This is a genomic window from Paraburkholderia fungorum, from assembly GCF_003610895.1.
GTDB lineage: Bacteria > Pseudomonadota > Gammaproteobacteria > Burkholderiales > Burkholderiaceae > Paraburkholderia > Paraburkholderia fungorum_B.
In genome coordinates, this window is record NZ_MCAS01000023.1 from 1 (window position 1) to 114,344 (window position 114,344).

101 protein-coding genes, 1 tRNA gene and 1 riboswitch (1 of these 103 running past the window's edge) are annotated in these 114,344 nt (G+C 62.8%); of the genes, 48 read left to right on the plus strand and 54 right to left on the minus strand.

The features are described 5' to 3' along the window. Nucleotides 1–53: 53 nt before the first annotated feature. Complete coding sequence (locus BCY88_RS20835; protein WP_120342987.1) at nt 54–1,304, plus strand: IS256 family transposase; 1,251 nt, start codon at nt 54–56, stop codon at nt 1,302–1,304. Between the two features lie 126 nt (nt 1,305–1,430). On the opposite strand, the gene BCY88_RS20840 is transcribed toward BCY88_RS20835, so the two are convergent. From BCY88_RS20840 to BCY88_RS20855, 4 genes are read right to left on the minus strand one after another with little or no spacing between them, the layout of a single operon-like run. Next, complete coding sequence (locus BCY88_RS20840; RefSeq protein ID WP_120346085.1) at nt 1,431–2,156, minus strand: PqiC family protein; 726 nt, start codon at nt 2,154–2,156, stop codon at nt 1,431–1,433. Further along, on the minus strand, nt 2,153–3,811 hold the full coding sequence (locus BCY88_RS20845) for a PqiB family protein (RefSeq protein WP_120346086.1): 1,659 nt from the start codon (nt 3,809–3,811) through the stop codon (nt 2,153–2,155). Before BCY88_RS20845 ends, BCY88_RS20840 begins: the two co-directional genes overlap by 4 nt. Then, a complete protein-coding gene (locus tag BCY88_RS20850; RefSeq protein ID WP_120346087.1) occupies nt 3,804–4,454 on the minus strand; it encodes a paraquat-inducible protein A in 651 nt (216 codons plus the stop codon). Before BCY88_RS20850 ends, BCY88_RS20845 begins: the two co-directional genes overlap by 8 nt. Before the next feature lie 7 nt (nt 4,455–4,461). After that, the gene (locus BCY88_RS20855) at nt 4,462–5,217 is read right to left on the minus strand and encodes a paraquat-inducible protein A (RefSeq protein ID WP_120346088.1); all 756 of its coding nucleotides are present in this window, start codon (nt 5,215–5,217) and stop codon (nt 4,462–4,464) included. A gap of 529 nt (nt 5,218–5,746) precedes the next feature. On the opposite strand from BCY88_RS20855, the gene BCY88_RS20860 reads away from it, so the two are divergent. From BCY88_RS20860 to BCY88_RS20875, 4 genes are all read left to right on the plus strand, one after another. Then, nucleotides 5,747–6,307 (plus strand): cytochrome b, encoded by a 561-nt coding sequence (locus BCY88_RS20860; protein ID WP_120346089.1) that lies wholly within the window; start codon nt 5,747–5,749, stop codon nt 6,305–6,307. A gap of 8 nt (nt 6,308–6,315) precedes the next feature. Continuing rightward, the gene (locus BCY88_RS20865) at nt 6,316–6,879 is read left to right on the plus strand and encodes a YceI family protein (RefSeq protein WP_120346090.1); all 564 of its coding nucleotides are present in this window, start codon (nt 6,316–6,318) and stop codon (nt 6,877–6,879) included. A 78-nt stretch (nt 6,880–6,957) separates the two neighbouring features. Continuing rightward, the gene (locus BCY88_RS20870) at nt 6,958–7,527 is read left to right on the plus strand and encodes a YceI family protein (protein ID WP_120346375.1); all 570 of its coding nucleotides are present in this window, start codon (nt 6,958–6,960) and stop codon (nt 7,525–7,527) included. Between the two features lie 291 nt (nt 7,528–7,818). Continuing rightward, nucleotides 7,819–9,096 carry an MFS transporter gene (locus BCY88_RS20875; RefSeq protein WP_120346091.1) on the plus strand — a complete coding sequence of 426 codons (1,278 nt, stop codon included), beginning with the start codon at nt 7,819–7,821 and terminating at the stop codon, nt 9,094–9,096. A gap of 88 nt (nt 9,097–9,184) precedes the next feature. Here BCY88_RS20875 and secF read toward each other — a convergent pair whose 3' ends face one another. From secF to queA, 5 genes are all read right to left on the minus strand, one after another. Further along, nucleotides 9,185–10,135: a protein translocase subunit SecF gene (gene secF, locus BCY88_RS20880; RefSeq protein ID WP_120346092.1), complete on the minus strand. Its 951-nt coding sequence runs from the start codon at nt 10,133–10,135 to the stop codon at nt 9,185–9,187. A gap of 18 nt (nt 10,136–10,153) precedes the next feature. Further along, nucleotides 10,154–12,202, minus strand: a complete 2,049-nt coding sequence (gene secD / locus BCY88_RS20885) for a protein translocase subunit SecD (RefSeq protein ID WP_120346093.1) — start codon at nt 12,200–12,202, stop codon at nt 10,154–10,156. Nucleotides 12,203–12,320: 118 nt separating this feature from the next. Beyond that, nucleotides 12,321–12,650 carry a preprotein translocase subunit YajC gene (gene yajC / locus BCY88_RS20890; protein ID WP_007179286.1) on the minus strand — a complete coding sequence of 110 codons (330 nt, stop codon included), beginning with the start codon at nt 12,648–12,650 and terminating at the stop codon, nt 12,321–12,323. A gap of 217 nt (nt 12,651–12,867) precedes the next feature. Next, the gene (tgt, locus tag BCY88_RS20895; protein WP_183081415.1) at nt 12,868–14,085 is read right to left on the minus strand and encodes a tRNA guanosine(34) transglycosylase Tgt; all 1,218 of its coding nucleotides are present in this window, start codon (nt 14,083–14,085) and stop codon (nt 12,868–12,870) included. Between the two features lie 245 nt (nt 14,086–14,330). Beyond that, nucleotides 14,331–15,380, minus strand: a complete 1,050-nt coding sequence (gene queA, locus BCY88_RS20900) for a tRNA preQ1(34) S-adenosylmethionine ribosyltransferase-isomerase QueA (RefSeq protein ID WP_120346377.1) — start codon at nt 15,378–15,380, stop codon at nt 14,331–14,333. A gap of 148 nt (nt 15,381–15,528) precedes the next feature. Between queA and recG the strand changes: the two genes are divergently transcribed. The 7 genes from recG (at nt 15,529) to ubiA (ending at nt 22,789) form a co-directional block, all read left to right on the plus strand. Then, nucleotides 15,529–17,823, plus strand: a complete 2,295-nt coding sequence (recG, locus tag BCY88_RS20905; RefSeq protein WP_120346094.1) for an ATP-dependent DNA helicase RecG — start codon at nt 15,529–15,531, stop codon at nt 17,821–17,823. 147 nt (nt 17,824–17,970) lie between these two features. Next, nucleotides 17,971–18,930, plus strand: a complete 960-nt coding sequence (locus tag BCY88_RS20910; protein ID WP_120346095.1) for a LysR substrate-binding domain-containing protein — start codon at nt 17,971–17,973, stop codon at nt 18,928–18,930. A gap of 174 nt (nt 18,931–19,104) precedes the next feature. Further along, nucleotides 19,105–19,254, plus strand: coding sequence for a hypothetical protein (locus BCY88_RS39890; RefSeq protein ID WP_183081416.1), 150 nt, complete (start codon nt 19,105–19,107; stop codon nt 19,252–19,254). A 71-nt stretch (nt 19,255–19,325) separates the two neighbouring features. Next, nucleotides 19,326–20,780, plus strand: coding sequence for a catalase (locus BCY88_RS20915; protein WP_120346096.1), 1,455 nt, complete (start codon nt 19,326–19,328; stop codon nt 20,778–20,780). Nucleotides 20,781–20,860: 80 nt separating this feature from the next. Next, on the plus strand, nt 20,861–21,022 hold the full coding sequence (locus BCY88_RS39895; protein WP_183081417.1) for a hypothetical protein: 162 nt from the start codon (nt 20,861–20,863) through the stop codon (nt 21,020–21,022). 153 nt (nt 21,023–21,175) lie between these two features. After that, nucleotides 21,176–21,664 carry a Dps family protein gene (locus tag BCY88_RS20920; RefSeq protein WP_093644617.1) on the plus strand — a complete coding sequence of 163 codons (489 nt, stop codon included), beginning with the start codon at nt 21,176–21,178 and terminating at the stop codon, nt 21,662–21,664. A 261-nt stretch (nt 21,665–21,925) separates the two neighbouring features. After that, complete coding sequence (gene ubiA, locus BCY88_RS20925) at nt 21,926–22,789, plus strand: 4-hydroxybenzoate octaprenyltransferase (RefSeq protein WP_120346097.1); 864 nt, start codon at nt 21,926–21,928, stop codon at nt 22,787–22,789. A 31-nt stretch (nt 22,790–22,820) separates the two neighbouring features. On the opposite strand, the gene proC is transcribed toward ubiA, so the two are convergent. The 6 genes from proC to BCY88_RS20955 all read right to left on the minus strand — a co-directional run bounded on the left by proC (nt 22,821) and on the right by BCY88_RS20955 (nt 30,162). Next, nucleotides 22,821–23,636 carry a pyrroline-5-carboxylate reductase gene (gene proC, locus BCY88_RS20930; protein WP_120346098.1) on the minus strand — a complete coding sequence of 272 codons (816 nt, stop codon included), beginning with the start codon at nt 23,634–23,636 and terminating at the stop codon, nt 22,821–22,823. 49 nt (nt 23,637–23,685) lie between these two features. After that, entirely contained in the window at nt 23,686–24,384 is a 699-nt protein-coding gene (locus BCY88_RS20935; protein WP_120346099.1) for a YggS family pyridoxal phosphate-dependent enzyme, read from the minus strand. A gap of 172 nt (nt 24,385–24,556) precedes the next feature. Further along, nucleotides 24,557–25,783 (minus strand): glycolate oxidase subunit GlcF, encoded by a 1,227-nt coding sequence (gene glcF, locus BCY88_RS20940; protein ID WP_120346100.1) that lies wholly within the window; start codon nt 25,781–25,783, stop codon nt 24,557–24,559. A gap of 8 nt (nt 25,784–25,791) precedes the next feature. Beyond that, a complete protein-coding gene (glcE, locus tag BCY88_RS20945; protein ID WP_120346101.1) occupies nt 25,792–26,880 on the minus strand; it encodes a glycolate oxidase subunit GlcE in 1,089 nt (362 codons plus the stop codon). A 272-nt stretch (nt 26,881–27,152) separates the two neighbouring features. After that, entirely contained in the window at nt 27,153–28,646 is a 1,494-nt protein-coding gene (locus BCY88_RS20950; protein ID WP_120346102.1) for an FAD-linked oxidase C-terminal domain-containing protein, read from the minus strand. Between the two features lie 100 nt (nt 28,647–28,746). Continuing rightward, complete coding sequence (locus tag BCY88_RS20955; protein ID WP_120346103.1) at nt 28,747–30,162, minus strand: FAD-linked oxidase C-terminal domain-containing protein; 1,416 nt, start codon at nt 30,160–30,162, stop codon at nt 28,747–28,749. A 236-nt stretch (nt 30,163–30,398) separates the two neighbouring features. On the opposite strand from BCY88_RS20955, the gene BCY88_RS20960 reads away from it, so the two are divergent. Next, on the plus strand, nt 30,399–30,953 hold the full coding sequence (locus tag BCY88_RS20960; RefSeq protein WP_120346104.1) for a cob(I)yrinic acid a,c-diamide adenosyltransferase: 555 nt from the start codon (nt 30,399–30,401) through the stop codon (nt 30,951–30,953). A gap of 117 nt (nt 30,954–31,070) precedes the next feature. Next, nucleotides 31,071–32,276 carry an NO-inducible flavohemoprotein gene (hmpA, locus tag BCY88_RS20965; protein WP_120346105.1) on the plus strand — a complete coding sequence of 402 codons (1,206 nt, stop codon included), beginning with the start codon at nt 31,071–31,073 and terminating at the stop codon, nt 32,274–32,276. 56 nt (nt 32,277–32,332) lie between these two features. Here the strand turns inward: hmpA and BCY88_RS20970 are convergent, their stop codons facing one another. The 6 genes from BCY88_RS20970 to BCY88_RS21000 all read right to left on the minus strand — a co-directional run bounded on the left by BCY88_RS20970 (nt 32,333) and on the right by BCY88_RS21000 (nt 41,476). Then, the gene (locus BCY88_RS20970; RefSeq protein ID WP_120346106.1) at nt 32,333–32,665 is read right to left on the minus strand and encodes a helix-turn-helix domain-containing protein; all 333 of its coding nucleotides are present in this window, start codon (nt 32,663–32,665) and stop codon (nt 32,333–32,335) included. Nucleotides 32,666–32,668: 3 nt separating this feature from the next. Beyond that, entirely contained in the window at nt 32,669–33,007 is a 339-nt protein-coding gene (locus BCY88_RS20975; RefSeq protein ID WP_120346378.1) for a type II toxin-antitoxin system RelE/ParE family toxin, read from the minus strand. A 198-nt stretch (nt 33,008–33,205) separates the two neighbouring features. Further along, nucleotides 33,206–34,279, minus strand: a complete 1,074-nt coding sequence (gene aroG / locus BCY88_RS20980; protein ID WP_074285379.1) for a 3-deoxy-7-phosphoheptulonate synthase AroG — start codon at nt 34,277–34,279, stop codon at nt 33,206–33,208. A gap of 402 nt (nt 34,280–34,681) precedes the next feature. Continuing rightward, nucleotides 34,682–36,148 carry a metalloprotease TldD gene (gene tldD, locus BCY88_RS20990; RefSeq protein WP_120346107.1) on the minus strand — a complete coding sequence of 489 codons (1,467 nt, stop codon included), beginning with the start codon at nt 36,146–36,148 and terminating at the stop codon, nt 34,682–34,684. Nucleotides 36,149–36,244: 96 nt separating this feature from the next. Further along, nucleotides 36,245–37,135, minus strand: coding sequence for a carbon-nitrogen hydrolase family protein (locus tag BCY88_RS20995; protein WP_120346108.1), 891 nt, complete (start codon nt 37,133–37,135; stop codon nt 36,245–36,247). Nucleotides 37,136–37,264: 129 nt separating this feature from the next. After that, nucleotides 37,265–41,476, minus strand: coding sequence for a YhdP family protein (locus tag BCY88_RS21000; RefSeq protein ID WP_120346109.1), 4,212 nt, complete (start codon nt 41,474–41,476; stop codon nt 37,265–37,267). A gap of 197 nt (nt 41,477–41,673) precedes the next feature. Between BCY88_RS21000 and glnE the strand changes: the two genes are divergently transcribed. After that, nucleotides 41,674–44,466 (plus strand): bifunctional [glutamate--ammonia ligase]-adenylyl-L-tyrosine phosphorylase/[glutamate--ammonia-ligase] adenylyltransferase, encoded by a 2,793-nt coding sequence (glnE, locus tag BCY88_RS21005; RefSeq protein ID WP_120346110.1) that lies wholly within the window; start codon nt 41,674–41,676, stop codon nt 44,464–44,466. A gap of 181 nt (nt 44,467–44,647) precedes the next feature. Here glnE and recN read toward each other — a convergent pair whose 3' ends face one another. Together recN and BCY88_RS21015 are read right to left on the minus strand one after the other, a co-directional pair. Then, complete coding sequence (gene recN, locus BCY88_RS21010; protein WP_120346111.1) at nt 44,648–46,315, minus strand: DNA repair protein RecN; 1,668 nt, start codon at nt 46,313–46,315, stop codon at nt 44,648–44,650. Between the two features lie 157 nt (nt 46,316–46,472). Beyond that, nucleotides 46,473–47,375 carry an NAD kinase gene (locus BCY88_RS21015; RefSeq protein WP_120346112.1) on the minus strand — a complete coding sequence of 301 codons (903 nt, stop codon included), beginning with the start codon at nt 47,373–47,375 and terminating at the stop codon, nt 46,473–46,475. A 354-nt stretch (nt 47,376–47,729) separates the two neighbouring features. Here BCY88_RS21015 and hrcA point away from each other — a divergent pair, with 354 nt between their 5' ends. The 4 genes from hrcA (at nt 47,730) to grpE (ending at nt 51,530) form a co-directional block, all read left to right on the plus strand. After that, on the plus strand, nt 47,730–48,749 hold the full coding sequence (gene hrcA, locus BCY88_RS21020) for a heat-inducible transcriptional repressor HrcA (protein WP_120346113.1): 1,020 nt from the start codon (nt 47,730–47,732) through the stop codon (nt 48,747–48,749). A 185-nt stretch (nt 48,750–48,934) separates the two neighbouring features. Further along, nucleotides 48,935–50,005 (plus strand): ferrochelatase, encoded by a 1,071-nt coding sequence (gene hemH / locus BCY88_RS21025; protein ID WP_120346114.1) that lies wholly within the window; start codon nt 48,935–48,937, stop codon nt 50,003–50,005. A gap of 8 nt (nt 50,006–50,013) precedes the next feature. After that, a complete protein-coding gene (locus tag BCY88_RS21030) occupies nt 50,014–50,421 on the plus strand; it encodes an RNA-binding S4 domain-containing protein (protein ID WP_120346115.1) in 408 nt (135 codons plus the stop codon). 524 nt (nt 50,422–50,945) lie between these two features. Then, the gene (gene grpE, locus BCY88_RS21035) at nt 50,946–51,530 is read left to right on the plus strand and encodes a nucleotide exchange factor GrpE (RefSeq protein ID WP_120346116.1); all 585 of its coding nucleotides are present in this window, start codon (nt 50,946–50,948) and stop codon (nt 51,528–51,530) included. A 3-nt stretch (nt 51,531–51,533) separates the two neighbouring features. On the opposite strand, the gene BCY88_RS39565 is transcribed toward grpE, so the two are convergent. Then, on the minus strand, nt 51,534–51,842 hold the full coding sequence (locus BCY88_RS39565) for a hypothetical protein (protein ID WP_147408537.1): 309 nt from the start codon (nt 51,840–51,842) through the stop codon (nt 51,534–51,536). A gap of 100 nt (nt 51,843–51,942) precedes the next feature. On the opposite strand from BCY88_RS39565, the gene dnaK reads away from it, so the two are divergent. The 3 genes from dnaK (at nt 51,943) to pabB (ending at nt 57,218) form a co-directional block, all read left to right on the plus strand. Then, nucleotides 51,943–53,895, plus strand: a complete 1,953-nt coding sequence (dnaK, locus tag BCY88_RS21040; RefSeq protein ID WP_120346117.1) for a molecular chaperone DnaK — start codon at nt 51,943–51,945, stop codon at nt 53,893–53,895. Between the two features lie 266 nt (nt 53,896–54,161). Then, a complete protein-coding gene (gene dnaJ / locus BCY88_RS21045) occupies nt 54,162–55,304 on the plus strand; it encodes a molecular chaperone DnaJ (protein WP_120346118.1) in 1,143 nt (380 codons plus the stop codon). Between the two features lie 24 nt (nt 55,305–55,328). Then, on the plus strand, nt 55,329–57,218 hold the full coding sequence (gene pabB / locus BCY88_RS21050) for an aminodeoxychorismate synthase component I (RefSeq protein WP_120346119.1): 1,890 nt from the start codon (nt 55,329–55,331) through the stop codon (nt 57,216–57,218). A 360-nt stretch (nt 57,219–57,578) separates the two neighbouring features. On the opposite strand, the gene panB is transcribed toward pabB, so the two are convergent. The 7 genes from panB to BCY88_RS21085 all read right to left on the minus strand — a co-directional run bounded on the left by panB (nt 57,579) and on the right by BCY88_RS21085 (nt 63,917). Continuing rightward, nucleotides 57,579–58,394 (minus strand): 3-methyl-2-oxobutanoate hydroxymethyltransferase, encoded by an 816-nt coding sequence (gene panB / locus BCY88_RS21055; RefSeq protein ID WP_120346120.1) that lies wholly within the window; start codon nt 58,392–58,394, stop codon nt 57,579–57,581. 36 nt (nt 58,395–58,430) lie between these two features. Then, nucleotides 58,431–59,111, minus strand: coding sequence for a deoxynucleoside kinase (locus tag BCY88_RS21060; protein ID WP_120346121.1), 681 nt, complete (start codon nt 59,109–59,111; stop codon nt 58,431–58,433). Beyond that, a complete protein-coding gene (folK, locus tag BCY88_RS21065) occupies nt 59,108–59,656 on the minus strand; it encodes a 2-amino-4-hydroxy-6-hydroxymethyldihydropteridine diphosphokinase (RefSeq protein ID WP_120346122.1) in 549 nt (182 codons plus the stop codon). Before folK ends, BCY88_RS21060 begins: the two co-directional genes overlap by 4 nt. 48 nt (nt 59,657–59,704) lie before the next feature. Then, nucleotides 59,705–61,288 (minus strand): polynucleotide adenylyltransferase PcnB, encoded by a 1,584-nt coding sequence (gene pcnB / locus BCY88_RS21070; RefSeq protein ID WP_120346123.1) that lies wholly within the window; start codon nt 61,286–61,288, stop codon nt 59,705–59,707. Then, nucleotides 61,285–61,971 (minus strand): histidinol-phosphatase, encoded by a 687-nt coding sequence (locus BCY88_RS21075; protein WP_120346124.1) that lies wholly within the window; start codon nt 61,969–61,971, stop codon nt 61,285–61,287. Before BCY88_RS21075 ends, pcnB begins: the two co-directional genes overlap by 4 nt. Further along, the gene (gene hda, locus BCY88_RS21080) at nt 61,964–62,758 is read right to left on the minus strand and encodes a DnaA regulatory inactivator Hda (RefSeq protein WP_120346125.1); all 795 of its coding nucleotides are present in this window, start codon (nt 62,756–62,758) and stop codon (nt 61,964–61,966) included. The genes BCY88_RS21075 and hda overlap by 8 nt, the downstream gene beginning before the upstream one ends. 82 nt (nt 62,759–62,840) lie before the next feature. Continuing rightward, nucleotides 62,841–63,917, minus strand: a complete 1,077-nt coding sequence (locus tag BCY88_RS21085; protein WP_120346379.1) for an AI-2E family transporter — start codon at nt 63,915–63,917, stop codon at nt 62,841–62,843. Nucleotides 63,918–64,066: 149 nt separating this feature from the next. On the opposite strand from BCY88_RS21085, the gene purM reads away from it, so the two are divergent. Then, nucleotides 64,067–65,122, plus strand: a complete 1,056-nt coding sequence (purM, locus tag BCY88_RS21090) for a phosphoribosylformylglycinamidine cyclo-ligase (RefSeq protein ID WP_120346126.1) — start codon at nt 64,067–64,069, stop codon at nt 65,120–65,122. Nucleotides 65,123–65,200: 78 nt separating this feature from the next. Here the strand turns inward: purM and miaA are convergent, their stop codons facing one another. After that, nucleotides 65,201–66,157 (minus strand): tRNA (adenosine(37)-N6)-dimethylallyltransferase MiaA, encoded by a 957-nt coding sequence (miaA, locus tag BCY88_RS21095; protein WP_120346380.1) that lies wholly within the window; start codon nt 66,155–66,157, stop codon nt 65,201–65,203. Between the two features lie 43 nt (nt 66,158–66,200). Continuing rightward, entirely contained in the window at nt 66,201–68,261 is a 2,061-nt protein-coding gene (gene mutL, locus BCY88_RS21100; RefSeq protein WP_120346127.1) for a DNA mismatch repair endonuclease MutL, read from the minus strand. 199 nt (nt 68,262–68,460) lie between these two features. Between mutL and BCY88_RS21105 the strand changes: the two genes are divergently transcribed. Beyond that, on the plus strand, nt 68,461–69,132 hold the full coding sequence (locus BCY88_RS21105; protein ID WP_120346128.1) for a DedA family protein: 672 nt from the start codon (nt 68,461–68,463) through the stop codon (nt 69,130–69,132). 177 nt (nt 69,133–69,309) lie between these two features. Here the strand turns inward: BCY88_RS21105 and BCY88_RS21110 are convergent, their stop codons facing one another. After that, nucleotides 69,310–70,122 carry a mechanosensitive ion channel family protein gene (locus BCY88_RS21110; protein ID WP_120346129.1) on the minus strand — a complete coding sequence of 271 codons (813 nt, stop codon included), beginning with the start codon at nt 70,120–70,122 and terminating at the stop codon, nt 69,310–69,312. 193 nt (nt 70,123–70,315) lie between these two features. Beyond that, nucleotides 70,316–70,780 (minus strand): hypothetical protein, encoded by a 465-nt coding sequence (locus BCY88_RS21115; RefSeq protein ID WP_310796127.1) that lies wholly within the window; start codon nt 70,778–70,780, stop codon nt 70,316–70,318. A 293-nt stretch (nt 70,781–71,073) separates the two neighbouring features. Here BCY88_RS21115 and BCY88_RS21120 point away from each other — a divergent pair, with 293 nt between their 5' ends. From BCY88_RS21120 to ugpC, 5 genes are all read left to right on the plus strand, one after another. Continuing rightward, nucleotides 71,074–72,312, plus strand: coding sequence for an ABC transporter substrate-binding protein (locus BCY88_RS21120; RefSeq protein ID WP_120346130.1), 1,239 nt, complete (start codon nt 71,074–71,076; stop codon nt 72,310–72,312). Nucleotides 72,313–72,334: 22 nt separating this feature from the next. After that, nucleotides 72,335–73,204, plus strand: coding sequence for a carbohydrate ABC transporter permease (locus tag BCY88_RS21125; RefSeq protein ID WP_120346131.1), 870 nt, complete (start codon nt 72,335–72,337; stop codon nt 73,202–73,204). After that, nucleotides 73,201–74,055, plus strand: coding sequence for a carbohydrate ABC transporter permease (locus tag BCY88_RS21130; protein WP_120346382.1), 855 nt, complete (start codon nt 73,201–73,203; stop codon nt 74,053–74,055). Before BCY88_RS21125 ends, BCY88_RS21130 begins: the two co-directional genes overlap by 4 nt. Before the next feature lie 112 nt (nt 74,056–74,167). Next, nucleotides 74,168–75,373, plus strand: a complete 1,206-nt coding sequence (locus BCY88_RS21135; RefSeq protein WP_120346132.1) for a porin — start codon at nt 74,168–74,170, stop codon at nt 75,371–75,373. Nucleotides 75,374–75,513: 140 nt separating this feature from the next. Continuing rightward, a complete protein-coding gene (gene ugpC / locus BCY88_RS21140; RefSeq protein ID WP_120346133.1) occupies nt 75,514–76,608 on the plus strand; it encodes a sn-glycerol-3-phosphate ABC transporter ATP-binding protein UgpC in 1,095 nt (364 codons plus the stop codon). Between the two features lie 7 nt (nt 76,609–76,615). Here ugpC and BCY88_RS21145 read toward each other — a convergent pair whose 3' ends face one another. After that, the gene (locus tag BCY88_RS21145; RefSeq protein WP_120346134.1) at nt 76,616–77,644 is read right to left on the minus strand and encodes a LacI family DNA-binding transcriptional regulator; all 1,029 of its coding nucleotides are present in this window, start codon (nt 77,642–77,644) and stop codon (nt 76,616–76,618) included. Nucleotides 77,645–77,835: 191 nt separating this feature from the next. Between BCY88_RS21145 and BCY88_RS21150 the strand changes: the two genes are divergently transcribed. Continuing rightward, nucleotides 77,836–78,666, plus strand: a complete 831-nt coding sequence (locus BCY88_RS21150) for a phosphatidylinositol-specific phospholipase C (protein WP_310796130.1) — start codon at nt 77,836–77,838, stop codon at nt 78,664–78,666. Between the two features lie 165 nt (nt 78,667–78,831). Continuing rightward, entirely contained in the window at nt 78,832–79,626 is a 795-nt protein-coding gene (locus BCY88_RS21155) for an inositol monophosphatase family protein (RefSeq protein ID WP_120346136.1), read from the plus strand. A 171-nt stretch (nt 79,627–79,797) separates the two neighbouring features. Here the strand turns inward: BCY88_RS21155 and BCY88_RS21160 are convergent. From BCY88_RS21160 to ydfG, 9 genes are all read right to left on the minus strand, one after another. After that, nucleotides 79,798–79,873, minus strand: a tRNA-Lys gene (locus BCY88_RS21160). 208 nt (nt 79,874–80,081) lie between these two features. Continuing rightward, nucleotides 80,082–80,831 carry a tol-pal system protein YbgF gene (ybgF, locus tag BCY88_RS21165; protein WP_120346137.1) on the minus strand — a complete coding sequence of 250 codons (750 nt, stop codon included), beginning with the start codon at nt 80,829–80,831 and terminating at the stop codon, nt 80,082–80,084. Between the two features lie 19 nt (nt 80,832–80,850). After that, nucleotides 80,851–81,360: a peptidoglycan-associated lipoprotein Pal gene (gene pal / locus BCY88_RS21170; protein ID WP_120346138.1), complete on the minus strand. Its 510-nt coding sequence runs from the start codon at nt 81,358–81,360 to the stop codon at nt 80,851–80,853. 32 nt (nt 81,361–81,392) lie between these two features. Beyond that, nucleotides 81,393–82,685 carry a Tol-Pal system beta propeller repeat protein TolB gene (tolB, locus tag BCY88_RS21175; protein ID WP_120346139.1) on the minus strand — a complete coding sequence of 431 codons (1,293 nt, stop codon included), beginning with the start codon at nt 82,683–82,685 and terminating at the stop codon, nt 81,393–81,395. A gap of 139 nt (nt 82,686–82,824) precedes the next feature. Continuing rightward, nucleotides 82,825–83,835, minus strand: coding sequence for a cell envelope integrity protein TolA (gene tolA / locus BCY88_RS21180; protein WP_120346140.1), 1,011 nt, complete (start codon nt 83,833–83,835; stop codon nt 82,825–82,827). Then, entirely contained in the window at nt 83,832–84,275 is a 444-nt protein-coding gene (gene tolR / locus BCY88_RS21185; RefSeq protein ID WP_028198809.1) for a protein TolR, read from the minus strand. Before tolR ends, tolA begins: the two co-directional genes overlap by 4 nt. 10 nt (nt 84,276–84,285) lie before the next feature. Further along, nucleotides 84,286–84,963 (minus strand): protein TolQ, encoded by a 678-nt coding sequence (gene tolQ, locus BCY88_RS21190; RefSeq protein ID WP_012431821.1) that lies wholly within the window; start codon nt 84,961–84,963, stop codon nt 84,286–84,288. A 155-nt stretch (nt 84,964–85,118) separates the two neighbouring features. Then, on the minus strand, nt 85,119–85,598 hold the full coding sequence (gene ybgC / locus BCY88_RS21195; RefSeq protein ID WP_120346141.1) for a tol-pal system-associated acyl-CoA thioesterase: 480 nt from the start codon (nt 85,596–85,598) through the stop codon (nt 85,119–85,121). Between the two features lie 70 nt (nt 85,599–85,668). Then, nucleotides 85,669–86,415: a bifunctional NADP-dependent 3-hydroxy acid dehydrogenase/3-hydroxypropionate dehydrogenase YdfG gene (gene ydfG / locus BCY88_RS21200; protein ID WP_120346142.1), complete on the minus strand. Its 747-nt coding sequence runs from the start codon at nt 86,413–86,415 to the stop codon at nt 85,669–85,671. Nucleotides 86,416–86,653: 238 nt separating this feature from the next. Beyond that, a riboswitch (ZMP/ZTP riboswitch) is annotated at nt 86,654–86,762 on the plus strand. Between the two features lie 166 nt (nt 86,763–86,928). Between ydfG and glyA the strand changes: the two genes are divergently transcribed. From glyA to BCY88_RS21240, 7 genes are all read left to right on the plus strand, one after another. Further along, a complete protein-coding gene (gene glyA, locus BCY88_RS21210) occupies nt 86,929–88,176 on the plus strand; it encodes a serine hydroxymethyltransferase (protein ID WP_120346143.1) in 1,248 nt (415 codons plus the stop codon). A gap of 6 nt (nt 88,177–88,182) precedes the next feature. Next, nucleotides 88,183–88,665, plus strand: coding sequence for a transcriptional regulator NrdR (gene nrdR, locus BCY88_RS21215; protein WP_027799387.1), 483 nt, complete (start codon nt 88,183–88,185; stop codon nt 88,663–88,665). A 205-nt stretch (nt 88,666–88,870) separates the two neighbouring features. Beyond that, a complete protein-coding gene (locus BCY88_RS21220) occupies nt 88,871–89,431 on the plus strand; it encodes a GspH/FimT family pseudopilin (RefSeq protein WP_404935712.1) in 561 nt (186 codons plus the stop codon). After that, nucleotides 89,428–89,886 (plus strand): type IV pilus modification PilV family protein, encoded by a 459-nt coding sequence (locus BCY88_RS21225; RefSeq protein ID WP_120346145.1) that lies wholly within the window; start codon nt 89,428–89,430, stop codon nt 89,884–89,886. Before BCY88_RS21220 ends, BCY88_RS21225 begins: the two co-directional genes overlap by 4 nt. Next, nucleotides 89,883–90,692, plus strand: a complete 810-nt coding sequence (locus BCY88_RS21230) for a PilW family protein (RefSeq protein ID WP_120346146.1) — start codon at nt 89,883–89,885, stop codon at nt 90,690–90,692. Before BCY88_RS21225 ends, BCY88_RS21230 begins: the two co-directional genes overlap by 4 nt. 128 nt (nt 90,693–90,820) lie before the next feature. After that, nucleotides 90,821–91,267, plus strand: coding sequence for a pilus assembly PilX family protein (locus BCY88_RS21235; protein ID WP_120346383.1), 447 nt, complete (start codon nt 90,821–90,823; stop codon nt 91,265–91,267). 10 nt (nt 91,268–91,277) lie between these two features. Then, nucleotides 91,278–91,709 carry a type IV pilin protein gene (locus BCY88_RS21240; RefSeq protein WP_120346147.1) on the plus strand — a complete coding sequence of 144 codons (432 nt, stop codon included), beginning with the start codon at nt 91,278–91,280 and terminating at the stop codon, nt 91,707–91,709. A gap of 88 nt (nt 91,710–91,797) precedes the next feature. Here BCY88_RS21240 and BCY88_RS21245 read toward each other — a convergent pair whose 3' ends face one another. From BCY88_RS21245 to BCY88_RS21255, 3 genes are all read right to left on the minus strand, one after another. After that, nucleotides 91,798–92,277 (minus strand): DUF3318 domain-containing protein, encoded by a 480-nt coding sequence (locus tag BCY88_RS21245; RefSeq protein ID WP_120346148.1) that lies wholly within the window; start codon nt 92,275–92,277, stop codon nt 91,798–91,800. 128 nt (nt 92,278–92,405) lie between these two features. Further along, nucleotides 92,406–92,792, minus strand: coding sequence for a phage holin family protein (locus BCY88_RS21250; RefSeq protein ID WP_120346149.1), 387 nt, complete (start codon nt 92,790–92,792; stop codon nt 92,406–92,408). Between the two features lie 146 nt (nt 92,793–92,938). After that, nucleotides 92,939–93,241 (minus strand): ElaB/YgaM/YqjD family protein, encoded by a 303-nt coding sequence (locus BCY88_RS21255; RefSeq protein ID WP_028198798.1) that lies wholly within the window; start codon nt 93,239–93,241, stop codon nt 92,939–92,941. Between the two features lie 369 nt (nt 93,242–93,610). On the opposite strand from BCY88_RS21255, the gene BCY88_RS21260 reads away from it, so the two are divergent. After that, entirely contained in the window at nt 93,611–94,249 is a 639-nt protein-coding gene (locus BCY88_RS21260) for a peroxiredoxin (protein WP_120346150.1), read from the plus strand. A 171-nt stretch (nt 94,250–94,420) separates the two neighbouring features. Here the strand turns inward: BCY88_RS21260 and BCY88_RS21265 are convergent, their stop codons facing one another. Beyond that, nucleotides 94,421–95,611, minus strand: a complete 1,191-nt coding sequence (locus tag BCY88_RS21265) for an acyl-CoA dehydrogenase (protein ID WP_120346151.1) — start codon at nt 95,609–95,611, stop codon at nt 94,421–94,423. A gap of 104 nt (nt 95,612–95,715) precedes the next feature. On the opposite strand from BCY88_RS21265, the gene BCY88_RS21270 reads away from it, so the two are divergent. After that, nucleotides 95,716–96,501, plus strand: a complete 786-nt coding sequence (locus BCY88_RS21270; protein WP_120346152.1) for an IclR family transcriptional regulator — start codon at nt 95,716–95,718, stop codon at nt 96,499–96,501. Between the two features lie 82 nt (nt 96,502–96,583). Here the strand turns inward: BCY88_RS21270 and BCY88_RS21275 are convergent, their stop codons facing one another. Beyond that, on the minus strand, nt 96,584–97,417 hold the full coding sequence (locus BCY88_RS21275; protein ID WP_120346153.1) for an EAL domain-containing protein: 834 nt from the start codon (nt 97,415–97,417) through the stop codon (nt 96,584–96,586). Between the two features lie 318 nt (nt 97,418–97,735). Between BCY88_RS21275 and BCY88_RS21280 the strand changes: the two genes are divergently transcribed. From BCY88_RS21280 to fahA, 3 genes are read left to right on the plus strand one after another with little or no spacing between them, the layout of a single operon-like run. Continuing rightward, a complete protein-coding gene (locus BCY88_RS21280) occupies nt 97,736–99,100 on the plus strand; it encodes an MFS transporter (protein WP_120346154.1) in 1,365 nt (454 codons plus the stop codon). A gap of 34 nt (nt 99,101–99,134) precedes the next feature. Further along, a complete protein-coding gene (gene hmgA, locus BCY88_RS21285) occupies nt 99,135–100,481 on the plus strand; it encodes a homogentisate 1,2-dioxygenase (RefSeq protein WP_120346155.1) in 1,347 nt (448 codons plus the stop codon). Next, nucleotides 100,478–101,776 carry a fumarylacetoacetase gene (gene fahA / locus BCY88_RS21290; RefSeq protein ID WP_120346156.1) on the plus strand — a complete coding sequence of 433 codons (1,299 nt, stop codon included), beginning with the start codon at nt 100,478–100,480 and terminating at the stop codon, nt 101,774–101,776. The genes hmgA and fahA overlap by 4 nt, the downstream gene beginning before the upstream one ends. 456 nt (nt 101,777–102,232) lie before the next feature. Here fahA and BCY88_RS21295 read toward each other — a convergent pair whose 3' ends face one another. The 3 genes from BCY88_RS21295 to BCY88_RS21305 form a co-directional block, all read right to left on the minus strand. Then, nucleotides 102,233–103,396 carry an MFS transporter gene (locus BCY88_RS21295; RefSeq protein ID WP_120346157.1) on the minus strand — a complete coding sequence of 388 codons (1,164 nt, stop codon included), beginning with the start codon at nt 103,394–103,396 and terminating at the stop codon, nt 102,233–102,235. A 134-nt stretch (nt 103,397–103,530) separates the two neighbouring features. Then, the gene (locus BCY88_RS21300) at nt 103,531–104,697 is read right to left on the minus strand and encodes an MFS transporter (protein WP_120346158.1); all 1,167 of its coding nucleotides are present in this window, start codon (nt 104,695–104,697) and stop codon (nt 103,531–103,533) included. Between the two features lie 224 nt (nt 104,698–104,921). Next, nucleotides 104,922–105,746 carry a crotonase/enoyl-CoA hydratase family protein gene (locus BCY88_RS21305; RefSeq protein ID WP_120346159.1) on the minus strand — a complete coding sequence of 275 codons (825 nt, stop codon included), beginning with the start codon at nt 105,744–105,746 and terminating at the stop codon, nt 104,922–104,924. A 76-nt stretch (nt 105,747–105,822) separates the two neighbouring features. Between BCY88_RS21305 and BCY88_RS21310 the strand changes: the two genes are divergently transcribed. Continuing rightward, nucleotides 105,823–106,437, plus strand: coding sequence for a plasmid fertility inhibition factor family protein (locus tag BCY88_RS21310; protein ID WP_120346160.1), 615 nt, complete (start codon nt 105,823–105,825; stop codon nt 106,435–106,437). Here BCY88_RS21310 and BCY88_RS21315 read toward each other — a convergent pair. Continuing rightward, nucleotides 106,434–107,432 (minus strand): 2-hydroxyacid dehydrogenase, encoded by a 999-nt coding sequence (locus tag BCY88_RS21315; protein WP_120346161.1) that lies wholly within the window; start codon nt 107,430–107,432, stop codon nt 106,434–106,436. The genes BCY88_RS21310 and BCY88_RS21315 overlap by 4 nt on opposite strands. A gap of 553 nt (nt 107,433–107,985) precedes the next feature. Between BCY88_RS21315 and aspT (BCY88_RS21320) the strand changes: the two genes are divergently transcribed. The 4 genes from aspT (BCY88_RS21320) to BCY88_RS21335 form a co-directional block, all read left to right on the plus strand. Further along, nucleotides 107,986–109,668: an aspartate-alanine antiporter gene (gene aspT, locus BCY88_RS21320; protein ID WP_120346162.1), complete on the plus strand. Its 1,683-nt coding sequence runs from the start codon at nt 107,986–107,988 to the stop codon at nt 109,666–109,668. A 118-nt stretch (nt 109,669–109,786) separates the two neighbouring features. Beyond that, a complete protein-coding gene (gene aspT / locus BCY88_RS21325; RefSeq protein WP_120346163.1) occupies nt 109,787–111,469 on the plus strand; it encodes an aspartate-alanine antiporter in 1,683 nt (560 codons plus the stop codon). A gap of 105 nt (nt 111,470–111,574) precedes the next feature. Beyond that, entirely contained in the window at nt 111,575–113,239 is a 1,665-nt protein-coding gene (locus BCY88_RS21330) for a bifunctional aspartate transaminase/aspartate 4-decarboxylase (RefSeq protein ID WP_120346164.1), read from the plus strand. Between the two features lie 182 nt (nt 113,240–113,421). Beyond that, nucleotides 113,422–114,344, plus strand: the 5' portion of a protein-coding gene (locus tag BCY88_RS21335) for a pyridoxal-phosphate-dependent aminotransferase family protein (protein ID WP_120346384.1). Its footprint extends 307 nt past the window's final position; the window shows 923 of its 1,230 coding nt (coding positions 1–923); the start codon lies at nt 113,422–113,424; its stop codon lies off the right edge, out of view.

Here is a 114,344-nt window from a genome sequence, read left to right on the forward strand (position 1 = left end):
GGGCCTGTCATTAATTTCGTGTTCAAGGCATATCATTCTCCCCAGGAGAACCTATGCCTCGCAAACCGAAAGCTACGCCGGCAGAACTGCCGGTGATCCCCGCTGAGCTGCTTGAGAAGTTCGGCAACGGGCCGATGACGGCCGAAGCGATCAACGCCGCGACGTTGTCCTTGAAGAAGGCGCTGATCGAGCGGGCGCTGGGTGGCGAGATGAGCCATCATCTCGGCTACACGTCCGGTGCTGCAAAGCCCGCGGCCGTCACCAATCAGCGCAATGGCACGGGCGCCAAGACAGTCCTGACCGAGGACGGTCCGATCCGTATCGAGATCCCACGCGATCGCGACGGTAGTTTCGAACCGCTGCTGATTCCCAAGCACGAACGGCGCTTCACGGGTTTCGATGACAAGATCGTCGCCATGTATGCCCGGGGTATGACCGTGCGTGAGATACAAGGCTTTCTGCTCGAACAGTATGGCACCGACGTCTCGCCTGATTTCATCAGCTCGGTTACCGACGAGGTCATGGCCGAAGTGACGGCCTGGCAGGGCCGCCCGCTTGAGCCGATGTATCCGGTGGTGTTCTTCGACGCATTGCGGGTCAAGATCCGCGAAGACGCCGTGGTGCGCAACAAGGCGATCTACCTTGCGCTGGGCATTCTTCCCGACGGCACACGCGATATCCTCGGCCTGTGGATCGAGAACACCGAGGGCGCCAAGTTCTGGATGAAGGTGTTCAACGACCTCAGGACGCGCGGCGTCAACGACATCCTGATCGCCGTCACCGATGGTCTGAAGGGTATGCCCGAGGCGCTGGCGGCAGTGTTTCCGGCCACCACGCTGCAGACCTGCATTGTTCACCTGATCCGCAACAGCCTCGATTACGCGAGCTGGAAGGACCGCAGGGGCCTGGCCGCAGCGATCCGCCCGATCTACACCGCGCCCAGCGCGGAAGCGGCGCAGGCGGAACTCGATGCATTTGCTGATGGGCCATGGGGGCAGAAATTCCCGCCGGTCAGCGCGGCGTGGCGCAACGCCTGGGATCGCGTAATTCCGTTCTTTGCGTTTCCACCGTCGGTTCGCAAGGTGATATACACGACGAACGCCATTGAGAACATCAACTCGCAGTTGCGCAAGATCATCAAAACGCGGGGCCACTTCCCGACCGACGAGGCTGCGACGAAGCTCATCTGGCTTGCATTGCGTAACATCACTGCCGATTGGGGGCGTGCGGCTCATGACTGGAAGGCCGCCATGAACCAGTTCGCCATACTTTATGAGGACCGATTCGTTCGACCATCCGTGTAATTCTCAACCCGCCTTGAACACGGAAATTCTGACACCCCCACCAAGTGCCGCGCAGGCAAACAGATCAAGAAAAGGCCAACACCGCAGGCATACAACCAAGCGCCGCGCAGGCAAACCTTCCCTTCATCAACCCCCCGCAGCAGCAGAAGCTAAAGAAGAAGGACAAGCAGGAGCAACAAACCCACCCCCCTTCCCGGCAGAGCCACCTTTAGGCGCAGCAGCCATAGCCTGCACAGCCGCCGCCACCTGCAAAGAAATCCGCTGCAACGCAGCCCGATGCCCACTAACAAGCGCGTCATAGCCGTCGCCAACCGGCTCACTCACCACACTCCGGCAAGTCATCACAGCCGTCCCACGCACGGCCCGCACACTCCAGACCGCATCGATCAACGCATGCGACCCCGGCCATGACTCGAATCGCTGCACATTCACGCTCACCCGGTACACCGGCGTCGTATCCGCATACGCAGTGCCATACACATCGATCGTGTTCAACTGCTGCGTCAGACTGGTCGACAAAGCCCGGCGAATTTCGTCGCCCGGCAACGAAGCCCAGCGCTCCTGCTCCAGCACCTTGACCTGCGTCGGGCCGGTCTGCACGACAAGCTGGTTTTTCGCCACCTGCGGCGGTACGTCGATCGGCGCGACTTCGATCAGCCACGGCGGCGCAGCTGAAGTCCGGGCGCTAACCGGCGCCGCGGACCCGGCAGGCATGCCATCCGCGCCGAGCGTATAAAAGCGGCTGCTCGGCGACGAACACGCCGCCATCGCCACCAGTCCGGCCAGAGCGCCGACATAAACAGCGCCGCGCACAAGCCCGCGCGGCGGGCGGGGGAGCCGGGCAAACATCATGGTTTATCTCCTGTTTTACCGCGCAACAGCGATTCCGGATGACGCTCCAGATAATCGGACAGCGCGTTCAGCGACTGCAGTGTGCGTGTCAGTTCCTGCAACGCCTGATGGACATCCGACTGCAACGGCGAGTCCTGCTGCAACGTTGCCTCGGCCGAACCGAAGGTCTGCTTGGCCGCCGCCAGGGTGTCGCGGGCCTGCGGCACGACTTCCTTGTCGAGTCGCGTGAACAGCTGATCGGCATTCTTCAGCGCGCTGTTCAGGTTCGAACCGATCTGGTCGAACGGCACCTTGTCGAGCTTCTTCGCAATGTCGGCGACTTGCAGTTGCAGTTCGTCGAGCGTGTTCGGAATGGTCGGCAATTCGAGTGGATCACCCGTCACGTCAACCGTGGCCGGCGGCGCTTTCGGGAAGATGTCGAGCGCCACATACAACTGGCTCGTAATCAGATTGCCGGTGCGCAACTGGCCGCGCAGGCCATGCTTGACGAGCTGTTGCAGCAAGGTTTGACCAGCGAGCGTGCCCGGTGTCGGCGCGGTTTCGCGGAAGCGCTTGCCGAGGCGGTCCGGGTATAGGTTCATCGTCACCGGCATCGTGAAGCTGCGCGTCTTCGGATCGTAGTCGATGCCAATGTTGGTCACCTGGCCCAGCACGATGCCGCGGAAATCCACCGTGGCGCCGACCGACAACCCACGCAGCGACTGGTTGAAGTTCATGACCACGCGCAACGGCACGCCGTCCGGCTCGCGCATCGCGTCCTGTTCATCCGAGGCGAGGCGGAACGTCATGTTGTTCGGCGCCTGCGCGCCTACGCCCTGGCCCGGCGGCGACTGGAACGACAAACCGCCGACGATCACCGTGGCGAGCGATTGCGTATTCAGCTTGAAGCCGCTCGAATCGAGCCGCAGATCGACCCCGCTCGCATGCCACCAGCGCGAATTGGTGCCGACGTACTGATCGAACGGCGCCGACACGAAGACCTGCATCGTCACGCCGGTGCCGTCTTTGTCGAGCGAGAAACCGACCACCTGGCCCACCTGCACGCGCCGGTAGAAAATCGGCGAGCCGATGTCGATCGAACCGAGCGAGTCGCCATGCAGAATGAACTGATGGCCCTTCTGGTCGCCCGTGATAGGCGGCGGTGTTTCGAGGCCGACGAAGTTCTTCTCGGTGTCTGGCGAATGGCCGGCGTCCGCGCCGATGTACGCACCCGAGAGCAAGGTGGTCAGCCCGGACACGCCGCTCGCGCCGACGCGAGGCCGCACCACCCAGAAGCGCGAATCCTTGACCGCGAAGTTTTCGCCTTCCTTGGTGAGCTGCACCTGAACCAGCACATGCGACAGATCTTTGGACAGCGTGATGGTCTTCACCGAGCCGACGTCGACGTCCTTGTACTTGACCTTGGTCTTGCCAGGTTCGAGGCCCTCGGCGCTAATGAAACTGATGGTGATGGTCGGGCCTTTTTCGGTCACCGATTTGATCACGAGCGCAATGCCGATCAGCGCGGCGATCAGCGGAATCACCCAGACGAGCGAGGGCAGCCAGCGGCTGCGCGGTTCGATGTCGGGGTCCGGCAATTGAGGCGGCAGCTTCGGTCCGTTCGAATCGTTGCGCGGCGCATCGGAGGCGGGCGTCGGTCCTTGCGGGCTAGTCATGGTCGAGGTCCTGAGGTTTTTGGGTACTGCCTTCCACGTTGTCCCAGATGAGCCGTGGATCGAATTGCATGGATGCCATCATCGTCAGAATCACCACCGAGCCGAAGGCGATCGCACCCGGTCCGGCCGTGATAACGGCAAGCGACTTGAAACGGACCAGCGCGACGGTCAGCGTGACGACGAACACGTCGAGCATCGACCAGCGCCCGATCTTTTCGACCATCCGGTACAGCGTGGTGCGCTGATCTGGCCGCCAGCGCGAGCGGCGCTGTGCTGTGGCGGTGAGCAGCACCAGCACACTGAGCTTGAGCATCGGCACCATGATGCTGGCGATGAACACGATCACGGCCAACGGCCAGTCGCCCGAAGTCCAGAAGTACACGACGCCGCTCATGATGGTGTCGTCTTCCGAGCCGAGCAGCGAGGACGTGTGCATCACCGGCAGCAAATTGGCCGGAATATACAGCAAGGCTGCGGCGATCAGCAGTGCCCAGGTGCGCATCAGGCTGTCAGGGTTGCGCCGGTGCAGCACCGCGCCGCAACGGCTGCAGTGTTGCGGCGTGACGGAGCGGATGCGCGGCTCCACGCGTCCACACGCGTGGCAGGCAACCAGGCCGGCGCTCTTCGCGGTCACGTATTTCATCGTGCGTTCATCCTTGATGCGGCGCCGGCGGCGCGCCCGGCGGCAATGCAGGTTGAATCGCGCCTTGTACCTCAGGCGGCGCGGGCGGCCCATCGAGCGAACTGACGGCAACCGCTGCGCTATCGGCGGCGGTGCGCGGCCGCGGTCTGCCGCTGCGGTCGTTCATTTCGTCGGCGAGATCCCACAGCACGCGCGGATCGAAAGTCAGGACGACCGCGATCATCAGCGTCAGCACGCCGAACGCGAACAGCGCCGCTTCGGGAATCACGCGTGCGAGACTCACCATCTTCACGATGGTGATCAGCACGCCGAGCATGAACACTTCGATCATGCCCCACGGCCGCACGAACTGGATGGCGCGCAACACGCGATTGAAGGCGACCGGCACGTAGCCGGCGCGCAGCGGGATCAGCACGTAGAGCAGCGCGACCAGTTCGGTCAGCGGGAACAGGATGGTCGAGCAGAACACCATGACCGCGACGATCTGCATGTCCTCGCCCCATAACGCGACGAGCGCGCCGAAGAGGGTGGTTTGCGAGGTGATGCCGTTGGTTTCGAGTTCGACGATCGGGAAGGCCTGCGCGATGATGAAAGTGATCAGCGCGGCCAATGTCATCGCACAGATACTGTCGAGCTTGCGGGAGACGCCGCGATAGAGCGTCGCGCCGCAGCGCGGACAGCGCGCGACCGTCCGCCCGACAAGCCGGGGCTTGCTGAACAGCGCATCGCATTCATGGCACGCAATCAGGTTGTCATGTTCCATACGGCAGAAGGGCTAACGACGTGAGGACAGGCGTGCAATGCCGGTTTCGGGGCAGGGCCGGAGAACAAGTGCAGCAATGAGCGTGGAGCAATAGTATCAAACGTGCTTTGCCGCTGGGCCGGCCGTTGAACCCGGTGCAACCGGTGAGCCGGGCAGCATGGGAAACCGAACTAGTCTTACACAAAAATGTTTATGTCTGACAGTCTCCGTCCCCAATTGTTCAATGCCGGTTGGTAGGTGGGGAGGTTTTCAGGTGGGCGGTGTGCCGCGCCGGCGGTTTTACTTGGGGCTGGAGTAAGCGCTTTGCATGGGACCAGAGTAAGCGCTAAAGCGCTAACTCTGGCCGACAGCTGAAGCGCTAACTCCAGTCGACACAGCCAGCTTTTTCCGCTTGCGGTAGCATGGCGGCCTTGGCGTGTGCCGCAGCCGCCATGCTTTCTATCAAATTGCACGATGCCGCCTGCATGGGCCGTGTGGAATAACAAAGTCGGCTGCGCCGTTAACCTCTCTTAGCTTGCGTTGACCTGTCATGGCACTCAATCCTTCTTTCGGCGGTCGGGAGTCGTACACGCGGACTGCCATCGCCTTTCACTGGCTGATCGCGCTGCTGATCGTATGCGGCTTCTCGCTCGGCTGGGTGATGACCGACATTCCCGGCTTCACGCCCACCAAGCTGCGCTACTTCTCCTGGCATAAATGGATCGGCGTGACGGTGTTCGCGCTCGCCGTGTTGCGCGTTCTGTGGCGCGCCACCCATGCAGCCCCGCCGATGCCGCGCCGTATGCCCGCCTGGCAGCGCGGCGCCGCGCATCTCACGCATCTGCTGCTCTATGTGCTGATGATCGTGATTCCCGCTTCAGGCTATCTGTATAGCTCGGCAGCCAACGTGCCGGTGGTGTACCTCGGCCTGATTCCGCTGCCGCGTCTGATCGCACCGGATCCGCATCTCAAGGAACTGCTGAAGAACGTGCATATCGCGCTGAATTACACATTGCTCGTGCTGGTCGCATTGCATGTCGCGGCGGCGCTCAAGCATCAATGGCTGGACCGCGATGGCTTGCTGTCGCGCATGCTCCCTTTCATCAAATAAGGATAACCATGAAAGTTTCGTTCTATCGTTATATGCTCGCCGCGTTCGCAGCGGCCTCGCTGACGGCGGCCGGCAGTGCGCTCGCGCAGGTCGACGTCACCAAAAGTTCGGTGACGGCAACCTCGAAGCAGATGAACGTGCCTGTGGAAGGCAAATTCGGTAAATTCACCGCGCAAGTGAAGTTCGATCCGGCAAAACCGGCCGACGGCAGCGCGCAGTTCAGTATCGACGTCGGCAGTTACGACCTCGGTGACGAAAGCTATAACGACCAGGTGCGCGGCAAGGACTGGTTCGACGCGAAGACCTATCCGACTGCAACCTTCGTCTCGAGCGCAATCGCTCCGGCCGGCGGCAATCAGTTCAAGGTCACCGGCAAGCTGACCATCAAGGGTAAATCGCAGACCGTCGTGGTGCCGGTCACGGTCACCCAGCAGGGTGCGACGCAGACGTTCGACGGCTCGTTGCCGATCAAGCGCTCGCAATTCGACATCGGCACCGGCGAATGGAAAGACACCTCGGTGGTCGCCGATGAGGTCGTGATCAAATTTCATATCGTTGCCGCACGCAAGTGATAGTCACTGCGCTCGTTGGGCGCAGCCGCTATCCTTCAAGAGTTTCAGAAACGTAAGGAGCCTGAATTGAAAACTTCCCTGTTGATTGCAGTCGGAGCATTGGCGTCATCTTTCTCGCTCGGCGCGTTTGCTGCCGCCGACACCTATCAACTCGACCCGACCCACACGTATCCGAGCTTCGAGGCGGATCACTTCGGCGGTCTTTCCGTGTGGCGCGGCAAGTTCGCCAGGAGCTCCGGTACGGTCACGCTGGACCGCGCGGCCAAAACCGGCACGGTGGACGTCACGGTCGATCCGGCTTCCGTCGAGACCGGCAACAGCAAGCTCGACGAGCATCTGAAGACAGACGCGTTCTTCGACGTCGCCAAGTACCCGTCGGTGACCTACAAGGGCACGGATATCAAGTTTGACGGCGACAAGCCGGTCGAAGTGATCGGCAATCTGACGATCCGTGGCGTGACCAAGCCGCTGAATCTGAAGATCGAATCGTTCAAGTGCATGCAGCACCCGGTACTCAAGCGCGAAGTGTGTGGCGTGGAAGCGAGCGCTCATTTCGACCGTAGCGAATACGGCATGGATTTCGGCGCCAAGTACGGCTTCAACATGGACACCAAGCTGCATATCCAGTCCGAAGGCATCAAGCAATAGGCGCTTTAATAAGCCTTTCGCCGATTTGTATTTGCGGCGAGTCATGGCGCGGCGCGTTGCGCCGCAACAAAAAAACCGTTTCGTTCGCTTTTGCGACGAAGCGGTTTTTTTATTGCCCGCTCGAAACGCCGGAAGCCTTGTGCGGCGGCCACCGCTTATTTGCTACTCGCATCGGTTTAATTTTTCAGGTACATAGAGCGCTGGTTCCGTACTGGTTGTGCGCGCACCCAGTTCGGCAATATCCAACGTAAAACCTACGTTAAAAATATTTCGCGCGCATTGGAGATCTGCATGAATACAACGACAACGGCAAGCCTCGCGGGGAGCCGGCAAAATTCGTGGCGCGCGGTGGTTGCCGCCTCGATCGGTAACGCGCTGGAATGGTTCGATCTGGTGGTGTACGGCTTTTTCGCGGTCACCATCGCGAAGCTGTTTTTCCCGGCGGGCAACGACACGGTTTCGCTGCTGCTGACGCTCGGCACCTTCGGCGTGTCGTTCTTCATGCGGCCGCTCGGCGCGATCGTGATCGGCGCTTACGCCGACCGCGCCGGACGCAAGGCCGCGCTCACGCTGTCGATCCTGCTGATGATGTGCGGCACGCTGATCATCGCGGTTCTGCCGACGTATCAGAGCATCGGCATCGCCGCGCCCGTGATTCTCGTGGTGGCGCGTTTGATGCAAGGTTTTTCGGCCGGCGGCGAATTCGGCAGCGCCACGGCCTTTCTTGCGGAGCACGTGCCGGGGCGGCGTGGTTTCTTCGCAAGCTGGCAGGTCGCGAGCCAGGGGCTCACCACGCTGCTCGCCGCAGGCTTCGGTGTGGTGCTGACCGGCAAACTGTCGCCGGAGCAGATGGCCTCCTGGGGTTGGCGCGTGCCTTTCTTCTTCGGTCTTCTGATCGGACCGGTTGCGTGGTACATCCGTACCAAACTCGACGAAACGCCTGAGTTCCTCGCGGCGGAAACCACCACGACGCCGTTGCGCGATACCTTTACCAGCCAGAAGCTGCGCCTCGTGATTGCGATCGGTGTAGTGGTGCTCGGCACGGTGTCGACCTATCTGGTGCTGTTCATGCCGACTTACGGCGTGAAGCAGCTGGGCCTGGCGCCGTCGGTTGCGTTCGCGGCGATTGCACTGACCGGCCTGATCCAGATGGTGTTCTCGCCGCTGGTTGGCCATCTGTCGGACCGTCATGGCCGCACCACGATCATGCTGATCTCGGCGTTGCTGCTGCTTATCCTGATCAATCCGGCCTTTGTCTATCTGGTCGCGCATCCGACCTTTGGCACGCTGATCGCCTTGCAGATCGTGTTCGGCTTTCTGATGACCGGCTACTTCGCGGCGCTGCCCGGCTTGCTCTCCGAGATGTTCCCGGTGCAGACGCGTACGACCGGCATGTCGCTGGCCTATAACATCGCCGTGACGATCTTCGGCGGTTTCGGGCCGTTCATCATCGCGTGGCTGATCGGCTTCACGGGTTCGAAGGCCGCGCCGAGTTACTACATGATTTTCGCCGCGGCCATCAGCCTGATGGCGCTGATGACCGCGCGGCGCAAGCTTGGGTTTCGCTGAAGCACAAAGGCGGTAGACGTAAAAAAGGCCGGTTCGAGAGAACCGGCCTTTTTTTTGCGATCGGGTCAGATGTCCGCCTGCGGCGGAATCAGACTTGCGCGCCTGCGTTTGGATCGTCCGGATCGACGCGTTCCTTCTTGTCCTTGATCAGGTCTTCGCGCTTCACGCCGAGCCACATGGCGATTGCCGCGGCGACGAACACCGACGAGTAGATACCGAACAGAATACCGACCGTCAGCGCCAGAGCGAAGTAGTGCAGCGTGGGGCCGCCGAACAGGAACATCGACAGCACCATCATCTGCGTACAGCCGTGGGTGATGATCGTGCGCGACATCGTGCTGGTGATCGCGTGGTTGATCACTTCGATCACGGTCATCTTGCGTTCGCGGCGGAAGGTTTCACGAATCCGGTCGAAGATAACGACGGATTCGTTCACCGAGTAGCCGAGCACCGCGAGCACCGCGGCCAGCACCGACAGCGAGAACTCCCACTGGAAGAACGCGAAGAAGCCGAGAATGATGACCACGTCGTGCAAGTTCGCGATCACGCCGGCCACCGCGTACTTCCATTCGAAGCGGAACGACAGGTAGATCACGATGCCGATCACCACGCAGGCCAGCGCCATCAGGCCGTCGGTTGCGAGCTCCTTGCCGACCTGCGGGCCGACGAACTCGACGCGTTGCAACTGCACCTGCGCGTCCTGGCCCTTCAGCGCGCCCATCACCTGGTCGCTCTGTTGTGCCGACGTGTAGCCCTGCTTGAGCGGCAGACGGATCAGCACGTCGCGTGAGGTGCCGAAGTTCTGCACCTGCGCGTCAGGATAGCCCAGCTTGTTGAGCGTGCCACGCACCGGTTCGAGCGGCGCGGCGCCCGGATACTGCACTTCGATGACTGTGCCACCGGTGAATTCCACCGACAGATGCAGCCCACGATGCAGCAGGAAAAATACAGCAGCGACGAACGTCAAGAGCGAGATTGCGTTGAAGATCAACGCACGCTGCATGAACGGAATGTCTTTGCGGAAGCGGAAAAATTCCATGGTCTTGTTCTCCGGGACTCAGCGGGATGAACCCGGTTTCTGCGGCGTGTTCGACGAACCCGACGCGTCGCGGCGGCGCACGGTCGGCTTGCCACGTGCCTGGGCCGCAGCTTTGGCTTTGGGCTTGGCGCTTGCCGCGGCGACGGCTCGTGCCGTATCGGTTGCGGCGTCGTCGTTGCCGAGGTAAGCCGCCGCGCCGTCGATACCTTCCGGTTGCGGACGCCATACCTGGCCGATGGCCAGCGACTTGAGCTTCTTCTTGCCGCCGTACCAGAGGTTGACGATACCGCGCGAGAAGAACACGGCCGAGAACATCGACGTCAGGATGCCGATACAGTGAACCATCGCGAAGCCGCGCACCGGGCCGGAGCCGAAGGCGAGCAGCGCGAGGCCGGCGATCAGCGTGGTGACGTTCGAGTCGAGAATCGTCGCCCATGCATGCGCGTAGCCGTTCTGGATCGCCAGTTGCGGCGGCGCGCCGTGGCGCAGTTCTTCGCGCACGCGCTCATTGATCAGCACGTTCGCGTCGATCGCCATACCGAGCGCGAGCGCGATAGCGGCGATACCCGGCAAGGTGAGCGTGGCCTGCAACATGGACAGCACGGCGATCAGCAGCAGCAGGTTGACCGACAGGCCGATCATCGAGATCACGCCGAACAGCATGTAGTACGCGATCATGAAGACGGCGATCGCGACGAAGCCCCACACCACCGAGTGGAAGCCCTTGTTGATGTTGTCCGCGCCGAGGCTCGGGCCGATCGTGCGTTCTTCGATGATGTCCATCGGCGCGGCCAGCGAGCCGGCGCGCAACAGCAGCGCGAGGTCGGCGGCGGCCTGCGGGTTCGGCTGGCCGGTGATCTGGAAGCGGTCGCCCAGTTCGGACTGGATGGTCGCCACCGTCAGCACTTCGCCCTTGCCCTTTTCGAACAGCACCATCGCCATCGGCTTGCCGATGTTGTCGCGCGAGACACTGCGGACCGCGCGGCCACCGGCCGAATCCAGACGGATATTGACCGACGGGCGTTGATGTTCGTCGAAGCCCGCCGACGCGTCGATGATGCGGTCACCCGTGAAGATGATCTGCTTGCGCAGCAGCACCGGCGTCTGGTTGCCCTGGGTGAACAGCTCGTCGCCCGGGGGCACCGGGTCGCCCGGATTCGGATGCGTGTTGACCGGGTCGGCGAGGCGCGCTTCAAGCGTTGCGGTGCGGCCGATGATGTCCTTGGCCTTCGCGGTGTCCTGCACACCCGGCAGTTCGACCACGATACGGTCCGAGCCTTGCTGCTGGATCACCGGCTCGGCCACGCCGAGTTCGTTCACGCGGTTATGCAGCGTGGTGATGTTCTGCTTGAGCGCGGCGTCCTGCACGGCTTTCTGCACCGCCGGCGTGAACGTGCCGACCAGTTGCACGCCGCCGTCCGGGTTCGTCTGCGAGGCCCACTGGAGTTCGCTGATGCTGCGGCCCAGTTGCTTGGATGCCGCGTCCGCCGTGGCCTGGTCGGCGAAATTGATCACCACCGTCTGGTTGACGCGGTTCACGCCGCCGTCGCGGATGTTGTTGTCGCGCAGCATGGTGCGCGCATCCGATGCGTCGGAGTCGAGCTTCTTGTTGAGCGCGCCGGCCATGTCGACCTGCAGCAGGAAGTGCACGCCGCCGCGCAGATCGAGACCGAGGTACATCGGCAGGGCATGCAAGGCGGTCAGCCAATGCGGCGACGCGCTTTGCAGGTTCAGCGCCACGACGAACTGCGGATCGGTCGGGTCGCTGTTCAGCGACTTCTGCAGCAGGTCCTTCACGCGCAATTGCGTGTCGGTGTCGAGCAGACGCACGCGAATGTTCGCGTTGGTCGACGAATTGTCGAACGTGACGTCTTCTGGTTTGATCTGATTGGCAGCAAGCGCCGCTTCGACTGCCGACAGCGTAGTCGAGTCGAGTTTGACCGTTGCCTTGCCGCTCGACACCTGCACCGCCGGCGCTTCGCCGAACAGGTTGGGCAGGGTGTACACGAGGCCGATGACCAGAGCCACCAGCATCACGGCGTATTTCCAGAGGGGGTAGCGATTCATGAGTGGTCCAACGGGAAGGTTGGCTTGGAAGCGATGCGTCCGACGATGAGCGCGGGCGGTTCAGCGTGGTTCCGCGAAAACCGCCGGCGAGGCCGCGCCGGACGCGAGAGAGCAGGCCTTACAGCGACTTGATCGTGCCCTTCGGGAGAATCGTCGTGACCGACGCTTTTTGCACGGTGATTTCCGTGCCTTCCGAAATTTCGACGCCGACGTAAGCCTCACCCACCTTGGTCACCTTGCCGACGATGCCGCCATTCGTCACCACTTCATCGCCCTTGGCCATGGCGGCGAGCATGTTGCGGTGTTCCTTCTGGCGCTTCATTTGCGGGCGAATCATGATGAAGTACAGCACGCCGAACATCAGGATCAGCGGCAGGAAGCTCATCAGGTTCGATTCAATGCCACCTGTTGCTGTGCCTTGGGCGAAGGCATTGGAAATGAACGACACGTTGGTCTCTCCGTTATAAATCAAAACGATCAAAAAAATCAGCCGGTTATTCTACCACTGGCCTGACGGGGGTCGGCGCGGCGAATCGGCTTTCCGATCAACCGTTTAAAGCCTTTTTTGCCGTGCGCGAAAGTTAATTGTAAGGTTTTCTGCGCAGTGCCAACGGATTCTTCCGTCAAATTCGTCAGTCGATTCCCGCCTGATTCCCGTTTGCGGGCTAGTCGATGCCGCGCGCGCGGTTCTCGTGGAAGCGCTTGCGGAAGGGCTCGAACAGTTTTGCGTCGATCGCGTCGCGCATTTCCTGCATCAATTCGAGGTAGTAGTGCAGGTTGTGAATCGTGTTCAACTGCGCACCGAGGATTTCCCCTACACGATGCAGATGGTGCAGGTAGCCCCGGGTGAAATTTCGGCAGGTGTAGCAACCGCATTGCTCGTCGAGCGGGCGCAGCGAGTTCTTGTGCGCGGCGTTGCGGATCTTGATGTCGCCGAACCGGGTGAAGAGCCAGCCGTTGCGCGCGTTGCGGGTCGGCATCACGCAGTCGAACATGTCGACGCCGGCGGCCACGCCCGCCACCAGGTCTTCCGGCGTGCCGACGCCCATCAGGTAGTGCGGCTTGTCGGCGGGCAGCTTCGGGCCGATATGGTTCAGCACGCGCATCATGTCTTCCTTCGGTTCGCCGACCGACAGGCCGCCGATTGCGAGACCGTGGAAATCCATTTCCGCGAGACCCGCCAGCGATTCGTCGCGCAGGTCTTCGAACATGCCGCCCTGGACGATGCCGAACAACGCATTCGGATTGCCGAGGCGGTTGAATTCGTCGATCGAGCGTTTGGCCCAACGCATCGACATACGCATCGAATCGGCGGCTTCCTGATGCGAAGTCGGCACGTTGTTGGTCGCGTACGGCGTGCATTCGTCGAACTGCATGACGATGTCCGAGTTCAGCACCTTCTGGATCTGCATCGACACTTCCGGCGACAGGAAGAGCTTGTCGCCGTTGATGGGGGACGCGAACGTGACGCCATCTTCGGTGATCTTGCGCAGATCGCCAAGCGAAAACACCTGAAAACCGCCCGAATCTGTCAGGATTGGTTTCTTCCAGCCCATGAAGCCGTGCAGGCCGCCGTGCGCGTCGATCGTTTCCAGGCCCGGGCGCAGCCACAGGTGGAAGGTGTTGCCGAGAATGATCTGCGCGTGCATTTCTTCGAGCTCGCGCGGCTGGACCGCCTTCACCGTGCCGTAGGTGCCGACCGGCATGAAGATCGGCGTTTCGACCACGCCGTGATTCAGCGTGACGCGGCCGCGCCGCGCCTGGCCGTCGGTGCCGAGCAGTTCGAATTTGAGGCCGTTTTCAGGGCGCGAGGGGGTGCCTTCGTTATGGCTCGCGCAGGTATTGCAGGTACCGCTTGTATCGTGGGTATGACCGTCGGTCATGGGGACTCCTGTGCCACCGGAGGACAGTCCGGCGCAAATGATGAACGCCGCCGGGCAGGCCTCGGCGGCTGGGTAAAGAAAATAAAGAAACCTCAAGATGCAGCGCGGATCTGCCTCTGCATGCGGGTGCAGGAGGCCGGCAACGACTGCCGCTACATCGACGTAGCAAGGAGCGGCAGACTACCGCGCGCGTCGCCGGCGCGCAACGCTATCGCACGGCATATCGCCATGCGGCACGGAACATGTCAAACGTCGCGGCGCGTGAGCAGCATCGCGTCGCCATAGCTGAAGAAGCGGTAACGCTGTTCGATCGCGTGCCGGTAAGCTTCACGGATGGTCTCGACACCCGCGAACGCCGATACCAGCATCAGCAGCGTCGATTTCGGCAAATGGAAATTCGTCACCAGCCGGTCGACCACGCGGAACTCATAGCCGGGGGTGATGAAAATATCGGTTTCCGTGCTGGCCGCGCCGAGCGGGCGTCCGGCCTCGTGCGCATCGCGCGCGGCGGCTTCGAGCGCGCGCATCGACGTCGTGCCCACCGCGATCACGCGGTTGCCGCGCGCACGTGTCGCCGCGATCTTGTCGGCGAGCGCCTGCGGCAGGTGATACCACTCGCTGTGCATTTTGTGCTCGGCCAGATTTTCCACGCGCACCGGCTGGAAGGTGCCCGCGCCGACATGCAGCGTGAGGGTCGCGCGCTCCACGCCGCGGGCGTCGAGCCGCGCGAGCAGCGCGTCGTCGAAGTGCAGGCCGGCGGTGGGCGCGGCGACTGCGCCCGGGTTCTGCGCGAACACCGTCTGATAGCGGGTTTCGTCGGTCGAGTCGGGATCGTGCTCAATGTACGGCGGCAGCGGCAGGCGGCCGAACTGTTCGATCAGCGTCAGGCAGTCGTCCGGGAAATGCAGCGTGTAGAACGGCTCGACGCGTTCGCCGACCGTCACGTCGAAGGCGTCGGCCAGACGAATCGTGGTGCCCGGCTGCGGGCTCTTGCTCGCACGGATCTGCGCGAGCGCGGTGCGCTCGCCGGTCAGACGCTCTACCAGCACTTCGATCTTGCCGCCACTGGCCTTCTGGCCGAGGAAGCGCGCCTTCAGGACTTTGGTATCGTTGAAGACCAGCAGATCGCCGGGCGCGATGCACCCGGGCAGCTCGGCGAAGCCGCGGTCCGTGAGACGCGCGGGGTCCACTGTGTTGTCCACTTCGAGCAGACGGCTGGCGCTGCGCTCAGGCAGCGCCACTTGCGCGATCAGCTCGGGTGGCAGATCGAAATCGAAATCGGAAAGCGTAAACATGCGGACGACTGGAAGCGAATTGAGACTGAATTGAGCCGAAGCCGGAGCCGGGCGGCTATGATTGCGGGACGCCGGAGCGGCCCGCGAGCCCGCGCGCTGATTGGCGGCGACACCCTTGACAGCCGATATTGTACTTGCGAAGCAACCCATGCCTTTGTCCGACCGCCGATTGCCCTCCGCCACCGACGAAGTGAGTGCCGAGCCCAAGCGCCGCGCCTCGCGGGGCGAAGCAGCAGCGGCGGACTCAAACGACCTCGGCGCAGGTGTCGCGGCGGAGAGCGGCAAGGCCGCGCGGCAAGATGACATTGTTGACCCGTTCGGTGACAAACCCGCCGGCAAATCCTCGAGCAAAGCCACCGGTAAGCCCGCTGCCAAGGCCGCGCCCAAACCCGCCGACAAGCTGGCCAAACTCGGCCTCACGCGCGACATCGATCTCGTGCTGCATCTACCGATGCGCTACGAAGACGAAACCTCGCTGACGCCGATCGGGCACCTCCTGCCTGGCGGGATCTCGCAGACCGAAGGCGTGGTGTTCGACAACGAGATCGCCTATCGCCCGCGCCGCCAGTTGCTGGTGAAACTGCGCGACGACGCCGGCGACGAGCTCGTGCTGCGTTTTCTGAATTTCTACGGTTCGCAAGTCAAGCAGATGGCGATCGGCGCGCGGCTGCGGGTGCGCGGCGACGTGCGTGGCGGTTTCTTCGGCATGGAGATGGTGCACCCGGCGGTACGCGTGGTGGACGAAGACACGCCGCTGCCCCAGGCGCTGACGCCCGTGTATCCGAGCACCGCGGGCGTGACGCAGGCGTATCTGCGCAAATCGATCGACAACGCGTTGTCGCGCACGTCGCTGCCGGAGTTGCTGCCGGCGCCGATCGCGCAAGCGTATATGCAGCCGCTCGGCGTGCCGCCGCTGATGGACGCCGTGCGCACGCTGCATCATCCGGGCGTGCAATCAGATGAGACTGCGTTGATCGACGGCACGCATCCCGCGTGGGTGCGCATCAAGTTCGAGGAATTGCTGGCGCAGCAGATGTCGTTGAAGCGCGCGCATGACGAGCGCCGCACGCGGGCGGCGCCGGCCATGCCGCGCCGCAAGCTCGGTGACGAAGCGGCGCTCGTGGCGCGTTTGCTGAAGGCATTACCGTTCTCGCTGACCAAAGCGCAGGAGCGTGTCGGCGGCGAGATCGCGCTCGATCTGACCCAGCCTCATCCCATGCAGCGGCTGCTGCAGGGAGATGTCGGCAGCGGCAAGACGATCGTGGCCGCGCTGGCCGCGGCGCAGGCGATCGATGCCGGTTACCAGGCCGCGCTGATGGCCCCGACCGAAATCCTCGCGGAACAGCATGCGCGCAAATTGCGCGGCTGGCTGGAGCCCTTGGGCGTCAGCGTCGCGTGGCTGGCCGGCAGTTTGAAGACCAAAGAGAAGCGCGCCGCGATCGAAGCGGCGGCGCTCGGCACGGCGCAGCTCGTGATCGGCACGCACGCGATCATCCAGGATGCCGTCGAGTTCGCGCGGCTGGGGCTGGTGATCGTCGATGAACAGCATCGTTTCGGCGTGGCGCAGCGGCTCGCGTTGCGCGCGAAGGCGCAGAACGCGGCCGACGGCGCGCACGATTTTCAGCCGCATCAGCTGATGATGTCCGCCACACCGATTCCGCGCACGCTGGCGATGACCTATTACGCCGACCTCGACGTCTCCACCATCGACGAACTGCCGCCGGGACGCACGCCGATCCTGACCAAGCTGGTTTCCGACGCGCGGCGCGAGGAGGTGATCGGCCGCGTGCGCGAAGCCGCGCTGACGGGGCGACAGGTGTACTGGGTGTGTCCGCTGATCGAAGAGAGCGAGACCTTGCAGTTGCAGACCGCGGTGGAGACGTACGAAACGCTCGCGGCCGCGTTGCCCGAATTGAATGTCGGTCTGGTGCATGGCCGCCTCGCGCCGGCGGAGAAGGCCGCTGTGATGGATGCGTTCACGCGCAACGAGGTGCAGTTGCTGGTGGCGACGACGGTGATCGAAGTGGGCGTGGACGTGCCGAATGCCTCGCTGATGGTGATCGAGCATGCGGAGCGGTTCGGGCTGGCGCAATTGCATCAGTTGCGAGGGCGGGTGGGGCGCGGCAGCGCGGCTTCGATTTGCGTGCTGCTCTACACCGGGCCGCTGTCGATAACGGCGCGCTCGCGCCTGCAGACCATGCGGGAGACGACGGACGGGTTCGAAATTGCCCGGCGCGACCTCGAGATTCGCGGCCCGGGGGAGTTTCTCGGCGCCCGGCAGTCGGGTGCGGCCATGTTGAGATTTGCCGATCTGCAGAATGATCAGTGGCTGATCGAGCCGGCCAGAGAGGCCGCCGCGGCTCTGCTCGAAAAGTATCCTGATGTCGTGATCCAGCACCTGGCCCGGTGGCTCGGCGCTCGGGAGCAATATCTGAAGGCTTGAGGAATCGCTCTTTGACAGCGTGCCCCTGATAGCGGGCACGCCTGTCGGCCAGCCTGCGCAGCGCGCAAAAGACCAAAAAGTTGGCGAACCGACCCTATAGGTGTATAACTAGAACCTATCGAACTATCTGCACTGATTGATCCCCCAATGACGCTCACCGAATTGAAATATATCGTTGCGGTTGCTCGCGAGCGGCACTTCGGCCGGGCCGCCGAGGCGTGTTTTGTCAGCCAGCCGACTTTGTCGGTGGCCATCAAAAAGCTCGAAGACGAACTCAACGTGCAAATTTTCGAGCGCGGCACGAGCGAAGTCAGTGTCACGCCGATCGGTGAGCAGATCGTCACGCAAGCTCAGCGCGTTCTCGAACAAACGCTTGCTATCAAAGAGATCGCGAAACAGGGCAAAGACCCGCTGGTCGGGCCGCTGCGCCTCGGCGTGATCTATACGATTGGGCCGTATCTGTTGCCCACGCTCGTCAAGCAGATGATCTCGCGCGTCCCGCAGATGCCGCTGATGCTGCAGGAAAATTACACGGTCAAGCTGATCGAACTGCTCAAGCAGGGCGAAATCGACGTTGCCATCATGGCGCTGCCGTTCGCGGAAACCGGCCTGATGCTGCGCCCGCTCTATGACGAGCCGTTTGTCGTCGCGCTGCCGTCCGGTCACGCGTGGGAAAACCGCCCGAAGATCGACGCGGAGGATCTCAAGCAGGAAACCATGCTGCTGCTCGGCAGCGGCCATTGCTTCCGCGACCACGTGCTCGGCGTGTGCCCGGAACTGATGCGTTTCTCGCAGAACGCGGACGGCATCCAGAAGACCTTCGAGGGTTCCTCGCTGGAAACTATCCGTCATATGGTGGCGAGCGGTGTCGGTATTACCGTGCTGCCGCGCATGTCGGTGAATGAAGTCAAGCCGCACGCCGGCGGTATCGACGCAGGCCTGCTCAGCTACGTCGCCTTCGACGATCCGGTGCCGGATCGTCGCGTCGTGCTCGCCTGGCGCAAGAGTTTCACACGGACGCCCGCGATCGAAGCCATTTGTGACGCCATCAACGCCTGCGATCTGACAGGCGTCAAAAAGCTCGATCTGCCTGTCGCCGTCAACTAGACGGCGCGTTGCACCCAGACCGGCCGCCTCGCAACCCGGCGGTCGGACGGCTGTTTTAAGCGCCGATGGTTGCAATCCCTATCGAATAGATAAAATTAATCAAACACGATAATTCGATAGCATTGTTATAGTGTCCTCCATGGATCGCCCGATCCCCAAGACCCGGAGGAAATCATGACGCAATCGCCGCAATCGAACCTGCAGCAAGTCCAAACCGTCGCCGCTCAACCCGCTCGCGTGACACCCGGCAGCTTCGCCGCCTCGGTGCGCGGCTTGCGCACGGTTGCGCTGTCCTTGCTGGTCGATCGGGCTTTGTCCGCGTAAGCCGTACGCATCAGCGCGCCGTACCGCTCCCTCGCATTCCGTTGCCAATAAAAATCCCTCAGGAGTCCCGCATGTCCGAACGTAAGCTTACCAATGCCGCCGGCGCACCCGTCGCCGACAACCAGAATTCGATGACCGCCGGCGCGCGCGGTCCGGTCGTCCTGCAAGATGTCTGGCTGCTCGAAAAACTCGCTCACTTCGATCGCGAAGTGATTCCGGAACGCCGCGTTCACGCCAAGGGTTCGGGCGCATTTGGCACGCTGAAGGTCACGCACGACATCTCGCGTTATACGAAGGCGAAGGTGTTTGCCGAGCTCGGCAAGGAAACGCCTCTGTTCATGCGCTTTTCGACGGTGGCGGGCGAACGCGGCGCCGCCGACGCGGAACGCGACGTGCGCGGTTTCTCGATCAAGTTCTACACGGAAGAAGGCAACTGGGACGTGGTCGGCAACAACACGCCGGTGTTCTTTATCCGCGATCCGCTGAAGTTCCCGGACTTCATCCACACGCAAAAACGCGACCCGTACACCAACATGCGCAGCAACGTTGCGGCATGGGATTTCTGGTCGCGTCATCCGGAGTCGTTGCATCAGGTCACCATCCTGATGAGCGATCGCGGCATTCCGAAGAACTACCGGCAGATGCATGGCTTCGGCTCGCACACCTACTCGTTCATCAACGCGAACAACGAGCGTTTCTGGGTCAAGTTCCACTTCAAGTCGATGCAAGGCGTGGAGAACTTTACCGATGCTGAGGCGGCACAGGTGGTGGCGCAGAATCGTGAAAGCGCGCAACAGGACCTGCTCACGAGTATCGAAGCCGGCAACTTCCCGAAATGGCGCTTTGCCATCCAGGTGATGCCGGAGGCGCAAGCGGCGAACTATCGCTTCAATCCGTTCGACATCACGAAGGTGTGGTCGCAGAAGGACTACCCGTTGATCGACGTCGGCACGATCGAGTTGAACCGCAACGCGGCGAACTATTTCGCGGACGTGGAGCAGGCAGCATTCACGCCGGCCAATGTGGTGCCGGGTATCGGCTTTTCGCCGGACCGTCTCTTGCAAGGCCGTTTGTTCTCGTATGGCGACACGCAGCGCTACCGGCTCGGTATCAATCACCATCAGATTCCGGTGAATGCGCCGCGTTGCCCGGTCCACCATTCGTTCCATCGCGATGGCGCGATGCGCACGGACGGCAACCTCGGCAACAACGTGAACTACGAGCCGAATCGTTTCGGCGACTTCGCGCAGGATAGCAACGCGTCGGAGCCGCCGCTCGCGGCGGGCACGGTTGATCGTTACGACCATCGTCTGGACGAGGACTACTACACGCAGCCGGGTATGTTGTTCGCGCTCTTCGATGCGGCGCAACGCCAGCGTCTGTTCGGCAACATCGCACGCCATATCAATGGGGTGCCGCAAGAGATCGTCGCGCGCCAGATCGAGCATTTCCGCCGCGCCGATCCGGCCTATGCGGAAGGCGTGATCGCCGCGCTGGCCGGGCTTGCTGAAGGCGGCAAGAAGTAAGCAGGTGAAGTGAATTGATGCAGGAAGGTGGGGCGCATCGGCGCCCTGCCGGTAATGATACGAATCGAAGGAGCACGATCATGATCCAGATGATGATGGCAACCATTGGCGGTGCGCCGGCTGGGCGCGGCGCGCACCAGCGGCAGGCTCTGATGCTGCGCAAGTTGGCGGGATTCGCAATCGTCCTGAGCGGATGGACGGTGATCGTCGCGCAGGCACTGCAGCACGCGCTGAGCGCGTGATCGGGCATGGGATCGTGGGTGCGGCAAGCGACCACGCGTCACACGAACGCAGCTGCTTTCTAAGATAAACTGGCGGGCGTTCGAAGTGCCAAGTCTGCTAGCGCATGCCGTCACTTTGCCGATCGGTTCGTATCACTCTTCGAAGGAGTCATCATGGCCAAGAAAGAAGCCGTACAGCACGTCAATATCGGAATCAACGACAAGGATCGCAAGAAGATTGCAGAAGGTTTGTCGCGACTGCTCGCCGACACCTATACGTTGTACCTGAAGACCCATAACTTCCATTGGAACGTGACGGGCCCGATGTTCAACACGCTGCATCTGATGTTCGAAACGCAGTACAACGAGCTCGCGCTGGCGGTCGATTCGATCGCTGAACGTATTCGCGCGCTGGGCGTGCATGCGCCGGGCAGCTACAAGGAATTCGCGAAGCTCTCATCGATTCCGGAAGCGGACGGTGTGCCGGCCGCGGAAGAAATGATCCGCCAACTGGTGGAAGGTCAGGAAGCCGTGGTGCGTACCGCGCGCGCGATTTTCCCGTCGACGGAAGCCGCTAATGACGAGCCGACCGCCGACCTGCTGACGCAACGCATGCAAACGCACGAAAAGACCGCGTGGATGCTGCGCTCGATGCTGGCTTAACTTAAGCATCCTGGCGTTCCAGGCGTTGCGCCCGGAAGGTCAGCGCGGTGCCTGAGCGTTGTGTTGAATGGCAAGCCAAACAGGCCTCCCTTTGCGGAGGCTTTATTTTTGCTGCGTCCAATCCGGACTGCGCCCGTGTTTGGGCACCGGCCGCGGACCTGGTTGCGGCGCCCAGCATGTCGGCCTTCGCCCGCCTGAAGTCTGTCTGCCACGCGCATCCCGTAAAATAGCGGCACCGTCTGCACTTCACCGAATCCGCCCATGTTCGCCCGACTTCCCCTGTATCTGCGGCTCGTCCGCATGGACAAGCCGATCGGCAGCCTGCTGCTGCTGTGGCCGACACTCAACGCACTGTGGATTGCGTCCGAGGGCCACCCTTCGTGGCCGCTGCTGGTGATCTTCACGGTGGGAACGGTGCTGATGCGCTCGGCGGGCTGTGCAATCAACGACTATGCGGATCGCGACTTCGATCGCTACGTGAAGCGTACGGAAAACCGTCCGATTACATCGGGCAAGATCAAGGCGTGGGAAGCGGTGGCGCTGGCGGCCGGTTTGTCGCTGCTGGCGTTTCTGCTGATCCTGCCGCTCAATACGCTGACCAAGGAGCTGTCGGTGGCGGCGCTGTTCGTCGCCGGTTCGTATCCGTTCACCAAGCGCTTCTTTGCGATTCCGCAGGCGTATCTGGGCATTGCATTCGGTTTCGGTATTCCAATGGCGTTCGCCGCCGTGCAGGATCACGTGCCGATGCTTGCGTGGGTCATGCTGCTGGCTAACGTGTTCTGGTCGGTTGCGTACGACACGGAATACGCAATGGTCGATCGCGACGACGACATCAAGATCGGCATCCGCACGTCGGCACTGACCTTCGGCCGCTTCGACGTGGCGGCGATCATGCTTTGCTATGCGCTCACGCTGGGGATTTACGTCGGCATCGGCATGATGCTCGGCTTCGGTATGCTGTACTGGCTGGGATGGGCGGCGGCGGTGGGCTGCGCGATCTATCACTACACGCTGATCCGCAACCGCGAACGGATGGCATGCTTCGCCGCGTTCCGTCACAACAACTGGTTGGGCGGTGCGTTGTTTGTCGGCATTGCCGCGCATTACGCGGCTGCTTCGTTCTAATTCTTTCGCACCGGCCAACCGTAAATCGCGCTTACAGCTTGCCGAATTCGTCGCCCATTTCTCTGGCGCGCGCATCGGCGGCAAGCGCGCCGCGCACGATTGCGTCCTTGATCCCGCTGGCCTCGAACGACGCCAGCGCGGCCGCCGTGGTGCCCCCCTTCGACGTCACACGCTCGCGCAACAGGCTCAGCGCTTCGTCCGAGTTAGCGGCCAATTGCGCGGCGCCGGTGAAGGTCGCGACCGCCAGCGCGCGGCCTTGCGCTTCGTCCATGCCGAGTTGGCGCGCGGCTTCCTGCAACGCTTCGATGAAGTAGAACACGTAAGCGGGACCACTTCCCGAGATCGCCGTGACGGCGTCGATCTTCGCTTCGTCATCGAACCAGACCGTTTCGCCGACGGCGCCCAGCACCTGCGACGCGAGCGCGCGGCCGCTTTCGCCGACGCTGCCGGTCGCGACGAGGCCCGTTACGCCCATGCCGATCAGCGCCGGCGTATTCGGCATCACGCGCACGATGCGAGCATGACCGTTCAGCCAGCGCGACATGTCGTCCATGCGAATGCCCGCGACGATGCTGATGGCCAGTTGCGAGGCTTGCAGATGCGGCGCCAGCGCCTCGGCAACGCTCTTCAGGATCTGTGGCTTCACCGCCAGCACGACAGCGTCGTACGACGCGAGCGCGGCGTCAGCGGCGGCACCGGTCTTGATGCCGAATTGCTGCTCATTGCGCTTGCGCGCGTCTTCGTTGGGATCGATCGCGTATAGATCGGCGGGTGCGACGCCGCGCTTGATGAGGCCGCCGATCAACGCCGCCGCCATGTTGCCGCCACCTATAAAAGCAATTTTCATGATGTTCCGAAAGAAGTTGCGTGAGGGAGTCCGAAGAATCCCGCCAGGGTCAGTTTGAGTAATCTCGCGCGCCGAAGATTGCGGTGCCCACGCGCACGATCGTCGCGCCTTCCAGCACGGCGGCTTCGAGATCGCTCGACATGCCCATGGAGAGCGTATCGAGTTCGAGGCCGTCGTTGCGCAGGCGTTCGAACAGTTCGTGCAGTTGCCGATGTGGTTCGCGTTGCTCGTCGACATCGCCGGCAGGTTCAGGAATCGCCATCAGGCCACGCAGATTCAGCTTCGGCAGCGCGGCGATGGCGTGCGCGACTTCCACGGCCTCGGGAATGCTCACGCCGCTTTTCGACGCTTCGCCACTAACGTTGACCTGCAGACAGACGTTCAACGGCGGCAGGTTGTCCGGCCGCTGCTCTGACAGCCGCTGCGCGATCTTCAGGCGGTCGACCGAATGGACCCAGTCGAAATTCTCGGCAACCGGCCGCGTTTTGTTCGATTGCAATGGTCCGATGAAATGCCATTCGAGTGCGGCTCGCAGATCGGCCAGTGCTTCGACTTTGGTGAGGGCTTCCTGCACATAGTTTTCACCGAACGCACGCTGACCGGCTGCGTGGGCGGCGCGCACGTCTTCGGCGGGAAACGTCTTTGAGACCGCGAGCAGGGTGATCGAATGCACGTCGCGTCCGGCGGCTTGTGCGGCGAGGGCGATGCGCTGCCGCACCGCTTCGAGGTTGTGAGTCAGATCGGGCATGGAACGGAACCGGAAGTCGAGCGAACGACAATGGACGAATTATACGGACGTCGCCGCCTCGTGCCGCTGCCGATGTCCCTGCCGTTGCCCGACACGGACACGGGCCGGCGGGGGCGCTTGCGGTGAAGCACTGCAAGCCACATACCGCGCTTCGCGATCAGAATCGCTCGCTTCAGGTGGACAGCATATGCTCCACCAGTTCGATCCAATGCGCGACCGGTGTGGATGTGCCGCTTTGCAGATGCGCAATGCAGCCGACGTTCGCCGACACGATCACCTGCGGCTCCTGCGACTGCAAGCGCTCGAGCTTCTGATCGCGCAGTGCATACGAGAGCCTCGGCTGCGTCAGCGAGTAAGTGCCGGCCGAGCCGCAGCAGAGATGGCTGTCGGCGGGCAGACGCACTTCCACGCCGAGCGCCGCCAGCAGATGTTCGACCTTGCCGCGCACCTGCTGACCATGCTGCAACGTGCACGGCGGATGGAACGCCACCGTATGGATCGCGCGGCGGCGCGTCACGGCGACGAGCGCCTCTTCGAACTCCGGCAGGATCTCCGCGACGTCGCGTGTCAGGTCGGTCACGCGGCGCGCCTTTTCCGCATAGACAGGATCGTCGCGCAGCAGATGCGCGTATTCCTTGACGGTCGCGCCGCAGCCGGACGCGTTCATCACGATTGCTTCGACACCTTGTTCGACATATGGCCACCACGCGTCGATGTTGGCGCGCACGTCGTCGAGCGCTTCGTCGTGGTAGCCCAGGTGCAGACGGATCGCACCGCAGCAGCCGGCTTCCGGCGCGATCAGTGTTTCCACGCCGAGGGCGTCGAGTACCCGCGCGGTGGCGATGTTGACGTTCGGCATCATCGACGGTTGCACGCAGCCCGCGAGCATAAGCATCTTGCGCGGATGGTGCGCGGTCGGCCATTCAAGCGCGCGTTGCCGCGCGGGCACCTTGTCGCGCAGTTTTTTGGGCAGGAGCGCGCGGACATGCTGGCCGAGGCGCATGGTCGGCGTGAACAGCGCGCTATTCGGCACGAAGCTGGCGAGCAGCCGGCGCACCATCCGCTGACTGAACGGACGCGTCACTTTTTCCTCAGTGATCTTGCGGCCGATCTCGACCAGCCTGCCGTATTGCACGCCGGATGGGCAGGTGGTCTCGCAACTGCGGCAGGTGAGGCAGCGGTCCAGATGGACCTGGGTGCTGCGTGTGACCGCCGCGCCTTCCACCATCTGCTTGATCAGGTAGATGCGCCCGCGCGGGCCGTCGAGTTCGTCGCCGAGTATCTGATAGGTGGGGCAGGTCGCCGTGCAGAAGCCGCAATGCACGCAATTGCGCAGGATGGCGTCGGCTTCGTTGCCATCGGGCGTGTTGCGAATGAAGTCCGCGAGGTTGGTTTGCATCGCGTGGCTCACAAGTCGGGGTAGAGACGACCGCGATTGAAAATGCGGGCTGGGTCGAAAGCGGTTTTCAGGCCGCGATGGATTTTCATCAGCGGTGCGGGTAGCGGCGTGAACACGCCGGCGCTGCGGTCGTAGCCGTGGCCGGTACGGAAGATGGTGGCGTGGCCGCCGGCCTGTTTGGCGCTGATGCGCACGGTTTGCGCATCCGTGTCGGTGATCCACCAGCGCTGGCTGCCGCCCCATTCCATCAGTTGCGCGCCGGGTAACTGGAGCGGCTCGGTGATCGACGGCAGCGCGAGGCGCCACAGCGCGGCCTGCGGCGGGATGGCCGCAAAGAACGAGTCGGTCTGTTCGCGCAGGCCGGCCCAGAAGCGCTCTGCCTCGACGGCGTCGACGACTTCGCCGCCGAGCGCTGTGCGCGCCGCCTTGACCGCGGCTTCCGCGCCGGCCATCCGCACGGCCAGCGTGCCGTGACGCCATGCGCTCGCGGTAATCGGCAGCGGCCGGCCGCCCCATTCGTTGAGCTTGCGCACCGCATCCGTGCCGTTCATGTCGAATTTGAGCGTGGTTTCGGCTTGCGGCAGCGGCAGCACCTTGACCGACAACTCGAGGATCAGCCCAAGGGTGCCGAGCGAGCCCGCCATCAAGCGGGAAACGTCGTAACCGGCGACGTTCTTCACCACCTGGCCGCCGAAATGCAGTTTTTGGCCCTGCCCGTTCATGATGACGGCACCGAGCACGAAGTCGCGTGCCGCACCCGCGGCAGGGCGGCGAGGGCCGGCTATGCCCGCGGCGATGCAGCCGCCGAAGGTGGCCTGCAGCCCGAAGTGCGGCGGCTCGAAGGCGAGCATCTGGTCGTGCTCGGCGAGGGCGGCCTCGATCTCCAGCAGGGGTGTGCCGGCGCGCGCCGTAACAACCAGTTCGGCGGGGTCGTAAGCGATGATGCCGCGATAAGCGCGCGTGTCGAGGATCTCACCTTCCAGCGTCTGACCGTACCAGTCTTTGGTGCCACCGCCACGGATACGCAATGTGCGCCCTTGCGCGCTGGCCGAACGCACGCGTTCAGACCAAATGGCGACGATGTCGTCCTCTTCCATGGTGCCCTGCTTCGTTGTGTTTCGATCGATTGTACCGGGCGGCGGCTCGCTGGCAACACGGGGCGGACCCGCATCGGGTATTCAGTGTGGGAGCCGGGAAGCATTGTGGGCGGGGCACATGCGCAATGCGTGGGCGGGGGATTGCGCGGAGCGCGGACGGAGAGGCGGGCTGGTGGCGAGTGGGGCCCGCCACGTGGACAAGCGGATCCGCACGGCGGCGGCGCCCTGTAACGCTGTGTGCCCGTGCTGGACCGGCAGCGTCACAGGCCGTCTTAAAACCGCGGCAGGTCCGGATGCGGCAGCAAGCCGCCGCGCACGTGCATCTTGCCGTACTCGGCACAACGGGCGCGGGTGGGAATGCCTTTGTCGGGATTGAGCAGGCCCGGGGCGTCAAAGGCGCGTTTGACCGCATGGAAGGCGTCGCGCTCTTCAGGCGAGAACTGCACGCACATCGAGTTGATCTTCTCGATACCCACGCCATGTTCGCCCGTCACCGTGCCGCCCAGCTCGACACAGGTTTCGAGGATGTCGCAACCGAACGCCTCGGCACGGTGCCACTCGTCCTGATCGTTGCCGTTGAACAGGATCAGCGGATGCATGTTGCCGTCGCCGGCATGGAATACGTTGATGCAGCGCAGGCCATACTTCTTTTCCATCACCTCGATGCGCGCCAGCAACGGCCCGATACTGCGGCGCGGCACGGTGCCGTCCATGCAGTAGTAGTCAGGCGAAATGCGGCCCGCCGCCGGGAACGCGTTCTTGCGCCCGGACCAGAAGCGCAGCCGCTCACTTTCCGAGCGTGAAATCTGGATGCGGGTGGCGCCCTGTTCGCGCAGCACCGCGGTCATGCGCACGATTTCGTCGGCCACTTCTTCCGGCGTGCCGTCCGATTCGCACAGCAGGATCGCCGCGGCATCGAGGTCATAGCCCGCGTTGACGAATTCTTCCACGGCGCGCGTGGCCGGTTTATCCATCATCTCCAGACCGGCCGGAATGATGCCGGCGGCAATGATGCCGGCGACCGCGTCGCCGCCTTTCACGACGTCGTCGAAACTGGCCATGATGACCTGCGCTGTCTGTGGCTTCGGGATCAGCTTGACGGTCACTTCGGTGACGATCGCGAACATGCCTTCGCTGCCGATCAGCACCGCGAGCAGATCGAGCCCTGACGCGTCCGGCGCGAGCGAACCGAATTCGACGATTTCGCCTTCCATTGTCACGGCGCGCACGCGCAGCACGTTGTGCACGGTGAGGCCGTATTTGAGACAGTGCACGCCACCCGAATTCTCGGAGACGTTGCCGCCGATCGTGCAGGCGATCTGCGACGACGGATCAGGCGCGTAGTACAAGCCGTAAGGCGCGGCGGCTTCGGAAATCGACAGATTGCGCACACCCGGTTGCACCGTGGCGGTTCGGGCGTACGGATCGACTTCGACGATCTTGCGAAAGCGCGCGAGCGACACCACGATGCCGTGCCGGATCGGCATCGCGCCACCGGACAAACCGGTGCCCGCGCCGCGCGGCACGATCGGCACGTCGAGCCGGTTGCAGATTTGCACAATGCGTTGGACCTGCGACTCCGTCTCCGGCAATGCGACCGCAAGCGGCAGACGCCGGTAGGCCGCGAGGCCGTCGCACTCGTAGGCGACGGTGTCTTCTTCGCGATACAGCAGACAGTGGGTCGGCAGTACGGCCATCAGCGCCTGCACGACTTCGCGCTGGCGCTGGGCAAGCACTTCGGCCGTCAGTTCGACGGGTGCGTTCATATAACTTGTCTCCTGGTGTCGTTCACGCTGCGTGCCCGCTCTGGCCTGGCGGTGGGACAGCAGACGTTGCCGCTGCTGCCCCGCCTGGGCTATTGGCGCCTCAAGCTGCCCAGGAAAAGATCTTGCCCGGGTTCATCAGATTGCGCGGATCGAGCGCATGCTTGATGGAGCGCATCGTGTCGACGGCGACTTCGCCGTGTTCTTCGAGCAGGAAATTCATCTTGTGCAGACCGACGCCGTGTTCGCCCGTGCAGGTGCCGTCCATGCGCAGCGCGCGTTGCACGATGCGATGGTTCAGTCGTTCAGCTTCGGCGAGTTCTTCCGGCTTGTCCGGATCGATCAGGATCGCGACGTGGAAGTTGCCGTCGCCGACATGGCCGACGATCGGGCAGGGCAACGGCGACGCGTTCAGATCCTGCTCGGTTTCCACCACGCATTCCGCGAGGCGCGAGATCGGTACGCAGACGTCGGTCGTGACGGCGCGGCAACCGGGCTTCAGTTGCAGCATCGCGAAGTAGGCGTTGTGGCGCGCGTTCCACAGGCGGCTGCGGTCTTCCGGCCGGGTCGCCCATTCGAAGCCTTCGCCGGCATTTTGCGCCGCGAGTTCCTGCACCAGTTCGGCTTGCTCTTTCACACCGGCTTCGGTGCCGTGGAATTCGAAGAAGAGTGTGGGCGCTTCGCGCAAGGTCAGGTTCGAATGGCGGTTGATCGAGCGGATCGCGAGCGAGTCGACGAACTCGACGCGCGCAATCGGCACGCCCATCTGAATCGTTTCGATGACCGCGCGCACCGCATCGCCCATCGACGGGAACGTGCAGACCGCGGCCGAGACCGCTTCCGGCTGCGGATACAGACGCACGGTGATTTCGGTGATCACGCCGAGCGTGCCTTCCGAGCCGACGAACAGACGCGTGAGGTCGTAGCCCGCCGACGACTTGCGTGCGCGCGTGCCGGTTTTGATCACGCGGCCGTCGGCGAGCACCACCGTCAGCCCAAGTACGTTTTCGCGCATCGTGCCGTAGCGCACGGCATTGGTGCCCGAGGCGCGCGTAGCCGACATGCCGCCGATACTCGCGTCAGCACCCGGGTCGATCGGGAAAAACAGGCCGGTGTCGCGCAGCGCTTCGTTCAACTGCTTGCGCGAGATGCCGGGTTCGACCGTGACGGTGAGGTCTTCGGCGTTGATTGACAACACGCGGTTCATTTCCGACAGGTCGATCGATACCCCGCCCTGGACCGCAAGCAGATGCCCTTCGAGCGACGAACCGTTGCCGTAGGGAATGATCGGCACGTTGTATTGGCCGCACAGCCTGACGATGGTTTGCACGTCTTCCGTATTGCGTGCGAATACAACGGCGTCGGGCAGTTGGGGATCGAAGGGCGATTCGTCGCGGCCATGGTGGGCGCGTACGGCTTCGGCGGTGGAGACGCGCTCGCCGAAGGCGGCTTTGAGGGCGGTCAGCAATTCGGCGGGAAACGGCCGGCGCAACGGGGCCGGCGGCACGGGATGATTCACGCATGTCTCCTGATAGTAAGGCGGAGCTGTTCTACAGCTTGTGCTTCATTTTACGCCGAACACCCGCAGGCCGGCGTCGGGCGCGGCTGGGGCTCCTATAATGGCGGCGACCTCGCGAAGCGCGCAATATGGATAAACGCGGTGGCTAACTCGGTGGCTTATTGGCCGGATACGCCGGCTGGCTTCGCCGGCGAAGCGCTTGCGCCGCGTCACTGATTGAATGCATGGGAGACATCATGGGCAACCGCTTGAGCAAGATCGCCACCCGTACCGGCGACGACGGCACCACCGGTCTCGGCGACGGCCGGCGTGTGCGCAAAGACAGCGCGCGTATCGCAGCAATCGGCGACGTCGACGAACTCAATTCGAATCTCGGCGTGTTGCTCTGCGAATCGTTGCCGGACAACGTGCGGGCGGCGCTGGTCGCGATTCAGCACGACCTGTTCGATCTGGGCGGCGAGCTTTGCATTCCCGGCCATACGATGATTACCGACAGGCAGCTTGGCCAGCTCGACGGCTGGCTGGCCGACTACAACGCCACGCTGCCGCCGTTAAAGGAATTCATTCTGCCCGGCGGCTCGCGCGCGGCGGCGCTTGCGCACGTGTGCCGCACGGTGTGCCGGCGCGCTGAACGCTCGATCGTCGCCCTGGGTGAAGACGAGGCGATCAATGAAGCGCCTCGCCAGTATGTGAACCGGCTGTCCGACCTGCTGTTCGTGTTCGCGCGCGTGCTCAACCGCGCGGACGGCGGCAGCGACGTCTTATGGCAGCACGATCGCAGCGCCGGCTAACACCACGCTTCAGTCCCTTTAAGCGCCATAAACGACCACAAGCGCTGTGACAATTTGTCAGGGACAAAACTTCTTCTTAAAAATGTATTGTGTATGCATCTTTAAGGAGAAGTAGTTATGACCGCTCTCACCGCCGACCAGATCGCCCGCGTCAAAGCCACCGTTCCCGTGCTCGCCGTACACGGCACCACCATCACCAAACACTTCTACAAGCGCATGTTCGCGCATCATCCTGAGTTGAAGAACGTGTTCAACCAGACTCACCAGAAGAGCGGCAATCAGCCGGAAACGCTCGCGAAAGCCGTGTATGCCTACGCCGCCAATATTGACAACCTCGGCGCGCTGGGTCCAACCGTCTCGCGAATCGCCCATAAGCACGCGAGCTTGAACATTCGGCCGGAGCAATATCCAATCGTCGGGCGGCATCTGTTGGGGGCGATTGTCGATGTCCTCGGCGACGCGGTCGATCAGGAGACGCTTGGCGCATGGGAAGTCGCTTACGGGCAACTCGCGGATATCTTCATCGGCGCGGAGGCCAGGCTCTATGAAGGTGCGGCGTGGAGCGGCTTTCGGCCGTTCAAGGTTGCACGCAAGGAAGTGGAGAGCGAGGAAATTACGTCGTTCTATCTGACACCCGCCGACGGCTCGCCGGCTTGCGGTTTCGAGCCTGGCCAGTATCTGAGCGTGACGCGTTTCGTGGATGAACTCGGCGTCGATCAGCCGCGGCAATACAGCTTGTCGGATGCGCCGAACGGAAACTGGTTGCGTATCTCGGTGAAGCGCGAGGCCGGCCATGAAGATCTGGCGCCCGGCCATGTATCGACCCTTCTGCACGACGGTGTGGAAGTGGGCGAAGTGGTGCATGTCAGCGCGCCGATGGGCGAATTCACGCTGAACCGCAAAACGACGACACCCGTGGTGCTGATCAGTGGGGGCGTGGGCGTGACTCCGATGACCTCGATGCTGTCCACGTTGCTCGCCAACCAGAGTGAGCGCCGCGTGACGTTCGTGCATGCCTGCCGCAATGGGCGCGTGCATGCGTTCCGCCAGTGGTTCAACGATACCGTCGCAGCACATCGCAACGTCACACGCGCGGTGTTCTACGAGGCCATTGAAGCCTGCGATCACGCCGGCATCGACTACGACTTCGAAGGCCGCCTCGACCTCGCGAAAATCGCCGACAAGGTGATTGTTCCCGATGCGGATTACTACGTTTGCGGGCCGGTGCCGTTCATGCGCGTGCAATGCGAGGCGTTGGCCTCGCTTGGTGTGGATGCCGCGCGGATTCACACCGAAGTGTTCGGTTCAGGCGCGGTGCAGTGAAGCGGGGACGCATGGCGAGCTACGTGCGAAAGCATGTGTAAGGCGCGCCATGCGCCTTACCCAATCGCCAGTGTGACGGGTTTGCCGATCCGGCTCATCATTTCGACCAGCGTATCGATAGTGAACTTGGTGGTTTTCATGTTGACCACGTCCGACACGCGCGGACGTGACACCATAAGAATCTCCGCCGCCTCAGCCTGCTTCAGATGATGCTGTTCGATCCAGCCGGACAGCTCGGTCATCAACTGCTCCTTGAGCAGCCGCGTGTCGTTGATCTGTTTCTGCGAAGCAGCGTGCAAGCGCTTCGCTTCTTCAGCGGAGAAGCCGAGTTCGAGAAACAGGTTCGCGCCGGGTTTGGTTACGTGACGGATTTTTGTGTCGATCGTCATTTGCTAAGCTTTCCTATCATTGATGATGGCCCGATATCGCATCTCGGCAATCTTTCTGTCCTGCGGCCCCAGCTTCTGCGTTTTCTTCTGAAAGCAGTGCAGCACATACAGGGCTTCTACGAACTTGGTGACATACATCACACGGTAGATGCCGTCGGCCTCCTTGATGCGAATCTCGCGTGTTCCTGCGCCGATTGAATCAAACGGCTTCCAATCGTCTGGGTCCAGGCCCGCCTGAATCTTGCCAAGCTGAAAACCGGCCCGACGACGTGGTTCTTCGGGAAAGGCGAGTAAATCGTGATAGCTGGAACCCATCCAGCGAATTTCTTTTTCCTGCTCCATACCGCCTTCTATGTATAAAATTTTATACGTGACATCCAGCCCGGTCAAGTCGTGTTCGACCCGGCAACGAGTTGTCACGGTACATAGGCGGCTCCTGAAGCACCATTCGTCCGTTCGGCCAATAGAAAAGCCCGGCTCGATGAGCCGGGCTTTTCGATGAAACCACTGCAGCAATCGCGCAGATGCGCAACCAGCCGCTTAATTGCCGCTGCCGCGCGCGACGCGTCGTTGTTTGACCGCTTCAGCGAGACCTTCCAGCACGGCGACACTTTCGTCCCAGCCGATGCAGGCATCGGTGATGCTCTGTCCGTACGTCAGCGTGCAGCCTTCCTGCAAATCCTGGCGGCCCGCGATCAGGTGCGATTCCACCATCACGCCAACAATCCGTTCGTCACCCGAAGCAATCTGGCGGCCGATGTCCGCGCATACCGGAATCTGGTTCTCATGCTTCTTCGAGCTGTTCGCGTGGCTTGCGTCAATCATCAAACGCGCCGCGAGACCCGCTTTGCCGATGTCGGCGCATGCCGCGTTGACGCTGTCCGCATCGTAGTTCGGCGTCTTGCCGCCGCGCAGGATGATGTGGCAGTCCTCATTGCCGGCGGTCGAGACGATGGCCGAGTGGCCGCCCTTGGTGACCGACAGGAAATGGTGCGGCTGCGACGCGGCCTTGATCGCGTCGACGGCGATCTTGACGTTGCCGTCCGTGCCGTTCTTGAAGCCGACCGGGCACGACAGGCCCGACGCCAGTTCGCGGTGCACTTGCGATTCGGTCGTACGCGCGCCGATTGCGCCCCACGAGATCAGATCGGCGATGTACTGCGGGCTGATCATGTCGAGGTACTCGGTGCCGGCCGGCAGGCCGAGTTCGTTGATACGCAGCAGCAACTCGCGCGCGGTGCGCAGGCCGTCGTTGATCTTGAAGCTGTTGTCCATGTGCGGGTCGTTGATGAGACCCTTCCAGCCCACCGTCGTACGCGGCTTTTCGAAGTACACCCGCATCACGATTTCGAGCTCGCCGGCGAAGCGCTTGCGCTGCTCGACGAGACGCCCGGCGTATTCCATCGCCGCCTTCGTGTCGTGAATCGAGCACGGTCCGATGATGACGATCAGACGGTCTTCCATGCCGTGCAGGATGCGATGCATCGCGTTGCGCGAGTTGTAGATCACGTCGGACACCGTTTCGTCGCAGGCGAATTCACGGATCAGGTGAGCGGGCGGCGTGAGTTCTTTCAATTCGCGGATGCGGACATCGTCGGTGTTGTGCGGGGGCATGTTTGTTCTCCTGAATCGGGTCGTAGCGTGTTCGCGCGGCAACGAAGGCTGCGATCAGACGGCGATCAGGCAGCGATGCCAGGGCGAACAACAATCAAAAAGATTTCAACGGCAAAAGTTTCAAAGGCGTGGGGCGAAAAAAAACCGCCAGGCTAGCTGGCGGTTTTCGTGAATTCTGGGTGTCTTGCGTGCACTAACACCCCTCTCGATCCGCCAGCGGTCTGAGATGCCAAAAAAAGTAAAAGTAAAACTTGGCGGACATGGCGAAATAGGTCGCTGGTCAAAAAGGGTGAATGACTTTATAACCCGTGCAAGCGCGGCTGGCAACCCGCGGGGTACAAAAATGCGGCAAATCCGCATACTTCGTACATTCTATGCACGAAGTATGCGTTGATATCAAAATCAGGCCGTACCGCCAACCGTCATCCGGTCGATACGCAGCGTCGGCTGGCCGACGCCCACCGGCACGCTCTGACCTTCCTTACCGCACACGCCAACGCCCGAATCGAGCTTCATGTCGTTGCCGATCATGCTGACGTACTTGAGCGATTCCGGACCGCTGCCGATCAGCGTCGCGCCCTTCACCGGGTAGGTGATCTTGCCGTTTTCGATCATGTATGCCTCGGAGGCCGAAAACACGAACTTGCCGTTCGTGATGTCGACCTGGCCGCCGCCGAAGTTCACCGCGTACAAACCGTTCTTCACGGACGCGATGATTTCCTGCGGGTCTTTGTCGCCGTTGAGCATGTAGGTGTTGGTCATGCGCGGCATCGGCAGCGCGGCATACGATTCGCGGCGCGCATTACCGGTGACGGGCATTTTCATCAGGCGCGCATTCAGGGTGTCCTGGATGTAGCCCTTGAGGATGCCATCTTCGATCAGCGTGGTGCACTGGGTCGGATTGCCTTCGTCGTCGATGTTCAGCGAGCCGCGGCGGTTCGGCAGCGTGCCGTCGTCGACCACGGTTACGCCCTTCGCCGCAACCTGCTCGCCGATTCGACCCGCGAACGCCGACGATCCCTTGCGGTTGAAGTCGCCTTCAAGGCCATGGCCGATCGCCTCGTGCAGCAGCACGCCGGGCCAGCCCGGGCCGAGCACGACCGTCATCGCGCCGGCCGGAGCCGGGCGGGCTTCGAGGTTCACGAGCGCCGCATGCACGGCGTCGTCGACATAGCGCGACAGCACTTCGTCCGTGAAGTAGGCGTAGTCGAAGCGGCCACCACCGCCGCCGCTGCCGATTTCGCGGCGGCCGTTCTGCTCGGCGATCACGGTGACCGATACGCGCACGAGCGGGCGGATGTCGGCGGCGAACCCGCCGTCGCTGCGCGCGACCAGCACCACGTCGTATTCACCGGCGAGGCCTGCCATCACTTGCTGGATGCGCGGATCGCGGCCACGCGCCATCTGTTCGATGCGCTCGAGCAGCTTGACCTTGGCGGTCGCGTCGAGCGAGTGCAGCGGATCGGACGGCAGGTACAGATCGCGCCCGGCAATGCCGGTCAGCGACGAGGCCGCCTTGATCTTCTGTTTGCCGCCGCCTGCCTTGGCAATCGAACGGGTGGCGAGCGCCGCCTGACGGATCGCTTCGGGCGACAGATCGTCCGAATACGCGAAGGCCGTGCGATCGCCCGACACGGCGCGCACGCCGACGCCCTGGTCGATGCTGAAGCTGCCCGACTTCACGATGCCTTCTTCGAGACTCCACGCTTCGCTGCGCGTGTACTGGAAGTACAGGTCGGCGTAATCGATCTTGTGCGTGAAGATTTCGGCGAGCGTGCGGGTGAGCAGGGATTCGTCGAGACCGTAGGGCGTCAGGAGGATGTCCTTGGCGGTGGCGAGATTACGGATACCGGGTTCGATGATGTTCATGCGAAGTATGTTCTGCTCGATACGAAGGATTCGGTTAGCGCTGCTGTCACCGGGATATGGGTGACAGGCGCCGCACTTTCAATGTCAGCTAATACATCAGCAGCTCAGCACGCGGTGACGCCAGGCGGGCAGACTCTGTCGCACTTCGTCGATGCGCGCGCGTTCGAGATTGCCGGCCACGACGCCGGCGCCTTCATCGCGCACCGCGACGAGTTCGCCCCACGGGTCGATCAGCATGCTGTGGCCCCATGTCCGGCGGCCGTTCTCATGTTTGCCGCCTTGCGCGGCGGCCAGCACGTAGCACTGGTTTTCGACCGCCCGGGCGCGCAGCAGCATCTCCCAATGCGCGCGGCCGGTGGTGTAAGTGAACGCCGACGGCACCACGATCAGCGCGCAGTCGCCCATGCGCCGGTACAGCTCCGGAAAGCGCAAATCGTAGCAGACCGACAGGCCGACCCGGCCAAACGGCGCTTCGAAGGTGCGGACGTCTCCGCCGGGGCAGATGGTGCGCGCCTCGTCGAACGATTCTTCGCCTTTCTCGAAGTTGAACAGGTGGATCTTGTCGTAGCGCGCGGCTTCATTACCGTGCGGGTCGAACACCAGCGTGGTGTTCAGCACGCGGGCCGGTTCGTGCGACATCAACGGCAACGTACCGCCGATGACCCACACCTTGTGGCGGCGCGCGGCATCGGCGAGAAAACGCTGGATCGGGCCGTCCTGATAGGGTTCGCGCACGGCGAGCTTGTCCGTGTCCTTGAAGCCCATGAAGCAGAAGTACTCGGGCAGCAGGACGAGTTGCGCGCCGTCGGCGGCGGCTTCGCCGATCAGGCGTTCCGCTTCGGCCAGATTGCGCTCGCGATCCGGCGTGCTGACCATTTGCAATGCGGCAACGCGGAAGGCGCTTTCTGGAGACCCGCCGGACGCCGCAACTGGCGAGGCGGTGGACGAAGCAGCGGACGAAGATGGAGAGACGTGTGTTTCGCTCATGAGCGTTTCGAAAAACTCCCGGCAAAGGCGGCGGCGCGAACCGCTGGCGCCGCATACGTCGTTCAAGGCTGGCTGCGGCCTGGGGTGCGGCACGGCGCTCTTCTGATCAAACTAAGGATCGGATCGGGCTTAGTGCGCGCCCACGGTCGAAGCCGGAGCGTCCATCTTACCGCGATCGCTCTTCACCCGCTCGACGTGCGGTTTCGACCACGAACCGGTGATCGCGTACTCACGCGCAAACGCCGTGGAGACCGATTTGCTGAACGCCAGATCGGCCACCAGCGCGCCCAGCCCGAGGAGCGGATTGATCACGGTCGCGGCGATCACGGCGGCGCCGGCGCTGACGGTCGGTACGATCTGCACGTGCAGATCCTGGGTTTCCTGCGCCAGATCGACCGAACCTTTCATTTCAGCGCGGGCCGGCGCCGTCACCATCTCGAAGTTCTCGGTGCGGCCAATGCCATTGTGGATCTCACCCGTGCCGGTGACGTGATCGAACGGCAGCCCTTCACCGATCACGTCGCGGAAATTGAGCGTGGCGAAGCGCTCGAGGCTTTGCAGGCTGAGCACGCCCAGCAATTTCGCGACACCCGGGTCGACCTTGAGAATCTGCCCGTGGCGCAGATCGACGGCCAGATTGCCGTTGAGCGTGGGGTAGTCAATCGTGGTCGGGCCGCCGCGCCACACCACCTTGCCCGACAGCGTGCCGTTGCCGGCCTTGAGCGTGTGCGGCTGGCCAAAGCGCTCCAGCAACGCGCCGGCGTCCTTGATGTCGAGCTTGAAATCAAACACGGTGCGGCGTGGCGTGGCTTCGTCGGCGGTGTTGCCAAGGCCCGTCGACGTGCGCCAGTTGGCGGTGGCGCTTAGCGTGGCGGCGGGGTTGGTGATGTCGAGCTTGTCGAGTTGCCAGACCGGCACGCCGTCTTCCTCGAAGTTGTGCGCGTCGACCTCCAGCCGGCCCACGTCGCGATCGCGCACGATCAACTCGTTGACCACCAGATCGATCGACGGCATGTTCTGGGCCGGCGCCGAAATGGCCTGACCGAGCAGATCCTTGTCGGTGGCGGACGGAATCACCAAACGGGCAAAGCGCGCCTGCAGCGTGCCAGGCGAGCCCTTATTGACGCCCGGCAGCCAGGAAACGTGACCGGACACCTGGTTCGACGCGATGTTGGCCTGCCATTTGCCGTCCGCATGCGACGCACCGACGATCACGCTGTCCCAGTGCCGCTTGAGCAGCGTCAGCGTGCCGATATGCAGCGCGAAGCGGTTCGGCAGGAATTGCGTGAGGGCCGGGTTCGGCGCTGCCGCGGCGGCAGGCGCGGCAGGCACGGGACTCGGCGCGTCCTTGTTGCGCATCTGCGTGAGAAGCGCGCGCCAGGCGTCGGCATCGAACGCTTCGAGGTCGACGGTGGCGATCACGCCATCGGACGGCAGGTCGGCGGGCTTGTTGACGCCGATCGCGCCGCTTACGACCGTCGGCGCTGTCTTCGACCCGGTTTGAGGCGCGTAGCGCAACAAATAGGTGGCGGCGATCGGGCCGAAGGTGAGGTCGGCGCGCTCCAGACCGGCTTCGCTCGCTTCGGTGGACGGCTTGACCGCGAAGCGCAGCGGCATTGGCGTGCCGACCGGTTTGTCGAACGGTGCGGGGAAGTCGAGCGCAAGGCCGGTCAGATCGGAGTTCGCCGTGACCTCCGGCAAACGCCCCTTGGCGCCGCGCACATTGAGCGCGTAGGGCGCACTGCCGCTCATGCGCGTCAGCACCTCGGCGGCCGGGCCATGCAGATTCAGGCCGCGCGCGGCGTCGACGGCGATGTGGCCGCCGAGGGCGAGCGCATAGGTGCCGTCCTGCTTCAGGCCGCCATCGGCGTGTACGTCGCCGCCGAGGAAGCGGCCTGAGAGCCGGTCGAGCTGCGCCGTATGTTCGGTGAAGCGCACCTTGCCGTTCAGTTGCGAAAGCGGCGGCACGTTATCGACAGTCAGGCGATTGTTCTGAAAGCCCACCGCGCCTTCCACGCCGATGTGCGGCTTCGGCGTGCGCGGCACGGTCAGTTTGAGCGCAAGCGCGGCGGGGCCCTCGGCACGCACTTTATCGGTCGCATGTTTGGACATGATGCCGAGCGAGCTCTCGTTCACATAGTCGAGCATGTCGGCGAGCGGCCCGCGGCCGTTGCCGGTGATGACGAGATCCGACGCCTTGGTCCCGAGATCGTCGATCTTGCCGTTCACCTTGTTCAGAGCGACCTGCTTGTAATGGGCGCGGTCGATGTCGAAGCGCAGCAGGTTCTGCTTGAGTTCAAACACGCCGTCGATACCGTCCAGCGGCGGCCATACGTTCGGCGTGCCGTTTTTCATCTTGCGCGGCGGGTACGGCGAAGGGTCGAACTTGCCGCCCTTGAACGGCGCAACGATATGGAAGATCCCGGCTTCCGGCGCGCGGGAGTAGGGGAATTTGGTCAGGTCGCCGTGGATTTCGATCGTCGCGCCGCGCGATGTGCCGGCTTGCAGCCCGTGGCCCAGGTAGATACGCAGCTTTTCGCTGATGCTGGTCGGCAGATAGCGGACGATGCGCGTGACCTGCGCGCGCTGGAAGTCGGCCTTCAGGTCGAGCGAGCCGCGCCCGTGGCCGGGGTTGCTGTAGTTGGCCGTGGCGGTGGCGTCCGCGTCCGCGTTCGAGATGCCGAAGTCGGCCAGCTTGACGGTGAAGGCAGGGTGATTTTCGCCCGGTGCCTTCGGCGTGATGGTCCAGTCTGCCCGGCCATGCAGACGGTCGAGTTTCAGGCGCGGGTCGTCGAACACGCCCGGCAGCGTAATCGCGACGTTGGAGGTGTCGAGCGTCGCGGTGCCGTGTTTTTCGTCGGCGTCGACGCTGCCCCACAGGTTTTCGATGCCGGGAATGCCCGCGCGCGGGTGATTCAGCGCGGTGAGCCCCGGCGGCGGTTCCTGCGCCGCGAAGCTGATGCCTTGCAGGTCGCCCTTGAAACGATAGCGCTCGATCGGTTCGGCGCCGCTTGGCAGGCGGTCGCCGCCTGCTTCGCCCGATTCCGGTTTGCCGCGTTCCACTTCGATCACATAGTTCGCCACCATGCCGCGCGGATTGAAGCGCACCAGACTGTTCAGCAGAGGGCGCGGCAACGGCAGCGCACGGCTGAACTCGGCGAGGATGCCCAGGTCGACGCGGTCGCCGCTGAAGCTGACGAGTTGCCCATGCTGCAGCGAGGCGGTCCGGAAGCGGCCGTTCAGCGTGGTTAGCGCGAGGGTGCGGGTGAGCGGTGTGCCGTCGTCGAGCGGCGGCTGGCCGAGCTCGGCGTGCAAGTTATTCAGTTGCAGCGTGTAATCGCCCTGGTTGACCGCGACGCGCCACGAGAAGTTGGCGATCGGCACATCCAGCCTGGGCTGGGTCGGGCGCACCCGCATCGAAACATTCGTGCCGGCCAGCTGCCCGCTGGCCGACGTCATGCGGCCATCGGCAAAGTCGCCCCAGATCGCATTGTCGATGCGGCCGGCGAACGTCTCGATCGGGAAATTGATGTAGCGCGCGAGGGTCGGCAGATCGACCGGGCCGGTCGACATGTAAACCTGGCCGGCCCAATTGACCGGCTTGCCGATCGCGGAGAGGCGGGCGTGTCTGAAATGCGTACGGAAGTCGATCGGCCCGTGCAGGACCTGGCCGTCGGCGGGCGCCTGCAATGCGAGCCGGTGGTCGTAGCCGTCGTTGAGAATCGCGATCCGGATGTCGCGCAGGGCGAGTTCCGGCGCGTCGTGCTCGGCATCGCGCCAGCGCAGCACGCCGCCGCGCACCACGATCGCCTGTTGGCGCAGGAGCCACGTGGACAAGGTGTCGTTGCCGCTGTGCCGGGTCGGCACCGGCACACCCGCCACCGAGATCACGCCGTCGCCGTTGCGCGACACCAACACGTCGGGCTGATCGACGATCAGGCTGGACAGCGCCGGGTGGAACTGCCAGAGCGATTTCCACGAGAGCGTGGCGGTGGCGTGCGGAATGGTCAGCGCCGCTTTGCCGTCGGCGTCGCGGATGACGATGTCGGTGACGTCGAGGCCCGGCTGAAAACCGCTCCAATGCGGCGCCAGCTTGCCGATCGTGAACTGCGTGTGGAGTTTCCCGGAGACCGTGGCTTCGATGCGCGGGCGGAACGAGTCGACGCGCGGCAGCAGCACGTAACGCAGGCCGAGAAAGAGACTCGCCGCGATGAAGTACAGCACGAGTGCCAGCGCGAGGACCACGTGAAGGGTCCGACGCAGCACGATGTGGTCGCTTCCGCTCACAGGCCGGACCTGCCCGGTTTCGTGCGGGTCGGCGGATTCGTTTCGCTCGGACATGCTGCAGCGGGTGGGCGTATGGTAGTTTTGCGAATTAACGACGAAATGTAACACACGGGAAAGCGTCGGCGGACCTCCGGCAAACCCTTTCTACATGCCGTCTCGCGAGCTGCGCGAGGCTGCCTGGCTCCACGTGGACCCGTGTGCTACAGCGAACTGAACCACGCTGATAAAGCAACGAGCGAGCCAGACCCTTGATGACCGACGCTACTCTCCTGAGTTCCAGCTATTCACATTACGCGGCGCGCGCCGCGGCGGCTCGTCCGCAAATCGTGGCGCAGGTGGCGGCGCTCGCGTCCGCGCCCCTCACGCGCGAACGGATCGACGCGCGCTTTGACGCGCTGTGCGCCGAGGCGGCCGGCACGGGCGGCGGCCCGTTGAGCGAGGATGCACTCAAACGGGCTTTGCGCCAGTTGCGTACCGAAGTATTTTGCGCCGTGATGGAGCGGGATCTCGCGGGCGAGGCGGATGTCGCCGAAGTCACCGGCGCGATGACCGATCTGGCGGAAACGACGATCCAGCGCGCCCTGGCGGTCGTGTCCGCCGAGCTCGAAGCGCTTTACGGCGAACCGCGTGGACCGCAGGGCGAGCGGCTCGCGCTCGGCGTGGTCGGGATGGGCAAACTGGGCGGGCGTGAGCTGAACGTGTCGTCGGATATCGATCTGATCTTCATCTATGAAGAGGACGGTGAGACGGCGGGCGCTCAGCGCTCGCCGATCGCGACACAGGACTTTTTTACACGGCTGGGTAAGCGTCTGATCGGTGCATTGGCCGAGGTGACTGCCGACGGTTATGTGTTCCGGGTCGATATGCGCTTGCGGCCGAACGGCGATTCGGGGCCGCTCGTGTGCAGCCTGGGCATGCTCGAAGAATATTTTTACGTCCAGGGCCGGGAGTGGGAGCGTTATGCGTGGATCAAGGGCCGGCTCGTGTCCGAAGGCACGAGCGAAGCGGCCGTGCGGCTGCAGAAGCAGCTCGACGCGATCGTCACGCCGTTTGTCTATCGACGTTATCTCGACTTTGGCGTGATCAGCGCGATTCGCGCGTTGCATTTGCAGATTCGCCAGGAAGCGCAGCGGCGTGCCTCGATGCGGCCCGATAAGGCCGACGACATCAAGCTGGGGCGTGGCGGCATCCGCGAAATCGAATTCAGCGCGCAGGTGTTTCAGCTGATCCGGGGCGGCCAGGACGCCGGCTTCCGGGTGCGTCCAACGCTCGCTGTTTTGCGGCACGCGGCGACGCACGGGCTGATCGATACCTCGGTCTGCGTGAAGCTTTCACAGGCATATCGCTTCCTGCGCGAGCTCGAACACCGTCTGCAATACCGCAACGACGCGCAGACCCATGCGATGCCGGTCGATCCCGAGGAGCGTGCGGCACTCGCGCGCGCCATGGGCTGCGACGACTACGCCGCGCTGATGCTCAAGCTCGACGCGCATCGCGAATTCGTCGAACAGCAGTTCGACCAGATTTTCGCCGACAAGGTGAGTGGCCGCGACGGTTGCGGTGCACCGGAAGACGGCGCGGCGGCCTGGGTCTGGAGCAGCGCGCTCGCCGACGACAGCGCCGACGAAGCGCTGCGCGCGCGCCTGATCGAACTCGGTGTGCCCGAGCCAGGCGAGCTGTTGGCGCGCTTGCGCGCGGTGTGGCAGTCGTCGCGTTACGCGGGGCTCGCCGAGCGCAGCCGGCAACGCTTCGATATCGTCGCGCAGCGCGCGCTGGAAGCCGCGCGTACGCTGGAGCCGCCCGAACGGCGCGGCGATACGGTGGCGCGTCTGTTCGATCTGCTCGAAGCGGTGAGCCGGCGCGGCGCCTACCTCGCGCTGCTGACGGAGTATCCGCAGGCGTTGCACCGGGTGCTGTCGGTGCTGGGCGGTTCGCGCTGGGCCGCCGGTTATCTGATTCGTCACCCGCAATTGCTCGACGAACTGCTCGACGACGAGGCCATGGACAGTCCGTTCGACTGGCCTGAATTCAAGCGCACGCTGCGCTTGCGTCTGGCTGCGGCGGATGGCGTGGAGCAGCAGATGGACCTGCTGCGCCACGCGCACCAGGCCGAGGTGTTTCGCATTCTGTTGATCGATCTGGCAGGCAGGCTGAGTGTCGAGCATGTGAGCGACCGCCTGTCCGAACTCGCCGACGCCGTGCTCGACGTCACGCTCGAAGCGGTGTGGAAGCAATTGGCCAAACGCCACCGCGAGGCGCCGAAGTTCGCGGTGATTGCCTACGGCAAGCTGGGCGGCAAGGAATTGGGCTATGCGTCGGACCTCGACGTCATCTTTCTCTACGACGATCCGGACGATGCCGCCGCCGACGTCTACGCCACCTACACCCGCCGCCTCATCACCTGGCTGACGACGGCGACCGGCGCGGGTACCTTGTTCGATGTCGACTTGCGGTTGCGGCCGAACGGCGAGTCGGGTCTGCTCGTGACCGATCTGGACGCATTTCGCCGTTACCAACTGCGCGAAGGCGATGCCGCGAACACCGCATGGGTATGGGAGCATCAGGCTTTGACCCGCGCGCGCTACTGCGCGGGCGACGCCGAAATCGGCGCGAAATTCGAGCAGATCCGTGAACAGGTGCTGACCACGCCACGCGAAGCCGCGCCGCTCGCGAAGGAAATCGTCGAGATGCGCGAGCGCGTCGAGGCGGGGCATCCGAACCATACGGCGCTATTCGACCTGAAGCACGATCGTGGCGGCATGGTCGATATCGAATTCACCGTGCAGTACTGGGTCCTGTTGCACGCCGCGCGCGATCCCGAACTGATCCGCAATACCGGCAACATCGCGTTGCTGCGCGAAGTGTCGCGTTTTGGCTTGATGAGCGAAGCGGAAGCGGAGACGGTCGGCGCGGCTTATCGGACGTACCGGAAGCTGCAGCACAAGCTGCGACTGGATGGAATGGAGAAGGCACGAGTCGATCCCGCGCTGGTGGTGACGGAGCGAGAAGTGGTGCTGGGGCTTTGGAAGCGGGTGTTTGGCTGAAGCGGGAAGCAGGAGGCGTCGGGCCGGTGGCGCTGCCCGGATCGCTTTCGGCCGCGCCGGGGCGGATTCTTACCTCGAGTCGACGCGCGGGTAGGCGGGGCCGCAACGCCTCGTGCGCCACGCGCCGGCCTCGCCTCGGCCTGCATTTGCGCCAGGCCGTGCTTGTTTTTGGCCCGAACTTCTAGGCCGCCAGCATTTCCTTTGCGTGCTTGCGGGTTGTCGCGGTGATCTCCAGTCCGCCGAGCATTCGCGCAACTTCTTCGACGCGGCTCGCGCGGTCAAGTGAGGTCACGCTGCTGACCGTGCCGCCCTTGCCGTTGCCCGCCTTCGTCACCTGGAAGTGGTGGTCGCCCCGCGCGGCGACTTGCGGCAAGTGCGTGACGCACAGCACCTGACGCGCCTGTCCCAGTTGATGCAGCAGCCGTCCCACCACCTCGGCGACGCCGCCGCCGATTCCGGTATCCACTTCGTCGAAGATCAGGGTCGGTGTCGGACTCGCGGCGCTCGCGATGACCGCCAATGCGAGGCTGATCCGGGCCAGTTCGCCACCTGAGGCAACCTTTGCGAGCGGCCGCAGCGGCACGCCGGCATGACCGGCGACGCGGAATTCTATCTGCTCGAGCCCATGCGCGCCGCCTTCGGGCAGTGGCACCAGCGCCACTTCGAAGCTGCCGCCCTTCATTGACAGTTCCTGCATGCCGGTGGTCACGGCGGCGCCCAGGGCCTTGCCGGCCTTGGTGCGCGCCTTCGACAGCTTCTTTGCTTCGGCGAGGAAGGCTTCTTTGGCCTTGGCTTCAGCAGCATGCAGACTGTCGAGATCGGCTGCCGCGTCGAGCGCGGCGAGTTGCGCCCGGCGGGCCTCATGCTCTTGCGGCAGCGTCTCGGGCTGCAGGCGGAATTTGCGCGCGGCTGAGTGCAGCGCGTCCAGACGCTTTTCGACCTGGGCGAGCCGGTCGGGATCCAGATCGAGCTTCTGCGCGTAGTGACTGAGCGAATAGGCCGCTTCCTGCAACTGGATCTCGGCGGGCTCCAGCGCCGCCAGCACGTCGTTCAGCGCGGGGTCGATCTCGGCCAGGTCGCGCACCTTCGACACGATCGAGGCGAGGTGCGTGATCATCGCCTCGTCCGATTCGGACAGCGCGGCGAGTGCTCCCTGAACGCCGTCGATCAGATTGGCGGAATGCGACAGGCGCCGGTGCTCGGTGTTGACCTCTTCCCATTCGCCCGGTTGCGGCGAAAGTTTGTCCAGTTCGGTGAGTTGCCAGGCGAGCCGCTCGCGTTCCAGTTGCAGTTCGCGGTCGCGCGTTTGCGCATGCTCGACAGCCTGAACCTTCTCGCGCCACGACCGCCATGCGCGCGTGACGGTTGCCGCGGCTTCCGTGAGGCCGGCATGCGTGTCGAACAGTTCGCGTTGCGCGTCCGGGCGCATCAGCAATTGGTGTGCATGCTGGCCGTGAATATCCACCAGCATCTCGCCGACTTCGCGCAACTGCGTGAGCGTTGCCGCCGTGCCGTTGATGAACGCCCGCGTGCGGCCGTTCGCATCCACCACGCGGCGCAGCATCACCGTGCTGTGGTGAGCGTCCTCGGCGGTCGCGCCGAGCGCCTGCTTGTCGAGCCATTGCTCGACTTGCGCATGTGTGTCGAACTCCGCAGTGATGTCGGCGCGGCTCTCGCCGGTGCGCACCACGCTCGCGTCGGCGCGAGCGCCGAGCGCCAGGGCCAGCGCGTCGATCAGGATCGACTTGCCGGCGCCTGTTTCGCCCGAGAAAACGGTAAAGCCGCTGTCGAATTCGAGATCGAGCGCGGCGACGATGACGAAGTCGCGTATCGAGAGGTGGCGAAGCATGGAGGTCGTCTGGTGAGCTTGATATTCAGGGTTCGGCAGCGTGGTGTTCGCGTTCTGGCGGCCGGCGCTCCGGTGGCCGGCATTCCGGTGGCCAGTGCTCCGGAAGGCTGCAGCCTTCTGGCGGCCTGCCTTCCGGTGTTCCGGCGGTCCGGACCGCTCAGGGCTTGGTATCTTCTTCGTGCGACGGGTATTCGTTCCAGTGCAGCTTCTTGCGCAGCGTGGCGTAGTGGCTGTAGCCGACCGGGTGCAGAATCGGCACCGTATGACGCGAGCGGCGCACTTCGATCGTGTCGCCCAGTTCCAGCGAGGTGAACGACTGCATGTCGAAATTGACGTTCACTTCGCGGCCCGAGACGATCTGAATGCTCACCTTCGAGTCGTCCGGCAGCACGATGGGTCGGTTCGACAGCGCATGCGGCGCGATCGGCACCAGCACGATGCCTTGTAGTTGCGGGTGCAGGATCGGCCCCTGCGAGGACAGTGCGTAGGCGGTCGAGCCCGTAGGTGTGGCGACGATCAGGCCGTCCGAGCGCTGGTTGTACATGAAGCGGCCGTCCACCGACACGTGCAGCTCTGCCATCCCCGAGAAACCGCTGCGGTTGACCACCACGTCGTTGAAGGCAAGCGCGTGATAGATCGGCGTGCCGTCGCGCATGATGCGCGCTTCGAGCAGCGTACGCTCTTCGCGTTCGAAGTTGCCCGACAGCATCTGCGGCACGATCTCGCGCATGTCGGAGATCGGAATGTCGGTAATGAAGCCGAGGCGCCCGTGGTTGATGCCGATCAGCGGTGTGCGGTAGGGCGCAAGCTGGCGGCCAATGCCCAGCATCGTACCGTCGCCGCCCAGAATCACGGCAACGTCGGCACGCGCGCCGATCTCGGCGGGACGCAGCGCCGGATAGTCGGTGACGCCGATCTCGGCGGCGGTGTCGGCTTCGAAAACGACCTCGAAGCCGCGTTTCGCGATGCACGAGGCGAGCGCGGTCAGCGGCTCGCCAATGCCCGGCGTATTGTTGCGCCCGACGAGCGCGACGGTCTTGAACTGGCTAGTCACTTGCATGCCGGCATTACACCATAGGTAGGGCCTGAAAAGAACCGCAGACAGACCCGGTAGCAGGCCTGCGCAAGCGGGCTGCCAGCGCATTGAGGGATTATCGTTAGAATGGTGAAGCCTTGATGACATGCGCGCCAGTTATAGTGCGGCAGCCTGCCGCCGGCGGACTTGCAGGAATGATGGCCGGCCAGGCGCCGCGCTGGCACTTCGGCGACGCGTTGGCCAGGATGCTGGACACGCCGCCAGTCAAGGCGCAGCACGGAATACCAGGCGCTGTCCCGCCAACCGGCGGCGCGATAGTCAGGGGTTGGCGCCGTTAGCGCTCGCTGTAGTCGCGTCATTGAGCTAAAATTTTCCGTCATGCTAGATCCCCGCGCACAAACCCTCCTCAAAACGCTGATCGAGCGCTACATCGCCGAAGGTCAGCCGGTCGGCTCGCGCACGCTGTCACGCTATTCCGGTCTCGAACTGAGCCCGGCCACGATCCGCAACGTGATGTCCGATCTCGAGGACCTAGGGCTCGTGATCAGTCCGCATACGTCGGCAGGCCGGATTCCCACGCCGCGCGGCTACCGGTTGTTCGTCGATACCATGCTGACGGTGGAATCCGCCGCGGACGAAGAAGCGGTGATGCGCACCGTCAAAACCACGCTGCAGGCGGGCGAGCCGCAGAAAATCGTCGCCGCGGCGGCCAGCGTGCTGTCCAATCTGTCGCAGTTCGCCGGCGTGGTGCTCACGCCGCGCCGCAGCCATGTGTTCAAGCAGATCGAGTTCATGCGCCTGTCGGACAAGCGCATCCTGCTGATCATCGTGACACCCGAGGGCGACGTGCAGAACCGCATCATGGCCACCCAGCGCGACTTCTCGCCGTCGCAGCTGGTGGAAGCCTCCAATTACATCAACGCGCACTTCGCGGGCCTCTCGTTCGACGACGTGCGCCGACGTCTGCGTGAGGAAATCGACGAGTTGCGCGGCGACATGACCACGCTGATGCACGCCGCAGTCACGGCCAGCACGGACGAATCTGACACCGGCGAGACGGTGCTGATTTCCGGCGAGCGAAACCTGCTTGAGGTGGCCGACCTTTCGTCGGACATGGCGCGCTTGCGCAAGCTGTTCGATGTATTCGACCAAAAAACGAGTCTCCTTCAGTTGCTCGACGTGTCGAGTCATGCCGCGGGCGTGCAGATTTTCATCGGCGGCGAATCGAATCTGGTGCCGATCGAGGAAATGAGCGTGGTGACCGCGCCTTACGAGGTGAACGGCAAGATCGTCGGCACGCTCGGCGTGATCGGGCCGACCCGCATGGCCTATAACCGTGTGATTCCGATTGTCGACATCACCGCGCGGCTGCTCTCCCTCACGCTCAGTCAGCAGTAGCGGGCGCTAACTACCCGGTTTGAGCCGGCTGCGGCATCTCGTGCTGCAAATGATGCGCGGCGGCGCGTGGTTTGCCAATTGGCCGAATGGCCAGGGGTCCCTGGCGGACCCCGCGATAGACCGCGCCGCTATAATGAATTCCACCTGAACCGACTCTCCGCCCACAGCGGTTACCCCTGTTGCCTATGCGCTTTGACCTCGAGCGGCCTTCACAGAACGCCACGTCACACCGTGTTGCCGTGCTGCTGATCAATCTCGGCACGCCTGACGCGCCGACGCCGCGTGCGGTCCATCGCTATCTCGCGCAATTCCTGTCCGATCCTCGCGTGGTCGAAATTCCAGCGCTGCTCTGGCAAGTGATCTTGCGTTTGTTGATTTTGCCGTTCCGCAGCCGTGCGTCGGCGAAGAAGTACGCCGCCGTGTGGATGCCGGAAGGCTCGCCGCTGCGTGTCTACACGGAGAAACAGGTGGAGGGTCTGCGCCATCTGTTGCAACTGAACGACTACACGGTGCTGGTGGACTACGCCATGCGCTACGGCACGCCCGGCATTCCGGCCATGCTGAACCAGTTGAAGCTGGCTGGCGCCGAGCGCGTGCTGCTGGTGCCCATGTACCCGCAATACTCATCGTCCACCACAGCCACGGCTTTCGACGACGCCTTTTCCGCTCTCAAGCGCATGCGCAATCAGCCGGAAATCCGCACGGTGCGTCAATACGCGGATCATCCGGCGTATATCGCCGCGCTCGTTGCTCAGGTGCATCACTACTGGCATCAGCATGGCCGGCCGGATTTCGCGGCGGGAGACAAGCTGGTGCTGAGTTTTCATGGCGTGCCCAAGCGTACGATGGATCTCGGCGATCCGTACCACGAGCAATGCCAGCAGACCGGTGCCTTGTTGACGCAGGCGCTGGGGTTGACGCAGGTGGAGTGCCGCATTACGTTTCAGTCGCGCTTCGGCAAGGCCGAATGGCTGCAGCCGTACACCGCGCCCACCCTGAAGGAGTTGGGCGCGGCGGGCGTGCGGCGCGCCGACGTGTTCTGTCCGGGCTTCACCGCCGATTGCCTTGAAACGATTGAAGAAATTGGCATGGAAGTGCGCGATGAATTCCTGCATGCGGGCGGCAAGGAGTTTCATCGGATTCCCTGCGTCAACGCCTCGCAATCGTGGATCGCCGCGCTAGGCGAAATTGTTGCTCAGAATCTGCAGGGCTGGCCCGTGCAGGCAGTGCCCGTACCGCATACGACTGGAGCTTGAACAGGCTCATGAATTACAGGATTTCAACTGAACCGGGCGCGAAACTGCGCATCGACAAATGGTTGTGGGCGGCGCGCTTTTTCAAGACCCGCTCGCTCGCGGCGGATGCCGTCGAAAAAGGTCATGTGCGCATTGGCGGCGCCGGCGTTAAGCCGGCCAAAGAAGTGCGCGTCGGCGACCAGGTAGAGATCGAGATCGAGCGGATTGTCTGGCAGGTGGAAGTGCTGGGCGTGTGCGACGTGCGTGGCCCGGCCAGCGTCGCGCAGACGCTTTATGCGGAAACCGAAGAGAGCAGGATGAAGCGGCAGGTCGAGCAGGAGCGGCGCAGAACGTACCGCGAACCGGCCGCCGCGCTACACGGCAGGCCGACCAAGCGCGACCGGCGCACTATCGACAAACTTTCAGGTGGGGATTGAACAATTGTTCCATCGTCGCGTGCACACCACCGTACTCGGTAGTGTGATCGTTGACGGCCCCGGACATGCAGATGGTCGTGGTGCCCGCGATCAGTACCAATGCGACCACCGATATTGCAAAGGTCAGTTTCACGGTACTCCCCTTGGGAAGATTCAGGACGGAAACAGGCGAATCAGGTGGAATTGAAAAATGCCGGTAAGGATTACGTTAGATTAGGGTTAACGTGTCTTTTCCGACGCTTTATTGGAGCATAGGCCACTTGTCGGGCGCACTCAATCTCAATCTGATTGCGACGCAATAATGGTTGTAACGGAGCATTTCGGCCGCCCGCTCGTGGTGCGAAAAGTTCCGGGAGAGGCGCTTGAAATGGGTCTTTCCGGCCCCATCTGCCGTTTCGAAATGCGCTCATGCACTAGGTTATGCGCCAAGTTGTCTGTCGTAATTTTGCAACGCACAATTTGGACCAGCTTTGACGCGCTGCCGCCACTTTTAGCTTTAACTTTTTTTGACGACTTTCAGCGACATGGAAAACACGCAAGAGAACCCGACGAGCCAGAATCCCACGCCCGCCGACGAAACCGCGCGCCAGGCCGCCGAGGCCGAGGTGTCAACGCAGGACGCGGCTGCAAGCACCGCGTCTGAAGCACCGGTAACCGGCGCGGAAGCTGCATTGGCCGAAGCAGAGGCAAAGATCACCGAGTTGCAGGAAAGCTTCCTGCGGGCGAAGGCCGAGACTGAGAACGTGCGCCGCCGCGCCCAGGAAGATGTCGCCAAGGCCCACAAGTTTGCGATCGAAAGCTTCGCTGAGCATTTGCTGCCGGTGGTGGACAGCCTCGAAGCAGCTGTTGCCCACTCATCTGACGACCTGCAAAAGGTCCGTGAAGGCGTTGAACTCACGCTGCGCCAGCTTTCCGGTGCGCTGGAGAAGGGTCGTGTTGTCGCCCTCAACCCGGTTGGCGAGAAGTTCGACCCGCACCGTCACCAGGCCATTTCGATGGTGCCGGCCGATCAGGAGCCGAACACCGTCGTTGCTGTGCTGCAAAAAGGCTTCGTGATTGCCGACCGCGTGTTGCGTCCGGCCCTCGTGACTGTCGCGGCGCCGAAGTAAGCATCACACGCTGTTTATTGGCCGTCCCGCCTGACAGGCGTCATGGCGAACGTTCGCGTTGACGCCCCTGCGGCCAAGCTCGATGGCACGCTTACCTGGCTCTTCTTTTACCGAGGCAAGCGCCGCAACCAGGCAACTGGCTGGCGTCGCCTTGGGCCACTCGGCGCGACGGTTGCTGCCGAGCGGGAAAGATTTGGCGGTCAATGCGGTCGGGAGCACGGCAAATGGTGAAAAAAGCGGCAAAAGTTCGGCTGATTGAAAAAATTTAAAGACCGCATCGTAAAAGAGGTCTTGAAAACGATGCGGACGCACTTATGTTGAGTGCAGGCAGGAATTGAGCGCGGATCGCCGTACCGCCAGATGGGCAAAAACGGCGATTCCCGCAGCGATCAAAGTTAGGAGATTAGTAAAAATGGGCAAAATCATCGGCATCGACCTCGGCACGACCAACTCGTGCGTGGCGATCATGGAAGGCAATTCGGTCAAGGTGATCGAGAACTCGGAAGGTGCGCGCACCACGCCGTCGATCATCGCTTATATGGAAGACGGCGAAATTCTGGTCGGCGCGCCGGCTAAGCGCCAGTCGGTCACGAACCCGAAGAACACGCTGTACGCGGTCAAGCGCCTGATCGGCCGCCGCTTCGAAGAAAAAGAAGTGCAGAAAGACATCGGTCTGATGCCGTACAAGATCATGAAAGCCGAAAACGGCGACGCATGGATCGAAGTGCGCGATCAGAAGCTCGCGCCGCCGCAAATCTCGGCGGAAACGCTGCGCAAGATGAAGAAAACCGCTGAAGACTACCTCGGCGAGCCGGTCACGGAAGCTGTGATTACGGTTCCCGCGTACTTCAACGACAGCCAGCGCCAGGCGACCAAAGATGCAGGCCGCATCGCCGGTCTGGAAGTGAAGCGCATCATCAACGAACCGACCGCAGCCGCATTGGCATTCGGTCTGGACAAGGCCGAAAAGGGCGACCGCAAGATTGCCGTGTATGACCTGGGCGGCGGTACGTTCGACGTGTCGATCATCGAAATCGCCGACGTCGACGGTGAAATGCAGTTCGAAGTGCTGTCCACGAACGGCGATACGTTCCTCGGCGGTGAAGACTTCGACCAGCGCATCATCGATTACATCATCGGCGAGTTCAAGAAGGAACAAGGCGTCGATCTGTCGAAAGACGTGCTGGCGCTGCAACGCCTGAAGGAGTCGGCTGAAAAGGCGAAGATCGAACTGTCGTCGAGCCAGCAAACCGAAATCAACCTGCCGTACATCACGGCCGACGCGTCGGGTCCGAAGCACTTGAACCTGAAAATCACGCGCGCCAAGCTGGAAGCGCTGGTTGAAGAACTGATCGAACGCACGATCGAACCGTGCCGCATGGCGATCAAGGACGCAGGCGTGAAGGTCGGCGAAATCGACGACGTGATTCTGGTCGGCGGTATGACCCGCATGCCGAAGGTGCAGGAAAAGGTTAAGGAATTCTTCGGCAAGGATCCGCGCCGTGACGTGAACCCGGACGAAGCCGTGGCCGTTGGCGCCGCGATTCAAGGCCAGGTTCTGTCGGGCGACCGTACGGACGTTCTGCTGCTCGACGTGACCCCGCTGTCGCTCGGTATCGAGACGCTCGGTGGCGTGATGACGAAGATGATCAACAAGAACACCACGATCCCGACCAAGCACGCACAGGTCTACTCGACGGCTGACGACAATCAGGGCGCCGTGACGATCAAGGTGTTCCAGGGCGAACGCGAAATGGCAGCGGGCAACAAGCTGCTGGGCGAGTTCAACCTCGAAGGCATTCCGCCGGCACCGCGCGGCACGCCGCAGATCGAAGTGAGCTTCGACATCGACGCGAACGGCATTCTGCACGTCGGCGCGAAAGACAAGGCGACCGGTAAGGAAAACCGCATCACGATCAAGGCGAACTCGGGTCTGTCCGAAGCCGAAATCGAAAAGATGGTGAAGGACGCCGAAGCGAACGCGGAAGAAGATCACAAGCTGCGTGAGCTGGCCGATGCCCGCAACCAGGGCGACGCGCTGGTCCACAGCACGAAGAAGGCGCTCACCGAATACGGCGACAAGCTGGACGCCGGCGAGAAGGAAGCGATCGAAACCGCGCTGAAGGACCTCGAAGAAACGCTGAAGAGCGGTTCGAGCGACAAGGCCGCGATCGAAGCCAAGATCGAAGTGGTGGCGACCGCCTCGCAGAAGATGGGCGAGAAGATGTATGCCGATATGCAGGCTGCGCAAGGGGCCGAAGCTGCGGCAGCGGGCGCGGCAGGTGCGGGCGCGTCGGCGGGTGGCGCGAGCCAGCAGCAGGACGACGTGGTCGACGCCGACTTCAAGGAAGTCAAGAAAGACTAAAGCCGGGTCGCAATTTGACCGTAAAGCCGCACACAGCAATGTGTGCGGCCTGGCTGCAAAACGGTTTGCTCCCGTCCGGGTGCATGAACCTGCAAAGCGGTTATCGCGCCTGGTGAGCCTGTTTGGGCTCTCCGGGCACATTTGTTTTATGGAGGACGTTGTTTGAACCGCCTGAAAGCGGCGTGAACAACGGCCGGACGAGTCGCAAGACTCCAGCATTCAAGAGGAGCCACCGCGCCTCATTGTGCGAGTGGCGTTGAACCGATATGGCGAAACGGGATTACTACGAGGTTCTGGGCGTCGCAAAGAACGCGAGCGACGACGAAATCAAGAAGGCTTATCGCAAGCTTGCGATGAAGCACCACCCCGACCGCAATCCGGGCAACAAGGATGCGGAAGAGCATTTCAAGGAGGTGAAGGAAGCCTATGAAATGCTGTCGGACTCGCAAAAGCGTGCTGCATACGATCAGTACGGCCACGCCGGCGTCGATCCCAACATGGGTGGAGCAGGTGCGCAAGGCTTCGGCGGTTTTGCCGATGCGTTCGGCGATATCTTCGGCGACATCTTCGGCCAGGCAGCCGGCGGCGGCGCTCGCGGCGGTGGCGGCCGTGCAGGCCCGCAGGTGTATCGCGGTGCCGATTTGCGCTACAGCATGGAAATCACGCTGGAACAGGCCGCGCACGGCTACGACACGCAGATTCGCGTGCCGAGCTGGGTGTCGTGCGAGATTTGTCACGGTTCGGGCGCGAAGCCCGGCACCAAGCCGGAAACCTGCCCGACCTGTAGCGGTTCGGGTCAGGTGCGGATGTCGCAGGGTTTCTTCAGCATCCAGCAGACCTGTCCGAAATGCCACGGCACTGGCACCTATATCCCTGACCCGTGCGGCCACTGCCACGGCGCGGGCAAGGTGAAGGAAACCAAGACACTGGAAGTGAAGATTCCGGCGGGTATCGACGACGGCATGCGCATCCGCTCGGCCGGTAACGGTGAACCGGGTATCAACGGTGGTCCGTCGGGCGATCTGTACGTCGAGATTCACATCAAGCAGCACTCGGTGTTCGAACGTGACGGCGACGACCTGCATTGCCAGATGCCGATTCCGTTCACCACGGCAGCACTCGGTGGCGAGATCGAGGTGCCGACTCTCGCGGGTCGTGCGAGCTTCACGGTGCCGGAAGGCACACAGTCGGGCAAGACCTTCCGTCTGCGCGGCAAGGGCATCAAAGGGCTGCGTTCGAGCATTGCCGGCGATCTGTACGTGCACGTACAGGTCGAAACGCCGGTCAAGCTCACCGAGTCGCAACGCGATCTGCTTCAGCAATTCGAAAAGGCACTCGTGGAAGGCGGAGCGCGGCATAGCCCGCAGAGCAAGAGCTGGTTCGATCGGGTGAAGAGCTTCTTCGATTAATTGCGGTTTGATTTGGCGGCAAGCATGACGGCAGATGAGCGCGACGCGGTTTTCGCGTTGCTCGACGATTGCGACGCGACGGCGGCGCGCCGTTCGAGTCGTCTGTACACGGGTTTTGTGCATGAACGGCGTTGTGCGGACGCCGCGCAACTCGAGGCCGTGTGCGAGACCGTGGCCGCGGATGCACGGCGTGGTTTGCATGCTGTCGTGCTCGCCGACTACGAGTTTGGCCGGGGTCTTCTCGATAGCGGCCAAATTCGCAGGGCATTCAAAGAAACGCAGCGTGGCGATGCCACGCTGCGTTTTTTATTGTTTGAACGTTGCGAGAAATTGTCGCGTGACGACGTCGATGCGTGGCTCGTGGAACGCGACGGCGGCCTGGTCCAGGCGTCTGTGGCGGGCACGGCGAATGTGCGCGCGAGCGTCGATCCCACGCAATTCAACCAGGCGATCGATGCGGTCCATACGGCCCTGCGCGCGGGCGATTCTTACCAGGTCAACTATACGTACCGGCTGGGTTTCGACGTATTTGGCTCGCCGGCCGCGCTTTATCGGCGCCTGCGGGCGCGTCAGCCGGTGCCGTACGGTGCGCTGATTGCGTTGCCGGGCGACGAGTGGGTCCTGTCCTGTTCGCCGGAATTGTTCATCGAAAAAGAAGGCGCCATGTTGCGCGCCCGGCCGATGAAAGGCACGGGGCCGCGCTCCGCCGACCCCGTGGCCGATCGGCATGCCGCCGAATTCCTTGCGAATGACCCGAAGAATCGCGCCGAAAACGTGATGATCGTCGATCTGTTGCGCAACGATCTGTCGCGCGTGGCGCAGACGGGCTCGGTGAATGTGCCGGCGCTGTTTTCGGTTGAGCCGCATGGAGCGGTCTGGCAAATGACGTCGACGGTGCATTCCGCGTTGCGCGCCGGCACGTCTTTCGCGGGGATCCTGCGCGCGCTGTTTCCATGCGGATCGATCACCGGCGCGCCGAAGCATCGCACGATGCAATTGATCGACGAGCTGGAAAGTACGCCGCGTGGTCTTTACACGGGCGCGATCGGCTGGCTCGATGCGCCTTCAATCACCGCAGAAGACGCCGCCTGCGGCGATTTCTGCCTGTCCGTCGCGATTCGCACATTGACTTTAGGCCCGGGCGCGCGACCGGGTGAGCTGCAAGGCAAGATGGGCGTCGGTGCGGGCATCGTGCTCGATAGCGTCGCCGCCGACGAATATGCGGAGTGCCAATTGAAGGCCAGCTTTCTGACCGGTGCGGAGCCGGGTTTCGAGCTTTTCGAGACGATGTACGCAACGCGCGAAGAGGGCGTGCGTCATGTGTCGCGCCATCTCGCCCGACTCTCGGCGAGTGCCGCGGCGCTGGGTTTCAAACTCGACGACGAAAACGAAATTCGCGCGCAAATCGCGGAGCAATGTACGGCGTTGTCCGCGCAAACTCCACACCGTATGCGGCTCGCGTTGAGCAAAAACGGCGCGCTGCAAATAAGCTCGGCGGTGCTGACGCCGCTGGCCGGTTCGAGCGTCGGCGTGCTGCTCGGGCCGGATCACGCATTCCCAGCGACACATGCCCATGATCCGCTGCTGCGGCACAAAACCACGCGCCGCGCCGAATATGATCGCGGCTGGCGCGAAGCGGAAGCGCAGGGCGCTTTCGACACGTTGTTCTTTAACGAGCGCGGCGAGTTGACCGAAGGCGGTCGCTCGAACGTGTTTGTGAAGCTGGCGGGACGGTGGTGGACGCCGCCATTAGCGTCAGGCGTGCTGCCCGGGATCATGCGAAGCGTGCTGCTGGAGGATATCGATCTTCACGCGGCTGAACGCGTGTTGACGCGAGCCGATGTGCAGACCGCTGAAGCGCTACTCGTGTGCAACGCACTGCGAGGCGCGATACAGGCGCACGTGCTGGATTAAAGCAGAGATATATAAAGACCAAAGAGGTCAGCCGTGCCGGCGGGCGGCGGTTTGAGCGCCGCGTGCCGCCATGCCACAGCTAGCTCAACCGCGGCGAACGTGCAGCACGCGTGCCATCCATCCGGTGAGGCGTGCATGCCATGTGGATTCGCGCACATCATGCGGCGCAGTGGCGTGACTGCGGATTTCTGCTACATCGATCAGGCAAAAGGGGCTCATGGTCATCTCTCTTCGGCTGGCGGCGGAGCCGCGTTAGCAAGGTAGACGAAGATAGATGACCCGGCTTTAAGGCGATATCAGACTGGTCTCAAAACGTGCCTGGATGCGCCTGATTAAGACGTTTCGCCAGCAGGCCCGAACTTAGAACGTGTGTTCCGGCCCCGGGAACGTGCCGTCCTTCACAGCGTGAACATACGCTTCCACCGCAGCCTGAATGCTCGGCTGTCCCTGCATGAAATCCTTCACGAAGCGTGGCCGCTTGCCGGGGAAAATCCCCAGCATGTCGTGCAGCACCAGTACCTGCCCCGAGCAGTCCACACCGGCACCGATGCCGATCGTCGGAATCCGCAATTGCTTCGTGACCTCGCTTGCGAGCAGCGTTGGGATGGCTTCCATGACGATCAGCTGAGCCCCCGCGTTCTGCACGGCGAGCGAGTCGCGCAACAACTGGCTCGCGCCCGCTTCGGTCTTGCCCTGCACCTTGAAGCCGCCAAACGCATGCACCGACTGCGGCGTGAGGCCGACGTGCGCGCACACCGGAATCGACCGTTCGACCAGGAAGCGCACCGTGTCCGCGAGCCACTCTCCGCCTTCGAGCTTCACCATTTGCGCGCCGGCGCGCATGAGTTCCACCGAGCTTTTGAAGGCATCCTGCGGGGTACCGTAGGTGCCGAACGGCAGGTCGGCGACCACGAGCGCCGAGGGCCGCGCCCGCGCGACGCTTGCCGTGTGATACGCGATGTCGGTGAGCGACACCGGCAGCGTGGTTGTCTGGCCTTGCAGAACGTTGCCGAGCGAGTCGCCGATCAGCAGCACGTCGACACCCGAGCGATCCAGTAGCGCGGCGAAGCTCGCGTCGTAACAGGTCAGCATGGCGATCTTTTCACCGGCGTCGCGCATCGCCTGCAGTTTCGGCACGGTGATGGCGCTCCGGCTCGTTTCCTGCAAATAGGTCATGGGGAAATCCGTTGGAGAAAGGAGGGGGCGCGCCGCTTAAAGCGACGTGCCTTTGACAAAGAATTCCTTGCGGCCACGCATGGTTTCGATGCGTTCGGCGAGTAGCGCAAGGTCTGCGTCCGAGTCGAGCGGATTCAGATGTTCGGCGTTGACCGTGAGTACGGGCGTGCGGTCGTAGTGATAGAAAAACTCGTTGTAGGCGTCGCACAGCGCGTGCAGATACGCATCGGAAATCTGCAGTTCCATGGGCACGGCCCGTTTCTGGATGCGTGCGAACAGCACTTCAGGACTGGCTTGCAGGTAGACCACGAAATCCGGTGCGGGCGCGCTCACGTCGAGCCGCGCGGCGAGGGCGCGATAAAGCTGCCACTCGTCTTCCTGCAGCGTGAGACGCGCGAAGATCTCGTTCTTCTGCGTCATGAAATCGGCGATTAGCGGCGTGCCCGCCACATGCGCGGCCACTACGTCTTGCGCCTGCTGCGCGCGCTGCAAGGCGAAGTGCAATTGCGCGGGGAGCGCATAGCGCGCGGTGTCGCGATAAAAGCGTTCGAGAAAGGGATTGTCCTGTGGCCGCTCGAACAACTCCTGCATCGACCAGCGCTGCGCGAGCCGCCGTGCGAGCGAGGTCTTGCCGACGCCGATCGGCCCTTCGATCGCCAGATAGCCAAAGGGCGGCCGCAGTTGCGGTGCTGTGACGGTGAGCGGCGGCGAGCTCATTCGCAACGGCCCTTGTCGGCAGCGGGGGCGCTGGCAGCCAATGCATTGAGCATGGGGCACTGGCAGGGACCCTTCACCTTTTCGATGCGTTGATCGCTCACGCCTTCAAGCAGCGCCTCGGCGCGGCCGTAGCGCGGGATGACCAGCGCCGGGTCGATCTCGACGAGCGGCACAAGTGCGAAGGCGCGCTCGATCAAACGCGGATGCGGCACGATCAGATCGGCTTCGTCGATCGATTGATCGCCGAACAGCAGAATGTCCAGATCCAGCGTGCGCGGGGCGTTGCGAAACGGCCGCTCACGGCCGAACTGGTGCTCGATCTTGTGACACAGCGCGAGCAGATGCCGCACGGGGAGCGTCGTATCGATCTTCACGACACAGTTGAAATAATCGTCGCCACCCGCGTCGATCGGGGCGGTGCGATACAGGCTCGATTTGGCGAGCACGGTGATGGTGTGCTGTTGCGCCAGGCACACCACCGCGTCTTTCAGGGTCTGGCGCGCGTCCCCGAGATTCGCGCCGAGGCCGAGATAAGCAACCGTCATGGCATAACTTCCTGCAACTATCGTTCGACGGCAACAGCCAACGCTGTGTCAGTCATCGTGCGAGCCGTCATGGCCCGCGTCCGTGGCTGTGCGTTCGGCTTGCGTGCCGCCCTCCATTCCCTCGCCCGGTTTGCGGGTTCTGGCGCTACTGCTGCGCCGCCGTCGTTTTCTGGGGCTCCGGTCCTTCCCGCCTTGCGTGAGCAAAGTCTCACGCGCAGCGACGTCTCCTTCAATGAACTCCGTCCACCACGCACCGACCGACTCTTCGAGTTCGCCCGATTCGCAGCGCAACAGGAGGAAATCATACCCCGCTCTAAATCTTTGGTGTTCCAGCAGCTTCAGCGCGCTTCTTCCCGAGCGTTTTTCGAGGCGCAGCTGCAGGCCCCAGATCTCCCGCATATCCGACGAGAAGCGCTTGTGGATCGCGAGTTTCTCGGTCTGCATGTCGAGGACTTCGTCCATTGCGCGATGCAGGGCCGGCACCGGGTATTCGCCGTTTGCTTCAAATTGTTGCCAGCGTGTCTGGACGTCATGCCACAGCAGCGTGGCGAACAGGAAACCCGGCGAAACCGGTTTGCCGGCGCGCACGCGGGCATCCGTGTTGGATAGCGCGAGCGTGATGAATTTCTCGCCGATCGGCTGTTCCAGCACGACGTCGAGCAGCGGCAGCAGACCGTGATGCAGGCCTTCCTGGCGCAGACGTTTCAAACAGGCGAGCGCGTGACCGGACAGCATCAGCTTGAGCATCTCGTCAAACAGGCGTGCGGCAGGCACGTTGTTGATCAGATCGGCCATTTTGGCGATCGGCGCACGGGTCGTGTCTTCGATCTCGAAGTCGAGCTTGGCGGCAAAGCGCACCACGCGCAGCATGCGCACCGGGTCTTCGCGATAGCGCGTGGCCGGGTCGCCGATCATGCGCAGCAGACGCGCGCGCATGTCGGCCATGCCGTTGTGATAGTCCAGCACGGTTTGCGTGGCCGGATCGTAGTACATCGCGTTGATCGTGAAGTCGCGGCGGGTGGCGTCTTCGTGCTGCTCGCCCCAGACGTTGTCGCGCAGCACGCGGCCGCTGGCGTCTACCGCGTGCGTGCGGCGGTCGAGTTCGTCGCGCTTGAGGCGGCGCGGCGGTGCGGCGTCGGCTGCGGGCGGATCGACCAGCGCGCGGAACGTCGAGGTTTCGATGATTTCCTGGCCGAACTGCACGTGCACGATCTGAAACCGGCGGCCGATGATACGGGCGCGGCGGAACAGCTTCTGCACCTGCTCGGGCGTGGCGTCGGTCGCGACGTCGAAGTCTTTCGGCTTGATGCCGAGCAGCAGATCGCGCACCGCACCGCCGACGATAAACGCGCGATGCCCCGCTTCCTGCAGGCCTTCGGTGACGCGAATCGCGTTCCTCGAGATCAGCGACGGGTCGATGCCATGCACGTCATGCGGAATGATGACCGGCACGTCGGGGTCCCGCACGGTTTTGGCGGCGGGGCGGGCCGGTTTGCGGCGCGCTTTGCTGGCACCGGAGGCGTTGCGTGCCGGCGCATCACCGGCTTCGTCTGCTTCGGCTTCGGCGGGCGGGGTGTTATCAGCGGGCGCTGAGTCCTGGCCGAATAGCTTGCGGATAAGTTTTTTGATCACGAGGGTTGAAAGAGTTCGAGGATGCGCCAGCCTTTGGCCTGCGCATGGGCGCGCAATGTGTCGTCGGGATTGGTCGCGATCGGATTCGTGACCTTCTCGAGCAGCGGGATGTCGTTGTGCGAGTCGCTATAGAAATAGCTGTGCTCGAAATCGCTCCAGGTCTTGCCGAGCGATGCCAGCCACGCTTCCGTACGGACGATCTTGCCTTCTTTGTAGCTCGGCGTGCCGGTGGGGCGGCCGGTGTAAGGCGAATGCGGCTCGCCGTCGACGGTTTCCGCCTCGCAGGCGATCAGCGCGTCCACGCCGAACGCCTGAGCGATCGGGCGGGTAATGAATTCATTAGTGGCGGTGACCACGCAGCAGAGATCGCCGGCTTCGCGGTGCTCCCTGACCAGTTCCAGCGCGACCGGAAAGATCGCCGGTGTGATCACTTCATGCATGTACTGCGCGTGAAGATCGGCCAGCTGGGCGCGCGTGTACTTCGAGAGCGGCGTGAGCATGGCGATCAGGTAGGCGTGAATGTCGAGCTTGCCGGCTTTGTAGTCGGCGAAAAAGCGGTCGTTTTCACGGGCGAAGTTTTCTGCGTCGACCATGCCTTGTTTCACCATGAAGCGGCCCCATTCGTGGTCGCTGTCAGTGGGAATGAGCGTGTGGTCGAGGTCGAAGAGTGCGAGGTTAGCCATGGGGGCCTATTTTACTTGAAGCGGCGGCGGGGGACGCGGATGAAGCGGCGGCTGACGTGGATGACGCGGACGAGCCGGGCGCCGTTCGCCGGTCGTCGGCTTCAGGCGAGGCCAGCATGGTACGCAGAAGCGGCAGCGTGACCGCGCGTTTCTGTTCGAGCGAGAAGCGGTCGAGCGCGTCCAGCAGGGCCATCAGGCTCGGCATGTCGCGGCGAAAATGCGTCAGCAGGTAGGCGGGCACGTCGTCGGCCAGCATGATGCCGCGCTCGCGCGCCGCGTGTTTCAGCACCGCAGCCTTACCTTCGTCCGGCAGCGGCGCGAGGTGGAAGACGAGGCCCCAGCCGAGGCGCGTGCGCAGATCTTCGCGCACGGTCATGCCGATCGGCGCTGCATTGCCCGCGGCGACCAGCGCGCTGGTGGGGTGCGCGCGCACTTCGTTGAACAGGTTGAACACGGCAATCTGCTGGGCCGCGGACAGGCCGTCGCAATCGTCGATGGCGTACAGCGCGACGCGCGGGTCGAAGGTGAAGGCGGCGAGGCTGCTCTGCGGACCGGCAAAGCGCGCATGGCCCGGCGGCGCTTCGTGGACCAGTGCCTGCAGCAGATGCGTGCGTCCGCTGCCGGCCTCACCCCAGATGTAGAAGGTGCGATCGGCCACGGGGCCGGCCGCGAGCGCGTTGTCGAGCTCACGCAACCGCGTGACCAGCTCGGCGTTGGCGCCGGCGAAGAAATTGTCGAATGTCGATGGCGGCGGGGTGCCGAGATCGAGCGTCAGTTGACGAAGCACAGTAGGTTAATGCCGAAAATGGGGCTTGGGCCGCAAATGGCCCGAACTTCGGGCCCTGAAACGTCAATGGGCAGTCAGTGACTCAGTTGTTATAAAGCGTGCTTGCCAGATAGCTTTGACGCAACTCGCGCATGGCTACCGACAGGATGGCGCTGACCGGCAGCGCCAGCAACACCCCGAAAAAACCGAACAACTGGCCGAACGCGAGCAACGCGAAGATAACCGCGAGCGGGTGCAGCCCGATCCGCTCGCCGACGAGGCGCGGCGTGAGATAAAAGCTCTCGACGATCTGGCCGACGCCGTAAATCAGCGCGACCGCGCCAAAGCCATACCAGTCGCCGAACTGCAGCAGCGCCGCGAGCAGCGCGAGAGCGAGCCCGGTCGCGAAACCGATGTACGGGATGAAGACGGCGAGGCCCGTGAAAATACCCACGGGCAGCGCGATTTCGAAGCCGGCGACGGTTAGCGCAATTGCATAATAGACCGCGAGCACGCCCATCACGAGCAACTGGCCGCGCAGGTATTGCGAGAGCATCTGATCCATGTCGCGCGCGAGCTGCAGCGTCTTGTCGAGCCAGCGGCGCGGCACCACGATCTGCATACGCGCGAGCATGCGGTTCCAGTCGTATAACAGATAAAACAGCACGAGCGGCACCATCACGAGGTTGCCGACCACCGTCATCATCAGATTGCCGCTGGTGCGGATCGAGGTCCACGCATACATCGCGACCTGTTGCGCGCTGCCTTCTAGCTGCCCCATCACGAGATCGCGGATACTGGCGAAATCGAGCGAGTCGGCGAGGCCCAGCACCGCAAGCTTGGGTTGCAGCCAGGCGCTCACATGCGCAAACAGCACGGGCACCTGCTGCTTCAACTGCGGGCCTTCTTTCTGGATGACAGCCAGCACCAGCAGCACGAGCAGCGTCATCAGCAGCGAGAACACCAGCATCATCAGCAACGCGGCGAGGCCCCGCGGCACGCGCCGGCGCACCATCCACGCGACGCCCGGTTGCAGAATGTACGCGAGAATGGCGCCGAGCAGGAACGGCGTGAGGACCGGACTCAGGAGCCAAAGCAGAATGCCGACAACCAGCGCGATCGCCAGCCAGATGAAGGCGCGGCGCTGTACAGGTGTCAGGATCGAAGGGTTCTGTTGCAAAGTTGTTTCCCAGGTGTCGTCATGACCGGATGATTCAAATTCCAGCCAGCCGGCCGGCAACTCTGTATGGGACCAGAGTAAGCGCTGAAGCGCCAACTCTGGTCGGCATCGGGTAAAATCGCATTTTACCGACCTTCTTGCCCTTCCCCATGAATCAACCGAAATCCACCCCTGACGCCCAAGGGTTGTCGTATCGCGACGCCGGCGTGGACATCGACGCGGGCGACGCCCTTGTCGACGCGATCAAGCCCTTTGCCAAAAAGACGATGCGCGACGGTGTGCTGGGTGGCATCGGTGGATTTGGCGCGCTTTTCGAAGTGCCGAAGAAGTACAAGGAACCGGTGCTGGTGTCGGGCACGGACGGTGTCGGCACCAAGCTGCGCCTCGCATTTCAACTGAACAAACACGACACCGTCGGCCAGGATCTGGTGGCGATGAGCGTGAACGATATTCTGGTTCAGGGCGCCGAGCCGCTGTTTTTCCTCGATTATTTCGCATGCGGCAAGCTGGACGTCGGTACCGCGGCAACGGTCGTGAAGGGTATCGCGCATGGCTGCGAACTGTCCGGCTGCGCGCTGATCGGTGGCGAAACGGCTGAAATGCCCGGCATGTATCCGGACGGCGAATACGATCTGGCGGGTTTTGCGGTCGGTGCGGTGGAAAAGAGCAAGATTATCGACGGCAGCACGATCGCCCCGGGCGACGTGGTGCTGGGTCTGGCTTCGAGCGGCATCCACTCGAACGGTTTTTCGCTGGTGCGCAAGATCATCGAACGCGCGCAGCCTGATCTGAATGCGGATTTCGACGGCCGTTCACTGGCCGACGCGTTGATGGCGCCTACGCATATCTACGTGAAGCCCTTGCTGGCCTTGATGCAGCAGATTGCTGTCAAGGGTATGGCGCACATCACCGGCGGCGGGCTGGTCGAGAATATTCCGCGCGTTTTGCGTGAAGGTCTGACGGCTGAACTGGATCACAGCAGCTGGCCGCTGCCGCCGCTGTTCTCGTGGCTGCAGCAGCACGGCGGTGTCGCGGATGCGGAAATGCACCGCGTTTTCAACTGCGGGATCGGCATGGCGGTGGTGGTTTCCGCCGCTGACGCCGATGCGGCGATCGGCCTGTTGTCGGCCGCCGGCGAGCAGGTCTGGAAGATCGGCGTGATTCGCGAAAGCGCGGCCGGTGAAGCTCAGACGGTGGTCGTCTAACCAGCTCGCTCAAGCAGCCTTAGCCAAGGCTGGTTTGCCTGCGCGGTGTACGGAAAGCGCGCCGCGCGGGTAAAAACCTCACATCAACGCTTCAATCAGGCTGACGGCCTGCGCAGTCGCGCCGGGGTCGCAGCAATCCACCACAACCCGCTCCGTCATGCTGCGCAGCCACGTGAGCTGCCGCTTGCACAATTGCCGGGTAGCAAAAACCCCCTTGTCCCGCATGGTCGAATAGTCGACCGCGCCGTCGAGATATTCCCAGACCTGCCGGTATCCCACGCAACGCATGGACGGCATCTCGGGCAACAAATCGCCGCGCTCGCGCAATTTCACGACTTCGTCGATAAAACCGTTGGCCAGCATGGCGTCGAAGCGCTTTTCGATGCGCGCGTGCAGCACGCTGCGCTCGGAAGGCTCGAGCGCGATCGGCACGAAGCGCCACGCCGAGGCGGCGTCGTCCGTTCGGGCGGGCGCGGCCAGCAAAGCGGACATCGCTTGCCCCGTCAGCATGAAAACCTCGAGCGCCCGCTGAATTCGCTGTGAATCGTTCGGTGCGAGGCGGGCGGCGGTAACGGGATCGAGCGCGGCGAGCCGTGCGTGCAGGGCCGGCCAGCCGTCGCGTGCGGCATCGGCATCGAGTGCTGCGCGCACCTCGGCATCGGCGGCGGGCAGGTCGTTTAGCCCCTGCGTGAGCGCCTTGTAGTACAGCATGGTTCCGCCGACCAACAAGGGGAGCCGCCCGCGTGCGCTGATCTCGCCGATCAGGCGCAACGCATCGCCACGAAACTGCGCAGCCGAATAGGCATCTGTCGGATCCACGATATCGATCAGATGATGCGGCGCCACCGCGCGCTCTTCCGGCGTCGGCTTGGCGGTGCCGATATCCATCTCGCGATAGACCAGCGCCGAATCGACGCTGATGATTTCCACCGGCCTGCGTGTCGCCAGAGCCAGCGCGGCTGCGGTTTTACCGGATGCGGTTGGGCCGAGCAGGCAAGGGACCGGCGCGGCCGTGCGTGAAGTGCTTGAAGTCATGGGCGAGACGGCGCGCGGCGAATGAGCGTAATCAGGCGCACCGTCATTGGCCACGCATGAATAGCCGGTCGAGATCGGACAGCGTCAACTGATACCACGTCGGACGCCCGTGGTTGCATTGGTCGGCGCGTTCGGTCGCCTCCATCTGGCGCAGCAGCGCGTTCATTTCGTCGAGCGTCAGACGCCGGTTCGCGCGCACCGCATGATGACACGCGAGTGTGCCGAGCAGTTCGTGCTGCCGCTCGGTCAACACGCGGGAGCCGCCGAATGCATGCAAGTCGGAGAGTACCGCGCGCGCCAGCGCCTGCAGGTCGGCGTCCTTCAGCAACGCAGGCACCGCGCGGATTGCGAGCGTGGTTGGCGACAGCACGGCGAGATCGAAACCGAGTGCGTCCAGCGTGTCGCGCTCTTCTTCGACTGTGCCGATTTCAATCGGATCGGCCTGCATCGTTTGCGGGATCAGCAGCGGCTGCACCGCGATCGTGCGATCGGCGAGGGCGTTCTTGAACTGCTCGTACAGGATGCGCTCGTGCGCGGCATGCATGTCGACGATCACGAGCCCATGCGCGTTCTGCGCGAGCACATAGATGCCGTGAATCTGCCCGAGGGCAAAGCCGAGCGGCTGTTCGTCGGAGGCATTGAACGCAGGCGACGCATACGGCCCCGAGGTGTTGTACGGGGACGGCGCTTGCGCAGCCGAATCGCGCGCTTCGAAGAGCGTTGCACCTTCCGCCGTGCCGGCGTTCGTGTCCCTGCGGCCGAACAGCGCGTCGTAGAACGCCAGCGGTTGCGCAACCGGCAGGGTGCCCTGCGTCATGCGCGCCTGGCGCATCCAGCTGTTGCCGGGTTGCGACGAACCGAAGCCGCTGCCCGTTCCGCCCCCCGTCCCAGCACCGAAACCGCCTGCACCTGCGCCGAAGCCGCCGCCACCTCCAAGGCCTGCAACGCCCGCGCCGCCCAGCGGCGTGGCGCCGAAGGAAGCCGGCCCGCCCGTCGCCGCTTCCAGGTGCGCCGCATGCCCACCGGCGGTTGTTTCCGGCGACGCGCCCGCGTGCCGCGCCAACGCACGTTGCACGGCATGGAACACGAACTGGTGAATCGAACGGGAATCGCGAAACCGCACTTCGATTTTCGAGGGATGCACGTTCACATCGACGGCTTCCGGCGGCAGATCGAGAAACAGCACGTAGGACGGATAGCGGTCGCCGTGCAGCACGTCTTCGTAGGCGGCGCGCGCGGCGTGCGTGAGCAGCTTGTCGCGCACGAAGCGGCCGTTGACGAAGAAATACTGCTGGTCGGCGCGACCGCGGCTCGCGGTCGGCAGGCCGGCGCAGCCGTAGACCGCGAGCGGTCCGGCGGATTCGTCGAGCGGCAAATGCGCCGTCGCGAAGGTTTCGCCAAGAATCTTCGCGACCCGCACGGGCGGCTCGCTGGCGTTCCAGTGTTCGACCGCCTTGCCGTTGTGCAGGACCGAAATCGCCACGTCCGGCCGCGCCAGCGCCGCGCGGCGAATCTGTTCGAGGCAATGGCCGAGTTCGGTCTGTTCGCTCTTGAGGAATTTGCGCCGCGCGGGCGTATTGAAGTACAACTCACGGACTTCGATCGTCGTGCCCTGGGTGCCGGCGGCGGGACTCAGCACACCGGTTTGCGCGTCGACGCGCACGGCGTGCGGCGCGTCGGCCGTGCGGCTCGTGATGCTCATCTGCGCGACCGACGCAATCGACGCCAGCGCCTCGCCGCGAAACCCGAGCGTGGCAACGGCTTCGAGTTCGGCGAGCGAGCGGATCTTGCTGGTCGCGTGGCGCATCAGTGCGAGCGCAAGTTCGTTTTCGGGTATGCCGCAGCCGTCGTCGGTGATCGAGATGCGTTTGACGCCGCCTTCGTCGAGCAGGATGCGCAGCGTCTGCGCGCCGGCGTCCAGCGCATTCTCCAGCAATTCCTTGACCACCGAGGCCGGCCGCTCGACCACTTCGCCAGCGGCAATCTGGCTGATCAGCTGATCGGGCAGCGGCTGGATCGCCCGCAACGGGCGTGGGACGGGCGCGGCGGCGGAAACCGCGGCCGCGTCGGCGGTGCCGGCAGGCGTATCGGAGAATTCTGACATGGCGAAATTATAGCGATTTGGCGCGAGCAGGCCGGATACGGGCGGAAGGCATGGCAGTTTTTTAATCGCGACCGGGCACTTTCGGTATCATGACGCGGTCAATTTCCGGCAGCGCGCACCTGTTCGCTGCTCATCGCCCGCAAGGCCGCTGACCCGGCCGTCCCGCCACGCTCACGCTCGCTCAATAAAGGACGCTTTTTTGGACACGCTTCTACAGTTCGCCAACCTTGTCTTGCACATCGACAAGTTTCTGGGAGTCTTTATTCACGAGTACGGCGCCTGGGTCTATGCGGTGCTGTTTCTGATCGTGTTCTGCGAAACCGGACTGGTTGTCCTGCCGTTTCTGCCGGGCGATTCGCTACTGTTCATCGGCGGCGCCTTTTGCGCGACCGGCGAAATGAACCTCGGTTTGCTGATCGTGCTGCTGCTGGTCGCCGCGGTGACTGGCAATACGGTGAACTACATGGTGGGGCGGTCCATCGGGCCCCGGGTGTTCAATTCGCACATTCCTCTTCTCGAACGCTTCCTCGACCGCGCCGCGCTGCAGAAAACGCATAACTTCTATGAGAAGCACGGCGGCAAGACCATCGTGCTGGCGCGCTTCATTCCCGTAGTGCGCACTTTCGCCCCGTTTGTTGCCGGCGCATCGGAGATGACGGTTAGCCGGTTCCAGTTGTTCAACGTTCTCGGTGCGCTGTTGTGGGTGTTCCTGCTGGTGCTGCTCGGTTACTTCTTCGGCAACATTCCGTTCATCCGGCAGTATCTGAATCTGATCGTGCTGGTGGGTATCGGCGCGGCTGTGGTGCCGGTGGTGCTGGGCGCGGTATGGAAGATGACGCGCAAGAACACGTCGAAGGCGGGCATCCGCTGATGCGCTGACGCATCGTGTTGCATGGCGCAGAAGGAAAAACGGCGTCGCGAATTTCGCGACGCCGTTTTTTATTGTGTGGTTCGGCTTCCGGTGAGTTGATCTGCCGAGACAGCGAAAAAACGTCTCATCTCAACGAACCTCGACCTCCATCCAACCGGCCTAAGCGCTAACCAGTGCTCAACTGACTATGCGCGGTGCAAGCGGAGTCTCCGGTGTCGGATAGCCGGCATCCTTGAAGGTCTGGATTATTGCGCGGTTGGTGTCGAAGTAGACCTGCCAGTAATGGTCGGTGTGCGTGTAGGGACGTACGCAGAGCAACGGCCCTTCAGGCGTGAAGCTCAGCACTTCGATATCCGGAGCGGGACTCTCGGCCACGTTCGGAATTTGTGTAACGGCCGCCTTGAGCCGGTTCATCGCATCCGTAGGATCGACGCCGTTCGCAATCTTCGCGGTCAGCTCGACGCGCCGCACTGGCAATGCGCTGTAGTTCGAGATTGTGTCCGAAAAGATCTTGTTGTTGCCGATGATGGTTGTCACATTGTCGGGCGTCACGATGGTCGTGCCGAACAGACCCAACTCCGAAACCGTGCCTGTGACGCCGCCCGCCATCACAAAATCCCCCACCTTGAACGGCCGCAGCACCTGCATGAAGATGCCTGCCGCGAAGTGGGCGAGCAGGCCGCCCCATGCCGTGCCGATCGCCAGACCGAGGCCGGCGAGCAAGGCAGCGAACGAAGTTGTCTGGACACCGAACACCTGCAGGATCGCAAGGATCAGCAGCAGGTTCAGCAGTGCGCCGAGAATCGAACCGAGGTAATGAGCGAGGGTGGGATCGACCCGGCCGTTTTTCGACAGCAGCTTGCGAAGCAAGCCGGTGATCAGGCCAATGACCCAGCGACCGACGATCCACAACACGATCGCGCCGAGTACCTTGGTGCCGAGGTCGATGCCTCGGGTCATGATGAACACGCGTACGGTTTCGAGATCCAAGATGTTCCTCGTTGGTTGAGTTGCCTTCGACTGATTGAACGGCGGGAGTGCAATACAGCGGCAAATGCCCGGTGGCGGGCGCAAACGGTAACCCTCGGTCTTCGGGAGTTATAGGCGACGGCGCGCCCATACGCAAGCTCCGTTCCCGACGATGATGCGGATTGCGTGACTGAAGAAAATGGCGCGCGTGGTCTTACATCGGCAGATGTGATTCGGAATACGGCGACGTGCGAATGACCAGCGTGTTGCCGCTTGTTCTGGCGTGTCGCACGCGCCGCGTCGCGTACTGCCAGGCCAGTGCGGCAATGGCCGCCACCGTGTACGCGCCGCCGCGTTCGAAGAATGCGCTCGTCGTGCTGAACTTGCCATAGCGGCTCTGCGCGTCAGCGAATACGAGAAACGTCAGGGCGGCATCGAGCAGCAACGCGGTCGATGCCAGCGCGACGAAAATGTGCGGGCCGTTGAGCGTGGCGCCAGGTACGAGCCGGTTGCACAGATGGCACGCGCTTAGCAGGATGGCCAGCAACGCAAGGTTTGAGACAAGGCCAAACAGAAAATTGGTCATATTGACGGAATGAAAGCGCAGGGATCTGCGGTATGGCCAGAACATCTGCACACGCGGCATGACAGCGTGATTCGCAGAATCGGCGGCGATCATTGCATGTCTTCACATCTCGATAAATATCAATGTTCGGAGTCCGTGGTATCTGCTCGGTGCCGAAGAGACATGCCGTAAGAGGCGCTTCGTGGTTGCGTAAGGCGGTGTGAATTGCGCTGTGGGAATGCTTCACGCTTGAATGCGACTGCCGTAGCTTTCTGTTTGCTTGCCACAAATCTTTAACGATCTGCAGCGAGAATGGCGGTCATGCCCTGAGTGGCATTCTTTTTCGGGCCGCGTTGCACACGTGTGCAACGCGCCGTGACGATTCCGCAAATTCAATGAGATATCGCATGAAACTGTTCAGTAGCCTGCGCGCCGTGTCCGTCGCGGTCGCTCTATCCGTCGTGACGTTGAGCGTCAGCGCGGCCGATCTCGTGATCGCGGGCCGCGACGACATTTATGGCCGAGGCCTGGCGGAGGCCGTTGCCGGCTTCACGAAGCTGCATCCCGGCGCTGACATCGAGTTGCTGAAGCTGCCGAATGCGAACCTCTATCAGAAGCTGAAGTTGTCGATGCGTGAAGGAACCGGCGCATACGACCTCGTCATGATGGACGACACCTGGTCGCCCGAATTCATCGCGAACGGGTGGCTGAAGCCGCTTCCGGCTACGCTCGCCGATACGGACATGGTCGCCTCGACCGTCGCGCTCGGCCGTGCGCCGTCGGGCGGGCTGTACGCATTGCCGGTGGTCGGCAACGTTGAAATGTTCGCCTATCGCCGCGACCTGCTGGCGAAATACAAGCTGCAACCGCCGCGCAACTGGGACGACGTGCTGAAGATCGCACAGGCCGCCGGCGGTGCGGATGCGAACGTGTCCGGCGTGGTGTTTCGCGGTACCAAGGGCAACCCGATCGTGACGGGTTTCATGCCGATTCTGTGGGCCTATGGCGGTGACGTGATCGACCAGGATGGCAAGGTGACGATCGACTCCCCGCAAGCACTGGCGGCGTTGAAGATGTTCATTGCGCTGAAAGCCTATGCGCCGAAGGACGTGGCGGTTTACGGCGCGGCCGAAGTGCGCGACGCCCTGCAAAAGGGTGCGGCGGCGCAGGCACTCGAGGTATGGCCGGCATGGATTCCGGCGCTCGACGATCCGAAGCAGTCTCGCGTGGTCGGCGAGGTCGCGCTGCAGGCGCCGCCTGGACAAGTGAAAGGACCTTCGCCGATGCTAGGCATCTGGCAGATGGCGATTCCGAAGGACGCGCCGCATGCAACGCTGGCGCAGGCATTCCTCGCCTACCTGACTGCGCGCGACACGCAGACGCGCCTTGCCGCGATGGGTATTCCGCCGACCCGCAAGAGCGTGTTCGAAGACCCGGCACTCGTGCAGCAATTCCGCTGGTATCCGGATCAGCTCAAGGCGCTCGAGGCAGGCCGTGCCCGCCCGCGTGTGAAGGATTGGCAGCAGATCGAGAGCATTCTGGGCGACGCTTTGCAACTCGTCCTGACGGGTCAACTCGCGCCCGACGCCGCACTGCATCAGGCCGCGCAAAAGATTACGCCGGCGATGGCCGCGATCGCCAAATAACGGCGCGACGTTGAACACTTCCATGAGCGCCGTGCGTCGTTTTCTGCCATTGGTCTTGCTGGTCGGGCCGTCTGCGCTGGTACTCGGCGTACTCGCGCTGTACCCGGTCCTGCGCGTCCTGGTCGATTCGTTTTTCAACGTCGACTATGCGTCGGGGCAGCGCGCATTTGCCGGGCTGGGAAATTATCGCTCGGTGCTCGCGGACAGTGAGTTTGCAGCCAGTTTCTTCAATACGCTGCAATTCACGGTCGTGGCTTCGGTTAGCGAAGTGGTGCTGGGCGGCGCGTTGGCGCTGCTGTTTTCCCGGGCATTTCGCGGTCGCCGTTTTGTCATGCCGTTCCTTATTCTGCCGATGATGCTGTCGACGCTGGTGTGCTCGGCAATCTGGCGCAACTGGCTGAATTACAGCGGGTTCCTCAACGCCTTGCTCGCGGTGTTCGGTTTGCCGGGCGTGCAATGGCTGTCCGATCCGAACCTGGCGATCTGGTCGCTCATTCTTGTGGACGTCTGGCAATGGACACCTATGGCATTCCTGATCATTCTCGCCGGTTTGCAGTCCATTGCTCCCGAGCTGTATGAAGCGGCCCGCACCGACGGTGCGAGTGAATGGCAATGTCTGCGCCACATCACGCTGCCGCTGATCGTGCCGCAGATCGTGCTGGCAATGCTGTTGCGTTCAGTCGACACCTTCAAGCTGTTCGACAAGGTCTATGCGCTCACGGGCGGCGGGCCTGGGAATGCGACCCAGACGCTGTCGACCTATGTCTATGACACGGGTTTCCGCTTCTTCAATGTCGGGCCGGCCAGCGCCGCTTCGGTGTTGATGCTGCTGGTGGCGGCCGTGCTGGTCTCGGCGAACGTATGGTTGTCGATCCGCAAGGCGGGCGCATGATGAATTCCGCTGCCTCATCCCCGGTTTTTCGCCAGACGGGCCAGCATGCGGTGCTCTGGTTGCTGCGGGCCACCGCGCTGATCCTGTTGCTGCTGCCCTGCATCTGGATGCTTGGCGCCGCATTCACGCCGACCCTCGAGCGACTCGATCATCCGCTCGCGCTGTGGCCGCAGGTGCCGACCCTGCAGCACTTCGAATCGGTATGGGCAAGCGGCATCGGGCGGCAGTTGCTGAATTCGCTGCTCGTCAGTTGCGGCACCACGCTGCTCTCGCTTGCGCTCGCGTTTCCGGCTGCCTATGCACTCGTGCGCCTGCGCTTTCCGGCGCGCCTCGACCTGCTGTTTCTGATGCTGGTGCTGGCCGTCAAGCTGATGCCGCCGATTACGGTGGCGGTGCCGCTGTTCACGCTCGCTAAGACCCTGCATCTGCTCGATTCCGAGTTCGGACTGATGCTCGCCTATCAGGTGTACACGCTGCCGCTGTCGATCTGGATGCTGCTTTCGTTCGTGCGGGAAATTCCCATCGACTATGAAGAGGCCGCCTGTCTCGATGGCGCCGGGCTCGCCCAGCGGCTCGTGCATATCGTGCTGCCGCTGTGTGCGCCCGGGCTGGTCGCTACCGCGATCTTCGTGATGATCACCGCCTGGAATGAATTTCTGCTTGCCCTGCTGTTTCTCTCCACGCCGAGCCGCTTCACGCTGCCGCTCGCTGTGGCGGGCTATGTCACGGAGAACGGCATCGATTGGGGCGATCTGATGAGTGTCGGAATGATCGCGTCCTTGCCGACGCTGGCAGTCGCGGGATACGTACAGCGTTATTTGTTGCGCGGTTTTTCCGGCGGGTTGAAGTAAATCGAAGAAAGCAGGCGTCACGCGCTGCTCGATGGCGCCTGCGTCAGGTGACATTGTCAATGTGCCGGGCGCCTGGGCGCCCGTCTACCTACCACACTGGAGATCCATTCAAATGAAGAAGCACTTGGCGGTCGCGATGGCGGCTGCAGGCCTTGCAGCGACCACGACGGCCCAGGCTCAGAGCAGCGTCACGCTCTACGGGGTCATCGATAACGGCATTGTTTACCAGAACAGCAGTACGTCGCGGGGCTCGACGACGGGTGGTCACTCCGCCGTCACGATGTCGAACGGCGCATGGGCCGGCAGCCGGTTCGGCCTGAAGGGCGGTGAAGATCTCGGCGGTGGTACGAAGGCGATCTTCCAGCTCGAAGCCGGTGTGAACAGTGCGAACGGTATGTCGCAGTTCACGGGTGGGATGTTCACGCGCCAGGGGTGGGTGGGCTTGACGAATCCGGCCTACGGTACGTTCACGGCAGGTCGCCAGTACACGTCGTACTACTCACTGCTTTCGCCGTATAGCCCGACGACTTATCTGACGGGTTTCTTCGGCGCGCATCCAGGCGACATCGATTCGCTCGACACGACGATCCGCGCGAACAATTCGCTGGTCTATACGTCGCCGAAGCTCTACGGCTTTACGGTGAGCGGTTCGTATGCGCTTGGCGGCGTGGCGGGCAGCACCAATGCCGGTTCGACCTGGAGCGCGGCGATTCAGTATCTGAATGGTCCGTTCGGTATCGCAGCGGGTTTCCAGCGCGTCAACAATTCGACGCCCGGCGGTGGCGCATGGGGTGCTGCGTCGACGACGAACTCGGGCGGCCAGCCTGGCGTCTCGGCGATCAACAACGGCTACCAGACCGCGCAGGGACAGCAGCGCGTCGCGGTGACGGCGGGCTACAAGTTCTCGACGGCGTGGGACGTGTCGGTGTCCTACTCGAATGTTCAGTACATTCCGGGCGTGGGCTCGTCGTTCCGCAACACGGCGACCTTCAACACCGCAGGCGCGGCATTGCACTGGAAGCCGACAGTGAGCTGGGATTTCGCGGGTGGCTATAGCTATACGCGTGCAACGCAGTCGAACGGCATCACGAGCGCGGCGCAATATCATCAGATCTCGCTCACGCAGTACTACAGCCTGTCGGCGCGTACGGGTCTGTATCTGGGCGAGGCGTATCAGCACTCGAGCGGCAAGACGATCGGCTCGAACGGCGTAAGCATCATCAACGCCACGGCGTCGATCGGTGACGGCTTCAATGGCTCGCCTTCGTCGTCCGGCAGCCAGTTCGCGGCGGGCGTCGGCATTCTGCACCGGTTCTGAGCGCAGTCGCCGCTGCAATGCGGCACCCGGTTCCGCAGTCACATGGGCTGCCTCTCATCGCTTGCGAGGCTGAGAGGCAGCCGTCTGCTGCGGCATTGCTCCGTGGCTTGAGGCGACGGTATTACGACAGGAAATACACGGTGGCTACACTCACACTCCGTGCGGTCTGCAAGACGCGGCACGCCCGGCAGCAGGTTTTGCGCGACATCGATCTCGAGGTGGCGGACGGCGAATTTGTCGTGCTGGTCGGTCCTTCGGGCTGCGGAAAATCGACCCTGTTACGGATGACGGCCGGGCTCGAAAGCATCACGTCCGGTGACATCAGGATCGGCTCGCGTATCATCAACGAGGTTGAGCCGCAAGAGCGCAATGTCGCGATGGTATTTCAAAGTTACGCGCTCTATCCCCACATGACGGTTGCGCAGAACATCGCATTCGGTCTGCGGATGCGCGGCATGACGCCGGAGAAGGTTCGCGAGCGCGTCGCGGCAACTGCACAGATGCTTTCGCTCGACGCCTTGCTTGAGCGCAAGCCGCACGCGTTGTCGGGCGGACAACGGCAACGGGTCGCCATGGGGCGCGCGATCGTGCGCGAACCTGCGCTCTTTCTGTTCGACGAACCCTTGTCCAATCTCGATGCCAAATTGCGTAGTCAGATGCGCGCGGAAATGCGCAACCTGCACACGCGTCTCGGCACAACGACGCTCTATGTCACGCACGATCAGGTCGAAGCGATGACGCTGGCACAGCGAATCGTCGTGCTGAATCAAGGACGCATCGAACAGATCGGCACTCCGGAACAAATCTACGAACGTCCCCAGAGCACCTTTGTCGCCAGCTTCATGGGCTCGCCTGCGATGAATCTGCTGCACGGCCGCCTGTCTGATGACCGTCGGCACTTCGACGTCAACGATGGACCGCGGATCGCCATTGCCGGCGCGAGCGATTCCGGTGCCGCCGTCGTGGCTGGTCGCGAGTGCGTGCTTGGCGTTCGCCCCGAGCATGTGATGGTGGCGGTCAGCGGCGAAGGAGCCGATCAGCAGATCCGACTGCCCGTCGATGCGTGCGAGATGCTGGGGGCGGACAATCTCGCCTTCGGCAGCCTGGGCAAGCAGAGTCTGGTGGTGCGTCTGCCGTATCACCGGCGACCCGCGCCGGGCGAACTGCTCAGCGTAACCTTGCCGGCCCGGCAGCTTCATTTTTTCGATGCGGCGAGCGGTCAGCGCATCGCTTGAATGGCGTTCAGGCGCAGCTTTTTCGCACCACGCCCGCGATCGGCACCACACGGGTGCGAGAGGTGCCGGAGAACGCGTTCATACGGTCGATCAGCATGTCGGTCGCGGCATTCGCGAGGGCGTGCGTGTCCTGCTGGATGGTGGTGAGTTGGTAGTTTTCATAGCTGGCGGCAGGAATATCATCGAAGCCCACCACTCGAAGCTCGTCCGGCACACGCATCGCGAAGTGTTGCCGCGCGGCATCGATAAAACCCAGTGCGAGCAGATCGGACGAGCAGAACACGCCGTCGGGACGCACTTCCTGATTCAGCAGCGCATGCGCTGCCGCCATGCCGCATTCGTAGGTATCGGCCGCCGTAACGTGCATCCCGGCCGGAAGGGCAAGCTGTGGGTTTTTCTTTGCAATGCGCTGGACGGCGCGAACAAAACCGGTGCCGCGCGATTTTCCGTTGTAACTGGTCTTCGTCGGGCCAACGAAGGCGAGCCGCGTAGCACCGGCATCGATCAGCATTTGCGCGGCCAGCGCGGCGCCTGCTGCGTTATCGCTCACCGCGACGTCCGCACCCGGCAGATTCGATGCGCGGTTGATCATGACGACCGGAATCTCGCCCTCGAGGTACTGGCGGGCGAGGTCAAGCGGGGGCGATGCGGAGGTCATGATGATGCCGGCGATCCGATAGCTCAGCAGCATATCGAGCGATTGCTTGGTTTGCACCGGATCTTCCGCGTTCATCACGAGCGGCGTGAGCTGGTGGCGCCCGAGCGCGGCGATGATCTGCGACAGCAGCTTCGCGCGAAACGGGTTTTCGAAGCCCGCGGTGACGACACCGACCATGCTGCTGCGCTGCATGATCATTTCGCGCGCGATCAGGTTGACCTGGTAGCCGAGGGTGCGGGCAGCCTCCATCACGCGCTCCCGCGTCTCGGGCGCGATGCTGGCGGTAGGCGAGAAGGCGCGCGATACGGCAGAACGCGAGACACCGGCGCGGCGCGCGACATCGGCGGCGGTAATCCAAAGCGTTTGTTTCTTCGGCATGTATTAACGAGTGAGGGGATGCAAAACTTGCTTCGCGCAGCTTGCCCGGTCAAGAGGGCAAGAAGATGACCGTTAAACAATATACAGCGGAAGAGAGCGATTTCCAGACCGCTTAACCCATTACACCTATGCACATTGATACCGCCGGGCCGGCACCGGCTTGCTGGATGTCGGACCTTTCCGACGATTCTGTGTTGAACCAGTTAACTTTGCCGGGCAGCCACGACAGCTGCGCCTACACCGTGGAAGATCCGCTCGCGAAGACGCAGGGCGCGAGTCTCGCGAAACAACTGACATGCGGCGTGCGGGTGCTCGATATTCGCTGCCGGCATGAGCGCGATGTATTTCACATCAATCACGCGCGCATTCCGCTTGGCCTGATGTTCGACGATGTCATCGCCGCGTGCGCGGCGTTTCTGGCGCGGTATCCCGGCGAATGTGTCGTGATGTCGGTCAAGGACGAATGTGGCAGCCAGGACTGCGCACGCAGTTTCGCGCAGACGTTCGAGTCGTACACCGAGCGCTATCCGGACGTACGCTGGTATCTGGGCGACACGATTCCGCGCCTGGGTGAAGTGCGCGGCTCGATCGTGTTGTTGCGAAGGTTTGCAAGCGAGTCTGCGTTGGGAATCGATCTGTCGATGTGGCCTGACAATGCCACGTTCGAGCTCGACCGGCCTGGCGCGGCCTTTTCCATTCAGGACGAATTTCGAGTGCCGGTCGAGGCGTCGATTGACTACAAATATCGTGCGATCGAAGCCCTGCTTGTTCGCAGCGGGTCGCGTGCGACGCAGCGCTGGGTCGTCAATTTCTGCAGCGGTACCGGAATGGGCGCTAATCCGCGCAAGGTGGCCTGCGGGAGCGGCCGGCGCCGCGGTATCAACGACATGCTGACCGAACGCCTCGTGACTCACGACGGACCGTGCGGGACCATGATGATCGACTTCTGCGAGCACGCGGACTGGGCGCTGGTTCGTGCGCTGGTGGCACGCAATGCTAGCGGACGGTCGACTGCGACCTGACTCGACTGTGGTGTGTCGGGCGTCACAAGCGCAAGCGCGAGATATCAATGGAGGGATTTCTGAGCGATCGGGATGGCTCCAGATGTCACGCTGTTTCTCCAAAGGTTCCAGTCAACTTTGCTGCCGGACGGTCGTCATGCCGCTCCGTCAAAAGGATTCAGGCTCATGCATCCCATGCTCAATATCGCTGTCAGCGCCGCCCGCCGCGCGGCGCTGATCATCACCCGCGCGTCATTCGATCTCGAACTGCTGCAGATCAGCAAGAAGCAGCACAACGATTTCGTTACAGAAGTCGATAAGGCATCCGAAGCGGCAATCATCGATACACTGAAGACCGCCTATCCCGATCACGCGATCCTCGCGGAAGAATCGGGGCAGTCGGACAACGTGTCCGAGTACCAGTGGATCATTGATCCACTCGACGGCACCACGAATTTCATCCACGGCTTTCCGTACTACTGCGTGTCGATCGCGCTCGCGCACAAGGGTACGGTCACGCAGGCCGTGGTCTACGACCCGACCCGCAACGACCTGTTCACGGCCACGCGCGGCAGCGGTGCATTCCTGAACGACCGCCGCATTCGCGTGGCGGAGCGTGACCGTCTCGCAGACGGCCTGATCGGCACCGGTTTCCCGTTCCGCGATATGGCGGACCTCGACGCCTACACGCGCCTGTTCGCCGAAATGACCGGCGCTTGTGCCGGTCTGCGCCGTCCGGGCGCAGGCGCGCTCGATCTCGCGAACGTCGCGGCCGGTCGTCTCGACGGGTTCTTCGAACAGGGGTCGAGCGCGTGGGATATGGCGGCGGGCAGCCTGCTGGTCAGGGAAGCGGGCGGCCTGGTTGGCGACTATGCCGGTGGTTCCGATTTTCTGCGCTTGGGAGAGGTCGTCGCGGGAAACCCGAAGCTGTATGCGCAGATGGTGCCGATGCTCACGGAATACAGCCGCATGAAACGGTGATGGTCGTGAGGCCTGCAGAGGGGAATTAGGGGCGTGTTTTTTTGCCGCTCTGTTCACGTGGTTTTCACGCGATTGCGCGCGCAATTGCAGCTCGTCGAGTTTGTGTAGCTGAATTCGCGCGCCAAAGAAAAAGGGCTTGCGACGCTGACGCGTGCAAGCCCTTGAATCTTTTGGTAGGCCGTACGGGATTCGAACCTGTGACCAACGGATTAAAAGTCCGCTGCTCTACCAGCTGAGCTAACGACCCAAAAGAGAAGCGAGATTATAGCGATAGCCGCCGCAGGCTGTCAACCCATGGTGGTTAGTTGAGGTATCTGTACTTCAGATAGTGAAAAGCCCGAGGTATTGCTACCCCGGGCTTTCCGGCGAGAGGCGCGCGTGGCCGTTAATTTTGAGGCCGCGTTCGAGACTGCGCAGCCACTGCGCGTTACATCAACTGCACAAACCTTGTGCGACTACTTGATCTGCGACAGCTTGCTCTGAGCTGACTGCGCGACGTCCGAGCCGCTGTACTGCGCGACGATCTGCTCCAGCGTCTTCTTGGCCGCAGCCTTCTGACCTTGCTCGAGCTGATTGTTCGCAATCGCGAGCAGCGCTTCCGGCGCACGCGGATGTTGCGGGTAGTTCTTCACCACACCTTGCCAGGTCGCCGTCGAGCCCTTGTAGTCACGCAGCGCATAAAGTGCGTTGCCGAGCCAGTACTGCGCGGTCGGCTGGTAGGGGCTATTCGGATACTTGGAGATGAAGCTGCGGAACGATGCCGCCGCGTTCTTGAAGTCGCCATTGCGGAACTGCTGTGAAGCCGCATTGAACGAATCGGTTTCACCCGGCTGCACCTCGCCCTGGACGCCGTCCACTGTCTGTTGCTGCGGTTCGAATTTCTTCAGCCGCGTGTCCAGATCGGTGTAGTAGTCCTTCTGCTGTTTTTGCAGTATGGAGAGCTGGTTGCCCATATCCTCGTTCTGCCCACGCAACGTCGCGACCTGCTGATTCAGCTGATCGAGACGGTTGGTCTGATCGATGATCGTGCGCTGTGCAGCCGACAGTTGGCTCGACAGGCTATCGGTCTTCGAACGCAGATCGAGAATAGCCTGGCGGGCCTGATCGTCGTCGAAGATGCCCGCATGCGCGGGCACAGCCGCGAAGGCCGTGCCCGCGACGCAGGCCGCTGCGGCAAACCGCAGCCAGGAGAAACGATGCGTCATTCGGCTCATCACCCGTTACTTACTGTTGGTACACGAGGTCGGCGCGGCGGTTTTGTGCCCACGACGATTCGTCATGACCGGTTGCTTGCGGCTTTTCCTTGCCGAGGCTCACGGCTTCCATTTGCGAGTCCGTCACGCCCATCAGCGCCAGCGAACGACGCACAGCTTCAGCACGCTTCTGGCCGAGTGCCAGGTTGTACTCGCTGGTGCCGCGTTCGTCGGTGTTGCCCTGGATCAGGACGTGACGTTGCGGATGGCTCTTCAGGTATTGCGCGTGTTGTTGCAGCAGCGATTGATAGTCGTCCTTGACCGAGTAGCTGTCGAAGTCGAAGTAGATGCTGCGCTTGGCGAGCGGGCTGTTCGGATCGTTCAGCGGATCGACGTTGACCTGAGCGACATCGGTCGGATTCGGTTGCGTCGAAACTGCACCACCCTTGTTAGCGTTTTCGTCGAGCTTGACGCCCGAGTGACATGCGGCCAGCGCACCGACCATCAATACGGCAAATGCGAAACGAAGTTTGGACATCATTTTGTTACTCTCCTTGTGTTATTGCATCAACGTTACTGCATAAACGGGCCCCAGGATGGCTCGCGTACGCTGCCACCCTGAACGGACAGGACCTGCCGAGTGCGACCGTCGGTCGATACTGCGGCCAACACGCCACGGCCGTTCACCTGTGTGGCGTAAAGAATGTACTGACCGTTCGCCGCGAAGCTCGGCGATTCGTCATGTGTGGTGTCCGTCAGGCCCGTGGCCGTATTGCCTTGCAGGTCCTGGAGATACAGCTTGAACCCGCCGCCGACGCGCGAGATATAGGCGAGTTGCTTGCCGTCCGGGCTCACGCGCGGGCTGGTGTTGTAGCTGCCCGTGAAAGTCACGCGTTGCGCGGCGCCGGCGTTCTCGCCCTGAGCCGACATCTTGTAGATCTGAGGCTGACCGCCGCGGTCACTGGTGAAATAGATCGACTGGCCGTCAGGAGAGAAGCACGGTTCAGTGTCGATCGAACTGCCTTGCGTCAGGCGCCGCAGGCCGCTGCCGTCCGCATTGACGGCGAAAATCTGCGTGTTGCCGGTGCGCGAAAGCGCGACAGCCAGCGTGCGGCCATCCGGCGACCACGCCGGCGCACTGTTGTTACCCTTCTGGTCGGATACGATCACGCGACGGCCCGTGGGCAGATCGTGGATGTAGACGATGGGCTTTTTCTTTTCGAACGAAACGTAAGCGACCTTGGTGCCGTCAGGCGACCATGCCGGCGAGATGATCGGCTCGGGGCTCGACAACGCGATGTGCGCGTCCTGGCCGTCCGAATCGGAAATCTGCAATTGATAACGGCCGCCGGTCTTGATGACGTACGACAGGCGCGTGGCGAATACGCCGCGGCTGCCCATCAGCTTCGCGTAGATATAGTCCGCGACTTTGTGCGCGCTCATACGCAAGCCACTTTCCGGGCTCACCAGCACGAGGCCGCCAAGGCTTTCGCCCTTGACGGTGTCGTACAGTTTAAAACGCACTTCATACTGGCCGTTCGGCAGGCGGTTTACGCTGCCCGAAACGAACGCGTTAGCGCCCTTGGCTTTCCAGCTGCCGAGATCGACGGAATCGGTTTCCGCGACCGGCGTGCTGCCCGCGTCGATATTCGTGAACTTCCCACTGCGTTGCAGATCCTGACGCACGATCGTGCTGACCTGCTGCGGCGAGTTCGCTTCGTTGGCGAAATTCGCCGTTGCGATCGGAAACTGGGTGGACCCGACGCCCGTCACGAGGACGTTGAGCTGGGCGTTGGCGCCGCCGCCGACGGCGATCAGGCACGACGCTACAAGTGTCCGCAGGCCTAGCTTGGTCATCAAACTCATGCTGAATGGTTTCCCCAAAAACGGTTTTACTAACACTTCATGACAGCAGAGAGACCCGGAAACATCTAATTCGTTCCCGGACACGCCGCGCCAGGCGGGGCGCGGGGTCTGCTGTCAATTGACTGTCAAATTGCTGCTATCAACCTGCCGGGCGCAACGTGATCTTGAAGCTGGTCGGCGTTTTTCCGTCGATATCCTGAGGCATCGGATTGGAACGCTGGACGGCCCGCAGTGCCGCATCGTCCCACGCCGGGTTGCCGCTGCTACGCGCGATCTGCGCGTCCAGCAACGTGCCTGTCGGCGAGCAGCGTACGGAGATGACGGTCTCCAGACCTTCCGTTTCGCCACCCCAGGAGATGTTCGGGCGCACGACACGGCGCACCTTGTCCGCGTAGCCCGGCGATGTCGCCGTACCACCCGAACCACTGCCCGTGCCGCTCTTCGCCAGCCCGTTACCGGTCGAGCCTTCGCCGCCCGCCGAGCCTTGCATCTGGGCCAGCCGCGCACGACGTTCTGCATCCAGTTTCTTCGCTTGCGCCGCAGCATCGGCCTGAGCCTTGGCTTTCGCCGCTTTCTGCGCGTCGGCCTTCTTCTGCGCTTCAGCTTCGGCCTGTTTCTGCTGCTCCTGCTGTTGCTGCTTTTGCTGGTCGGCCAATTGCTGCTGCTTCAGTTTCTCGGCCTGCTGTTGCTGTTGCTGTTGTTGCAACTGTTTCTGCTTGGCCGCCGCCGCTTTTTGCGCGGCGAGCTGCGCAGCCTGATCGGCCGCCAGTTGCTGTTGGCGCTTCGCCTCGGCTTCCTGCTGGGCTTGCAGCTTTTGCAGGCGTTGCTGCTCGGCCAGTTGCGCCTGGCGGGCCGCTTCCTGTTGCTGGCGTTTCTTTTCCTGCAGCGCGATGTCGGCCTGTTCGTCCGGCAGCGGCGGGGCGGGGGCTACCGGCACGGGCGGCGGAGGGGGTTGACGCGGGATCGCCGTGTCGGGGATCTCGGTCCACAGCTCGGCTTCCGCGCCTTCCGGCGTGCTGTTTTGCCACTGAATGCCGTGGTACAGGAAGAATCCGAGCAGCGCATGCATCACCAGTGCGAACGCAAAGGCTCGCCCTGTGCCGCGTTCACGCGGTGGCTGGAGCGGGTATTCGGAATTCTTGCGGATCATTGCGATTTGACGAGCAATCCAACGCGCTTGACGCCCTGAGCCTTCAGATCGGACATCACATTCATCACGACTTCGTACTTCACGGTCTTGTCGGCGGCGATCACGACCGGCTGGTCGGGATGCGACTGCGCGCGGTCGGCGATGAAGCCGTGCAGATCGGCCTTGGTCATGTCTTCCTGCTGCTGCGCGCCGGCATCGTCCTTGTATTTGACGCTCATATTGCCATCCGCGCGGATGTTCACGATCACGGGCGGGGTTTGCTGCTGAGGCGCGGCGCCGCCGACGGTCGGCAGATTGACGATCGACGGGGCGACGAGCGGCGCGGTCACCATGAAGATCACGAGCAGCACGAGCATCACGTCGATGTACGGCACGACGTTGATGTCGGCCATGGCGCGGCGCTGGCGCGAGCCGCGCATGCTTGAGGAAGAGCCTGCCATCGTGGACTCCTTACTGTGCCTGACGTTGCAGGATGTTCGAGAACTCTTCGATGAAGGTCTCGAAGCGGATTGCCAGACGGTCGATGTCGTGCGCGTAGCGGTTGTAGGCGACCACGGCCGGAATTGCGGCGAACAGACCGATTGCGGTGGCGGTCAGCGCTTCGGCAATACCTGGCGCGACGTTCGCGAGCGTAGCCTGTTGCACGTTGGCGAGGCCGCGGAATGCATTCATGATCCCCCACACCGTGCCGAACAGACCGATATACGGGCTGACCGAGCCAACCGACGCGAGAAACGCCAGATTTGCCTCGAGCACGTCCATTTCACGCTGGAACGCGGCGCGCATGGCGCGGCGTGCGCCGTCGAGAATCGCCCCTGAATCGTTCAGGCGCTTTTCCTTGCCTTTCAGGAATTCGCGCATGCCGGACTCGAAAATCCGCTCCAGTGCGCCGATCGTGTGACGGTTGTTCGCGGCGCTCTGATAGAGCGCCTGCAGGTCGCCGCCCGACCAGAAGTCGCGTTCGAAGCGTTCAGTTTGCGCGCGCGCCCGGCGGATCGCAAACCACTTGCGGAAGATGAAAGTCCACGACAACAGCGACAGCAGAAGCAGCAGCGCCATGACGGCCTGCGCCAGAAGGCTCGCATTGAGTACGAGAGAAACGATCGACAGATCTTGTGTAGTGTTCATAAAGGTTCGTTTTAACGTCCCGGAAGGGGGCGTCCGGCTGCAAGGTCACTCGAAGCTTGCCGTGAGCAAAACGGAAGCATCGGCGATATTGCAAGCCGAACCATGCTTTGTGCTGCTAGATCGATATGAGTTCACTGGCCCCGTAACAACGGGGTTCAGTCGTTGTCCGTTGACATACCGCCGCCATTCGCGCCCGGCCCGCGCCGCAAGGCAGCGAGAACCGGTGCGGGAATCGCTGCCGGCCGCAGCGCAATGCGCTCGACGCAACCGATCCGGATGGCGCCGCTCGCAAGCAGCGTATCGTCACGCCACGCTTCCTGCACAAAATCAACGGATGCGCGGCCCAGACGTTCGATCCGGCTCACCACATTGACGACATCGTCGAGCCGGGCCGGCGCCCGATAGTCGATTGCGGTGCTGCGGACGATGAAGATTGCGTCCGCTTCGTCGGCGAGCCGGTTCTGGTCGACGCCGCACGCGCGCAGCCATTCGGTGCGCGCCCGCTCAAAAAATTTCAGGTAATTCGCGTAAAACACGATGCCGCCGGCGTCGGTATCTTCGTAATACACGCGGATTGGCCACGTGAAGCCGATTTCCGTGCCGGGCTGGCTGGTCGACATATTCATGCGGCGCATTTTACCGGAACGCACACCCCCAGGTCTGTTTCAAGATGTGCGCCCCGGCTGGCGGGCCTTAGCGGGAATTTCAGCCGCGCTGGACCGACAAAGCGGAGAACGATTGGGCCACCGGCATCAGCTCGATCGTATTGACGTTCACGTGGGCAGGCCGGGTGGCGATCCAGTAGATCGAGTCGGCGATATCTTCGGGGGTCAACGGTTTTACGTTCTCGTACATTTTGGCCGCTTTTTCGTCGTTTCCGCGGAAACGCACGTTCGAGAACTCGGTGCCGCCGCACAGACCCGGCTCGATGTTGGTTACGCGCAATGCCGTACCGGCCAGATCGGCGCGCAGATTCAGACTGAACTGGTGCACGAACGCCTTGGTGGCGCCATAGACGTTGCCACCCGCATACGGCCAGCTGCCGGCCGCCGAGCCCAGATTGAAAATGTGGCCGCGGTTGCGCTCCACCATGCCGGGCAGGAGGGCATGTGTGATCTGCACGAGGCCCGTGCAGTTGGTCTCGATCATGGTGTTCCATTCGTCGAGATTCGCCTTTTGCGCCGGCTCGATGCCGAGCGCGAGCCCGGCATTGTTGACGAGCACGTCGAGCGCGGCGAAGTCGGCGGGCAGCGAGGCCGGCACAGCCTCGACGGCGGCGCGGTCGCGCACGTCGAGCTCGTACGGCAGCAGGGCGTCGCCAAGTTCGTCGGCGAGCGCCTGCAGGCGGTCCTTACGGCGCGCGGTGGCGACGACACGATGGCCGCCCTTGACAAAAGCGCGAGCGATGGCGGCGCCGAACCCCGCGGACGCTCCGGTGACGAACACGATCATTGCAGTTCCCTGGCTGGTAAAGGAGAAAGGCCCCAAGCCTACTTCCAATGCGGCGCTGCGGCAAGGCTGAACCAGCCGTACAAACGGCGGGGGCAGGGACGCACCGCGGGTGCCGGGTGTGCTTTCACCGGGTATCGGTGCGCCGGTCGCGGCAGTGCCGCAAGCGGCTTCGCGAGCGCCCACGGGGCCGGCAGGAAGCCGGTTGCCTATTCGATCCTCTTCCAATAAACTAACGCGCTCATCCCTGCGTGACTGGCGATAGAACCGGTTCAAGCAATCGGATTCAAGGTGGAACAACCCACCGTGAAGCGCAGGGTGCCGTTTTGCCGTTCGCCTGGGCAGCCGTGATCCGCGCGCATTTATCTGCGCTGACGGTGGCTGTCCTGCCTCGTGTGTGCGGCGAATCTCCATCCGCCACGTCAGGGCTGGCCCAGCCGCCAGCAGCGCTGCGTACCCTCTACGCAAGATTCGGCACACGATCCGGTCAACCTGAACACACTCAACGGAATCCGTATGTTTGACAGAGCCCAAAGCACCATCGCCAACGTCGATCCTGAACTCTGGAGCGTCATCCAGCAGGAAAACCGCCGTCAGGAAGAGCATATCGAGCTGATCGCGTCGGAAAACTACACGAGCCCGGCCGTGATGGCCGCGCAGGGCTCGCAACTCACCAACAAGTACGCCGAAGGGTATCCCGGCAAGCGCTACTACGGCGGTTGCGAGTTCGTGGACATCGCCGAGCAGCTGGCGATCGACCGCGTCAAGCAACTGTTCGGCGCCGAAGCCGCCAACGTGCAGCCGAACTCCGGTTCGCAGGCCAACCAGGGCGTGTTCTTCGCCATGCTCAAGCCGGGCGACACGATCATGGGCATGAGCCTCGCGCACGGCGGTCACCTCACGCATGGTTCGCCGGTCAACATGTCGGGCAAGTGGTTCAACGTGGTGAGCTACGGCCTCAATGAAGCCGAAGACATCGACTACGACGCTGCTGAGAAGCTCGCTCAGGAACATAAGCCGAAGCTGATCGTGGCGGGCGCCTCCGCATTCGCGTTGCGTATCGATTTCGAGCGTCTGTCGAAGATCGCCAAGTCGGTTGGCGCGTATTTCATGGTCGACATGGCGCACTATGCCGGCCTGGTCGCAGCGGGCGTGTACCCGAACCCGGTGCCGCACGCCGATTTCGTCACCACCACTACGCACAAGAGCCTGCGTGGCCCGCGCGGCGGTGTGATCCTGATGAAGGCCGAGTTCGAAAAGCAGATCAACTCGGCAATTTTCCCGGGCATTCAGGGTGGTCCGCTGATGCACGTGATCGCCGGTAAGGCCGTCGCGTTCAAGGAAGCACTGTCGCCGGAATTCAAGACGTATCAGCAGCAAGTCGTCGAGAACGCGCGCGTGCTGGCTGAAACGCTGGTCAAGCGTGGTCTGCGTATCGTTTCGGGCCGCACCGAAAGCCACGTGATGCTGGTCGACCTGCGTGCCAAGAAGATCACCGGCAAGGCAGCGGAGGCCGCGCTCGGCGCCGCGCACATCACGGTCAACAAGAACGCGATCCCGAACGACCCGGAAAAGCCGTTCGTCACGAGCGGCGTGCGTCTCGGCTCGCCGGCCATGACTACGCGTGGCTTCGGCGTCAAGGAAGCGGAGCAGGTGGGCAATCTGATTGCCGACGTGCTGGACAACCCGGAAGACGCTGCCACGATCGAACGTGTGCGTGCGCAAGTCGCCGAGTTGACCAAGCGTTTCCCGGTTTACCGTTAAGCCGCCATGCATTGTCCTTTCTGCCGTCACGCCGATACGCAAGTTGTGGATTCCCGCGTATCCGAAGACGGCGCGACGATTCGCCGGCGCCGCCGCTGCCCGGCCTGCGACAAACGTTTTACGACGTATGAGCGGGTCGAGCTGGCGTTGCCGTCGGTCGTCAAGAAAGATGGCAGCCGCACGGAGTTCGATCGCCGCAAGATCGTCGCAAGCATGCAACTGGCGCTGCGCAAGCGCCCGGTTGCAGCGGACGCGATCGACGCGGCAGTTGCCCGCATCGAGTATCAACTGCTCGGCAGCGGCGAGCGCGAGGTGCGCAGCGAGCGTCTCGGCGAACTCGTGATGAACGAGTTGCGTGCGCTCGATACTATTGCTTATGTTCGTTTCGCTTCTGTCTACCGGCGCTTCGAAGACGTCTCCGAATTCGAGGACGTGATCGAGGAATTTCGCCGCGCCTCTTCTCCACCCAAGCCGTCCCGCAAGCGCTGATTGCTGCCGTGCCTGAGGCTGTGCTTCAGGTTTTGTTGTCCGCTGCGTAGGTTTGCGCATCTGCATCTCCGCTCCCGTTATGGTTCGTCACGCGTGCATTTTTGCGTGGAATAGCGTCTGAGTACCACCTGGCCGTTCGGCCGATTGTCGACCCGTTTGCGAATCGCTAGATTGGCTGCATTCTTTGAAACGATCAGGGATGCAGATGAAATGGAACGCAGTTCGTTGGCGGCCGCGCCGCGGTTTTACGCTTGTCGAGACACTGGCTGTTGTTACGCTGCTGTCGATAGTCGCGGTGATGGCGACGCCATCGTTCGTTGCGTGGCACTTGCGTGACCAGGTCGACGCACGCACGAAAGCACTTGCTGCAACGCTCGCCTATGCGCGAAGCGAGGCCTTGCGCCGCGGTGCTCGCGTCACGGTGTGCCGAATCGACGCAGCGCGCCATTGTCTTGCCGCAGGACAAGCTTGCGGCAGCGGCGTCACCGACTGGTCGTGCGGTTGGGCCGTGTTGGCCGAACGGAGTGGCACGCTCTCGCTGCTGCGCGCGCAGCCATCGCTCGCCGCGGTCAGCATCACCGGGACGCAAACCAATCTCACGTTTACGCCTCCGGCTGGGCAGTTGATTGGCGCCTTTCGCAGCTTTGATATCGCGCCGCGCGTGCCGTCGAAAGCGACACAAGGTGACAAGTGGCGGCGCTGCATCCGCATTGCGGCAGGCGGGCGCGCACGGGTCGTCGAGGGCGCGTGTGGAGCGGCATCGTGAGCCGGTATCCGTCGAACCGACGGGCGCACAGTTATCCGCCAGGCCGCTCAACAAGGCATGAAGGCAGTTCGCTGATCGAAGTGATGCTGGCCGTTGCGCTGATGGCAGTAACGGCGCTCGGCGTGATCGCGGGACAATTGTGGACCGCGCGCGAAGCCCGCGCGATGGCAATGCGCGAGCACGCGGTGTGGATTGCCGATGCCGTGGCCGAAGCAACGCGCGAGCCATCGGCGGCCGATTCGGCGATCCGTCAATGGAGCGCGCGTGCAACGGCCCTATTGCCGCACGGCGAAGCGGCGATACGGGAAAGCAGCGGTGTGTCTGCCGCACGTGTCACGTGGACGGCCCTACGTGATATGCCACGGGCCGACGATGTCATGGACAAGCCCGAGTCATGTGGTGGTGCGGATGTTCCCGCAGGCGCCTCATGCGTTGCACTGGCGTTCGCGAAATGATGCAGCGTATCGATGTCGCGCGTGGTCATACGCTCGTCGAGTTCGTGATCGCAATTGCGCTAGGGCTGGTGGTAACTGCCGGTGTGGTCTCACTCTATGCAACGCAGCGTAACGTGTTCGAGCGCGAAAGTGACGCGATGCGGATTCGCGAAGCTGGCCTGAGCGCGCTTACGCTGGTGGGTCAGCAACTTCAAATGGCCGGCTTCGTGCCTGCGGACGTCGTCAGGTTCAATAGTCCTCCGCCGTTATTCGGCTGTTCGGGAGGACGCCCGACCGGAGCGGACAGCAGCGTTGCTTGTGAGGCATTGCCGAGCCGCTCGGACGGCATCGCGATTCGTTATGTCGGAGACATCGTGTCGACGTGGCCATCGGCAACCGGTCAATCTACCGACTGCCTGGGCCAGGCTGTAACGAACAACGATGCAGCACTCGACGGGCAGGGTGTAATGGTGGTCAACCGCTACTTCGCGAGGCTCAGCGGGTCGACGGGCGAGCCGGAACTTTATTGTGAAGGCAATGGCAAGCCGGGGTCCGCGCAGCCGCTGGTCGAAGGTGTCGAGCGTTTGCGCTTCAAATACTGGCTGCCCGGTGGGCTGACGGCAGTGGACGCGTCGGTGGTGACAGCAAGTCAATGGGCGGAGATCGTTGCCGTCGATCTCTGCGTGCTGGTTCGCGGAGCGTCCCAGGGGCGGCGCGTGCGCTATGTCGATTGCGAAGGTGTGAGCGCTCTGGGCACTGACACGCGCGCGCGGCAGGCTTTCTGGCGGCGGGTGGCGCTACGCAATCACCCGGAGAATCCCCTGTGACAAGAGAACCTCGCAGTCCGACGCACCCAGCGTCATCGAGATATCCGGCACGTCTTGCTCGTGCCAGTCGCAGATCACGCATTCGCATTCGCGGTACGGTCCTGCCGATCGTCCTGATGATTTCCGCGATGATGTTGACCACATCCGCGGCCTGGTTCGAAGCATCGTTGGCGGCGACGCGCGGCGCCAGCAATGTGCGCGACTACTTGCAGGCATTTCATGCCGCGGATTCGGCGCTGACCTTATGCGCCCGGAGTGTGGTCGCCGGGGCAGGTTTCGACCCGAAGCCCGCTGCGTCGCTCTCGCCCGGCGAACCGATGCAATGGAAGCACGAAGCCGCCTTTGAAGCCGGCGCTGTTGCGCCGGTCGCGCAATGGCCCGGATCGCTGCGTGCGCCGCAATGTTTGATCGAAGCATGGCGTCTGGGCGCGCGCGTCGATGCCCGCGCCTATTTACTGACTTCGCGTGGCTTCGGCCGGACGGAAGAGTCGCAGGTGTGGCTGCAGATGGAACTCGTCATCGCAGGCGAGCAGATCGAGCGCCATTGGCGTCGCGTCGCGGCGCGCCCATTTTGACGGGACCTTCATGACGAGGCAGCACGCATCCGCATTTACGCTACTGGAACTGATGATCGCAATGGCAATAGCCGCCACGCTGGTCGTCTTTGCGGTGCCTTCCTACCGGAGTCATGTCGCGCGAACACACAGGATCGATGCTGCATCCGCGCTTTATCGAGCTGCGCAATTCGTCGAGCGAGCAGCAAGCGATGGCGGCGCGACATTGCCGCCGGGTCTGGATCAGGCGCCGCAATTCGGGCCGCCAATCTACCGGCTGCAGGTGCTGCCGGCGGACGACGCAAACGGTGGCTATTCGGTAGAAGCGGCGCCGACCGACATCGGTCCGATGCGCGACGATGTTTGCGGCACCTTCACGCTTGACGCGACAGGGTTGCGAGGCAATAGAAGCGGCGCGAGCGGTACAGTGCCGGCGAGCGGCGAGTGCTGGAATACGAGCTAGGGAGCATCAGCGGGGAACGAGCCGGCCAGGAAATCGAAACGCAATGGCACGCAGCCAGGTCCTGTTTATGCCTCGTCTCTGCCGCGCCTCAATAACCGCTATCGGCAGCTCCTTCATTGGTGTCGGTAGATGTGGCGGAATCGCTCTTCATCTGCTGCCAGATTCGGTACGCTTCCCAGGCGGCAAGCGCCAGGCCGCCCCATTTGAGCGCCGGCTTTGCGCTCGCGACAAGAGTTGCGCGCAGCGGCTTGGCCAACAACAGCGAAGCGATCGAACTGATGAGTGGGTACTGTTTGAGAAGCGCGCCGATGCTCCCCGCGTTGAGCAGGCCCGTCTTCGATCCGCTGCCCACGCGCAAGCCGCCGAAGCCCGGCACAATGAATTTGAGCCAGCTGAAGTGCGTGACGGCCTGCCGTAGTTCAATGGTTGCCTGGGCGAGTTCCATGCGCTCGACATCCGCGCGCACCAGCAGCAATTCCTTGCGCAGCGCTCGCAGATGCGGCGCGCTCAGATCTTTGGCCTGGTAGCGTTTGTTGCGAAATGCGGTGTCGGAATGGGATTGGCTCATGGCGTGTCGGCTGCAGTGGAAGTAGGGCGGTAAAGCGGTGCTGCAAATCGCTCGAGTTGTCCGCAAAGTATCCGCAAAAAGGTGCAGGGAGGTTGAGGCGCGCTCATTAACCCACTAGGCCTGCTGCGTTAAGGTTTGCGGAACAGGTCGCGGTCTTTTTCGAACTCGGCAAGGGTGGCTTCGAACACCATTGGGGCATTGCGCAAACCACTGCGCGCTTTCAGTGCACAGACTAGTCCAGCGATGGCATAAACCGCCGTGATGCTGGCGAGCGCTTGCCACCGGTAGGTGTCCCAGAACGCGATCGCGATCAGCGCCGTCAATGCGATCAGCGCCATCGTCGCAAGCATCATGGCGGCGAGGCCGAGGAACAGCACACCGATCAGACGATCTTTTTCTTCGGCGAGCTCGATGCCGACCAGTTCAAGCCGCGTTTGCAAAATGGCAAACACGGATCCGATGATACGGCGCAACGGACTATGTTCGCCGTGCTGCGATTGTGTTTCGATCGTCATGGCTGTGGGCGTTGCGCGTGAAGGTCAAACTGGCGCGAAAACGAGCGCGCCAGGAGAAGCGGACCGGCCAGACATGCGCCGGTCAACTTGATTCGCTGGTGTGCCGGACGCGATGCGTCCCGGCAGCGTCGCCAGCGCGAGCAGTGTTACTTGCGGTTGATCAGCAGCCCGAGCAGCACGCCGGCGCCTGCGGCGATGCCGATGGATGCCCACGGATGCTCGTGCACGTAATCGTCGGTGGCGCGTGCGGCCTTCTTGCCTTTCTCGACCACTACGACCTGTACGTCAGCCGCCTTTTCCTTAGCCTGCTTCAGGCGCGTAAGCGCCGTTTCACGCAGTTCCGAAGCGCGCTCGCCGGTGGCGCTCGCGGCCTGTTTCAGCAAATCTTCAGCGTCCGCGAGGACGGTTTTGATATCCGACATCAATCTCTCCTTGTTGACTTCCGACATTGACAGCTCCCTTCGTCTCACGCCACGCGTGAATCGTAACCAAAGAAACGGCCGCTGGCGAGCGCAGTGCTCGATTCGTGAAAACGAACGCACGAACCGTTCCTGGTTGAAGCAAAGCTTTAAAACTTCCTCTTTGCAGCGCCGTGCAGCAAAGTTTGCCTAAGATGGAGTTGATCTGTCCCGCAAAGTTTCCACTAAATCGGTGAAAATTACAAAAACGCATAAAGTAGTGACGCGATGTTCGTTAGCTGTGTACCGTCACTCCCGTATGCTGTAATTTTGCGGCGGGCGTTTTAGCTGGCGGCGCATTGGCATGGCGTCGCCGGCGAATGCGCGCTCAATGTCCAAACACAATCAAGGAGTTGCACTATGAGTCTACGTCTTGGCGATATCGCACCGGATTTCGAGCAGGAGTCGAGTGTTGGCCGCATCAAGTTCCACGAGTGGTTGGGCGATAGTTGGGGCGTGCTGTTCTCGCATCCCGCCGATTTCACGCCAGTCTGCACGACCGAGCTGGGCTTGACGGCCAATCTGGCCGGTGAATTCGAGAAGCGCAATGTCAAGACGATTGCGTTGTCGGTCGACAGCGCCGAGTCGCACAAGGAATGGATCAAGGACATCAACGAGACGCAAGCCGCCAATGTCGGTTTCCCGATTCTCGCCGACGGCGACCGCAAGGTCTCCCAGCTGTACGACATGATCCACCCGAACGCCAGTGAAACGTTCACGGTCCGCTCGCTGTTCGTGATCGATCCGAACAAGAAGGTGCGTTTGATCATTACGTATCCGGCGAGCACCGGCCGCAACTTCGACGAAGTGCTGCGCGTGATCGACTCGCTGCAACTCACCGACTACCACTCGGTCGCCACACCCGGCAACTGGAAGCAGGGCGACGATGTAGTGATCGTGCCGTCGTTGAAAGATGAAGAAGTCATCAAGCAGAAATTCCCGAAGGGATACAAGGCGCTGCGCCCGTATTTGCGTCTGACGCCGCAGCCGAACAAGTAAGCGGCTGATGCGTGACGAAGCGCGCCGTTAGCCCCAGCGCGGCGCCGCAACGAAAAAAGGCCGGTTCACAGGAACCGGCCTTTTCTTTTCTACTTGTCGATTTTCCGTCTTGCGGCCAGGACGAAAGCCGGGACGAAACCGCGAAACCCGGCCATCAAGGCAATCAGTGCATCAGAAAAACGCCTGAATCCCCGTTTGCGCGCGCCCAAGGATCAGCGCGTGAATGTCGTGCGTGCCTTCATAGGTGTTCACGACTTCCAGATTCACCAGGTGCCGCGCAATGCCGAACTCGTCCGAGATACCGTTGCCACCGAGCATGTCGCGCGCGAGCCGCGCAATGTCCAGCGCCTTGCCGCACGAATTGCGTTTCATGATCGACGTAATTTCGACGGCAGCCGTACCTTCGTCTTTCATACGGCCAAGACGCAAAACGCCTTGCAGGCCGAGCGTGATTTCGGTTTGCATGTCGGCGAGTTTTTTCTGGATCAGCTGGTTCGCGGCGAGCGGCCGGCCGAACTGTTTGCGATCGAGCACGTATTGACGCGCCGTGTGCCAGCATGCTTCAGCCGCACCGAGCGCGCCCCAGGCAATCCCGTAGCGCGCCGAGTTCAGACACGTGAAGGGACCGCGCAAGCCGCTGACTTCGGGGAAGCGGTTTTCTTCCGGCACGAACACGTCGTCGAGCACGATCTCGCCGGTGATCGAAGCACGCAGGCCCACCTTGCTATGGATGGTCGGCGCCGACAGCCCCTTCCACCCTTTCTCGAGAATGAAGCCGCGAATCGAGTCCTTGCCGTTTTCCTCGAGCTTCGCCCACACGACGAACACATCGGCGATCGGCGAATTGGTGATCCACATCTTCGAGCCCGACAGCGAATAGCCGCCGTCGACCTTTTTCGCCCGCGTGATCATGCTGCCCGGATCAGAGCCGTGGTTGGGCTCGGTCAGGCCGAAGCAGCCGATCCATTCGCCGGTGACGAGCTTCGGCAGGTACTTCTGCTTTTGTGCTTCCGAGCCGAACTCGTAGATCGGCACCATGACAAGCGAGGACTGTACCGACATCATCGACCGGTAGCCGGAATCGACGCGCTCCACCTCCCGCGCGATCAGACCGTACGCCACGTAGTTCAGGCCGGGGCCGCCGTATTGCTCAGGAATCGTCGGGCCGAGCAGGCCGAGTTCGCCCATTTCGCGGAAGATTTCGACGTCGGTCTTCTCGTGACGGAACGCTTCGAGTACGCGCGGCTGCAGCTTGTCCTGCGCGTAAGCGGCGGCGGCGTCGCGCACCATACGTTCGTCTTCAGTGAGCTGCTGATCCAGCAGCAACGGGTCTTCCCAGTGGAACTGCGCGGCCTCTGCCATGACGTATCTCCTGATTCCTAGCTTGAATAAAACGTGTCTATGCTTGACTTAAGTTCCGCTATGCGGAACAATGTTTTGCAAACCACGACCGAGTGTATCACCACATGCCGCCCACATCCACTCCCGCTGAACCGCTCGACGAGCGAAAGTTTGTCGTCGCCCTTGCACGCGGGCTGGACTTGCTGCGCGCGTTCAAGCCGGGCGACACGATGCTCGGAAATCGCGATTTCGTCGAACGCACGGGTTTGCCGAAGGCAACCGTTAATCGGTTGACCTACACGCTGACCACGCTCGGCTATCTGCGGTTCGACGAGATCCTGGGTAAATATGCGCTCGACGCCGGTGTGCTGTCGCTGGGTTTCGCGCTGCTTTCGGGCACCGATACGCTTGAGCTCGCGCGCCCGCACATGCGTACCTTCGCGCGCGAAGTGGGTGCGGCGGTGTCGCTCGGGTGCCGCGACGGTCTCGACATGATTTATCTGGAGACGATCCGCAGCGAAACCGCGCTGACACTCGGACTGGCCTCCGGTTCGAAGCTGTCGATGCTGACGAGCTCGATGGGGCGCGCGTATCTGGCGGTACAGCCGCTGGACGCGCGCATCGCGTTGCTCGCCGAGCTTAAGAAGGCGGCCGGCAAAGAGGGCGCTGCATTGCTGGCGGATGCCGAAAAGGAAATCGAAACCTTCGCGCGGGAGCGGTGCTGCTATTCGTTTCGCGCGTGGCATGACGACGTGAACGCGGTCGCGGTACCGTTTCGCGAACCACGCGAAGGCCGTTGGCTGGTGCTGAGTTGCAGCGGGCCGGCTTCGTCGATGGGGGAGGAGGTGTTTCGGGAAACCGTGGCGCCGCGCCTGAAGGCATTGGCGCGCCGCCTCGGGGATACCGGTTGAAGCGCTGAGACCTCAGATCCGGGCTAATTCAAGCGAATCCAAACGAACTCAAACGGATCCAGGCGAACCCCGCCGAACCGGGTCACACCGCCCGGTCATGATAGTGCGCGGTGAACAATGGCCCTTGCACAAAGCGCACGTCGTACTGCTGCAGCGCGAGGAACTGCGGCTCATCGATCACCCGATTGAAGATCAGTGGAATCCGCAAGCGGCTCGCGTAGCCGACTAGCGGCTTCACCATCGCGTCGCGCAACGCGATTGCCGCATCCATCTTGATGAAGTCGAGCCGCGCCGTTTCCGACACCGACAGAATCTGCCCCGCGTTCGACAGATTCCCCGCCACCTTGAAGCCGTAGCGCTGATAGCTCGTGGTCAGATAGCCGAGGAATGTCTTATGCGCGACCGCTGCCGCCGGCAACTCGATAACCACGCGTGACGGATTCAGTCCGAACGACACCAGCACGCTCGAGAAATGCCGTCCGTGGTCGTACTTGACGCTCTTGAGGAGGCGCTCGTGCACGCGCAGAAATAGCAACCCGTGGCGCTGCGCGCCGAAGAAATTGATCGCGTGCAGCGCGCGTGACATGCGGTCGAGCGCGACCAGTTCCTGATCGTCCGCGACCCGGTCGAAGGGATCGAAGACATCGAAGGGTTCGCCGTCGAGACGTTGCGTGACCGCCTGAAACCCGAGTTCATCGCCGAAACGATCGACGCCCTCCGCACCCGATGTCAGCGACTGCGCCAACGCATGCACGCTGATATCGAAGATCGGCTCGTAGGCGCTGGCGAGCTCGAAGTCGTCAAACCGGGCCAACGCAATCTCGCTGTGCACGCCCGTTCCCATCACCAGATGTTCGCCGAGAAATGGGTGCTCGGCGGCGCGGGCAATCAGATTGGGGATGGTCGGCGGAATCATTTAGGCGAAAGGATAGAGATAGGTGCGCACTCGGCGCCCGGCAACGCGACTCGGTTGCCGCATCCATTGATGGTAGCAGTCCGCGCCGCGCGCACTTGAACAAAATGCTTATAACGTTATCGGCCGGACGCCCGTCCTTATGGGCTGCCGCGATTTTCGCGGGGCGCGTCCAGGGTATACGTTAATTTCACTATACGTAATTAGTTTTACCATACGTAAATTGCGGCGAGACGGCGAGGGAGCTTGCATTTGCGTCTCCCGGCCACGTGAAGCCTGCGCCGCGATCCGATAATCCAGTCAGGAAGAGGGGACGACCCAATGAGCGCCAAACCGGCCGCGGCCGCCGCCAATGTCATCGAAGTCGAGCGTGTGCTCGGCGAAACGCATCGCCCGTCATTCCAGCTGCTGCTGCTCGCGCTATGCGCGCTGTGTCTCGTGATCGACGGCTTCGACGCGCAAGCGATGGGCTACGTCGCACCGAGCGTGATCGGTGAATGGCATGTCGCGAAGGCAGCGCTCGGCCCCGTGTTCAGCGCCAGTCTGTTTGGCATGTTGCTGGGTGCCTTGGGGCTGTCGGTGCTGGCTGACCGCATTGGCCGGCGTCCGGTTCTGATCGGCGCGACATTCTTCTTCGCACTGTCTATGCTGGCCACGCCCTTCGTTGCGACGATCCCTGCCTTGATTGCGCTGCGCTTCATCACCGGGCTCGGGCTTGGCTGCATCATGCCGAACGCTATGGCGCTGGTCGGCGAGTTCGCCGCCCCGGCGCATCGCGTCAAGCGCATGATGCTAGTGTCGTGCGGCTTCACGCTGGGGGCGGCGTTAGGTGGTTTTATCAGCGCTGCGCTGATTCCTGCCTACGGCTGGCGCGCGGTGTTCTGGGTGGGCGGCGCGGTGCCTCTGGTGCTTGCGTTTGCGATGCTGGCGGCATTGCCGGAATCGCTGCAATTTCTCGTCCTCAAAGGGCGCAGCGATCGTGCGTTGCAGTGGCTCGCGAAGTTTGACCCTGCACTGCCGATCGATGCGAACACGCGCGTCGTCGTGCGTGAGCCGGGCAACGGCGGCGCGCCTGTCGCCGAACTGTTCCGTGCGGGCCGTGGTCCTGTCACGCTGATTCTGTGGGCGATTAGTTTCATGAACCTGATCGATCTTTACTTCCTGTCGAACTGGCTGCCCACCGTGATGCGCGATGCCGGCTATTCGCCGGGCATGGCGGTGATCGTCGGGACGGTGCTGCAGACGGGCGGCGTGGTCGGCACCTTGCTGCTCGGCTGGTTCATCGAGCGTTTTGGTTTCGTGCGCGTGCTGTTCGTCTGTTTTGCGGGCGCGGCGCTGGCAGTCGGCACGATTGGCACGGTAGCGCACGCGTTGCCGTGGCTGCTGATTGTCGTATTTGCTGGCGGCTTCTGCGTGGTCGGTGGACAGCCGGCGGTCAACGCGCTAGCGGGCCATTTTTACCCGACCACGCTGCGCTCCACCGGCATCGGCTGGAGCCTCGGCATCGGGCGCATCGGGTCGGTGATCGGGCCGCTGGTCGGCGGACAGCTGATTGCGCTGAGCTGGTCGAACGAATCGCTGTTTCATGCAGCCGCTGTGCCCGTGCTGTGCTCCGCCTTGCTGGTGATCGCGTTGGCTGCGGCGACGCGGCAACGAGACCGCCCATCCGGGCAGCAGGTGGCCTGAGACAGACAGATCAAGTATCAACGGAGAACCTTGCATGGATACTCAAACCCGCACGCCGAATACCGCCAGTTCGCGGCTCGAAATCGAGCCGGGCTACCAGTCGGGATTCGCGAATGAATTCGCCACGGAGGCCTTGCCGGGCGCGCTGCCTGAAGGCCGCAATTCGCCGCAACGCGCCGCCTACGGCCTGTATGCCGAGCAACTGTCGGGTACCGCTTTCACTGCGCCGCGCGGGCATAACCGCCGTTCGTGGCTCTACCGGATTCGTCCGGCGGCGGTGCACAAGCCGTTCACGATATTGCCCTCGGACCGGCTCGTCGCCAACTTCGCCGAGGTGCCGCCAACGCCGCCGAACCAGTTGCGCTGGGATGCGTTGCCGATGCCCACCGAGCCGACCGATTTCGTCGACGGCTGGGTGACGATGGCGGGCAACGGCTCAGCCGAAGCGATGAACGGCTGCGCGATCCATCTGTACGCCGCGAACCGCTCGATGAAGGATCGCTTCTTCTACAGTGCCGACGGCGAATTGCTGATCGTGCCGCAGGAAGGCCGCCTGCATATCGCCACCGAAATGGGGCAACTCGATGTCGAGCCATTCGAAATCGCGGTGATCCCGCGCGGCGTGCGCTTCGCGGTGAGCCTGCCGGACGGCGCGGCGCGTGGCTATATCTGCGAGAACTTCGGTGCGCTGCTGCGTCTGCCGGATCTCGGCCCGATTGGCTCGAACGGCCTCGCCAACCCGCGCGACTTCCTCACGCCGCAAGCCGCTTACGAAGATCGCGAAGGCGACTTTGAACTCGTGGCCAAGATGAACGGCAATCTGTGGCGCGCGGACATTGGTCATTCGCCGCTCGACGTGGTCGCGTGGCACGGCAATTACGCGCCGTACAAATACGACCTGCGCCGTTTCAACACAATCGGCTCGATCAGCTTCGACCATCCGGACCCGTCGATTTTCCTGGTGTTGCAATCGCAAAGCGATACGCCGGGTGTCGACACGATCGACTTCGTGATTTTCCCGCCGCGCTGGCTCGCGGCCGAAGATACGTTCCGCCCGCCATGGTTCCATCGCAACGTCGCGAGCGAATTCATGGGTCTCGTGCACGGCGTGTACGACGCGAAGGCCGAGGGCTTCGTGCCGGGCGGCGCGAGTCTGCACAACTGCATGTCGGGTCATGGGCCGGACGCGGACACCTTCGAGAAAGCTTCGCACAGCGATACGACCACGCCGAAGAAAGTCGGCGACACGATGGCCTTCATGTTCGAAACGCGCACCTTGATCAAGCCGACCCGCTTTGCGCTCGAAACCGCGCAATTGCAGGCGGATTACTACGAGTGCTGGCAAGGTCTCAAGAAACACTTCAACCCGGAGCAACGATGAACGCATTGAGCGATCTTCAGGCGACGCTCGATCCGTCGCGCAAGAGCTGGGTCGAATCGGCGAACGATTCGACCAACGACTTTTCGATCCAGAACCTGCCGTTCGGCATTTTTAGCGACAACAGCAATAACGCGCGCCGCGTGGGCGTGGCGATTGGCGACGAGATCGTCGATCTGGCGGCGCTGCAAACGGCGGGCGTGCTGACGGTATCGAAGGAAGCTGTGTTTGCGAGCGACACGCTCAACGATTTCATCTCGCTTGGCCGCGATGCGTGGCGCAGCGTGCGCATCCAGTTGAGCGCTCTGTTGGCGCGCGATACCGCGACCTTGCGCGACGACGCAGCCTTGCGTGCGAAAGCACTCGTGCGTCAGTCCGATGCGCAACTGCATCTGCCCATGCAGATTCCGGGCTACACCGATTTCTACTCGTCGAAGGAGCACGCGACGAACGTCGGTTCGATGTTCCGCGATCCGAAGAATGCGCTGTTGCCGAACTGGTCGGAGATGCCGATCGGTTACAACGGACGCGCATCGTCGGTGGTGGTGAGCGGCACGCCGGTGCGGCGTCCTAACGGCCAGCTGAAGCTGCCGGATCAGGAGCGTCCGGTGTTCGGCGCATGCCGCAAGCTGGATATCGAACTGGAGACGGGCTTCGTGATCGGCAGCGGCAATGTGCTGGGCGAGCCGATCGCCTGTGCCGATGCCGAGGCGCATATCTTCGGCATGGTGCTGCTGAACGACTGGAGCGCGCGCGATATTCAGCAATGGGAATACGTGCCGCTTGGCCCGTTCAACTCCAAGGGGTTCGCGACCACCATCTCGCCGTGGATCGTGACGCTCGACGCGCTCGAACCGTTCCGCGTCGAGCAGCCCGCACAGGAGCCGCAACCGCTGGCGTACTTGCGTCACGACGGCAAGCACGCGTTCGACATTTCGCTGGAAGTGACGCTACGCCCGCAAACGGCCACGCAGGCCACCACGATCTCGCGGACCAACTTCAAGTACATGTACTGGACGATGGCCCAACAGCTCGCGCATCACACGGTATCGGGCTGCAATGCGCGGGTTGGGGACCTGATGGGTTCGGGCACGATCAGCGGCCCGAGCGCCGACTCGTGCGGCAGCCTGCTCGAGTCCACGTGGAACGGCAAGAATCCGCTGGAGTTGAAGGAAGGCGGTACACGCGGATTTATCGAAGACGGCGACGAACTGACGCTGGCTGGATGGTGCCAGGGCGATGGGTACCGCGTGGGCTTCGGCACGTGCGTTGGGGTGATTTTGCCGGCGCAGAAGTAACGAGCAGAAGTAACGGCGCCAGCGAAGCGCGCCGCCAGGCAGAAAACGGGGAAGCCATGATAGCTTCCCCATTTTCATATCGTCACGTCACGGCACGGCGTCAAATTGGAGGTTCGGCCAGGACATCTCGCCAAGACAAGGAGATGGATCCCGACGAGCCGCAAACGGGACGCCTGGTTTCCCATGCAGACCCATCCGCGACGCACGCAGTGCGGAGTGGGAGCGGATGAGCCCTGTGTCGCTAACGCGGAGTGTGCGAGAACACGGATTCCAGATGCACCACTACCGCAACTGTGCGGGGGACCCGCTTATGAGCTGGCGGTGTGAAGCCGCTTTCTTTGCTTATCTTTCTTTGCGGCGGCAAAGAAAGTAAGTGCCGCCCCGCACAGGGGCAACACTAATAGACCACTAACAAAACAAGGAAAGGCCACCGCAGCAAGCGACACCAAAAAAGACTCACGAACCAACAACCCGCACCGGCGCCCGCCGCCTTTCCCACCAGGCAGCAACAAGAAACGCAAGCGCGGCAACCAGCAGCACACCGACCATCGCATCGTTGCCGACGCCCTTCATCAGCGCGCCAGCCACCAACGGCCCACCGAAACTGGCGGCGCTCCACGACGCCCCCACGAGAGAACTCGCCGACACCAGCGCGACACCACGAAACCGCTGACCGCACGCGACAAGCGACAGCGTATAGATCGCCCCGGCAGTCGCGCCGAGCACATAAAGCAGCGGCCAGCACAACCACGGCGATGTCATCGCCCACGGCAGAAACGGCAGCAGTACCACGACGATCACGCCGCAGCCGATATGCACGCGTTCGCGGCCGAGCCGGTCGGCGAGCCAGCCGATCGGAAACTGCATGGTCGTGTCGCCGAGCAGCAGGGCCGACGCGAACAGCACGGCCACCTCGCTCGTAATGCCGTGCGCCATCGCGAAGAGCGGCAGCAGCGACAGCGCGATTGTGTCGAATAGCGCGAAAAAGCCCGTGCCGATCACGAGTGCCGGCATCTGCGGCAACACGTGGCGCCAGCTGCCGTGCGCCGCGTGTTCATCCTCGGATGCTTGCGGCGTCTTGCGAATGCTGGCGAGCGCCGGCAAAGCCAGCAGGAAGATCGCGCCGCAAATCAGGAAGCGCCAGTGCGGGTGGTCGGCGATCTGGCTCACCAGCACCGGACCCGACATCTGGAACAGCGTGAAGTTGGTCGCATAGATTGCGATAACGCGGCCGCGCGTGGCGTCGTCGGCGAGCTGGTTGACCCATGCTTCGCTGATCGTGAAGAGCAGCATCAGCGCCGCGCCGCAGAGCACGCGCAACACCGCCCATAGCCACAGGTTCGAGGTGAACTGCATCAGCGCGGTGGCGAGCGCAACCACCAGCACCGCGCCGACGATCACGGGGCGCCCGCCGAAGCGTGCCGCAACCCAGGCCGCTACCGGCACGACCATCAGGCCACCGCCTGCCTGCGCGGCGGTCAGCAGGCCGACCACGTCGGTACCGTAGCCCGCTTGTGTGAGCGCGAGGGCGGTGAGCGGCAGCGTGGCGCCGCTGCCGAGTCCGACTACGGCAACACTCAGGATCAGCGCGAGGAAATCGCGAGTGAAGATGACTTTCATCGGCCGAGATGCTACTACGGCTGCGGGTCATTCGCACCCGTATGCAGATTGGATGGAATCAGGATGAACGCAGACGAGCGCCGCGTTCGGAGAGTCAGCCGTTGCTTTTTCAGCGATCGCGGCGCGTTTCGAGCTTACCCGGCGACGGCCATCCGTTGCGCGCGCCGGTCGATCGACACCGACCACAGTGTCAGCACGAGCGCGCCGACCGAGGTCGCCACGCCGACCCACGGCAGCGTGGTGAGCGGCGCACCGGCGCCGATCGCCATGCCGCCGAGCCACGCGCCGGTTGCGTTGCCGAGGTTGAACGCGCCTTGATTCAGCGTCGACGCCAGATTGGGCGCATGGCTCGCGCGGTCGACAATCAGCATTTGCAGCGGCGGCACGATCGCGAAGGCCAGAATGCCCCACACGAAAATCGTGATCATGGCCGGGATCTGCGCGTGCATGGTGCCGGCGAAAATGGTCAGGATCACGACGATCGCCAGCAGAAACGCGACCAGCGAGGGCATCAGCCGCCAGTCCGCGAGCTTGCCGCCGAGCGTGCTGCCCACCGTCAGGCCGAGGCCGAACAGCAACAGCACGAACGTGACCGCATGCGGGGTGAAACCGCTCACGTCTTCGAGAATCGGGGTGATGTAGGTGAAGGTGGAAAACAGGCTGGCCGACGCGAGCACGCTGATGCCGAGCACCATCAGCACTTGCGGGTTTTTCAGCACGCTGAATTCATGCACGAGGCTGGCCTTGTGCATCTCGATCCTGGCCGGCAGGCAAACCGCGAGCGCGAGCGCGGCGAGAATGCCGATACCGGTGACCGCCCAGAAGGTCGCGCGCCAGCCCACCGCCTGACCGAGCGCGGTGCCCAGAGGCACGCCGAGCACGTTGGCGAGCGTCAAGCCGGTGAACATCAGCGCAATGGCCTGCGCGCGGCGATTCGGCGCGACGAGACCCGCCGCGACCACCGAACCGATGCCGAAGAACGCGCCATGGCAGAACGCCGTGACGATGCGCGCGGCCATCAGCACCGCGTAGCCCGGTGCGATCGCGCACAACAGATTGCCGACGATAAACACGCCGATCAGGCTCATCAGCGCCTTCTTGCGCGGCATGTTGGCCACGGCGATCGCGACGATCGGCGCGCCGATGGTGACGCCGAGCGCATAAGCCGACACCAGCATGCCGGCCGCGGGAATCGACACGGACAGGTCGCGGGCGACATCGGGCAGCAGCCCCATGATCACGAATTCAGTGGTACCGATTCCAAAAGCGGCAACGGCGAGAGCGAGCAGGGGTAAAGGCATGGTGACGGAGCGTGAATCGGCGCGACGGGAAGCGTCGCGCGGCAGGCGCGCATTTTTCGGGGCGAGAACGCATGCGCCTGGCAAGGGGAAAACAGTAGGGGATTCTACCTAAGTCAAAACCGCCTTGCTCAGCGTCAAGCTAATTGTTGTTTTTCTGAAAGCCACCTTTGGGTACACATTTGAAATGCGCCTGGTGCTCGAACTGGCCGGCGGCGTGAGCCTGTTTATGGCGTGCTTTCGTCTGACTTGAAAGTGTTGCCGTGACGGCCGGCGCCTTCGGCGAAACGCGCGGCGCCTGCCACACCCTCGTCGAATATCGCCTGATAGCCGCCGGCGCCTTCGCGTTGCAGCGCGAGGGCGAGATCCTCGAGCGGGCTGTTTTCCAACGCTGAGCGACGGTCCGCGAGCAGCGCGGCCTGCGGAAAGGCCGCCAGTTCAGCGGCCAACTGCTCGGCCGCCGCGCGGGCCTCGCCCTTGCGCACGACGCGGTTGGCAAGTCCCAAGGCGAGCGCTTCCTGTGCCTCTACCGCGCGGCCCGTCAGAATCAGATCGAGCGCGCGCGACAGCCCGATCAGGCGCGGCAAGCGGATCGTGCCGCCATCGATCAGCGGAATCCCGACGCGCCGGCAGAACACGCCGAGTACCGCATCTTCTTCGACCACGCGCAGATCGCACATCGCGGCCAGTTCGAGACCGCCCGCGACTGCGTAACCGGCAATCGCCGCGATCACCGGCTTGCTGAAGCTCATGCGCGTCGGTCCCATCGGGCCGGGTCCGCTGCCATCGGCGTGCAGTTCGTTGCGGCGGGTCTCGTCGGCGAGCGCGGTGAGATCCGCGCCCGCGCAGAACGTGCCGCCCGCACCGAACAGCACGGCCGCGCGCCATGCCGGTTCCGCTTCGAAGCGGAGGAAAGCGGCGCTGAGCGCTTCCGCCGTAGGTCGATCAACGGCATTGCGCCGCGCGGGGCGTTGGAGCACGATGGTGGCGATGCCGGTGTCGTCGTTGGCTTCGATGCGCACGTGTTCGTTCAAATGTTGCGTCGTTATCATCGTTGTCTCCGTGGGGCTTTGCGTCCGGCCGCTCATGCAGTGTGCTCATGCGCTGCGACTAATACCGCTGGTTGTCATGCATCTTTCACAATCGGCTCGTAGCGTTAGCGCTCTTTTAACGCGCTGGCGGTTTTTAGCTAGCTTATCGAGCCTGCCTTTGCCCTTGTCCAATTCATCGCCCGCAACCGTGCCGCCCTGTGCCGAGACGGTCTGGACCGTGCCTCTGCATGACCATCAATGGTACGACCATGTGCGTCTGAAACGCGTCTTCGTGACTGACGGCACGCGCCATCAGGTGGTCATGGTCGATGCGCGCAAGCTGCTGGAATGCGCGGATCGCGACGACACCGATTACGTGCTGAAGCCGGTCGCCGAATGGCATGCGGGCAAGGTGCGTGGCATTCGCGAGTTTCTCGATCCGGACAATCCGCGCATTCCGCAGATGCCGTACGTGACGATCTCGACGCGTCGCGCGCCGGGTCTGCTGGGCTGGTTCGGTCTCGAGCGCGAAGGCGTGGTGGCGTTTCGCAACGGGCAGCACCGCGCGCGCTATCTGGTGGATGCGGGCGCGCGCTGGTTCCCGGTGGAAGTGCACGAGCGCGAAGCGGCCCTGCTGCGCGAGATCTGCGGCGCAGCGGACGACGCCCGCACGGCGATTCGTCCGACTACGTTGGATGGCGGCGGCGCCTAACTGCGCGCCTGCACGACATTGCGCGGCGTGCCGGCCTGCCATGCCGCGACGTTATCGAGCGTGGTCTGCGCGATCTCGTTCATCGCCTCGCGCGTGAAGAACGCCTGGTGCGCGGTGACGATCACGTTCGGGAACATCAGGAGACGTGCCAGCACGTCGTCCTGCAGCGGCAGGTTCGAATGGTCCTCGAAAAAGAGGCCGCCTTCTTCCTCGTACACGTCGAGGCCGAGATGGCCGAGCTGGCCATCTTTCAGCGCGCCGATCAGAGCATTGCTTTCGACAAGTCCACCGCGCCCGGTATTGATCAGCATCGCGCCACGCTTCATTTTCGCGAGCGCAGGCCCGTCGATCAGATGGTACGTGTCAGGCACCAGCGGACAATGCAGGCTGACCACGTCGCTCTCGGCCAGCAGCGTGTCGAGCGGCACATAGCGCGCGCCGAGTGCGAGCAGATCTTCGGCGGGCGTGCCGGGATCATGGGCCAGCACCTGCATGCCGAAGCCCGCCATGATGCGGCCGAACACGCGGCCGATCATGCCGGTGCCGATCACGCCCGCCGTCTTGCCGTGCAGATCGAAGCCGAGCAGCCCGTGCAGCGAGAAATCGCCTTCACGGGTCCGGGCGACCGCACGCGGCAAACGCCGGTTCAACGCGAGAATCAGGCCAACCGCATGTTCAGCGACCGCGTGCGGCGAGTAGGCCGGCACCCGCGCAACCGTTATGCCGAGACGCTCGGCTGCGGTCAGATCGACGTGATTGAAGCCCGCCGAGCGCAGCGCGATCATGCGCGTGCCACCGGCATGGAGACGTTCCAGGACGTGGGCGTTGACGTTGTCGTTGACGAATGGGCAGACCACTTCATAGCCCCGCGCGAGGATCGCCGTTTCGACATCGAGATGCGATTCCTGGAAGTGCAGTTCATAGCGATGCGTGCCGTTGGCCTCGGCGAACGTGTCGCTGTCGTATTGGCGGCTGCTGAACAAAATCATGCGCATGAATGGCTCCGAAGGATGCATGCCGGCGCGGCAAATAGACTCACTGCGGGACTCACTGCGCGGCATACGGGCAGGTCAGTATATCGGCCCTATAGCGTAATGGGCGCCGCGTGTGATGCACGTTCTGAAATCATTTCCACTTTACTAAAGATCATCTTTTGCGAAGCGAAAGCGGCGGCAATTGAAAATCATATTGACAGCGCTGCAGAACTACAATATTTATTAAAAAAGCAATCCCAAAAAAGCGCGAAGATATCGTGCTGAAAATCGGCCATCGGTAGACTATGTTTGTTTCTGGACATTGGCTAAACTTCGCGAGGAAAGAGTGACTGTCGAGCTTACCGTAAAACCTTTCGCTATCGTCGCTGCATTGCGGCATGTCTTTTTTGACGCCAAGAGCGTCATGCCATTGCCATAAATTTTCTATTCGCCGGAATCCGGTTATGCCGGATGCGTCATTTCCGGGGCATGACGGCCCGGATGAAATTCGCTGCAAATCCCAGAGAGAGATTCTTCAACTTTCTGCTAATAAACCGTAAATCGGCGAGCCAACATGATCGGTGAATTGCTGAGATCTCAACCGGAGATCGCGCTGTTCGCAAGTCTTGCAATCGGGTACTTCATCGGGTCGTTTCGCGTGGGGCCAATTCAGCTCGGGGGTGTCTGCGGCACCCTGATCGTGGCCTTGCTGCTGGGGCAGACGGGTGCGCGGCTGGCCCCCGATCTGAAGAACATCGCCTTCGCGCTGTTCATCTTCGCGCTGGGTTTCACCGGCGGCCCGCAGTTCTTTGCCAACATCGGCAGGGGGTGGCGCTATGGCTTGCTGTCGGTGGTCGAGATCGTGTCGGTCCTCGTGCTGATCATGATCGCGGTTCTCGTGATGCGGCTCGACGCCGGCACGGCGGCCGGCTTGCTGGCCGGCGCCGCGACGGAGTCGGCCGTGATCGGCACCGCTTCGGAGGCGATCGCCAAGCTCGGCTTCAGCGATGCGGAAACATTGCGCTTGCAGGCCAACATTGTGACCGCGTACAGCGTGAGCTACCTGTTCGGTCTGATCACCATCGTTCTGTTCACCAGCCAGTTCGCGCCGCTGCTGCTGCGCGTCAATCTGCGCGAAGAAGCCGAGCGCGTGTGGCACAAGCTCGGCGGCGACGGCGCCTTCGGCGAGGGTCAGCGTGCCGCGGCGCCGGCATTGGTTGGCCGCGCGTTCCGGGTCGGCGCGGCGGCCGGCGGCACGGTCTATGCATTCGAACAGACGTACGGCTTTAACCTCACCGTCGAGCGGGTTCGGCGTAATGGCGCCGAGATGGCGGCCGAGCCGCAACTGGTGCTGGCCGCCGACGACGTGATTCTGGTGGCGGGGCGGCGCGAGGCGATCGTGGCCGCGAGCGCCAGCCTCGGCGAAGAAGTGGCGGATGCCGGGTTCGGCCAACTCGTCGCGGAGCAACTCGACGTCGTGCTGACGCGTCGTGAAGCAGAGGGCCTGACGGTCGCGCAGGTGCGCGAACGGGCGAAGCCGGAAGAGGGCCGCGGCGTCTATATCGCGGCCGTCACGCGGCTCGAAACCACGGTGCCCGCGCTGCCCGGCACCGAACTCAATCGCGGCGACGTGCTGACGCTGGTGGGCGCGAAGGCCGACGTAGAGCGCGGCGCGCGGCATCTGGGTTATGTCCTCGCCGCGACCCAGAAAACAGATTTCATCTATCTGGGCCTGGGCGTGCTGGCCGGCATGGCGATCGGCCATCTTGGCGGACGCATCGGCGGGGTGTCGATCGCACTCGGCACAGGCGGTGGCTGCCTGCTCTCGGGCCTCCTGTTCGGCTGGATCCGTTCGCGCTATCCGCTGGTCGGTTCTTTGCCCTCGGCTGCCGCGCAAATTCTCAAGGACTTCGGCCTTGCCACTTTCATTGCCGCCGTCGGACTGTCGGCCGGCCCCGACGCCATCAAGCTGGTGCGCGAATATGGTCTGGCGCTGCCGGTCGCCGGCATTCTGATGGTGCTCGTGCCCGGTTTGCTGTCGCTCTGGATCGGCCGCGTGTTTCTCAAGCTCGAAGCGCCCATGCTGCTCGGCGCTATTGCCGGTCAGCAATGCAGTACGCCGGCGATCAGCGCGCTGGTCGGCGTGACCGGCAATTCGACGCCCGTGATCGGTTACACGATCACCTATGCGCTCTCGAACATTCTGCTGCCGTTAATGGGGCCGGTCGTAGTCGGCCTTGCCGGGAAGTTCGGCTAAGCGGGCAGATGGACTGCGCGCGGCGTGGCGCGCAGTCGACCGCATGCGGATGCCGTGATGTCCGTCTGCACATGCAGTACCCAGTACTCAGTATCTCAAACTATCTAGCGAGGGCACGATGGACTGGCTACATCACATTTTTCAGAAATCACCTGAGATCGCGCTGTTTTTGTCGCTTGCAGCCGGTTACTTCATCGGGCAGATCAACTTCGGCAAATTCCAGTTAGGCGGCGTGGGCGGTTCGTTGCTGGCTGCGGTCGTGATCAGTCAGGCGGGTGTGACGATCGACAACGGCGTGAAATCGGTGATGTTCGCCGTATTCATTTACGCGGTCGGCTACGACTCGGGGCCGGGCTTCTTCAACTCCCTGAACCGCAAGACGCTGCGCGAAATCGCCATGGCGGTGTTTCTCGCCGTCTCCGCGCTGATTACCGTGGTGGTTTGCGCGAAGCTGTTCCATTTGAACAAGGGCCTGGCTGCCGGGCTCGCGGGCGGCGCGCTGACGCAGTCGGCGATTATCGGCACGGCGGGCGATGCAATCGCTCGTCTCGGTTTGCCTGCCGATCAGGTCAAGTCGCTGCAATCGGATGTGGCCATCGCATATGCCGTGACCTATGTGTTCGGCTCGCTCGGCGCGATTATCGTCTGCGTGAACATCTTGCCGAAGTTCATGGGGCAAGGCTTGCGCGAGGCCTCAATCGACGCGGAGCGTGAGCTGTCTTCGGGCGCGCCGTCACTCGGCGCGGGGCAGGTGAGTGCATTGCCCGAACTGGTGGGGCGTGCGTACCGGATCGATGTCAGCGCGGGGAAAACGGTCAAGGCCGTCGAGACCCTGCATCAGGATATGTTGACGGTCGAGCGCATCAAGCGTGACGGCAAGAATCTGGATCCGACGCCTGATCTGACCTTGCAGCTCAACGACGAAGTGCTGGTGGTGGGCCGCCGCGAAGCGGTGGTCGCCTTCGGCGCGAACGGCAACGAGATCGCCAACGTCGACGACATTGGCGTTGTGATGCAGACGCGCCAAGGCGTGTTCACGCGCAAAGGCATGAATCACACGACGATCGCCGCCGCGCGCGAAGTCGTCGACCGCGACTTGCGCCACGGTGTCTTTATCCAGAGCGCGTCGCGTGCTGGCCAGCCGCTGCCGATTCTGCCTGAAACGAAGCTCGAACACGGCGACGTGATCACTTTCTACGGTTCGCCGAAAGACACCAAGCGCGCCGTCGATGCTGCTGGTTATGAGTTGCCGTACAGCAACAAGACCGACTTTATCTATATGGGCGTCGGCCTTGTGCTCGGCTTGCTGATCGGGCTGATCGTCGTCAACGTGGCCGGTATTCCGCTCACGCTGGGCTCCGGTGGCGGCTGTCTGCTGGCTGGTCTGCTGTTCGGCTGGATGCGCGGCAAGCATCCGATGTTCGGCGCGATGCCGACGGCGGCTTCGCAGTTGCTGAAGGACTTTGGTCTCGCGGCCTTCGTTGCGGTGGTGGGCCTGAACTCCGGCTTGCAGGCGGTCGTGACGGTCAAGCAGAGCGGTATGACGATCTTCCTGCTCGGCGTGTTCGTCACCTTGTTCCCGCTGCTCCTGACGATGCTGTTCGGCCGCTACGTGCTCGGCTACAAAAACGCGGCGATTCTGGCCGGCGCACTGTCGGGCTCACGCAGCGCCAATCCGGCGTTCGGCGGCGTGCTCGACAAGGCGGAAAGCGCCGTGCCGACCGTGCCGTTCGCGATTACCTATGCAATTGCGAACGTCGCGTTGACGTTGCTCGGACCGCTCGTGGTCGGGCTGGTTTAACCTGGTTTAGCGCACCCATTCATCGATCTCTGTTACGCCGGCGGTCAACTGAACGATCTGTCACGCGATACCGGCGTCATTCACTTGCACATTGGAGAACGCATCATGGCAAAAGAGAAAAGCGGCAAGAAACAAGGCGATATGGCTCAAGCTGGACTCGCGGCGCTCAGCCCGTTCGAACTCAAGGACGAACTGATCAAGGCGGCAGGCGGCGGCGCGGTAGAGCGTGCCGCCAATGCATCGATGCTCAATGCCGGCCGCGGCAATCCGAATTTCCTCGCGACGATTCCGCGCCACGGCTTCTGGCAACTCGGTCTCTTTGCGATGCGCGAGTCGGAGCGTTCGTTTGCCTACATGCCCGAAGGCGTCGGCGGTTTCCCGCGCCGCGAGGGGCTCACCGAGCGCTTCGATCTGTTCCTGCGCGAGAACAAGGGCGTGCCCGGCATCGACTTTCTGCGCGGCGCGGTGTCGTATGTGCGCGATCAGTTGGGACTCTCCGCGGGCGACTTTCTCTATGAAATGTGCGAGGGCATTCTCGCGTCGAACTATCCGGTGCCCGACCGAATGCTCAGGTTGTCCGAACTGATCGTCGGGCAGTATCTGCGAAAGGAGATGATCGGCCAGCATCCGTTTGTCGGCGAGTTCGACGTGTTCGCGGTGGAAGGCGGCACGGCGGCGATGACGTACATCTTCAACACGATGCGCGAGAACCACCTGATCAAACCGGGCGACACGATTGCACTCGGATTGCCGATTTTCACGCCGTACATTGAGATTCCGCGCCTGAACGACTATCAGCTGAACGTCGTGAATCTCGAGGCCGACGTGAGCAATGGCTGGCAGTACTCGAAGAAGGAACTCGACAAACTGCGTGATCCGAAGGTGAAGGCGTTCTTCCTCGTGAACCCGAGCAACCCGCCTTCGGTGAAGATGGACGACGCGAGCCTTCAATATATCGCCGACATCGTCAAGGAAAGGCCCGACCTGATTCTGTTGACCGACGACGTGTACGGAACTTTCGCCGACGATTTCGTCTCGCTGTTCGCGCTGTGCCCGAAGAACACGATTCTCGTGTACTCCTACTCGAAGTACTTCGGTGCGACCGGCTGGCGTCTTGGCGTTATCGCGACACATCGCGAGAACGTGCTCGACAAGCTGATCGGCGAGTTGCCGAAAGAAGCGAAGAAACAGTTGCATGAGCGTTATGAATCGATCACGACCGAACCGGACAAGCTCAAGTTCATCGATCGCCTGGTGGCCGACAGCCGCACTGTCGCGTTGAATCACACGGCGGGCCTGTCCACGCCGCAGCAGGTGCAGATGGTGTTGTTCTCGCTGTTCTCGCTGATGGATACGCCCGACGCGTACAAGAACGCGCTGAAGCGCCTGATCCGCAAGCGCAAGCAGGCGCTGTACGAGGAGGTCGGCATTTCGTTCGAGGACAACGATCCGAACCAGGTCGACTACTACACGATTCTGGACATCGAGTTTCTCGGCGAGCGCATGTTTGGGCGAGAGTTCGTCGATTGGCTGCTGAAGAACACGGAACCGACCGAGTTGCTGTTCCGCCTCGCACGTGAGGCGCGCGTGGTGCTGTTGCCGGGACGCGGCTTCGGGACGCAGCATCCGTCGGGACGGGTGTCGCTCGCGAATCTGAACGAGTCGGACTACCGGCAGATCGGACGCGCGATGCGCAAGCTGATCGAGGAATATGTCGAGCGGTACAACGCGGCAACCGGCAAGAAGCTCGATAAGTCCAAGGTGAAGTGAACCTGTCCCGGGTTCGGGTTCACGGCCGATTCGCGCTCGATCGCAACGTCGAGCGCGCTCTGGCATAGACAAAAAACTTGCGCAATCGCGCGGATCGGTGAATGATCGAACAGGCGGCCCCGCCAGTGTCACTGCTGGCGGGGCCGCTTGTTCCTTTGCGTCCTGACATTCACGTACCGATCATGCCGACCTCATCGCCCTCTACCGAACCCGTTTCCCACCTTGTGCCCTGTCCGGTTGTCGAATCGCTCGACGCCATTCTTCCCGAAGAGCCGTTGCTGATGATGGGCGCCGGCCCCGTGCCGATTCCCGCGGCGGTGGCCAAGGCCAATACGGTGGTGATCAATCACCTGGGCAGCACGATGGTGAAGGTGATCGGCCAGGTGAAGACCATGGCGCGCTACGTCTTTCAGACCAATTCGAAATGGGTGCTGGGGGTAGCCGGACCGGGGTCCGCCGCGATGGAAATGGCGATCTCCAACCTCGCGTGGGAAGGCACTCGTGTGCTGAGCATCAAGAACGGTTTTTTCAGCGAGCGGATGGCGGAGATGGGACGGCGCGTCGGCGCGCGGGTTGCCACGCTCGACGTCGAGGACCGGTCGGTCGCGAGTCTCGATCAGATCGCGGAGGCGATTCGCCGCGAGCGTCCCGAGATCGTGACGGTGGTGCAGGGCGAGACGTCGAACACCGTATGGAACTACCACTTGAAGGACATCGCCGCGTTGGCGAAGGCCGCGGGCGCGCTGGTGATCGTCGACGCGGTGTGCACGCTGAGCACGATGCCGCTGGAGATGGACGCGTGGGGTATCGACGCGGTGATTACCGGCGGGCAGAAGGGTTTGTCTTCGATCCCGGGTGTCTCGCTGATTGCGTTTTCGGATGAAGCGTGGGCACGGGTGAAGGGGCGGACGGCGGCGAATGCGCATTGGTGTCTTGATGCGTCGCTGGCAGAAAATTTCTGGCATAACGCGGGCTATCACTACACCGCTCCGGTTTCGGGGGTGCTGGCGTTGCACGAGGCGCTGCGGCTCGTGTGCGCTGAGACGCTTGAGAAGCGCTTTGCCCGTCACTTGAAGTGTTCGGTGGCGCTTCAGGCGGGCATCAC

Bases quoted from the DNA above. Each gene is read 5' to 3' on its own strand.
- BCY88_RS21305 (WP_120346159.1), bottom strand. From the start codon at position 105,746: ATGATAACGACGCAACATTTGAACGAACACGTGCGCATCGAAGCCAAC.
- proC (WP_120346098.1), bottom strand. From the start codon at position 23,636: ATGAAAATTGCTTTTATAGGTGGCGGCAACATGGCGGCGGCGTTGATC.
- BCY88_RS21255 (WP_028198798.1), bottom strand. From the start codon at position 93,241: ATGTCGGAAGTCAACAAGGAGAGATTGATGTCGGATATCAAAACCGTC.
- dnaK (WP_120346117.1), top strand. From the start codon at position 51,943: ATGGGCAAAATCATCGGCATCGACCTCGGCACGACCAACTCGTGCGTG.
- mutL (WP_120346127.1), bottom strand. From the start codon at position 68,261: ATGTCAGAATTCTCCGATACGCCTGCCGGCACCGCCGACGCGGCCGCG.
- BCY88_RS21145 (WP_120346134.1), bottom strand. From the start codon at position 77,644: ATGCCGAAGAAACAAACGCTTTGGATTACCGCCGCCGATGTCGCGCGC.
- BCY88_RS21275 (WP_120346153.1), bottom strand. From the start codon at position 97,417: ATGATTCCGCCGACCATCCCCAATCTGATTGCCCGCGCCGCCGAGCAC.
- BCY88_RS21265 (WP_120346151.1), bottom strand. From the start codon at position 95,611: ATGGCAGAGGCCGCGCAGTTCCACTGGGAAGACCCGTTGCTGCTGGAT.
- glcF (WP_120346100.1), bottom strand. From the start codon at position 25,783: ATGCAAACCAACCTCGCGGACTTCATTCGCAACACGCCCGATGGCAAC.
- ybgF (WP_120346137.1), bottom strand. From the start codon at position 80,831: ATGACGCATCGTTTCTCCTGGCTGCGGTTTGCCGCAGCGGCCTGCGTC.
- BCY88_RS21315 (WP_120346161.1), bottom strand. From the start codon at position 107,432: ATGCGCATGATTTTGTTCAGCAGCCGCCAATACGACAGCGACACGTTC.
- BCY88_RS21130 (WP_120346382.1), top strand. From the start codon at position 73,201: ATGATGAATTCCGCTGCCTCATCCCCGGTTTTTCGCCAGACGGGCCAG.
- ubiA (WP_120346097.1), top strand. From the start codon at position 21,926: ATGTTCGCCCGACTTCCCCTGTATCTGCGGCTCGTCCGCATGGACAAG.
- recN (WP_120346111.1), bottom strand. From the start codon at position 46,315: ATGCTTCGCCACCTCTCGATACGCGACTTCGTCATCGTCGCCGCGCTC.
- tldD (WP_120346107.1), bottom strand. From the start codon at position 36,148: ATGAACATCATCGAACCCGGTATCCGTAATCTCGCCACCGCCAAGGAC.
- glyA (WP_120346143.1), top strand. From the start codon at position 86,929: ATGTTTGACAGAGCCCAAAGCACCATCGCCAACGTCGATCCTGAACTC.
- BCY88_RS20915 (WP_120346096.1), top strand. From the start codon at position 19,326: ATGTCCGAACGTAAGCTTACCAATGCCGCCGGCGCACCCGTCGCCGAC.
- BCY88_RS39890 (WP_183081416.1), top strand. From the start codon at position 19,105: ATGACGCAATCGCCGCAATCGAACCTGCAGCAAGTCCAAACCGTCGCC.
- BCY88_RS21125 (WP_120346131.1), top strand. From the start codon at position 72,335: ATGAGCGCCGTGCGTCGTTTTCTGCCATTGGTCTTGCTGGTCGGGCCG.
- folK (WP_120346122.1), bottom strand. From the start codon at position 59,656: ATGACGGTTGCTTATCTCGGCCTCGGCGCGAATCTCGGGGACGCGCGC.
- tolB (WP_120346139.1), bottom strand. From the start codon at position 82,685: ATGAGTTTGATGACCAAGCTAGGCCTGCGGACACTTGTAGCGTCGTGC.
- BCY88_RS21310 (WP_120346160.1), top strand. From the start codon at position 105,823: ATGCATCTTTCACAATCGGCTCGTAGCGTTAGCGCTCTTTTAACGCGC.
- BCY88_RS21030 (WP_120346115.1), top strand. From the start codon at position 50,014: ATGAATTACAGGATTTCAACTGAACCGGGCGCGAAACTGCGCATCGAC.
- BCY88_RS21270 (WP_120346152.1), top strand. From the start codon at position 95,716: ATGCCGCCCACATCCACTCCCGCTGAACCGCTCGACGAGCGAAAGTTT.
- BCY88_RS21060 (WP_120346121.1), bottom strand. From the start codon at position 59,111: ATGAGCTCGCCGCCGCTCACCGTCACAGCACCGCAACTGCGGCCGCCC.
- grpE (WP_120346116.1), top strand. From the start codon at position 50,946: ATGGAAAACACGCAAGAGAACCCGACGAGCCAGAATCCCACGCCCGCC.
- BCY88_RS21330 (WP_120346164.1), top strand. From the start codon at position 111,575: ATGGCAAAAGAGAAAAGCGGCAAGAAACAAGGCGATATGGCTCAAGCT.
- BCY88_RS21235 (WP_120346383.1), top strand. From the start codon at position 90,821: ATGATGTTGACCACATCCGCGGCCTGGTTCGAAGCATCGTTGGCGGCG.
- dnaJ (WP_120346118.1), top strand. From the start codon at position 54,162: ATGGCGAAACGGGATTACTACGAGGTTCTGGGCGTCGCAAAGAACGCG.
- BCY88_RS21120 (WP_120346130.1), top strand. From the start codon at position 71,074: ATGAAACTGTTCAGTAGCCTGCGCGCCGTGTCCGTCGCGGTCGCTCTA.
- glcE (WP_120346101.1), bottom strand. From the start codon at position 26,880: ATGGAAGAGGACGACATCGTCGCCATTTGGTCTGAACGCGTGCGTTCG.
- BCY88_RS20970 (WP_120346106.1), bottom strand. From the start codon at position 32,665: ATGACGATCGACACAAAAATCCGTCACGTAACCAAACCCGGCGCGAAC.
- pal (WP_120346138.1), bottom strand. From the start codon at position 81,360: ATGATGTCCAAACTTCGTTTCGCATTTGCCGTATTGATGGTCGGTGCG.
- secF (WP_120346092.1), bottom strand. From the start codon at position 10,135: ATGGAATTTTTCCGCTTCCGCAAAGACATTCCGTTCATGCAGCGTGCG.
- tolQ (WP_012431821.1), bottom strand. From the start codon at position 84,963: ATGAACACTACACAAGATCTGTCGATCGTTTCTCTCGTACTCAATGCG.
- BCY88_RS20835 (WP_120342987.1), top strand. From the start codon at position 54: ATGCCTCGCAAACCGAAAGCTACGCCGGCAGAACTGCCGGTGATCCCC.
- tolR (WP_028198809.1), bottom strand. From the start codon at position 84,275: ATGGCAGGCTCTTCCTCAAGCATGCGCGGCTCGCGCCAGCGCCGCGCC.
- BCY88_RS21075 (WP_120346124.1), bottom strand. From the start codon at position 61,971: ATGGCTAACCTCGCACTCTTCGACCTCGACCACACGCTCATTCCCACT.
- BCY88_RS21220 (WP_404935712.1), top strand. From the start codon at position 88,871: ATGAAATGGAACGCAGTTCGTTGGCGGCCGCGCCGCGGTTTTACGCTT.
- BCY88_RS21015 (WP_120346112.1), bottom strand. From the start codon at position 47,375: ATGCAAGTGACTAGCCAGTTCAAGACCGTCGCGCTCGTCGGGCGCAAC.
- BCY88_RS21295 (WP_120346157.1), bottom strand. From the start codon at position 103,396: ATGAAAGTCATCTTCACTCGCGATTTCCTCGCGCTGATCCTGAGTGTT.
- hemH (WP_120346114.1), top strand. From the start codon at position 48,935: ATGCGCTTTGACCTCGAGCGGCCTTCACAGAACGCCACGTCACACCGT.
- BCY88_RS21135 (WP_120346132.1), top strand. From the start codon at position 74,168: ATGAAGAAGCACTTGGCGGTCGCGATGGCGGCTGCAGGCCTTGCAGCG.
- pabB (WP_120346119.1), top strand. From the start codon at position 55,329: ATGACGGCAGATGAGCGCGACGCGGTTTTCGCGTTGCTCGACGATTGC.
- aspT (WP_120346162.1), top strand. From the start codon at position 107,986: ATGATCGGTGAATTGCTGAGATCTCAACCGGAGATCGCGCTGTTCGCA.
- aspT (WP_120346163.1), top strand. From the start codon at position 109,787: ATGGACTGGCTACATCACATTTTTCAGAAATCACCTGAGATCGCGCTG.
- hmpA (WP_120346105.1), top strand. From the start codon at position 31,071: ATGACCGCTCTCACCGCCGACCAGATCGCCCGCGTCAAAGCCACCGTT.
- BCY88_RS20975 (WP_120346378.1), bottom strand. From the start codon at position 33,007: ATGGAGCAGGAAAAAGAAATTCGCTGGATGGGTTCCAGCTATCACGAT.
- nrdR (WP_027799387.1), top strand. From the start codon at position 88,183: ATGCATTGTCCTTTCTGCCGTCACGCCGATACGCAAGTTGTGGATTCC.
- queA (WP_120346377.1), bottom strand. From the start codon at position 15,380: ATGTTTACGCTTTCCGATTTCGATTTCGATCTGCCACCCGAGCTGATC.
- BCY88_RS21250 (WP_120346149.1), bottom strand. From the start codon at position 92,792: ATGACGATCGAAACACAATCGCAGCACGGCGAACATAGTCCGTTGCGC.
- BCY88_RS20950 (WP_120346102.1), bottom strand. From the start codon at position 28,646: ATGAACGCACCCGTCGAACTGACGGCCGAAGTGCTTGCCCAGCGCCAG.
- BCY88_RS39895 (WP_183081417.1), top strand. From the start codon at position 20,861: ATGATCCAGATGATGATGGCAACCATTGGCGGTGCGCCGGCTGGGCGC.
- BCY88_RS20875 (WP_120346091.1), top strand. From the start codon at position 7,819: ATGAATACAACGACAACGGCAAGCCTCGCGGGGAGCCGGCAAAATTCG.
- BCY88_RS20855 (WP_120346088.1), bottom strand. From the start codon at position 5,217: ATGGAACATGACAACCTGATTGCGTGCCATGAATGCGATGCGCTGTTC.
- ydfG (WP_120346142.1), bottom strand. From the start codon at position 86,415: ATGATCGTGTTCGTCACCGGAGCGTCCGCGGGGTTCGGCGCCGCCATC.
- BCY88_RS21245 (WP_120346148.1), bottom strand. From the start codon at position 92,277: ATGAGCCAATCCCATTCCGACACCGCATTTCGCAACAAACGCTACCAG.
- tolA (WP_120346140.1), bottom strand. From the start codon at position 83,835: ATGATCCGCAAGAATTCCGAATACCCGCTCCAGCCACCGCGTGAACGC.
- BCY88_RS20840 (WP_120346085.1), bottom strand. From the start codon at position 2,156: ATGATGTTTGCCCGGCTCCCCCGCCCGCCGCGCGGGCTTGTGCGCGGC.
- hmgA (WP_120346155.1), top strand. From the start codon at position 99,135: ATGGATACTCAAACCCGCACGCCGAATACCGCCAGTTCGCGGCTCGAA.
- BCY88_RS21260 (WP_120346150.1), top strand. From the start codon at position 93,611: ATGAGTCTACGTCTTGGCGATATCGCACCGGATTTCGAGCAGGAGTCG.
- BCY88_RS20935 (WP_120346099.1), bottom strand. From the start codon at position 24,384: ATGCCCGATCTGACTCACAACCTCGAAGCGGTGCGGCAGCGCATCGCC.
- BCY88_RS21240 (WP_120346147.1), top strand. From the start codon at position 91,278: ATGACGAGGCAGCACGCATCCGCATTTACGCTACTGGAACTGATGATC.
- BCY88_RS20845 (WP_120346086.1), bottom strand. From the start codon at position 3,811: ATGACTAGCCCGCAAGGACCGACGCCCGCCTCCGATGCGCCGCGCAAC.
- glnE (WP_120346110.1), top strand. From the start codon at position 41,674: ATGACCGACGCTACTCTCCTGAGTTCCAGCTATTCACATTACGCGGCG.
- BCY88_RS20920 (WP_093644617.1), top strand. From the start codon at position 21,176: ATGGCCAAGAAAGAAGCCGTACAGCACGTCAATATCGGAATCAACGAC.
- BCY88_RS20865 (WP_120346090.1), top strand. From the start codon at position 6,316: ATGAAAGTTTCGTTCTATCGTTATATGCTCGCCGCGTTCGCAGCGGCC.
- BCY88_RS21230 (WP_120346146.1), top strand. From the start codon at position 89,883: ATGATGCAGCGTATCGATGTCGCGCGTGGTCATACGCTCGTCGAGTTC.
- BCY88_RS21280 (WP_120346154.1), top strand. From the start codon at position 97,736: ATGAGCGCCAAACCGGCCGCGGCCGCCGCCAATGTCATCGAAGTCGAG.
- BCY88_RS20860 (WP_120346089.1), top strand. From the start codon at position 5,747: ATGGCACTCAATCCTTCTTTCGGCGGTCGGGAGTCGTACACGCGGACT.
- BCY88_RS20850 (WP_120346087.1), bottom strand. From the start codon at position 4,454: ATGAAATACGTGACCGCGAAGAGCGCCGGCCTGGTTGCCTGCCACGCG.
- BCY88_RS20910 (WP_120346095.1), top strand. From the start codon at position 17,971: ATGACGCTCACCGAATTGAAATATATCGTTGCGGTTGCTCGCGAGCGG.
- BCY88_RS21155 (WP_120346136.1), top strand. From the start codon at position 78,832: ATGCATCCCATGCTCAATATCGCTGTCAGCGCCGCCCGCCGCGCGGCG.
- hrcA (WP_120346113.1), top strand. From the start codon at position 47,730: ATGCTAGATCCCCGCGCACAAACCCTCCTCAAAACGCTGATCGAGCGC.
- secD (WP_120346093.1), bottom strand. From the start codon at position 12,202: ATGAATCGCTACCCCCTCTGGAAATACGCCGTGATGCTGGTGGCTCTG.
- BCY88_RS20960 (WP_120346104.1), top strand. From the start codon at position 30,399: ATGGGCAACCGCTTGAGCAAGATCGCCACCCGTACCGGCGACGACGGC.
- fahA (WP_120346156.1), top strand. From the start codon at position 100,478: ATGAACGCATTGAGCGATCTTCAGGCGACGCTCGATCCGTCGCGCAAG.
- BCY88_RS21300 (WP_120346158.1), bottom strand. From the start codon at position 104,697: ATGCCTTTACCCCTGCTCGCTCTCGCCGTTGCCGCTTTTGGAATCGGT.
- ybgC (WP_120346141.1), bottom strand. From the start codon at position 85,598: ATGCGCCGCATGAATATGTCGACCAGCCAGCCCGGCACGGAAATCGGC.
- tgt (WP_183081415.1), bottom strand. From the start codon at position 14,085: ATGACCGACGGTCATACCCACGATACAAGCGGTACCTGCAATACCTGC.
- panB (WP_120346120.1), bottom strand. From the start codon at position 58,394: ATGACCTATTTGCAGGAAACGAGCCGGAGCGCCATCACCGTGCCGAAA.
- purM (WP_120346126.1), top strand. From the start codon at position 64,067: ATGAATCAACCGAAATCCACCCCTGACGCCCAAGGGTTGTCGTATCGC.
- recG (WP_120346094.1), top strand. From the start codon at position 15,529: ATGCCTTTGTCCGACCGCCGATTGCCCTCCGCCACCGACGAAGTGAGT.
- BCY88_RS21000 (WP_120346109.1), bottom strand. From the start codon at position 41,476: ATGTCCGAGCGAAACGAATCCGCCGACCCGCACGAAACCGGGCAGGTC.
- aroG (WP_074285379.1), bottom strand. From the start codon at position 34,279: ATGCCCCCGCACAACACCGACGATGTCCGCATCCGCGAATTGAAAGAA.
- BCY88_RS21115 (WP_310796127.1), bottom strand. From the start codon at position 70,780: ATGATCGCCGCCGATTCTGCGAATCACGCTGTCATGCCGCGTGTGCAG.
- BCY88_RS20995 (WP_120346108.1), bottom strand. From the start codon at position 37,135: ATGAGCGAAACACACGTCTCTCCATCTTCGTCCGCTGCTTCGTCCACC.
- miaA (WP_120346380.1), bottom strand. From the start codon at position 66,157: ATGACTTCAAGCACTTCACGCACGGCCGCGCCGGTCCCTTGCCTGCTC.